102 protein-coding genes (1 of these 102 running past the window's edge) are annotated in these 115,343 nt (G+C 35.9%); 46 read left to right on the top strand and 56 right to left on the bottom strand.

The genetic code is table 11. The features are described 5' to 3' along the window. Window positions 1–372: the 5' portion of a TetR/AcrR family transcriptional regulator gene (locus LUA91_RS14025; protein WP_231426676.1), read on the bottom strand. The gene continues 255 nt to the left of window position 1, outside the view; only the first 372 of its 627 coding nucleotides appear in the window; the start codon lies at window positions 370–372; its stop codon lies beyond the left edge, outside the window. Window positions 373–483: 111 nt separating this feature from the next. On the opposite strand from LUA91_RS14025, the gene LUA91_RS14020 reads away from it, so the two are divergent. The 3 genes from LUA91_RS14020 to LUA91_RS14010 all read left to right on the top strand — a co-directional run bounded on the left by LUA91_RS14020 (window position 484) and on the right by LUA91_RS14010 (window position 3,860). Next, the gene (locus tag LUA91_RS14020; protein WP_231426675.1) at window positions 484–2,979 is read left to right on the top strand and encodes a glycoside hydrolase family 9 protein; all 2,496 of its coding nucleotides are present in this window, start codon (window positions 484–486) and stop codon (window positions 2,977–2,979) included. A 74-nt stretch (window positions 2,980–3,053) separates the two neighbouring features. After that, window positions 3,054–3,239: a hypothetical protein gene (locus tag LUA91_RS14015; protein ID WP_231426674.1), complete on the top strand. Its 186-nt coding sequence runs from the start codon at window positions 3,054–3,056 to the stop codon at window positions 3,237–3,239. Window positions 3,240–3,296: 57 nt separating this feature from the next. Further along, a complete protein-coding gene (locus tag LUA91_RS14010) occupies window positions 3,297–3,860 on the top strand; it encodes a DUF2911 domain-containing protein (RefSeq protein ID WP_231426673.1) in 564 nt (187 codons plus the stop codon). 69 nt (window positions 3,861–3,929) lie between these two features. Here the strand turns inward: LUA91_RS14010 and LUA91_RS14005 are convergent, their stop codons facing one another. The 9 genes from LUA91_RS14005 to LUA91_RS13965 form a co-directional block, all read right to left on the bottom strand. Continuing rightward, window positions 3,930–4,388, bottom strand: a complete 459-nt coding sequence (locus tag LUA91_RS14005; protein ID WP_231426672.1) for a hypothetical protein — start codon at window positions 4,386–4,388, stop codon at window positions 3,930–3,932. A 154-nt stretch (window positions 4,389–4,542) separates the two neighbouring features. Further along, window positions 4,543–6,000, bottom strand: coding sequence for a RagB/SusD family nutrient uptake outer membrane protein (locus LUA91_RS14000; RefSeq protein WP_231426671.1), 1,458 nt, complete (start codon window positions 5,998–6,000; stop codon window positions 4,543–4,545). A gap of 10 nt (window positions 6,001–6,010) precedes the next feature. Continuing rightward, window positions 6,011–9,112, bottom strand: a complete 3,102-nt coding sequence (locus LUA91_RS13995; RefSeq protein WP_231426670.1) for a TonB-dependent receptor — start codon at window positions 9,110–9,112, stop codon at window positions 6,011–6,013. Between the two features lie 297 nt (window positions 9,113–9,409). Then, window positions 9,410–10,276: an AraC family transcriptional regulator gene (locus tag LUA91_RS13990; RefSeq protein WP_231426669.1), complete on the bottom strand. Its 867-nt coding sequence runs from the start codon at window positions 10,274–10,276 to the stop codon at window positions 9,410–9,412. Between the two features lie 10 nt (window positions 10,277–10,286). After that, a complete protein-coding gene (locus LUA91_RS13985; RefSeq protein ID WP_231426668.1) occupies window positions 10,287–10,652 on the bottom strand; it encodes a hypothetical protein in 366 nt (121 codons plus the stop codon). Window positions 10,653–10,857: 205 nt separating this feature from the next. Continuing rightward, window positions 10,858–11,484 carry a response regulator transcription factor gene (locus LUA91_RS13980; protein ID WP_231426667.1) on the bottom strand — a complete coding sequence of 209 codons (627 nt, stop codon included), beginning with the start codon at window positions 11,482–11,484 and terminating at the stop codon, window positions 10,858–10,860. Between the two features lie 35 nt (window positions 11,485–11,519). Next, window positions 11,520–14,372 (bottom strand): two-component regulator propeller domain-containing protein, encoded by a 2,853-nt coding sequence (locus LUA91_RS13975; RefSeq protein ID WP_231426666.1) that lies wholly within the window; start codon window positions 14,370–14,372, stop codon window positions 11,520–11,522. 120 nt (window positions 14,373–14,492) lie between these two features. Further along, window positions 14,493–16,862 (bottom strand): phosphocholine-specific phospholipase C, encoded by a 2,370-nt coding sequence (locus LUA91_RS13970; RefSeq protein ID WP_231426665.1) that lies wholly within the window; start codon window positions 16,860–16,862, stop codon window positions 14,493–14,495. Window positions 16,863–17,032: 170 nt separating this feature from the next. After that, a complete protein-coding gene (locus tag LUA91_RS13965; RefSeq protein WP_231426664.1) occupies window positions 17,033–18,535 on the bottom strand; it encodes a family 16 glycosylhydrolase in 1,503 nt (500 codons plus the stop codon). A gap of 227 nt (window positions 18,536–18,762) precedes the next feature. Here LUA91_RS13965 and LUA91_RS13960 point away from each other — a divergent pair, with 227 nt between their 5' ends. The 6 genes from LUA91_RS13960 to LUA91_RS13935 all read left to right on the top strand — a co-directional run bounded on the left by LUA91_RS13960 (window position 18,763) and on the right by LUA91_RS13935 (window position 29,662). Beyond that, window positions 18,763–22,080, top strand: coding sequence for a DUF4175 family protein (locus LUA91_RS13960; RefSeq protein ID WP_231426663.1), 3,318 nt, complete (start codon window positions 18,763–18,765; stop codon window positions 22,078–22,080). A 143-nt stretch (window positions 22,081–22,223) separates the two neighbouring features. Continuing rightward, window positions 22,224–22,661 (top strand): rRNA maturation RNase YbeY, encoded by a 438-nt coding sequence (gene ybeY / locus LUA91_RS13955; RefSeq protein ID WP_231426662.1) that lies wholly within the window; start codon window positions 22,224–22,226, stop codon window positions 22,659–22,661. A gap of 445 nt (window positions 22,662–23,106) precedes the next feature. After that, a complete protein-coding gene (locus LUA91_RS13950) occupies window positions 23,107–23,742 on the top strand; it encodes a GIN domain-containing protein (protein ID WP_231426661.1) in 636 nt (211 codons plus the stop codon). Between the two features lie 273 nt (window positions 23,743–24,015). Further along, complete coding sequence (locus LUA91_RS13945; protein ID WP_231426660.1) at window positions 24,016–25,878, top strand: ABC-F family ATP-binding cassette domain-containing protein; 1,863 nt, start codon at window positions 24,016–24,018, stop codon at window positions 25,876–25,878. A 156-nt stretch (window positions 25,879–26,034) separates the two neighbouring features. After that, window positions 26,035–27,897, top strand: a complete 1,863-nt coding sequence (gene mnmG / locus LUA91_RS13940; protein WP_231426659.1) for a tRNA uridine-5-carboxymethylaminomethyl(34) synthesis enzyme MnmG — start codon at window positions 26,035–26,037, stop codon at window positions 27,895–27,897. 121 nt (window positions 27,898–28,018) lie between these two features. Continuing rightward, on the top strand, window positions 28,019–29,662 hold the full coding sequence (locus tag LUA91_RS13935; protein WP_231426658.1) for an Ig-like domain-containing protein: 1,644 nt from the start codon (window positions 28,019–28,021) through the stop codon (window positions 29,660–29,662). On the opposite strand, the gene LUA91_RS13930 is transcribed toward LUA91_RS13935, so the two are convergent. Further along, window positions 29,663–30,178 carry a gamma carbonic anhydrase family protein gene (locus LUA91_RS13930; protein ID WP_231426657.1) on the bottom strand — a complete coding sequence of 172 codons (516 nt, stop codon included), beginning with the start codon at window positions 30,176–30,178 and terminating at the stop codon, window positions 29,663–29,665. 92 nt (window positions 30,179–30,270) lie between these two features. After that, window positions 30,271–31,857 (bottom strand): L-aspartate oxidase, encoded by a 1,587-nt coding sequence (nadB, locus tag LUA91_RS13925; RefSeq protein ID WP_231426656.1) that lies wholly within the window; start codon window positions 31,855–31,857, stop codon window positions 30,271–30,273. 395 nt (window positions 31,858–32,252) lie between these two features. On the opposite strand from nadB, the gene nadA reads away from it, so the two are divergent. The 5 genes from nadA to LUA91_RS13900 all read left to right on the top strand — a co-directional run bounded on the left by nadA (window position 32,253) and on the right by LUA91_RS13900 (window position 37,265). Continuing rightward, window positions 32,253–33,305 carry a quinolinate synthase NadA gene (nadA, locus tag LUA91_RS13920; protein WP_255717816.1) on the top strand — a complete coding sequence of 351 codons (1,053 nt, stop codon included), beginning with the start codon at window positions 32,253–32,255 and terminating at the stop codon, window positions 33,303–33,305. Window positions 33,306–33,376: 71 nt separating this feature from the next. Continuing rightward, a complete protein-coding gene (locus LUA91_RS13915) occupies window positions 33,377–34,612 on the top strand; it encodes a dicarboxylate/amino acid:cation symporter (RefSeq protein WP_231426654.1) in 1,236 nt (411 codons plus the stop codon). Window positions 34,613–34,744: 132 nt separating this feature from the next. Beyond that, complete coding sequence (thiL, locus tag LUA91_RS13910) at window positions 34,745–35,785, top strand: thiamine-phosphate kinase (RefSeq protein ID WP_231426653.1); 1,041 nt, start codon at window positions 34,745–34,747, stop codon at window positions 35,783–35,785. 13 nt (window positions 35,786–35,798) lie between these two features. Continuing rightward, entirely contained in the window at window positions 35,799–36,545 is a 747-nt protein-coding gene (locus LUA91_RS13905; protein WP_231426652.1) for a trypsin-like serine protease, read from the top strand. Window positions 36,546–36,662: 117 nt separating this feature from the next. Then, the gene (locus tag LUA91_RS13900; RefSeq protein WP_231426651.1) at window positions 36,663–37,265 is read left to right on the top strand and encodes a hypothetical protein; all 603 of its coding nucleotides are present in this window, start codon (window positions 36,663–36,665) and stop codon (window positions 37,263–37,265) included. A gap of 3 nt (window positions 37,266–37,268) precedes the next feature. On the opposite strand, the gene LUA91_RS13895 is transcribed toward LUA91_RS13900, so the two are convergent. Continuing rightward, window positions 37,269–38,639 carry a DNA recombination protein RmuC gene (locus tag LUA91_RS13895; protein WP_231426684.1) on the bottom strand — a complete coding sequence of 457 codons (1,371 nt, stop codon included), beginning with the start codon at window positions 38,637–38,639 and terminating at the stop codon, window positions 37,269–37,271. A 182-nt stretch (window positions 38,640–38,821) separates the two neighbouring features. On the opposite strand from LUA91_RS13895, the gene purU reads away from it, so the two are divergent. From purU to LUA91_RS13880, 3 genes are read left to right on the top strand one after another with little or no spacing between them, the layout of a single operon-like run. Next, the gene (purU, locus tag LUA91_RS13890) at window positions 38,822–39,661 is read left to right on the top strand and encodes a formyltetrahydrofolate deformylase (protein WP_231426650.1); all 840 of its coding nucleotides are present in this window, start codon (window positions 38,822–38,824) and stop codon (window positions 39,659–39,661) included. Between the two features lie 17 nt (window positions 39,662–39,678). Continuing rightward, window positions 39,679–40,485: a hypothetical protein gene (locus tag LUA91_RS13885; RefSeq protein ID WP_231426649.1), complete on the top strand. Its 807-nt coding sequence runs from the start codon at window positions 39,679–39,681 to the stop codon at window positions 40,483–40,485. Between the two features lie 24 nt (window positions 40,486–40,509). Further along, window positions 40,510–41,349 (top strand): hypothetical protein, encoded by an 840-nt coding sequence (locus tag LUA91_RS13880; RefSeq protein WP_231426648.1) that lies wholly within the window; start codon window positions 40,510–40,512, stop codon window positions 41,347–41,349. Here LUA91_RS13880 and LUA91_RS13875 read toward each other — a convergent pair. Further along, a complete protein-coding gene (locus LUA91_RS13875; RefSeq protein WP_231426647.1) occupies window positions 41,346–42,485 on the bottom strand; it encodes an FAD-binding oxidoreductase in 1,140 nt (379 codons plus the stop codon). The genes LUA91_RS13880 and LUA91_RS13875 overlap by 4 nt on opposite strands. An 85-nt stretch (window positions 42,486–42,570) precedes the next feature. Here LUA91_RS13875 and LUA91_RS13870 point away from each other — a divergent pair, with 85 nt between their 5' ends. Then, complete coding sequence (locus tag LUA91_RS13870) at window positions 42,571–43,266, top strand: zinc metallopeptidase (RefSeq protein WP_056850603.1); 696 nt, start codon at window positions 42,571–42,573, stop codon at window positions 43,264–43,266. Window positions 43,267–43,376: 110 nt separating this feature from the next. Here LUA91_RS13870 and apaG read toward each other — a convergent pair whose 3' ends face one another. Together apaG and dusB are read right to left on the bottom strand one after the other, a co-directional pair. Continuing rightward, entirely contained in the window at window positions 43,377–43,763 is a 387-nt protein-coding gene (gene apaG, locus LUA91_RS13865; RefSeq protein WP_231426646.1) for a Co2+/Mg2+ efflux protein ApaG, read from the bottom strand. 34 nt (window positions 43,764–43,797) lie between these two features. Then, entirely contained in the window at window positions 43,798–44,805 is a 1,008-nt protein-coding gene (dusB, locus tag LUA91_RS13860) for a tRNA dihydrouridine synthase DusB (protein ID WP_231426645.1), read from the bottom strand. Between the two features lie 45 nt (window positions 44,806–44,850). On the opposite strand from dusB, the gene LUA91_RS13855 reads away from it, so the two are divergent. From LUA91_RS13855 to LUA91_RS13845, 3 genes are read left to right on the top strand one after another with little or no spacing between them, the layout of a single operon-like run. Next, window positions 44,851–45,777: a CPBP family intramembrane glutamic endopeptidase gene (locus LUA91_RS13855; RefSeq protein WP_231426644.1), complete on the top strand. Its 927-nt coding sequence runs from the start codon at window positions 44,851–44,853 to the stop codon at window positions 45,775–45,777. Continuing rightward, complete coding sequence (locus LUA91_RS13850) at window positions 45,758–45,964, top strand: DUF2007 domain-containing protein (protein WP_056850599.1); 207 nt, start codon at window positions 45,758–45,760, stop codon at window positions 45,962–45,964. The genes LUA91_RS13855 and LUA91_RS13850 overlap by 20 nt, the downstream gene beginning before the upstream one ends. A 48-nt stretch (window positions 45,965–46,012) precedes the next feature. After that, on the top strand, window positions 46,013–46,822 hold the full coding sequence (locus LUA91_RS13845; RefSeq protein ID WP_231426643.1) for a phosphatidate cytidylyltransferase: 810 nt from the start codon (window positions 46,013–46,015) through the stop codon (window positions 46,820–46,822). A 187-nt stretch (window positions 46,823–47,009) separates the two neighbouring features. Here LUA91_RS13845 and LUA91_RS13840 read toward each other — a convergent pair whose 3' ends face one another. Next, window positions 47,010–47,396 (bottom strand): acyl-CoA thioesterase, encoded by a 387-nt coding sequence (locus LUA91_RS13840; protein ID WP_231426642.1) that lies wholly within the window; start codon window positions 47,394–47,396, stop codon window positions 47,010–47,012. A gap of 127 nt (window positions 47,397–47,523) precedes the next feature. On the opposite strand from LUA91_RS13840, the gene LUA91_RS13835 reads away from it, so the two are divergent. Together LUA91_RS13835 and LUA91_RS13830 are read left to right on the top strand one after the other, a co-directional pair. After that, on the top strand, window positions 47,524–50,211 hold the full coding sequence (locus tag LUA91_RS13835; RefSeq protein WP_231426641.1) for a M14 metallopeptidase family protein: 2,688 nt from the start codon (window positions 47,524–47,526) through the stop codon (window positions 50,209–50,211). Between the two features lie 90 nt (window positions 50,212–50,301). Continuing rightward, window positions 50,302–51,018, top strand: coding sequence for a DsbA family protein (locus tag LUA91_RS13830; RefSeq protein ID WP_231426640.1), 717 nt, complete (start codon window positions 50,302–50,304; stop codon window positions 51,016–51,018). Window positions 51,019–51,170: 152 nt separating this feature from the next. Here LUA91_RS13830 and LUA91_RS13825 read toward each other — a convergent pair whose 3' ends face one another. Both LUA91_RS13825 and mfd read right to left on the bottom strand, forming a co-directional pair. Continuing rightward, a complete protein-coding gene (locus tag LUA91_RS13825) occupies window positions 51,171–51,389 on the bottom strand; it encodes a DUF3820 family protein (protein ID WP_010599371.1) in 219 nt (72 codons plus the stop codon). Further along, window positions 51,390–54,728 (bottom strand): transcription-repair coupling factor, encoded by a 3,339-nt coding sequence (gene mfd / locus LUA91_RS13820; protein WP_231426639.1) that lies wholly within the window; start codon window positions 54,726–54,728, stop codon window positions 51,390–51,392. Between the two features lie 183 nt (window positions 54,729–54,911). Between mfd and LUA91_RS13815 the strand changes: the two genes are divergently transcribed. The 5 genes from LUA91_RS13815 to LUA91_RS13795 all read left to right on the top strand — a co-directional run bounded on the left by LUA91_RS13815 (window position 54,912) and on the right by LUA91_RS13795 (window position 59,478). Beyond that, the gene (locus LUA91_RS13815) at window positions 54,912–55,214 is read left to right on the top strand and encodes a DUF2752 domain-containing protein (protein ID WP_231426638.1); all 303 of its coding nucleotides are present in this window, start codon (window positions 54,912–54,914) and stop codon (window positions 55,212–55,214) included. A gap of 5 nt (window positions 55,215–55,219) precedes the next feature. Next, window positions 55,220–55,597 carry a TM2 domain-containing protein gene (locus LUA91_RS13810; RefSeq protein ID WP_231426637.1) on the top strand — a complete coding sequence of 126 codons (378 nt, stop codon included), beginning with the start codon at window positions 55,220–55,222 and terminating at the stop codon, window positions 55,595–55,597. Between the two features lie 396 nt (window positions 55,598–55,993). Next, window positions 55,994–57,091 (top strand): Nif3-like dinuclear metal center hexameric protein, encoded by a 1,098-nt coding sequence (locus tag LUA91_RS13805; RefSeq protein ID WP_231426636.1) that lies wholly within the window; start codon window positions 55,994–55,996, stop codon window positions 57,089–57,091. Continuing rightward, window positions 57,091–57,834, top strand: a complete 744-nt coding sequence (locus LUA91_RS13800; protein WP_231426635.1) for a zinc ribbon domain-containing protein — start codon at window positions 57,091–57,093, stop codon at window positions 57,832–57,834. Before LUA91_RS13805 ends, LUA91_RS13800 begins: the two co-directional genes overlap by 1 nt. A 156-nt stretch (window positions 57,835–57,990) precedes the next feature. Beyond that, on the top strand, window positions 57,991–59,478 hold the full coding sequence (locus LUA91_RS13795; RefSeq protein ID WP_231426634.1) for a tetratricopeptide repeat protein: 1,488 nt from the start codon (window positions 57,991–57,993) through the stop codon (window positions 59,476–59,478). Here the strand turns inward: LUA91_RS13795 and LUA91_RS13790 are convergent. The 4 genes from LUA91_RS13790 to rsfS form a co-directional block, all read right to left on the bottom strand. After that, complete coding sequence (locus LUA91_RS13790; protein ID WP_231426633.1) at window positions 59,475–60,554, bottom strand: 3-oxoacyl-ACP synthase III family protein; 1,080 nt, start codon at window positions 60,552–60,554, stop codon at window positions 59,475–59,477. The genes LUA91_RS13795 and LUA91_RS13790 overlap by 4 nt on opposite strands. A 72-nt stretch (window positions 60,555–60,626) precedes the next feature. Next, window positions 60,627–61,271 carry an LUD domain-containing protein gene (locus tag LUA91_RS13785; protein WP_231426632.1) on the bottom strand — a complete coding sequence of 215 codons (645 nt, stop codon included), beginning with the start codon at window positions 61,269–61,271 and terminating at the stop codon, window positions 60,627–60,629. A gap of 108 nt (window positions 61,272–61,379) precedes the next feature. Continuing rightward, complete coding sequence (gene ftsH, locus LUA91_RS13780; protein WP_231426631.1) at window positions 61,380–63,485, bottom strand: ATP-dependent zinc metalloprotease FtsH; 2,106 nt, start codon at window positions 63,483–63,485, stop codon at window positions 61,380–61,382. A 27-nt stretch (window positions 63,486–63,512) separates the two neighbouring features. After that, entirely contained in the window at window positions 63,513–63,887 is a 375-nt protein-coding gene (gene rsfS, locus LUA91_RS13775) for a ribosome silencing factor (protein ID WP_231426630.1), read from the bottom strand. A 44-nt stretch (window positions 63,888–63,931) separates the two neighbouring features. Here rsfS and LUA91_RS13770 point away from each other — a divergent pair, with 44 nt between their 5' ends. The 4 genes from LUA91_RS13770 (at window position 63,932) to pfkA (ending at window position 67,978) form a co-directional block, all read left to right on the top strand. After that, on the top strand, window positions 63,932–64,708 hold the full coding sequence (locus LUA91_RS13770) for a biotin--[acetyl-CoA-carboxylase] ligase (RefSeq protein ID WP_231426629.1): 777 nt from the start codon (window positions 63,932–63,934) through the stop codon (window positions 64,706–64,708). 7 nt (window positions 64,709–64,715) lie between these two features. Beyond that, on the top strand, window positions 64,716–65,165 hold the full coding sequence (locus LUA91_RS13765) for a protein-disulfide reductase DsbD domain-containing protein (RefSeq protein WP_231426628.1): 450 nt from the start codon (window positions 64,716–64,718) through the stop codon (window positions 65,163–65,165). 145 nt (window positions 65,166–65,310) lie between these two features. Continuing rightward, entirely contained in the window at window positions 65,311–66,990 is a 1,680-nt protein-coding gene (locus LUA91_RS13760; protein WP_231426627.1) for a protein-disulfide reductase DsbD, read from the top strand. A 4-nt stretch (window positions 66,991–66,994) separates the two neighbouring features. Then, entirely contained in the window at window positions 66,995–67,978 is a 984-nt protein-coding gene (pfkA, locus tag LUA91_RS13755; RefSeq protein ID WP_231426626.1) for a 6-phosphofructokinase, read from the top strand. A gap of 35 nt (window positions 67,979–68,013) precedes the next feature. Here pfkA and LUA91_RS13750 read toward each other — a convergent pair whose 3' ends face one another. Further along, window positions 68,014–68,340 carry a heavy metal-binding domain-containing protein gene (locus LUA91_RS13750; protein WP_231426625.1) on the bottom strand — a complete coding sequence of 109 codons (327 nt, stop codon included), beginning with the start codon at window positions 68,338–68,340 and terminating at the stop codon, window positions 68,014–68,016. A 252-nt stretch (window positions 68,341–68,592) separates the two neighbouring features. On the opposite strand from LUA91_RS13750, the gene LUA91_RS13745 reads away from it, so the two are divergent. Continuing rightward, window positions 68,593–71,673, top strand: coding sequence for a VIT domain-containing protein (locus tag LUA91_RS13745; RefSeq protein ID WP_231426624.1), 3,081 nt, complete (start codon window positions 68,593–68,595; stop codon window positions 71,671–71,673). A gap of 122 nt (window positions 71,674–71,795) precedes the next feature. On the opposite strand, the gene LUA91_RS13740 is transcribed toward LUA91_RS13745, so the two are convergent. Beyond that, window positions 71,796–72,317: a 5'(3')-deoxyribonucleotidase gene (locus LUA91_RS13740; protein ID WP_231426623.1), complete on the bottom strand. Its 522-nt coding sequence runs from the start codon at window positions 72,315–72,317 to the stop codon at window positions 71,796–71,798. 201 nt (window positions 72,318–72,518) lie between these two features. Between LUA91_RS13740 and LUA91_RS13735 the strand changes: the two genes are divergently transcribed. The 6 genes from LUA91_RS13735 to LUA91_RS13710 all read left to right on the top strand — a co-directional run bounded on the left by LUA91_RS13735 (window position 72,519) and on the right by LUA91_RS13710 (window position 76,910). Next, entirely contained in the window at window positions 72,519–73,079 is a 561-nt protein-coding gene (locus LUA91_RS13735) for a 30S ribosomal protein S16 (protein WP_231426622.1), read from the top strand. A 152-nt stretch (window positions 73,080–73,231) separates the two neighbouring features. Beyond that, a complete protein-coding gene (gene rimM, locus LUA91_RS13730) occupies window positions 73,232–73,759 on the top strand; it encodes a ribosome maturation factor RimM (protein WP_231426621.1) in 528 nt (175 codons plus the stop codon). A gap of 44 nt (window positions 73,760–73,803) precedes the next feature. Beyond that, window positions 73,804–74,415 carry a hypothetical protein gene (locus LUA91_RS13725; protein ID WP_231426620.1) on the top strand — a complete coding sequence of 204 codons (612 nt, stop codon included), beginning with the start codon at window positions 73,804–73,806 and terminating at the stop codon, window positions 74,413–74,415. Window positions 74,416–74,506: 91 nt separating this feature from the next. After that, window positions 74,507–75,181: a tRNA (guanosine(37)-N1)-methyltransferase TrmD gene (gene trmD, locus LUA91_RS13720; protein WP_056850557.1), complete on the top strand. Its 675-nt coding sequence runs from the start codon at window positions 74,507–74,509 to the stop codon at window positions 75,179–75,181. Window positions 75,182–75,318: 137 nt separating this feature from the next. Continuing rightward, entirely contained in the window at window positions 75,319–75,666 is a 348-nt protein-coding gene (rplS, locus tag LUA91_RS13715; RefSeq protein WP_370633640.1) for a 50S ribosomal protein L19, read from the top strand. Between the two features lie 71 nt (window positions 75,667–75,737). Beyond that, window positions 75,738–76,910 (top strand): mechanosensitive ion channel family protein, encoded by a 1,173-nt coding sequence (locus LUA91_RS13710; RefSeq protein ID WP_231426619.1) that lies wholly within the window; start codon window positions 75,738–75,740, stop codon window positions 76,908–76,910. Window positions 76,911–76,985: 75 nt separating this feature from the next. On the opposite strand, the gene LUA91_RS13705 is transcribed toward LUA91_RS13710, so the two are convergent. From LUA91_RS13705 to LUA91_RS13695, 3 genes are all read right to left on the bottom strand, one after another. Continuing rightward, window positions 76,986–77,645, bottom strand: a complete 660-nt coding sequence (locus LUA91_RS13705; RefSeq protein WP_231426618.1) for a phosphatidylserine decarboxylase family protein — start codon at window positions 77,643–77,645, stop codon at window positions 76,986–76,988. Window positions 77,646–77,699: 54 nt separating this feature from the next. After that, on the bottom strand, window positions 77,700–78,242 hold the full coding sequence (hpt, locus tag LUA91_RS13700; protein WP_231426617.1) for a hypoxanthine phosphoribosyltransferase: 543 nt from the start codon (window positions 78,240–78,242) through the stop codon (window positions 77,700–77,702). A 120-nt stretch (window positions 78,243–78,362) separates the two neighbouring features. After that, entirely contained in the window at window positions 78,363–80,510 is a 2,148-nt protein-coding gene (locus tag LUA91_RS13695; RefSeq protein ID WP_231426616.1) for a transglycosylase domain-containing protein, read from the bottom strand. Between the two features lie 273 nt (window positions 80,511–80,783). On the opposite strand from LUA91_RS13695, the gene LUA91_RS13690 reads away from it, so the two are divergent. From LUA91_RS13690 to LUA91_RS13680, 3 genes are read left to right on the top strand one after another with little or no spacing between them, the layout of a single operon-like run. Then, window positions 80,784–81,860 (top strand): Mrp/NBP35 family ATP-binding protein, encoded by a 1,077-nt coding sequence (locus LUA91_RS13690; RefSeq protein ID WP_231426615.1) that lies wholly within the window; start codon window positions 80,784–80,786, stop codon window positions 81,858–81,860. Window positions 81,861–81,894: 34 nt separating this feature from the next. Continuing rightward, a complete protein-coding gene (locus tag LUA91_RS13685; RefSeq protein ID WP_231426614.1) occupies window positions 81,895–82,140 on the top strand; it encodes a NifU family protein in 246 nt (81 codons plus the stop codon). A gap of 52 nt (window positions 82,141–82,192) precedes the next feature. After that, window positions 82,193–82,831, top strand: a complete 639-nt coding sequence (locus LUA91_RS13680; RefSeq protein WP_231426613.1) for a hypothetical protein — start codon at window positions 82,193–82,195, stop codon at window positions 82,829–82,831. On the opposite strand, the gene LUA91_RS13675 is transcribed toward LUA91_RS13680, so the two are convergent. From LUA91_RS13675 to LUA91_RS13655, 5 genes are all read right to left on the bottom strand, one after another. Beyond that, window positions 82,828–83,400 (bottom strand): hypothetical protein, encoded by a 573-nt coding sequence (locus tag LUA91_RS13675; protein ID WP_231426612.1) that lies wholly within the window; start codon window positions 83,398–83,400, stop codon window positions 82,828–82,830. The genes LUA91_RS13680 and LUA91_RS13675 overlap by 4 nt on opposite strands. Window positions 83,401–83,409: 9 nt before the next feature. Next, window positions 83,410–83,970, bottom strand: coding sequence for a peptide deformylase (gene def / locus LUA91_RS13670; protein WP_231426611.1), 561 nt, complete (start codon window positions 83,968–83,970; stop codon window positions 83,410–83,412). Between the two features lie 121 nt (window positions 83,971–84,091). Next, complete coding sequence (locus LUA91_RS13665; protein WP_231426610.1) at window positions 84,092–85,324, bottom strand: pitrilysin family protein; 1,233 nt, start codon at window positions 85,322–85,324, stop codon at window positions 84,092–84,094. 26 nt (window positions 85,325–85,350) lie between these two features. After that, window positions 85,351–85,803, bottom strand: coding sequence for a hypothetical protein (locus LUA91_RS13660; RefSeq protein WP_231426609.1), 453 nt, complete (start codon window positions 85,801–85,803; stop codon window positions 85,351–85,353). 98 nt (window positions 85,804–85,901) lie between these two features. Next, window positions 85,902–87,980 carry a S9 family peptidase gene (locus tag LUA91_RS13655; RefSeq protein WP_231426608.1) on the bottom strand — a complete coding sequence of 693 codons (2,079 nt, stop codon included), beginning with the start codon at window positions 87,978–87,980 and terminating at the stop codon, window positions 85,902–85,904. Window positions 87,981–88,464: 484 nt separating this feature from the next. On the opposite strand from LUA91_RS13655, the gene proB reads away from it, so the two are divergent. Both proB and LUA91_RS13645 read left to right on the top strand, forming a co-directional pair. After that, a complete protein-coding gene (proB, locus tag LUA91_RS13650) occupies window positions 88,465–89,544 on the top strand; it encodes a glutamate 5-kinase (protein WP_231426607.1) in 1,080 nt (359 codons plus the stop codon). 133 nt (window positions 89,545–89,677) lie between these two features. Beyond that, the gene (locus LUA91_RS13645; RefSeq protein ID WP_231426606.1) at window positions 89,678–90,925 is read left to right on the top strand and encodes a glutamate-5-semialdehyde dehydrogenase; all 1,248 of its coding nucleotides are present in this window, start codon (window positions 89,678–89,680) and stop codon (window positions 90,923–90,925) included. Between the two features lie 190 nt (window positions 90,926–91,115). Here the strand turns inward: LUA91_RS13645 and LUA91_RS13640 are convergent, their stop codons facing one another. Further along, window positions 91,116–92,498, bottom strand: coding sequence for an MBL fold metallo-hydrolase RNA specificity domain-containing protein (locus LUA91_RS13640; protein WP_231426605.1), 1,383 nt, complete (start codon window positions 92,496–92,498; stop codon window positions 91,116–91,118). A 373-nt stretch (window positions 92,499–92,871) separates the two neighbouring features. Here LUA91_RS13640 and LUA91_RS13635 point away from each other — a divergent pair, with 373 nt between their 5' ends. Further along, window positions 92,872–93,150: a hypothetical protein gene (locus LUA91_RS13635; RefSeq protein WP_231426604.1), complete on the top strand. Its 279-nt coding sequence runs from the start codon at window positions 92,872–92,874 to the stop codon at window positions 93,148–93,150. 49 nt (window positions 93,151–93,199) lie between these two features. Here the strand turns inward: LUA91_RS13635 and LUA91_RS13630 are convergent, their stop codons facing one another. The 10 genes from LUA91_RS13630 to LUA91_RS13585 all read right to left on the bottom strand — a co-directional run bounded on the left by LUA91_RS13630 (window position 93,200) and on the right by LUA91_RS13585 (window position 102,576). Further along, the gene (locus tag LUA91_RS13630) at window positions 93,200–93,877 is read right to left on the bottom strand and encodes a type 1 glutamine amidotransferase domain-containing protein (RefSeq protein WP_231426603.1); all 678 of its coding nucleotides are present in this window, start codon (window positions 93,875–93,877) and stop codon (window positions 93,200–93,202) included. An 84-nt stretch (window positions 93,878–93,961) separates the two neighbouring features. Continuing rightward, window positions 93,962–94,531, bottom strand: a complete 570-nt coding sequence (locus LUA91_RS13625; RefSeq protein ID WP_231426602.1) for a Crp/Fnr family transcriptional regulator — start codon at window positions 94,529–94,531, stop codon at window positions 93,962–93,964. Between the two features lie 70 nt (window positions 94,532–94,601). Next, the gene (locus tag LUA91_RS13620) at window positions 94,602–94,973 is read right to left on the bottom strand and encodes a hypothetical protein (protein WP_231426601.1); all 372 of its coding nucleotides are present in this window, start codon (window positions 94,971–94,973) and stop codon (window positions 94,602–94,604) included. A gap of 277 nt (window positions 94,974–95,250) precedes the next feature. Continuing rightward, complete coding sequence (locus tag LUA91_RS13615) at window positions 95,251–95,916, bottom strand: vancomycin high temperature exclusion protein (protein WP_231426600.1); 666 nt, start codon at window positions 95,914–95,916, stop codon at window positions 95,251–95,253. A 430-nt stretch (window positions 95,917–96,346) separates the two neighbouring features. Beyond that, entirely contained in the window at window positions 96,347–97,162 is an 816-nt protein-coding gene (locus LUA91_RS13610) for a hypothetical protein (RefSeq protein WP_231426599.1), read from the bottom strand. Between the two features lie 25 nt (window positions 97,163–97,187). After that, entirely contained in the window at window positions 97,188–97,934 is a 747-nt protein-coding gene (locus LUA91_RS13605; RefSeq protein ID WP_231426598.1) for a hypothetical protein, read from the bottom strand. A gap of 291 nt (window positions 97,935–98,225) precedes the next feature. Beyond that, on the bottom strand, window positions 98,226–100,178 hold the full coding sequence (locus LUA91_RS13600; RefSeq protein WP_231426597.1) for a sensor histidine kinase: 1,953 nt from the start codon (window positions 100,176–100,178) through the stop codon (window positions 98,226–98,228). A 221-nt stretch (window positions 100,179–100,399) separates the two neighbouring features. Next, complete coding sequence (locus LUA91_RS13595; protein WP_231426596.1) at window positions 100,400–101,338, bottom strand: hypothetical protein; 939 nt, start codon at window positions 101,336–101,338, stop codon at window positions 100,400–100,402. Beyond that, on the bottom strand, window positions 101,335–102,222 hold the full coding sequence (locus LUA91_RS13590; RefSeq protein ID WP_231426595.1) for a hypothetical protein: 888 nt from the start codon (window positions 102,220–102,222) through the stop codon (window positions 101,335–101,337). Before LUA91_RS13590 ends, LUA91_RS13595 begins: the two co-directional genes overlap by 4 nt. A 150-nt stretch (window positions 102,223–102,372) precedes the next feature. After that, entirely contained in the window at window positions 102,373–102,576 is a 204-nt protein-coding gene (locus tag LUA91_RS13585; protein ID WP_231426594.1) for a hypothetical protein, read from the bottom strand. Window positions 102,577–102,840: 264 nt separating this feature from the next. Here LUA91_RS13585 and LUA91_RS13580 point away from each other — a divergent pair, with 264 nt between their 5' ends. After that, window positions 102,841–103,086, top strand: coding sequence for a redox-active disulfide protein 2 (locus tag LUA91_RS13580; RefSeq protein WP_231426593.1), 246 nt, complete (start codon window positions 102,841–102,843; stop codon window positions 103,084–103,086). A 5-nt stretch (window positions 103,087–103,091) separates the two neighbouring features. Here LUA91_RS13580 and LUA91_RS13575 read toward each other — a convergent pair whose 3' ends face one another. The 12 genes from LUA91_RS13575 to ffh all read right to left on the bottom strand — a co-directional run bounded on the left by LUA91_RS13575 (window position 103,092) and on the right by ffh (window position 115,000). Beyond that, entirely contained in the window at window positions 103,092–103,895 is an 804-nt protein-coding gene (locus LUA91_RS13575; RefSeq protein ID WP_231426592.1) for a hypothetical protein, read from the bottom strand. A gap of 29 nt (window positions 103,896–103,924) precedes the next feature. Further along, window positions 103,925–104,770, bottom strand: a complete 846-nt coding sequence (locus tag LUA91_RS13570; protein ID WP_231426591.1) for a hypothetical protein — start codon at window positions 104,768–104,770, stop codon at window positions 103,925–103,927. A 33-nt stretch (window positions 104,771–104,803) separates the two neighbouring features. Beyond that, on the bottom strand, window positions 104,804–105,304 hold the full coding sequence (locus LUA91_RS13565; protein WP_231426590.1) for a hypothetical protein: 501 nt from the start codon (window positions 105,302–105,304) through the stop codon (window positions 104,804–104,806). Between the two features lie 179 nt (window positions 105,305–105,483). Continuing rightward, a complete protein-coding gene (locus tag LUA91_RS13560; protein ID WP_231426589.1) occupies window positions 105,484–105,903 on the bottom strand; it encodes a VOC family protein in 420 nt (139 codons plus the stop codon). Between the two features lie 51 nt (window positions 105,904–105,954). Then, complete coding sequence (locus LUA91_RS13555) at window positions 105,955–106,992, bottom strand: DUF4932 domain-containing protein (RefSeq protein WP_231426588.1); 1,038 nt, start codon at window positions 106,990–106,992, stop codon at window positions 105,955–105,957. A 171-nt stretch (window positions 106,993–107,163) separates the two neighbouring features. Beyond that, window positions 107,164–107,736, bottom strand: a complete 573-nt coding sequence (locus LUA91_RS13550; protein ID WP_231426587.1) for a hypothetical protein — start codon at window positions 107,734–107,736, stop codon at window positions 107,164–107,166. A 392-nt stretch (window positions 107,737–108,128) separates the two neighbouring features. Next, window positions 108,129–108,791, bottom strand: a complete 663-nt coding sequence (locus LUA91_RS13545; RefSeq protein WP_231426586.1) for a hypothetical protein — start codon at window positions 108,789–108,791, stop codon at window positions 108,129–108,131. A 10-nt stretch (window positions 108,792–108,801) separates the two neighbouring features. Beyond that, window positions 108,802–110,601 (bottom strand): tetratricopeptide repeat protein, encoded by a 1,800-nt coding sequence (locus LUA91_RS13540; protein WP_231426585.1) that lies wholly within the window; start codon window positions 110,599–110,601, stop codon window positions 108,802–108,804. 171 nt (window positions 110,602–110,772) lie between these two features. Continuing rightward, window positions 110,773–111,906: an MBL fold metallo-hydrolase gene (locus LUA91_RS13535; RefSeq protein ID WP_231426584.1), complete on the bottom strand. Its 1,134-nt coding sequence runs from the start codon at window positions 111,904–111,906 to the stop codon at window positions 110,773–110,775. A gap of 24 nt (window positions 111,907–111,930) precedes the next feature. Next, a complete protein-coding gene (locus tag LUA91_RS13530; RefSeq protein ID WP_231426583.1) occupies window positions 111,931–112,683 on the bottom strand; it encodes a LytTR family DNA-binding domain-containing protein in 753 nt (250 codons plus the stop codon). A gap of 70 nt (window positions 112,684–112,753) precedes the next feature. Continuing rightward, the gene (locus LUA91_RS13525) at window positions 112,754–112,978 is read right to left on the bottom strand and encodes a GxxExxY protein (RefSeq protein ID WP_231426682.1); all 225 of its coding nucleotides are present in this window, start codon (window positions 112,976–112,978) and stop codon (window positions 112,754–112,756) included. 681 nt (window positions 112,979–113,659) lie between these two features. Then, window positions 113,660–115,000, bottom strand: coding sequence for a signal recognition particle protein (gene ffh / locus LUA91_RS13520; RefSeq protein WP_231426582.1), 1,341 nt, complete (start codon window positions 114,998–115,000; stop codon window positions 113,660–113,662). Window positions 115,001–115,343 lie beyond the last annotated feature (343 nt).

Genomic DNA, 115,343 nt, shown 5'->3' with positions numbered 1-115,343 from the left:
TGCATTTTTAATTTTATCATACATATCAGGTCGTTGAGTAAGCGATAATTCCCTATGCATCATTTTATGAAAAGCGATATTTGAAAATATGCGGTTAGCATAACCCTCAATCACCTTATGCAATTTTTCCAGCGATGAAATTTTATCTTCATTGATTATTTTTAGTTGAGATAAAAATCCTGCAATCCGATTATTCATAATCTCAATAAAAACACCTTCTTTCGATCCAAAATAATAATTAATCATGGCCATATTTGCGCCTGATTCTTTTGAAATCTGCCGGGTAGAAGTCCCTTCATAACCAGTCTCGCAAAACAGTTTTTCGGCTGCTTCTAAAATGGCTTGTTTTTTATCTACTTTTTCTGTCTTCATCTCTTTGATGATACAAAATTAATCAATCGTTTGATTAACTTCCAAATGTTTTTATACTTCTTTTACATTTCATTGATAAAAGCTTAATTTTAATGATAGCAACCTCACCATATGTTAAAGCAAACCCTTCAGTTATCCACCATTATATTAATCGTTTTATCTTCCTTTTCAATCAAAAATGATCTTGCTGATCAAAGCTGGATAAGGATTAATTTGCTCGGCTATCCCGTTAACGGATCAAAAGTAGCTGTATGGGCAAGCAAATCGGATAAAGTACCGGTGCTTTTTGAATTGATAGATGAGCGAACCAAAAAAGTGGTATATACTTCGCTCAATATTAAATCATTTGGCGCTTATGGTCCTTTCAGACAAACTGCAAGAATCAATTTTTCTGGTTTCAGGGGATCAGGAAAATTTTTCATCAAGGCAGATGGAATTTTATCGCCATTGGTCATTATCAATGATGATGTTTATAAGGGCGCTGCAGATTTCTGTCTCCGGTACATGCGACAACAGCGGAGTGGTTTCAATCCATATTTAAAAGACAGTTGCCACACCCACGACGGCTTTTCATTATACGGTACTCAAGCCGGCATTAAAGATAGTACCTACTTCGATGCATCAGGTGGTTGGCATGATGCAAGCGATTACCTTCAATATTCTACAACTTCGGCCAACGCAACATACCATTTATTAATGGCCTACCGCGATTTCCCTTCTGTTTTTACTGATGAAAAACAGGCAAATGGTTTGGACGGAAAAAATGGCAAAGCCGATGTTTTAGACGAAGCCAAATGGGGATTGGATTGGCTGCTAAAAATGCATCCGAAGAAAAAGATAATGTTTAACCAGTTGGCCGATGATCGCGATCATATTTCAATGCGGATTCCAAAGGAAGATAATCAGTACGGTAAAGGCTTCGAGCGTCCTTTATATTTTATTACTGGCGAACCCCAACAACGCGGCAAGTTTTTAAATGCAACCACTGGTACAAGTTCTACAGCAGCAAAATTTACAAGTGCATTTAATTTAGGCGCTTCGTTATTTAAAACTACTGATCGGCCATATTCGGCTTTGCTCGAGAAAAAAGGCAAATCTGCTTTGTGGTTTGCATTGCAGAAGCCTGGCGTTACGCAAACCGCCTCAGTTAAATCGCCCTACATTTATGCAGAAGACAATTGGGTTGATGACATGGAATTGGCCATGGCGTCTGTAGAATTTACCAAAAGCAATTCGAAGGCACAAGCTGCGGCTTTATCTTATGCCGCACAGGAAACAACAACACCTTGGCTTGCTAAAGATACCGCAGCACATTACCAATATTATCCTTTCATTAACCTTGGTCATTATGAACTTGCGAAACAATTATCGGGCAGCAAAAGAAATGAAATTGAAAGCTATTACAAACTCGGAATTGAGCAGGTTTGGGCAAGAGCAAAAACAAATGCTTTTTATCGTGGTGTGCCTTTTATTTGGTGTAGCAATAATTTAACCGTGGCTTTTGCCATGCAATGCAAATGGTATGAGGAGCTTACAGGTAGCAAACAATTTTCGGAATTGGAGCAGGCAAATTTCGATTGGATTTTTGGCTGCAACCCTTGGGGAACAAGTATGGTTTACGGTTTGCCAGATTGGGGAGATACGCCCGTAGATCCACATTCGGCTTTTACACACTTAAAAAATTATCCAATTGATGGAGGCTTGGTTGATGGGCCGGTTTACACAAATATCTATAAAAGCTTAATTGGAATTAAGTTATCAGGAGCTGATGAATACGCCGAATTTCAAAGCGATTTAGCTGTTTATCATGATGATTATGGCGATTATAGCACCAATGAACCAACTATGGATGGAACTGCTTCGTTAATTTATTTGCTGGCGGCGAAAGAACATCAAGCCCAATCAACCAGGAGTAAAACGTACAGCCTGGGTGCCAATATCAGAGGAGATTCTACCGTAAGAAAAATTTCTCTGGTTTTTACAGGTGATGAATTTGCCGATGGCGGGGAAATGATATTGAAAACCTTGCGTGATGAAAATGTAAAAGCGTCGTTCTTTTTTACCGGAAATTTTTATCGGAACCCAAATTTTAAATCATTAATTAAAAAGCTGAAAGCGGCCGGCCACTATCTAGGCGCTCATTCTGATAAACACTTACAGTATTGTGATTGGAAAAACCGTGATAGTTTGCTGGTTACTAAAAATCAATTTGATGAAGATTTGGAAGCAAACTATGCAGCTATGGAAAGTTTCGGGATTAAGAAAAACAATGCAACCTATTTTCTTCCACCATTTGAATGGTACAATGAAAGTATTTCAAACTGGACTGCACAACAAGGTTTAAAACTCGTTAATTTTACACCAGGTACCAGATCGAATGCCGATTACACTTATCCAGAATTGGGTAAAAGTTATCGATCAACTGATGAGATTTTCACATCGATACAAACATATAATGAGCAAAAAGCAAATGGTTTGAATGGGTTTTATTTGCTTTTGCATATAGGCACCGACTCAAGAAGAAGAGATAAGTTTTACACTCAACTACCAAAATTAATACTTTATTTAAAAAAAGAAGGTTATAGTTTAGGGCGAATTGACAAATAATAATGAATATTGATATCTATTGAGGAATCAAATTTTAAAATAAATATTAACTTTGCCTCCAAATAACAGAAAAAATGAGTGTACAAGAAAACAACAGCAATAATTTTAATTGGTTATATTATGCTTTAGGTTTATTCTTCGGAGTTTTAACTGGAGCAATTATTACGCACAACTATATTTTTGCTCTTTTAGGTGGCGTTTTAGGTTTGCTTACTGCAGGCTTATTTTTAAATGCACTTGTAAAAGGTAGAAAATACTAATCCATCCCGAATTAGTTAAACATCCCTTTTTAGGAATCTTAAATAATCTTACAGCAAATGAGATATATCTTCATTGTTGTTTTCGCTCTTTTGTGCTTTAACGTAAAGGCTCAAGAAACTTCAACTAACGAGGTTAAGTTTCCTGTTGCAGACCCAAGTCCGGCAGATATTGTTTATTTCCCATTAAATGCTCCAAAAGCAAAAGATGCGACTAAACCTATTATAAAAATTGTTTATTCCCGTCCGCAGCGAAAAGGACGTGAGATTTTCGGCGTTTTAGAACAATACGGAAAGGTTTGGCGTTTCGGAGCAAACGAAAATACTGAAGTACGTTTTTTCGAAAAGGTTACCATCGGTGGTAAGAAAATTAAAGCTGGAGTTTACAGCTTGTTCGCCATCCCGAATAAAGATACCTGGACAATCATTGTAAATAGCCAAACCGATAAATGGGGTGCTTTTTCTTACGATCAAACAAAAGATATTGTTCGTGTAAATGTGCCGGTTAAAACTCTGGCAAAACCCATTGAATATTTCTCTTTAACTTTTACAGGAAGATCTGATGGGGCAAATTTGATTATTGGTTGGGATAAGACCCAGGTAGAATTGCCGATTTCGTTTTAAAGAAATTCAAAAAAATATAAAACCCCCGACCAAAAAATCGGGGGTTTTTTGTTTAACCATAACGAAAAGTTAAACAAGTTTTTTAACTGAACTCTCGCTGCTCGTAAACATTTTATATACCTGGGTAATTTTCCATTCGCCTTTTTTATCTTTTTCTATGACCACAATATTTTGTTGATTACCATCAAAAAGCTCGTAGTTTACATCTATCCGGGCAATTACCAAAGCTTCAGTTTCTGAAATTATTGTTGAGCTGATATTGCAATCCTTTTGCTTTACGCCATCATTTTTTTTCAAATGGTTTAAAATATCCGAGCCTTTATGTTTTATTACGCGTACATCGCGATTTGAAGTGTACACTGCATCATCACTCAAAATAGCTTTCAGTTTTTTGTAATCGGAATTGATATAGCTATCCATAAAATGATTAATAACCGAGTTGTGACTTGCTGTTGGTTTCTCACCAGCGGTAACATTGTTTGTGATTATCATACCTAGTAATAAAATCACCAAAGCTCTTAGTTTCATAATTATCTGTGTTTTTTTATAAATATCGGTTGGTATATGAAAATAAAATATGCAGATAACACCTTAATTATCAGTTAACTAAAATTTAACATAACAAAAAAACCCTTTTCAATAAATTGAAAAGGGTTAAATTAAAAACTAGAAATTGCTTGGTTTAATAGCCTGGATTTTGTTGTGGTTTTAATACAGGATTAGCGTCTAATTCCAATTGCGGAATTGGAGAAACTAATCTGTTATCTCCCGAAGGGAAGTTTACGATTTTCCAATGAACAGTAGAGCCTGTTCTGTTTACACCTTTATTGGTACGCAGTAAATCGAAAAACTTATGTCCTTCGCCATAGAGTTCTTTATTTCGCTCGGTTAAAATTTCCTCAATTAAGGCATTGCCTGTATTTGCCGAAACAGCAGTTGCCACGCCAGCACGTTGCTGAATAGCCAATAACGCCTGTTTCGCGGCTATTTCATTGGTTAATCTAGCCTCAGCTTCAGCTTCAATTAAATACATTTCTGCCGATCGCATTAATACTTGATTATTGGCATTCGTGGTGGTAAAATCGAATTTGTTAATCAAATACCCCTCTCCTCTTTTTCTATAAACAGCTGTACTTGCGGCAGCCGTTGGACTGCTTTTAACTAAAAATTGCTTTTTGCGTTCATCATTCGCAGCAAATGAGCTAAAGAAATCATCGGTAACCCTAAAGCTCGAATAACCAACATCATACGGATCGTAAAAAGACGATACCGCCAGGAAGCCTTGGTTATCATCAGTTCTTACATTAATGGCATAAATCCATTCGGAGCTTGGGTTGCTAAAACCTGTTAATAAAGCAGCGGCAGTACTTAAAGGTTTTGCGGCACGAGCCAATTTAGCATACCTGCTGGCTTCGGCCCAATTGCCCATATTTAAATAAACCCGTGCCAATATGCCTTGAATTGCCGGCACACTCATTCTATAAATGCTTGTTCTGCCAGCGGTTGGCAAATTGGCTTCAGCATATTTCAAATCCTCAATTATAAATGCATAAACATCTTTCACTTTATCACGGGCCGGAGAGGTTTCACTCGGACCTAATGGCATTCTTAAAATGGGTACGCCCAAAGCTTCAGGATTTACGCTATAAGGCTGGGCAAACCAACGCACCAACCAAAAATAAGTGTTAGCTCTTAACGCTCTTGCTTCTGCCAGGTATTCTGTTTTCAAGGCGTCGCTGATGGGCGAAGCAGGTATATTCTCTACAAACTGGTTCGCATTTGAAACCACTTTGTAACTGTACTGCCACCATGCATAAACATCGGCATTGTTTACCGTTTCTATAAATTGGTATTGATTTATAAATCTGCCATAATTGCCAGATCCACTAACCACCATTACATCGTTACCTTTAACATCGGCACTTAAAATCATGTTATTGGTATAGCCAGAAAAAGTAGTTAAATCGTAAATACCCGTCATGGCAGCCTGTATTTTTGCTTGCGATGAAAACGCATCTTTTGCATTGATTTGCTGCGTTGGGGTAACTTCTAAAAATTCTTTTTTACAAGATGTAGCAGCCACCAAAAGCAGCATAACACCAGTGTAAATTGCGGTTTTATATGTTTTTAAATTTCTCATTATTAATCAATTAAAATGTAACATTAAGACCTAGCGTAAACGTTTTAATATTTGGGATATCGTTATCGGTTAAACCTGTAATGGCCGATTCTGGATCCATTCCTTTATGTTTAGCAATTGTAAATGGATTTTCGGCCATTACATATAACCTCACATTTGATAGATGAATGGTTTCTAGCCAGTCTTTCTTTACAGAATATCCTAAGCCAATGTTTTTAATTCTCATATATGAACCATCATATAAGAAACGGGTAGATTGATTATTTCCCAAATCTGTATTATTGATTACGAAACGTGGAACATCTGTAAGGTCGCCTGGTTTTTGCCATTGGTTATATGTATCTACCGATAATTGTTTACCTACCGAAGCGCCGCTATGCATTAAGTTTCCATATAATGTGTCATAAATTTTTCCTCCAGTAGAGAAATAAGTAAATACGCTTAGATCGAATTGCCTGTATCTGAAAGTGTTATTAAAACCACCTGTAAATTTTGGCAACGATGACCCAAAACCATCGTATCTTGTTGCTGTTGACCAATTTTTTGTGGTGATTTTATTTCCTGTTGCAGGATCGTCCATATACCACATTGGTCTACCATCTGCAGGATCTACACCAGCATAATCACGTAAGTACCATTGGTATCTGTCATCGCCAACTTTCCATCTTTTTGTACCATCAATAACCTCGTTTTGAGTCATTTTATTGATTTTGTTTCTATTTGATGTAATGTTGAATGATACATTCCAATCGAAGTCTTTGGTTTTAACAGGATTTCCGTTTAGCAATACTTCTACACCATAGTTATCCATTGAAGCGAGATTGGTAGTCAACTCATCAAAACCAGTTAAACGTGTTAATGGCTGGCCGAATAAAATTCCTTCTGATCCACGTTTGTAATAAGAAACCTCTCCACTTAACTTCCCTTTAAACAATGTAAATTCCAAACCTACATCAAGCGTAGAGTTTTGTTCCCATTGTAAATCTGGATTAGCCAGTTGAACATAGTTGATACCCGACTGGCCTTCGTAATTTTTACCCAATCCATAAAGTCCTTGCGCTGCATAACGGTCAATTCTATCGTTACCCGAAGTACCATAACTGGCTCTTAATTTTAACTCGTCAATCCAGCTTACATCCTTCAAGAAATCTTCTTTACCAATACGCCAAGCACCACCAACAGAATAAAATGTTCCGTATTTTTTATCAGCTCCAAAAACAGATGAACCATCTCTTCTTAAACTACCGGATAAATAATATTTAGTATCGTAGTTATATTCTAAACGAGAGAAATAAGACGATAATCGCTTTTGAGTATAGTAGGATTGTGTTGTATTAGGTGTAGATGCGGCAATCAACTCATCTGTTCCCGGAAAAGGAAATCCAGTAGCCTGGGCATAAATATAATCTTGTTTAGTACGAAACGCTTCCTGACCCAACAAAACATTAAAGCTATGCTGATTAAAAGTTTTAGCGTAGGTTAAAGTATTTTGAAAAGTTAGGGTAATGTCTTCTCTTGTATAACGGTAAGCACGTCCTTTAACACTCACCCCATCGCCATGCTCCATATTATAGAATTGACGTTCGCGGTTGTTGATATAATCTACCGCAAGCATACTTTTTGCTGTAAAATCTTTTAAGAATTTAACTTCGGCAAAAGGGCTCGAAATTACCCTTGAAGTTTTGGTGTTATATTCGTTTAATTTAGATAACCCAACCGGGTTGAAATCTGGTGTTACCGGATTAACATAGCTGTAAACCGGGTTTCCACTAGCATCTACAACAACATTTCCATTTGTATCTCTAACATATAAAGGATAAATATTTGCAGTTTGATCGGCAAAGTTAATCGGGTTATCAGATCCTGTTGTTCCTGCTGGCGTATTTTGTTCTGTACGAGACAAACTGTTGTTAATACCAATTTTCAGGAAATCGGTAACTTCAGTATTAATGTTGAATTTGCTTGAATAACGGTTAAAATCTGAACGGATTACAATACCATTTTGCTCAAAATAACCTCCAGAAACAAAGAACTTGGTTTTTTCATTACCTCCACTTGCCGATAAATCGATGTTTTTGGTAACACCTCGTCGCAACACTTCGTTACGCCAGTCGGTATCATAAAGTAATGATGCACCGTTGGCCAATACACCATTTGCCACGTAAGGATTTGCTGTATTGTATGGATTGACAACCAATTTGCCATTCGTTAAACCATTAGCTGCAGTAGCCGCAGCATCAGGAGATAAGCCTGCTGCCAAACGTTGCGCATAATAAATATCCCAATAGCTTTTATAATATTGGGTGGCATCCATTACCTCGTGTTTATCTACAGCTTGGTATGAATACCCGGTATAGGAGTTTAAACTAAGTTTGGTTTGGCCGGCTTTACCTTGTTTTGTAGTAATTAAAACCACTCCGTTTGCCGCTCTTGATCCATAAATAGCTGTTGCAGTAGCATCTTTTAAAACCGTTACCGATGCAATATCGTTAGGGTTTAACGATGAAAGCACATCTGATGATTGTGCAACCGAACTTAAATCGCCGTTGGTAATGGCAATACCATCAACAACATATAACGGTGTACTCGATGCTGAAAAGGAACCGACACCACGAATACGTACGGTAGAGGTTGCGCCTGGCTGACCAGAAACACTCGTTACCTGAACACCAGCCGCAGCACCCTGTAACGCTTTTTCAAAAGATGATACAGGACGATCTTCAAGAACATCACTCTTAATTACTGCCGCCGAACCTGTAAAATTTTCTTTTTTAACGGTACCATAACCGATAATCATAACATCTTGTAGGTCTTTTGCTGAAGAAACCAAGCGGATATTTAAATTTCCATCGGTTATTTTAACTTCCTGCTCTGCATAGCCAATATAACTTAACACCAAAGTTTGAGCGTTGGCAGGTGCTGAAATGCTAAAAGTTCCTTCTCCGGTAGTTTGTGTAACCAATGTAGAACCCTTTATTTTTATTGATACGCCCGGTAGCGGCAAGCCATCATCGGCATCAACTACCTTTCCGGTTATTGTTTTATTTTGTGCCAATGCATTAAAATAAGACAAAGCCGTTATCACTAAAATCAATAGTAATTTTTGTTTCATGTTCTTAAATGAATAGTTAGTAAATAATTAGTTTTTCAGTTTTATTGCTGATACGCATGAAACCAAATCGATTCGCAAATTACCGCTATGGCAAAATATAAAATGTGCGAAAAACACCAATTTTGGGTTGAATGATGGCTTAAAAACAAAAAAGCAAACCCCAATCCTGGCAGTTTGCTTTTTTAATCATTATTAACCTAAACAGGATAAAACTTCTACAAAAATTTGTCCTGAAAGAACTTCAAAAATAGCTTACTGTACATTTTAAAAATATGCAGAAATCACCATTTAAATATTTTAATTCAATCTACTTTTCTTGTATTTCAAAGGTGTAATATTGAAGGTATTTTTAAATAATCGTATAAATGAGCTTGGGCATTCGAACCCAACCAAACCCACAATTTCATTTAGAGAATAAGATGTGTTTTGCAACATATTTTTGGCTCTGTTCAATCGCAATTGCATTAAAAATTGATACGGACTAATTTCAAAAGCTTCCTTAAATGTTCGCAATAGATGGTTAACCGATAAACAGGCATAATCTGCAATATGCTCTAAAGTTATGTTCTGGTTGTAATTGCTGCTCATGTATTCTTTAGCAAGTGTTAGCCTTTTCAAAACCTCTTCTTTCGTTTTGGTTTTAATAAAAGATAGTCGATCTTGTTTTTGAACAACCTCTTTGTTGTAGATTTTATAATAGTTCAGCAGACAATGATGCATGTATTCGTTAATTAACATTTCATTGTTTAATCCTTTTTCCATCTGATTTTTTAAATGAAAAATATTAAATCGCATATCACCAGTAAATGGGTAGAGCGATTCTAAAAATACAGGTTCAGTTTTAGCCTGTTTACCATCCAGTAAAGATTCGCTATTATTTGAAATCGTGTTGTGAAAATCATTGATAAACGTTTTTCCAAAAGAAACAGAAAATGTATCTACAGGAGTAATGGAATCTATACGGCTGCTATAATGGCTTCCTTGATTTAATACCGCAAAGCTATCAGGATAAATACTCAACTTACGCTTGTTAATCTCGCAATCTTCAGCACCGCTAAAAACAAACTTTATCATATAATCACTACTTTCCTGCTCATATGCCGATTCGCAGGTATGCTCTGTTACGATTTTGTTTTTATTGCTTAATTCTTTAACGTATTTCATAGCAGTAGCATTAATCTTCGGTGTAGTTTCTTTTTTCTAAAATGATGTATTCATTTCCCGATGGATCCGAAAAAGCGGCGCTTAAGCCTTCATTTAAATAAATTGGCATTCTCGAAAAAGCTACGCCATTGGCCTTTAATCTGCAATAATCTTCAAGCAAATCGCTACTCATTAATGTTATTTTACTGGTTTGATTATTGTGTTTTTTCTCCGAAAGGAAAATTTGCGTTGTTTTATCTGGCTTCACCAATATGCATTTTTCCTCCTCAGATAAAGAAACTGGCTCCGTATTCATGCCCAAAATATTTTGGAAAAAATCGTTTGCTTCTTTAAGTTGTGCTACTTGTACATAAAAAAACTTAGAAGAGCCGTTCATAAAAATTATTCAGTTTGATTGATGTAAAATTAAAATGAAAACGGATTCGGGGAATCACCCGAAAAGGGTGGTTTTCGCATTATTTTTTCCGAGAAGATTTACTAGATGCGGCGATATTCCAGGTTCAGGGTAATGATGCAGGTTAATTCACCAAGAGTGAACGGGATAAATTTTAGCTCAAATAACTGCAGATTATAGTTTGCAATTAGATAAACCTTTTTTCTTTAGCTGTTTTTATGGCATCGGCTTTTGAATTCACATCAAGTTTGATGTAAATATTTTTTACATGGCTCCTTACCGTTTCCTGATCGATAAATAAATCATTGGCAATTTGAGATTTGGTTTGGCCATTTGCAATGCGATCTAAAATTTCGGTTTCACGTTTAGTTAGTGGCGAATTCAGGTTTTTCTGGAAAGAATGCATCACAATTCTGGCAACGTTTGTGCTCATTGCACCGCCGCCTGTACTTACTTCACGTATGGCATCAATAATTTTTGCCGAGGTAGAGTTTTTAGTTAAATAACCACCAGCGCCCATTGTTAAGGCTTCGAAAACCAATTCTGGAGAGTCGAATACGGTTAAAATAACGATATTGGTTTGAGGCAACATTTTCTTGATAAAAGGCAGCGCTTGCAAACCGTTGGTTCCCGGCATTTGTATATCAAGCAATATCACATCAGGATGATCCTGTTCCAATTGTTTCTTGGCCAAATCATATGAAGCATAGGAATTTACAACAGAAAAATCTGTTACATCTGATAGTAATGATTCATATCCCATTCGCAAGATATCATCATCTTCAATTAAAACAATCCTTAAATTAGTGCTCATTAATTAATAAGTTTATTGCTTAGATAGTCTTTTGCCTAATTTGTGACAATAATTTTCGTAGAAATTGTAGTTGTTGTTCCCTTTCCTGCAACAGATGAAATTTGAAACGTTGATTTTATGCGTTTGCATCGGGTTTGGATATTCTTCAATCCCCTACCCCGTTCAACGGTTTCCAACTCAAATCCATCACCATCATCGGTGGTTAAAATATTAATGGTTTGATCTTCAGATTCTACAATTAACATCAGTACCTGGGTAGCGTTGGAGTGTTTTAAAACGTTGTTTAACATTTCCTTAAAAATTAAAGTAAGGTTGCGGTTAAACTCCATAGTAAGGTGTAATTTTCTGTGTTTTTGCAGTACACCTTCCATCTTAAAATCTATTCCTGTATTTTGAAACAAATCAATACCGAAGTTTTTTATGTGTACCAAAATCTCATAAAGATTGTCGCTTTGCGGATCCAAAGCCCATAGAATATCCTTTGTGCCAGTATAAAGCAAACCTGCATTCTCTTTTATCAATCGAACCAATTCCTTTTGTTCTGTATTTTCACTGGCTACTTTTTTATCAAGGATTTCTGACAAAACATTTATTCTGGTGAGTTTATTGCCGATATCATCGTGAAAATCCTCTGCAGTTTGCTTCCGTATTTTTTCCTGTTCAATCAATTTAATTCGTTCAAACTGATTTTTTTTCTTTTCTCTGGTTTTAAAAATCAAATAAAAAATCAGCCAGATTAAAAATATAATCACCAAAAATGCACCAATCTTAAACCAAATGGTATCGTAAAAAGGTGGTATTATGGTAAAGCTAAATTGTTCGATATTCGATTGCTCTCCATTGGCAACGGCATAAACCTGAAAGGTATAGCTTCCTGGCCGAATAGAAGAATACTCAATTTCAGTATTTGGTACGGGTTTACTAAAATCGTTATCAACGCCAACCAATTTATAACGGTATAAAACGCTTTCAGGATTGGTTAAAAAAACACCTTTAAAACTTATGGAAATATGGTTTTCACTGTAATTTAATTGATGAAATTGATCTTTGTTACTTAATAAATCAACACCTAAATCTTTCGATCTATCGTTTTTATGAAAAATGTTGACATGCTCGATATGGATAAACGGACTTTGTTTGCCCTGGTGAGATTGTGTTGTTTTACATTGAACCAAACCCGTAATTGTGCCAACCAGAATACTGTTTTTGTATTTAATGATGGCGTTTTGATTGCATTCCACAATTAAAGGATTTCCTTTTTCAACTTGATAAACATTGGCGCTTTGATCAAAAGTTAACTTGTTAATTCCTCTTCCGGTACCGGCCCACAAATTATTTTTGTTATCTAAAGCTAAGCTGTAAACGTCGTTAGAGTTTAATCCATTAATTGCTGCGTATCGTTTTACCGATTTGGTTTTAAGGTTCCATGTTACAATTCCATCACCAAGGGTGGCAAATATTAAATTATCTCCGTGCTTTATAATATTTAAAACGAAAGTGCCCTGAAGTAATTTGATTTGGAATGATTTATCGATCTTTTTGTTTTTGATAAGGGTTACACCTGTTGATGTACCCAATAAAATACTGTCGGGCGTTAATGCATAACCGCAAGACGAATAGCCATCAAAACCCGATATTATATCTATTTTACCATCTTTTAGATAGGTTGCTGAAATTGGTCCGTTAATCCAAACACCACCTAGCTGATCTTCTACAATGGAACTATTATCAAGTCTTTCGGGTTTTAAAATCTGATTAAATTTTTTTCCATCATACTTCCAAACGCCATTACCACTTGCCGATACCCAAACGTTTTTTGCTTTATCAGCATAAACGAAGAATATTTTTTTATCCTTAAAAGCTGGTAATTTTATGTTCTCAATATCTTTGCCATTGTATTTAAAAATGCCTTTATTGTATGTTCCAACCCACAAATTACCATTTTTATCGGCTGCCAAACCACTAACCGGTAAGGCAATGTTCTGTCCCTTAAATTTATTGTAACGGATATAAGCATCGCCTTCATATTTGTAAAATCCATCGCTGAAACATGAAACCCAAATATTATTTTCAGCATCACTAAAAATGGCATCAACCTGGTTATCACTTAAACCATTATCGCCATTATAACTAATTACTGATCCATTTTTGGCTATCATATATGCACCTTTCTCGGTACCAATCCACATTTGCCCACGATTATCTTGCGCTAGAGCATAATAATCACTAATCCGATCATCCTGAAAAAATTTGGTTATTATACCTGACGCCAAAACGTAAATGCCGCTACGTGATGTAAGAAGAAAAATTTTGTCTTTATCCTTCCTATCAAACAAAATTTTTCTGATGGCGTATCCCTTTATTTCATGAGGAAAAGATTGAAGCAAAGTCCACTTACTAGCCTTAAGTTTGTAAATTCCTTCTTCGGAAAAGGCTGCATATAAATCACCTGCCTGATCTACATTTAAAGCAGTAATCGATTTCCGTGTAACAGAATGAAAAATTAACTTGCCATTTTTAATATTAAAAAGTTTACCTCTTGATAAGCCCCAAACAGTTCCATTTTTATCTTTGATGAGATTGGAAGCCCCATCTCCTTTAAATAGCGTAGCTATTTTACCTTGCTTAAGAGTATTAATTCCGGCTTCGGTTCCGAAAAACATCTGACCATTGTTATCTTCTACAATGCTATTAACGGAGTTAGAATTTAAACCTTCTGCTTTGCTGTAGGATGTAAAATCTTTACCATCGAAATTACTGACACCACCATAAGTGCCCAACCAAAGCGTTCGGTCTTTTGCCTGATAAATGGCCATTACCTGCGATTGAGGTAAACCATCTTTTAGATTGTAATTGGTAAAATTATAGCTTTGGGCAGAAACCTCCATGCCAAAAAGCAGAAGGAAAGGAATTATACATTTTATCTTTTTGATAAACAGACTACCGCACATATTAACAAAATAAATATAATTCCTTTCAAAAACCATCACCCGAAATGGGGGATATTTCTAGGCGTTACCCATATACGGATCACTCGTTGTAATGTCTCCAGTTTCTATTTTTCCAGCGTAGCGATGCTTAAAAACGGCATTTCCAGTTTGAATAATGCTGAAATCATACCAGTGTGCACTTTTAGATAAATTTAATACTACGTTACTGGTCGATTTAGGCTTTAACGTAATATTCTGGCTCGCAGAATTATATTTGTTATCCACTATTTGAATATTTACAGGTGCTGTTCCCTTATTTTCGAAAGTAAAAACCAGATTACCGTTCAGTTTTTTAGTAACCAAACCACCTTGTTCTGCTTTAGCTTTGATATTGATTTGAGGATTCTTTTGATTACCTGTAAAATACCTGTAAAAACCATTCGGACCCGTAATTCTGAAATCGTAAATTTCATTATCAAAATCTTCAATGGCGATTTTGTCTGTTAAGGTATCTCCCGCTTTAACCGCATAAGCCCAAACTTTCCCTTGTACACCCTTGAAGTTGGCGATGGTATTCATCGTAAATGGTGCGCCAACTGTTTCAGTCTCACTACCGAACAAGGTTTTTGCAGATTGAAAAGTAAGTTCTACCTCGTTTCCTACCAGAACAGCATCTACATATAATTGATAAGGCAAGGCACAAGCAGGTTTTGTACCCCGTTCTTGCTTTGGTGCATGTACCGAAGTTTGGCCCGAAAATGATTCGAATTTATTGATTTTTGCAACATCATTTTTGTTTAAAGCAGTAGGGCCAACTTGAGCAGGTTTGTTTTTTGCGTTACTGATATTTGTTACAACAGTTTCCCGCTTTAATGGCGTGGGAGATAAGATTTCCTCGCCATTGTAAGTTCGAAATACCGAAGTTAAATCGCCGCATATATTTCTTCTCCAATCGCTAATGTTGTCGCTCTTGATGCTTTTTCCTGTTTTTTTAGTCAACCATTTCTCCATAAACATTAATGAAGATGTATGATCGAAAACCTGTGAATTTACAAAACCGCCTTTACTCCATGGCGAAGCGATAACCATTGGCACACGGTAACCCAAACCAATCGGACTGCCTTTTCTGCTTTCAAAATCTGTCGCGAAGTTTATTCCATTAGAAACTTTTCCGCTTGAAGCATCATCAGGATTTGGCACTACAAAAGGTGGTTGATGGTCGAAATAACCATCGTTTTCATCATAGGTTAAAATGAAAATGGTTTTCTTCCAAACCTCTGGATTTTTGGTTAAAATATCCAAAGCCTCGCTAACATACCAGGTACCATAAAGTGGCGAACTGGTATGATCAGAAAACCGTTGCGGAGCTACCAACCACGAAACCGCAGGGAGTTTTCCGCTGTCAACATCTTTTCTAAACTGAAGAAAAATATCGCCTTTTGGAATGTTAATTGTTTCAGATTTTCCCTCATCATTTGTAAATGTAAACGGCGCTAATTCCAGATAATCTTTTTCGCTTATATTAGTTTGAAAAGCCTTATCAATCAGGTTTTTTTCCCGTTGGGATAATTGATCATATTTAGCCTGAACTTCGGCAGCGGTTAATGCGGGTTTCACAGTGTTGTCGCCATTTTTTCTAAAATATGCAGACAACTTTACATGGTGTCTTTTTACATATTCAACCGGATTATCGCCATAATTTCCTAACCAATCATCAATTTCCCCCTCCGGAAGTTTTGATGTCCAAAGTTCGTTTTGATAGATGCGCCAATCGATTCCCTTATCTTCCAGCGTTTCCTGAAAAGTTGGCCAATCTACAAAAACATTATTCTGCGATTCTGCCTGGTCGTTATTTACAATGGCTACGCGATTTGCGCTTTTTTCGCCCCTAATGGTTCCTGTGAAAAAGAACAATCTGTTAGGTGTTGTGCCTGTTAAGGATGAACAAAAATGCTGATCGCAAATGGTAAATGCATCAGCCAATGCATAATAAAATGGTATGTCGCTTCTATCATAATAAGATAATGTCATCGCCGATTTTACGGGAAACCACTTATCGTATCTTCCGCCATTTCTGGCCGCAACCTGGTCGTTCCATGAATGTGGTAAACCGCCCTGCCAGGTAATTTTTGTTTTATTAATATCAACATGAAATGGCACATAGGTATAACCCTGACCATCTTTTTGTAGCCAGACTTTGTTCCCATCAGGTTGAATATGCGGATGCGGATCGTTAAAGCCCCGAACTCCTTTCATTTTACCAAACATGTGGTCGAAGGAACGGTTTTCCTGCATTAAAAAAACAATGTGCTCGGCATCGTGAAAAGTACTGCCAGGTTCGGCATTAATTGCCATAGCCTTAAGTACCGAGCTGGGTAAAGTATTGGCCATACCCGTAGCGCCAGCAAACAAAGCTGCCTTTCTTAAAAATTCTCTACGTGAGTCCATAAATTATACAATAGCTTGGATACTGCAAGGTAGGAATAAGTCGTGAGTCTGTAGTTTGATGTATTTAGTCCTGGATGTAAAAAAATTGTGAGCAGGCATTCAGAAGTTTCATCTTAGATAATCCTTTAAAAATTCGGCTCTTCCATTCCATTTAATCTCTTACATCGATGTTACTTCTGGTAAACCCTAACATAGTCCACTTTCATTGTGGCAGGAAATATCGATTCATCGACACCATTTTTTCCACCCCAATTTCCACCAACTGCTAAATTTAAAATTACATGAAAATTTTGGTCGAATGGCCAATCTGGAGCACCTTTTCCTGTATTTTTAAATGTCAGATATTTTTGATCATCTACAAAGAAATCAATTCTATCCTTAAACCATTCCACAGCATAAACATGGTAAGTATTGTAAGGATTGATTTTTACGCCTTTGCCAACCTGGGTTTTAAGTACATGATTGAACTTTTCTGTGTGCACTGTTCCGTAAACACTATCGGGTTCGTAGCCAACATGTTCCATAATGTCAATTTCCCCACTTTTAGGCCAATCGCCATATTTCCAATCAGTAGGAAGCGCCCAAATTGCTGGCCATAAACCTCTTCCTTTAGGCAACATCGCCCGCACTTCTACTCTTCCATATTTAAAGTCGAACTTATTTTTACTCACTAATCTGGCAGAAGTATATTTATTGCCTTCTTTATCGGCTTTAATGGCTGTGATATTCAAATTTCCTTTAACGATCTTCGCATTTGCCGAATCGGCATTGGTATAATATTGCAACTCATTATTTCCCCAACCTTTTCCACCAATATCGTAACCCCAATTTTTGCTTAATGGCAAACCCTTATCATCAAATTCATCGGCCCATTTTAATTTCCAACCCATAGCAACAGGCGTTTTCTTTATTTCTCCGAAAGTAAGTTCAGGCTCATTCGTGGTAATGTAATCTACGTTGTGTGCTAAAAGCCATTGCATTTCCGGGGCAGTATTTACGGTCCATGCATTTACGCTTAATCCCAGTTTATGAGCATTTTCAATCCAGCCATCTTTTTGATAAACGCTATAGTGATAATCTACCCCGGTTAATTTATCAGCTTTCATTTGCTCGGCACTAATCTCGCCTCTTAAATAAGCAACTTTGGCCTTAGGCAATACTTGTAAAATGCGTTTGCAATAATCGTAATCAAAACTGATGTATTCTGTCCAATCGATTACGCCAACTTTTTTAACCATGTCGATACAAGCGTTCGTAAGCTCTATACCTCGCTCTTTGCTAATTAAAGATGGTTTGATTTCAAGAATAAGTTTGGTTGTTTTTTGCTTTTTTCCGGCTTTCAAGTATGCTTCCAATGTTGGGATTTTCTCGCCATTGCTCATGGTTTTGGTTAACAACTCTTCGTATTTAACCTTTTCAATGGTCATACCTTGAAATTCAGGATCGTGATTTACAACCAGCACATTATCGGCGGTCATCCACACATCGAATTCCGAACCGTAACAGCCTAGTTTTACCGCCTCATTTAATGAGGCGATGGAATTTTGAGGAAAATTCTTCATTTTCCATGCGCCACGATGGGCAATAACCTGGTTCTTATTCCAGTTAAATTTTTGGGCAAAAGAAGTGGTAAAAATGAATACCATACAGGTTAATATAATTGCTCGTTTCATATTTGGGGTGATTATACAAAAAATCAAAAGTAGATTTTTAAAAGAATACTCATTTAAAATCTGTGTAACCTTTGTATTAATTATAACAAGATAAAAATTTTAAACTAATCATATACAAAACCTGTATGGTTTTAATAATCGCTTTTGAATAAACTATTTGAAATAAACACGTTACCTTAACAAGGTTTCTTCTTTTTGATAGGAACAATTTTTACATTTACGTTGATATGGTGAGCAATAATTACAACGATTTGTTGAAGAAGATAGATGAGTTTATCCGAAAATTTTATTTAAATAAGATTTTGCGAGGTGCCATTTATGCCGCTGCAATATTACTGGGCCTGTATTTGCTCGTTTTTCTAAGTCTGTATTACCTAAATCCGACTGCTGGTTTTAAAACCTTTATCTTCTTTGCTTATTTGTTGCTTGGCATTTTACTGGTTGGTTTTCTTATTATTAAACCTTTGCTTTCGATGTTGAAATTGGGCCAACATTTATCTTTTGATGAAGCTTCGGTTATTATTGGAAACCACTTTGCCGATATCAAGGATAAGCTTTTGAATACACTACAACTCCATAAGCTTTCCGAAAACCGGCCTGAAAACAATCAGCTGATTTTGGCAAGTATAGACCAAAAGATTCTGGAATTGAAACCCGTTCCCTTTTACACCGCCGTTCGGATAAATGATAATCGTAAATATTTAAAATATCTATTAATTCCACTTTCTATTATTTTGTTAATCGCCATTGTTGCACCTGCTATTTTACGTGAGGGAACCAATAGCTTCTTTAAATATGATGAGTATATCGCACCGAAAGCACCCTTTAGTTTTTCAGTTTTGAATAAAAATTTAACCGTTATGCAGGGCGATGACGTGACGATAAATTTAAAATTGGCTGGCGATGAATTGCCTGCTGAAGTTTATGTAGAAGATGGAAAAAACACTTATAAGCTTGAAAAGCAGAATATCAGCCAGTTTAATTACAGCATCAAAAATATTCAAAGCGATAAAAAGCTGATTTTTAAAGGCGGCGGATTTAGTTCTTCTGTTTTTACAGTTAATGTTAAACCTCGTCCGGAATTATTAAATGCCACCGCCACGTTAAACTATCCATCTTACCTCGGTAAAAAACCAGAAGTAATTACCAACGTTGGCGATATCCTATTGCCCGAAGGAACCCGTGTATCCTGGAATTTTAAAACTGGCCAGAGCAATTCGCTTTTGTTTATTTTAAATGGAAAAGAAAATCTTTTAAAAGTTAATGATGATGAATCTGTGTTTAATGCCACGATTCGCAATAATTCAAAATACAGCATTACACCGAAAAATGATTTTGTTATGTTAAGAGATTCTTTATCGCACCAAATTACGGTAGTTAAAGATCAATCTCCTGCTATTCAGGTAGAAGAAAAGCCTGATTCTATTAGCAATAAGGCACTTTATTTTAGCGGACAAATTACGGATGATTATGGTTTCAGCAGATTGAGTTTTAAATATAACATCAAAGAAAACAACAAGATTGTTAGTACCGTGAGCAAGAATATCTCCATTAAAGCCAATGCAACGGAAAATGCTTTTTTCTATTTCTGGGATTTAAAAACAGCAGGCGCAAAGCCTGGTCAGGAAATAGAATATTACTTTGAAGTAGCTGACAATGACGGTGTTAATGGTTCTAAAGTTACCCGTTCGGAAATTAAAACATTTAAACAGCCCACCAAAAAAGAAACTGCAGAGCAGGTAAGCGCTAACAGCCAGGCGCTTAAGCAAAAAGTGCAATCTGCCATTCGTTTGGCCAATACCATTGAAAAAGAAAGTAAAAAAGTTGCAGAAAGCCTGATTGATAAGAAACAGATTTCGTTTGAGGATAAAAAACAAATTGAAGCTTTGCTGGATAAACAAAAACAGTTGGATGAGGCCGTAAAAGAGATTAAGGAACAGAACGATAAAAATATTCAGCAGCAGGAAGACCAAAAACAAACCGAAGAGCTTTTAGAAAAACAAAAACAGATTAAGGATTTGTTTGATAATGTGCTGGATGAAAAAACCAGGGAACTTTTGCAAAAGCTGCAAAACCTGATGAATGAGAAGAATAAAGACCAAACGCAAAACGAACTATCCAAAATGCAATTGGATAATAAAACCCTAAAAAATGAATTAGATAGGATTTTAGAACTCTACAAACAGCTGGAATTTGAACAAAACCTGCAAAACGATATCGACCGTTTAAATGAATTGGCTAAAGAACAAAAGGCACTCAGCAAGGAAACTGCAGATAAAAAACAGGACAACGAATCACTTAAACAAAAGCAAGATGCCCTAAATAAAGAGATGAAAGATTTAAAGGATGATTTGAAGAAACTGGAGCAAAAAAACCAGTCTTTGGAGAAACCTAATTCTTTCGAAAATCCTGAAAAAGATGTTCAGGATATTCAAAAAGAGCAACAAGACAGCAAGGATGCGTTAGATAAAAAAGATTCGAAAGGTGCAAGTCAAAAGCAGCAAAAAGCTGGTGAGCAGATGGAAAAACTTTCTAAAAAAATGAGTGATATGCAGCAACAAGGCGAGGAAATGGAAAATAACCTGAATGCCAAAGAGTTGCGTAAGCTGTTAGAAAACCTTCTTAATACATCTTTCGAGCAGGAAAAAATAATGCTGACGCTAAAGAAAATGACTTCTGCTGACCCTTCTTACATTAGCAATGTTCAAAAGCAACGCAGCATAAAAGATAACCTGAAAACCATTGCCGATAGTTTATATGCTTTAAGTAAACGTGTACCTCAAATTGAATCGACGGTTAACGAAGAGATGAATAAAATTAACTTCAACCTCGATAAAAGTTTGGAAAGCCTTGGTGAGCGAAGAACGCCCGAGGCCAATCGATATCAGCAGTTTACCATGACTTCGATTAACAATTTGAGTTTGATGTTGAGTGAAGCTTTGAATCAGCTGCAGAACATGCAAAAGAACTCCAAACCTGGAAGCGGTAAAAAGCAGAAGCAAGGCATGAAACAGCTTTCTCAAATGCAGGAGCAGTTGAATAAAAGCATGCAAAAAGCTCGTGAGCAGATGCAAAAATCTGGCGGAAATCAAGGAACTATTGGCAAAGGACAAATGAGCCAGGAGTTTGGAAAAATGGCACAGCAGCAGCAAATGATTCGACAGGCTTTGGAAAAGATAAACCGTGAGGAAAATAAAGATGGTTCTGGTAAAATGGGAAATCTGAATGAAGCCATTAAAGAAATGAAACAAACAGAGAGCGATCTGGTTAATAAGCGGTTACAGCAGGAAACCTTAAATCGTCAAAAAGAACTATTAACCAAACTCTTAGAAGCAGAAAAAGCTGAACGTGATCAGGAAGAAGATTCGAAAAGAGAGAGTAAAGCTGCAAAAGAGTTTCCGCCATCGTACCAAAAAATGGTTGAACAGTTTAAAAAGCAACAGCAAAGTGGAAGCGATATGTTGCAGAAAGTGCCACCCAGTTTAAACCATTATTATAAGAATAAAGTTGCCGAATATTTGAAGTCGCTAAATATGGTAAGGTAGTTGGCCACATATTCGCAGATTATTATTCGGCATCTATTATGAATTAAGACCCTGAAATGAATTCATGGTGACGACCATTCATGCACTACTTCTGTTCATCACTAAATTTTATTTCCTAAATTTGGAGCCTTAAACATATCAGCATGCCTGCAATTTCATTTTTTACAGAATCTATTTCATACAATCTTCCGCAAAAACTGAAAGTTAAGAAGTGGATTAAAGCAACTATTGAAAAGGAAGGATTTGAATTGCAGGAACTCAATTTCATTTTCTGTAGCGATGAGTATTTGTTGGGAATTAATCAGCAGTATTTAAACCACGATACTTATACAGATATCATCACATTCGATAATTCTGATGAAGAAAAGCAAATTGTAAGTGATATTTTCATTAGCATCGAACGTGTAAAAGAGAATGCAAATACTTTCAAAACTAATGAATTCGATGAGGTTTGCCGCATCATGATTCACGGGGCCTTACACTTACTTGGTTACAAAGATAAAGGCAAAGCTGCTAAAACCCTTATGACTCAAAAAGAAGATGAGTATTTAGCTTATAGAAATGAGGTTGGTTTACTATAATCACATCGTTTCGACAGAAGTGGAGAAATCTCTGTAATCTATTCAATAGTTATACCTCATGGCGGTCGCTTCATTCCTCACAACAACGTTAGGTAGTAATTAGAAAGGAAGCAATCCTAATTATTGAGTGTTATAATAAGCATTCCGAACAAATCCATTCCTATAACTCGCTATACCACAGTTAAATAAACCCGATTGCAGCGGAAACCAAAAGCTTTTTCTGCTTTTGTTGGAGCATAAAGCGGGGCTGCACGCTCCTATTTCTATTGAAATTGCTTTTCAAATTATTTTTTTATTCCTGTTCGTCTAAAAGTTAAAGGCGTTGGTCGATCATTTACCAACGCTGGTATATTAACGCAAATCTGGGTGCAACATTTCTAGCCTCTTACAGTCTTATATTCAAAAACAACAACAAAAAGATTTAAAAAAATTAAAATATACAGTTATGAAAACTTCTATTAAAACATTATTCGCAGCAGCTTTAACAACAATCATTTTAGGTAATGCAAGCGTTGCAGCAAATGCCACAGAAAACAATAATAACTATACCAACTTAACTTCGGTTAAAAACATCAGCAAAATTAAAATAAGTGGAAATGTGAAATTGATTTTAGTTCAGGATGCTAAAGAAAGCATTGAGGTATACGATAACTACTTCGCAAAAAATGCATTGGTACAACAACAAGATGGCGAGTTGAGAATCAGTTCTTTCACTTCAGCACCGTTAACAATTATTGCACATGTAAATAATTTGTCTGCGATCGAGGCTTCAAATGCTTCTAGCGTTAGTACATCAGGAAATTTTAATTTATTAAACTTAAATGTGGTTTTGAATGATAATGCAACTGCTGATATCAAAGCAAATACAGTAAACCTGAGTACGAATGTTTATGGCACTGCTAACTTAGTTTTAAGCGGATCTACTGAGAGTTATACTGCCGTTTTAGGTTCGGTTGCTAAAGTAAAAATGAATGATTTCGTTGCTGGCGATACAAATGTGACCGCCGCACCTTCCGTTACAACATATGCATCCAATAGATATGAAGATATTAAAGTTGATGTTTTAGAATCTATTTTCTAGACATCGCATCAAGATAAAGTTTAGTTTTAGTTAATGATAGAAGCAGCGGCGGAGCGATTCCAGCCGCTGTTTTCGTTTATAAAATTTTCTTATAAATTTTATGGTGGGATGTTGGGATAACTTTTTAATCTGCGAATCTTCGATTAAAAGCATATCAATATTTTGCCATTTTTAACTGATACATAGTGGCTTTGAAACATCTTTCTGCCCTACCAAATATTTTATACTTACTTTTGCACTAATTTTCCTTTATAAATCCGAAATACAAATAAATTGAGCACACTAATTGCGGCAGAAGGCTTAGGTCATGGTTATCATGATGAATGGCTATTTAAAAATTTAACATTAGGCATTAACTCTGGTCAGCGTGTGGCGTTGGTAGGAATTAATGGCGCTGGTAAGAGTACACTTTTGAAATTATTGGCAGAAAGGTTTCCCCCGCTCGAAGGTAAGATTGTTAAAAATAAAGCTATTAAGATTGGTTTTCTCGATCAGGAACCTCAATTTAATGAAGGCTTTTCTATCAGTGATCATATATTCTCATTAGAAAATAAACAACAACAGTTGATTAAAGAATATGAGGAATTAATCGAAGACCCTAGCCCTGATGAGAAAACGCTTAACCGTTTATATGAGGAATTAAGCGAACATAATGCCTGGGAATATGAGCATGAAATTAAAACCATTTTGAACAGAATGGGGATTACTCATTTGCAGCAAAAAATTTCTACGCTTTCTGGAGGACAAAAGAAACGTTTGGCTTTAGCTAAACTTTTAATTGAAGACCCTGAGATTTTGGTTTTGGATGAGCCAACCAACCATTTGGATATTGATACTATTGAATGGCTGGAAAAATTATTAACTACAGGACAAAAAACAATTCTATTAGTTACTCACGATAGATACTTTTTAGATAATGTTTGTAACACCATCGTGGAATTGGATAGAGGTAAAATTTTCAATTACAATGGAAATTATGCTTACTATTTAGAAAAGAAATCGGAACGTGAAGCATTGGATGCCACCGTTCAACACAAGAATCAACAGCTATTAAAGAAAGAATTAGAGTGGATGAGGCGCATGCCACAGGCCCGAGGAACGAAATCTAATGCAAGAATTAACGCTTTTTACGATTTAGAGGAAAAAACTAAGAAAAAAGCTGATAATCAGACCATTAACCTTCAAATGAAGATGTCTCGCCAAGGCGGGAAAATAATTGAGATAGAACACATTGCAAAATCATTTGATGGTCGTCCTATCATTAATGATTTTAGCTATACATTTAAAAAAGCTGATCGAATTGGTTTAGCAGGTAAAAATGGTACTGGTAAATCAACACTATTAAATATTATTACAAGCCAATTAACTCCTGATGCCGGAACGGTTGATACAGGAGAAACTACTGTTTTTGGTTATTATAAACAAGGTGGTTTAACGTTCGATCCAAAAGAAAGAGTAATTGATATTGTAAAATCAGAAGCTGAATATATAAAGATGGCTGATGGTTCTGTAATCACTGCCTCTGCCCTGTTAACACTTTTTCTTTTTCCACCAAAAAAACAGCACGGCATGGTAGAGAAGTTAAGTGGTGGTGAAAAGAAGCGTTTGAATCTGATGAAAGTTTTAATGCAAAACCCAAACTTTTTAATTTTAGATGAGCCGACCAATGATTTAGATATTGACACTTTAAATGTTTTGGAAGAATTTTTAGAGAATTTTCCAGGTATTTTGATGTTGGTATCTCACGATAGATATTTGCTTGACAAGATGAGCGATCAGTTATTTATTATGGAAGGAGAAGGAGTTGTAAGAATCTATAATGGTAATTATTCCGAGTACAGATTAAGTTTAGATCAGCCCAAAATAAAATCAGAAGTAAAAAAAAGTACCACAACTACAGTTGAACCAGAACCTGCTAAAGCAGTAAGAAAGCTAAGTTTTAAGGAACAAAAAGAGCTTGATGATAGTGAGAAAGGAATGTCTGATACTGAAAACAAAATAGCGGTTTTAACAGAAAGCCTGCTCAAAATAAACTCATCTGATTATGTAAAAATCCAGCAAGTATCAGATGAAATAGCAAAATTAAAGCTAGAACTAGACGATTATACTATGCGTTGGTTAGAGCTTTCTGAATAAATAATAAAGTAATTTTATATCGGATGAAGCGTTTATGTTTCACGTGGAACATAATGACTAATTCGCAATTGATAAAAAAATAATCTATATGGCGAATCGATATATCAAAAAAAATGTGATTGTTTCACGTGGAACATATAATAAATACAACATAAAATGTTTTCAAAATACGATTTGATTGTGGTTGGTGCCGGACATGCAGGCTGTGAAGCTGCTGCTGCTGCTGCTAATTTAGGATCATCTGTTTTATTAATAACAATGAATATGGGTACAATTGCCCAAATGAGTTGTAACCCCGCAATGGGCGGTGTAGCGAAAGGGCAAATTGTCCGTGAGGTAGATGCTATGGGTGGCTATTCAGGAATCATTTCTGATAAATCAACCATTCAATTTAGAATGCTCAATAAATCCAAAGGCCCTGCCATGTGGAGCCCAAGAGCACAAATTGATCGGATGCGCTTTGCTGAGGAATGGCGCTTGGCTTTAGAAAGAACTCCGAATGTAGATATCTGGCAGGATAGCGTTATTGGCTTATTGGTTAAAAATAATACAGTTTATGGTGTTAAAACATCTCTTGGTATGGAGATTGAAAGTACTGCAGTAGTTTTAACTAACGGAACCTTTTTAAATGGTGTAATGCACATCGGTGAAAAGAAATTTGGTGGAGGTAGAACCGCAGAAAGAGCATCGACCGGAATAACTGAACAATTGGTAGAATTGGGAATGGAATCTGGTAGAATGAAAACAGGTACCCCGCCCCGAGTTGATGGCAGAAGTTTAGATTATACTAAAATGGAAGAACAATGGGGAGATGAAAAGCCCAGCAAGTTTTCTTTTACCGATACAAAAGTTTCTACTGATCAGCGCTGTTGCTGGATAACTTATACCAATGGTGACGTACATGAAACTTTAAAGGAAGGCTTTGAAAAGTCTCCCATGTTTACTGGACGAATTAAGGGATTAGGTCCTAGATATTGCCCATCTATTGAAGATAAAATTAATCGATTTGCTGAGCGTGATAGGCATCAAATATTCGTAGAACCAGAAGGATGGAATACGTGTGAAATCTATGTAAACGGTTTTTCAACCTCACTTCCAGAAGATGTTCAACAAAAAGCACTTCGGCTAATTCCAGGTTTTGAAAATGCAAAAATGTTCAGACCAGGCTACGCAATTGAATACGATTTCTTTCCTCCTACTCAATTATCATTAACCTTAGAAACTAAATTAATCAGTAATTTATTTTTAGCCGGTCAGATAAATGGAACTACTGGTTACGAGGAAGCGGCTTGCCAGGGTTTTATGGCTGGCATAAATGCACATCAAAAAATCAATGATAACCATGAACTGATTATGAAAAGATCAGATAGTTATATTGGTGTTTTAATTGATGACTTGGTAACTAAAGGAACGGAAGAGCCCTATCGTATGTTTACCTCAAGAGCTGAACATCGTTTATTATTAAGACAAGATAATGCTGATATTCGCCTATCTCCTATTGGCCATCAATTGGGTTTAGTTTCTGATGAACGCTTAGAGAAAGTTAATAATAAAATTGCAGCAGCTGATGCTTTAGTAAAATTCACCAGAAGTCAGGGTATAGAAATGGCAGATGCAAATCCCATGCTGGAAAATTTAGGTTCCAGTGCACTAAATCAAAATGTAAAGATTCATAGTTTAGTTGGTCGTCCGCATGTGGGTTTACAAGATATTATTAAAGTTAGTAAACCATTGGCCAATGCCACAAAAGATTTAGATAACGAGACAATAGAACAAGCTGAAATAAAAATTAAGTACGAAAGCTATTTTGAAAAGGAAAATGAAATCGTAGCTAAAATGTTGAAGATGGAAGACAAAGAAATTAAGCCAGATTTCGACTACAATAAAATTGTTTCCATCTCAAAAGAAGCTCGCGAAAAACTCTTTAAAATAAAACCGCGAACTTTGGGTCAGGCATCACGAATTTCTGGTGTTTCTCCTTCAGATATTTCAGTTTTGATGGTGTATATATCTAAATAACTGATAATCAATATTTTAAATATAAAATAAGCAACATAAAATTAAACGATTTAAGCTAAAAAAAATATTTTTTAATATTAAGTTTCCAAAAACATCTAAAATTCGTCAGAACGTCTAAAATATGCCAAATTTAAAAGCTCAATATTTTAACCTTAAAAATTTAATGCTTGTTTCTACATGTCTCCTATTTTTAGGTTGTGCAAGTATGCAAACACCACAAGGTGGACCAAAAGATACTACACCACCTAAAATTTTAAGTATGACGCCGAAAAATCAAACACGAAATTTTAATGCAAAAAAAATTACGATTGAGTTTGACGAATATTTTAAACTTGTTGATGAATCAAAAGAATTTAGTATTTCACCAGAACAAGAACGGGCACCAATTTTAAAAGTTCGCTCAAAACGATTAGAAATCGACCTACAGGATACCTTAGAAAAAAATACCACCTACACATTAAATTTTGGCAAGTCTGTAGCTGATATTAATGAAAGCAATGTAGTTAAAAATCTTTCTTATGTATTTTCTACAGGCAATGAAATAGATTCTTTATCCATTAGTGGTAAGGTAAAAGGTTCATTAAATGATGAATTTGAAAAAGATGTTACTGTATTTATTTTGCCTTTAGCCAGAGATACCCTTTTTGGTAAAAAAAGACCAGCGATATATACCTTAACAGATAGTTCTGGGAACTATAAATTAAATAATCTTCGTGCAGGCCAATATAAAATATATGCACTTAAAGAAGGCAGTGGCGGCGGGGATAAAATCTATCAACAAATATCTGATGAGGTTGGCTTTCTAAAAGATCCAATAACCATAGATAAAAATCTTGAAAACATTGATTTACAAGTTTTTAAAGAACTTGCATCCGAATTTAGAGTAGTCGATCGAAAACTGGCCAATGATGGAGTAATTACGATTGTATTTAATCAGCAACTTAAGAATCCTAAACTTACTGTAACCGATCCACCAAAAGTTGATGTAGGCAAATATGTTCATTTCAATAAAACGAATGACACTGCAAAAGTTTGGCTAACAGACTTAAGTTTTGACTCCGTAAAAGTTGCCATTCAAGCTGATGGAAAGCTTTTACAAACCCTAAATTTTAATAGGGGCAAGAAGGATAATTATGTTCGTGACATTACAATATCTGATAATGCTACAGGTGGTAAACTAAATCCCTTTCAAAATTATACGTTAACTTTTCCATTTCCGATAACTGCGGTTGATGCATCCAAAATTACTTTGCTAGAGGACTCCGTAAAAAGAACAACTTTCGAATTGGTTAAGGATACTACTGATTTTTTAAAATATTATCTAAAGTATCCTTGGAAACAAAAAAGAACTTACGACATTAAATTTGGAGCTGGTACATTCACTGCTATTTTCAATGCCAAAAATAAAGAAATCAATAAAAATTTTAAACTCGAAACTACTGATAGTTATACAACTCTGGTTTATAACGTAACTGTTCCCGACTCGAGCAAAAACTATATTGTACAATTTTTGACCGAAAAAAAGGATCTCGTAAAATCATTCCCCATAAAAGGAAATACCAAACTACGTTTTGCCAATTATCCCGCTGGGAAATACATGATCCGGGTTATTTATGATGAAAATAGAAACGGCATTTGGGATACCGGAAATGTGAAAGAAGGTTTACAGCCAGAAAAGGTATGGTACCTAAAAGCTCTTTTAGATTTGAAGCCAAATTGGGAAAGGGAAGATCCTTTAGCTATACCCCCAGCTCCCAAAGAATAATTAAGGTTTAGTAAACCAGCTAGAATACATGATATAATTATCTGGCAACTTATTTAATAAAGCCCTTTGCTCATCAGTAATGGGCTTTATTTTTTTTGCTGGAGTACCGGCATAAAGAAAACCAGTTTCGCAGATGGTATTTTCCAAAACAACCGATCCAGCAGCAATAATACAGTATTGTTCAACCACAGCATGATCCATCACAATTGCACCCATGCCTATTAAAACGTTATCCTCTACAGTGCAACCATGAACAATTGCATTGTGACCAACAGAAACCCGATTGCCAATATGCGTAGATGCTTTTAAGTACGTAGCATGTATTACTGCACCATCCTGAATGTTAGATTCATTTCCGATGGTAATGGCATTTACATCCCCTCTAATCACTGCATTAAACCAAACAGAACAATTATCGCCTATGGTAACATCGCCTACAATTGTGGCGTTTTCAGCTATGAAATTATCCTTTCCTATTTCAGGAAATTTATCTTTTACAGGTAGTATTAAAGGCATAGTTAAAATGTAAGATGTATTATATTAAAGATTTGTCATGCTGAGCTTGTCGAAGCAGTTCAATTGTCTTCGACAAGCTCAGCATGACAAAGTTAAAAAACGGTATCAACTAATTCATTAGCATGATTTGGATAATCTGTTGTAAAATGCAATCCCCTACTTTCTTTTCTTTGCATGGCAGATTTTATAACCAAATAAGCGGTTTGAATTACATTACGCAATTCACATAGTTTAACAGAAACCTTATTTTTTTTGTAAAATTCTTCTGTTTCCTGATATATCAAAAACAAACGGCGATGAGCTCTTTCCAGCCTAAAATCAGAACGGACAATACCCACGTAATCGCCCATTACTTTCTGTAGTTCGCGAAGATTGTGAGTTACCAAAACATCTTCATTGCTCTGTGTAACACCTTTTGAATTCCATTCTGGGATATTATCCGGAATAACATTATTCTTAAATTTTTCAATGGCATCTTGATAAATACGATGCGCAAAAACTGTTGCCTCTAATAAAGAATTGGAAGCCAATCGATTTGCACCATGTAAACCAGTTGATGAAACTTCGCCACAGGCATAAAGATTTTTTATGGATGAACGGCCATATTCATCGACCAAAATACCACCACACATGTAATGAGATGCTGGTGTAACCGGAATAAAATCTTTAGTCATATCAATACCAATAGATAAACATTTAGCATATATATTAGGAAAGTGTTTTAAAATATCGGCTTTCTTACGCATCGTGATATCTAAATAAACGAAATCATCTCCTGATTTTTTCATTTCATTATCTACAGCTCTGGCCACGATATCACGAGGTGCTAATGATTTACGTTCATCGTATTCCAGCATAAATTCTTCACCATTTTTACGACGCAGAACGCCACCAAAACCACGAACTGCCTCAGAAATTAAGAACGATGGATACTCCCCAGGATGGTATAAAGCTGTTGGATGGAATTGTATAAACTCCATATTCCTCACTTTTCCTTTTGCACGATACACCATCGCCATACCATCGCCAGTAGCAATTACGGGGTTAGTAGTGGCAGAATATACATGTCCGGCACCTCCAGAAGCCATTACCGTTACGTTTGCCACAATCTTTTCCACATCGTTAAGCTCTGTGTTAAAGGCATATATACCATAACAGTTAATATCTTCGGTACGTTTATCAACAAACTCACCAAGGTGATGCTGGGTAATTAACTCGAGTGCGAAGTAGTGTGTTAATATCTCTATGTTCGGATTCTCATGTATTTCCTTTAAAAGTACACGCTCAATCTCATAGCCAGTGATGTCTTTATAATGCAAAACACGGTGTTCAGAATGGCCACCTTCTTTAGCTAAATCATAAAAACCTGAGTTGTCTTTATCGAAATTTATACCATAGTCAATGATCTCTTGAATTCGCTGAGGTCCCTCTTTTACAACGATTTCCACAATTTTTTCGTCGCATAATCCATCACCAGCAATTAATGTATCTTGAATATGTTTCTCAAATGAATCGTCTTTATCTACCACTACAGCAACACCGCCTTGCGCGTATTTTGTGTTCGATTCATCTTCATTTGACTTGGTAACAATTAAAACCTTACCAAACTTGGCGGCCTTTAATGCAAAACTCAAACCCGCTATACCTGAACCAATTACCAGAAAATCTACTTTTCTCATCTAAAAAACATTTACATTATCAACGCTGTTGATAACTATAGAACAACTGTTAGCTTTATGTAGAAATAAGACTAACAAATAAATTTGAATGTTTAAAGCTACTCTAAAAAGACAATTTGCCACAATCTTTTACTCAATTTTTAAGCACCTTTGTACAAGTAACTAACTTTTCATCCACTTATAAACAATTAACATTCCAACATTGATAAAATTTAAGTCGTTTTTCGATAGTGCTGAAAATCAATCTTATCATATTACAAAAATGTAATCTAAATGTTAGTAAACGATTAACAACTTACATTGAAGAACATTTTTTAGAAACTTACCAACGTTACCAACACACTAATAAACAAACAAGATTTATTTATTTAAAATAACTTATTAATTATTGAGACGTGGAAAGCTTTATCTTTGACCAACGTCAAAATTCAAAAAAGGAAAATTTAAAAATGAACATCGATGTCTTAGAAGAAATTAATAAAAAAGGATTTGTAGAGGAACACATAGACCCTACCCTTGATCTTTTTATTGAAATTGAGAAATTAAAGAAAGAGAAGAATGCCATAATTCTTGCACATTATTATCAAGAACCTGATATTCAGGATATTGCTGATTATATTGGTGATAGTTTAGGCTTATCTCAAGAGGCTGCAAAAACTGATGCTGATGTAATTGTTTTCGCCGGAGTTCATTTTATGGCTGAAACAGCGAAGATTTTATCGCCATCGAAAAAGGTTTTATTACCCGATGTAAAAGCTGGTTGCTCTTTGGCTGACAGTTGTCCGCCGCATTTGTTTAAAAAATTTAAAGAGAAATATCCAGACCACTTGGTCATTACTTATGTGAATTGTACTGCCGAATTAAAAGCATTAAGTGATATTGTTTGCACTTCTACCAATGCGGTACAAATTGTTGAAAGCTTGCCTAAAGACCAAAAGATAATTTTTGGCCCAGATAGAAATTTGGGTGCTTGGGTTGCAAAAAAAACAGGTAGAGATTTAGTGCTTTGGAACGGAGCTTGTATGGTTCATGAAATTTTCTCTCAGGAAAAAATTACAAAACTGAAAGAACGCCATCCAAATGCAAAGTTTATTGCACACCCTGAATGTGAGGAAGTAGTTTTGAAAATGGCAGATTATATTGGATCTACCACAGGACTTTTAAAATACACGATTTCTAACCCTGCAACTGAATTTATTGTAGCAACTGAAAGTGGAATTATCCACCAGATGGAGAAGGCTTGTCCTGATAAAACTTTTATTCCAGCACCACCAAATAACAGTTGCGCCTGTAACGATTGCCCGTACATGAAAAGAAATACTTTGGAAAAGCTATATTTATGTTTAAAAAATGGATTACCGGAAGTAACTGTTCCTGAACATATTATAGAACAGGCACGGAAACCTATTCAAAGAATGCTGGATATTTCGGCAGAATTGGGTTTGTAGAAACTGACACACTGAGCCTGTCGAAGTGCAAAAGTCTTCGACAAGCTCAGACTGACAATATGAAATAAACAATGAAAACAACCAACATCTTAAAAAATTACTCCGGCTTACTATGGCTCTTGGCCGGAATTACTGTTGGAAGCATAGTTGGTTTAATCTTTGGAAAAAGTGTTGAAAGTATAAAACCTTTAGGCGATATATTTTTAAACTTGTTGTTTACAGCTGTAATTCCGCTTGTATTTTTTGCAGTTTCATCAGCAATAGCAAATATAGATCGCAGTAAAAAACTGGGGAAATTACTAACTGTTATGGTATTGGTTTTCCTCTCAACTATTTTAATTTCAGCAGTTTTAACGCTCGTAGCAACTTGGCTATTTCCCATTCATCAGGCATTAGGGAATAATCCAATACCATTGGAAGAGGCAAAAATTCAATCTTTTGGAGAGCAAATGACTCAATTATTAACCGTAGGAGAATTCTATGAAATTGGTAGTCGTAAAAATATGCTGGCGCTCATTATCTTTTCTGTTTTAGTGGGTTTTTCAACTTTATATTCTGGAAAAGAAGGAGATGGTTTTAAGAATTTTTTAGTTTCAGGAAATGAAGTGATGAAGAAACTCATCATTTTAATTATGAAGTTAGGACCAGTTGGTTTGGGTGCTTATTTTGCTTATCAAGTTGGTGTTTTCGGTCCGCAGTTATTTGGTACTTACGCCAAAGCATTAGGATTATACTATGGTGTTGGCGCATTTTATTTTATAGTATTTTTTACATTATATGCTTTTATTGCCGGTGGGTTTAAGGCAATAAAAGTGTTTTGGAAAAATAATATTGTTCCATCTTTAACTTCTATTGGAACCTGTAGCAGCATTGCCACCATACCTGCAAATTTAGAGGGAACATTAAAAATGGGTGTTCCAGCTTACATTACCAATGTAACAATACCCTTGGGTTCAACTTTACATAAAGATGGTTCGAGTATTAGTTCCATTATTAAGATAGCCGTTGTATTTGCTATTTTTGGGAAAGATTTAGTACATGTTGATACCATAATTTTAGCATTAGGAATTACAGTTTTGGTGAGTATAGTGGAAGGTGGAATTCCAAATGGAGGATACATAGGAGAGTTATTAATGATTTCTGCTTACCAATTACCGCCTGAAGCATTACCCCCAGCAATGATAATTGGTACCTTAGTAGATCCTATGGCAACTTTGCTTAATGCTACTGGCGATAACGTTGCTGCGATGTTAATTGCCAGATTTACAGAGGGTAAAAATTGGATGGTAAATAAAGTGAATCAATAAAATCGTTAACCTGAATTTATTTCAGGGTCTTAATGATAAAAGATGCTGATCCCGAACAGTCGGGACAGCATGATGAGTTTTTATAAAAATAAAATCGGGGGGCAGAACCCCTTTATTGCAAAGACAAAAATTATGTTTGAAAATAAAGAGCGCACAGATATAAATGAATTAGGAGAGTTTGGTTTAATAAAACACCTGACTACTAATTTTAAAATTAGAAATGATTATTCGGTAAAAGGTGTTGGCGATGATGCAGCTGTTTTAGATGCAAAAGGTAAGCAAATCCTGGTTTCTACCGATTTACTTTTGGAAGGAATTCATTTCGATTTGGCTTATGTGCCACTTATGTATTTGGGTTATAAGGCCGTTCAGGTTAATTTGAGTGATATTTATGCCATGAACGGTAAAGCCAGCCAGATTACGGTTTCGTTAGGTTTATCCAGCAAATTTCCTTTAGAAGCCGTTGAAGAAATTTATAAGGGAATTGAATTGGCCTGCAATAAATTTAACATCGATTTAATCGGAGGTGATACCTCATCAAGCAAACAAGGATTGGTGATTAGCATTACAAGTATTGGATATGCTGATGCAGATAAGGTGACTTATAGAAACGGCGCACAGGAAAATGATTTACTTTGTGTTTCTGGCGATTTAGGTGGTGCTTATGTTGGTTTACAAATACTGGAACGGGAAAAATTAATCTATCTTGAAAACCCACAAATCCAACCAGATTTGGAAGGTAAGGATTATATTATTGAAAGGCAATTGAAACCAGAGGCACGTATGGATATCGTTGCGCTTTTGGAAGACATGGATATTAAACCTACCTCGATGATTGATGTTTCTGATGGTTTAGCATCGGAAATTCTACATTTGGCTGAACAGTCTGATAAGGGAATAACCATTTATGAAGATAAAATTCCGTTGGATCCGATGACTTATGAAACTGCCCGTGAATTGGGAATTGATCCAACAGTGTGTGCTTTAAGTGGTGGCGAAGACTACGAATTGTTATTTACCATTAGTCAGGAAGATTATAAAAAACTGAAACACGATGTAGACATTACCGTTATTGGCCACGTTACTGATAAAAATTCGGGATGTAAAATGGTTTCAAAATCAAATAATGTGCATGAATTGAAGGCACAGGGATGGAATGCTTTTAATAAGTAAAACTGAAAATAATATGAAATGGAATTTTCTAACTGCTTTAATGCTTTTTCTTTTTGCAAATTGCTTTAGTCAGGAGAAAGTTTCATCTAAAAAATTTGAAGAAATAACTTTATTAAATAGAATTGATTTTATTGAGTCAAAATACGACCAGCCTAAATTTGGTTGTGGGTTTTTATTGAAATATAAGCAAGATACATTTGCTATTACCGCAAAGCATTTATTAAAATTCATAAAATCAGATGAGATGAAAGGCGTTTCATTCGATAACGGTATAAAAAAATGGAGTATGTTTCCATTATTAAAACCAGCAGAAAATGTTGTAGTTGAAAAACTATTGAATGAAAACAAAAATGAGCCAATTACTGAGAAAACAACTTATGAGGATGATTGGCTCATTTTTTCTTTAAAGGAGAATCATAGTAAGGCTAAACCACTTGAATTTAGGGAAAAGCCACTTATACAAGGAGAAAAATTTTTTGTTGTAGGCTGGACCAGAAAAATGGAAAGTGGTGAACAAAGAGTTTATGAATTTGAATATTTTAAAACTCTTGGAAAAAGAATTCTTTTGAACGAAATTATCGTCCCAGAACAATTTGGTGGATTAAGTGGTGCACCAGTAGTAGATGAAAATGGAAAAGTTGTAGGTGTAGTATCTGGCAAAACAACCGACCCTGATTCGGGTAAATCATATTTTTCGCCTTGTGATGTTAATGGACTGAAAATATATTTAGAAAATAATGTTAATAGAAAGGATAATTGAGCTTGAAAAAGCGGCTTTAAGTTGAACAACATTCCCTATTTTTATTATAAGGCTGAGATGCATTAATAGGAAATGCTATATATGCTTTTTACTAATAGATATTAATTATGATAATCAATGAAAAAAATTATCACTCTCTTCTTTGTCTTTATATCAGGTTATTGTAATGCACAACTTTACAAAAAACTTATTGAAGTAAAGAGTAAAGATTCTGTTAATAGTGGTGAAGCAATAATTTATGGAAACTTTGTTCAAAGATTGGCTTTCTTAAGTGGTGGTTTTCCTCAAGAAATTAGAATTGCAAATAGTGAAACCGGAGAAATTTATTCGTTCAATGTTAAACCTGCATTTAAATCGGCGAAAGAAAATACTTTCATATATTTTATAAAGCCTGGTAAGTATATAATATTACATTATTGGTGGACCCAAAGCAAATGGTATGGTGGAAAATTTTATACTGAACCAATTTTTTACGGTTTAGATTCTAGAGATAGTTTAGCAACGAAGGTAAAAGCAGGTATTATAAAAGAAAATGATTTACGAAGATTTATGTTTACTGTAGAAGAAAGGTCTATAAATTACTTAGGCACTTGGCATTTTGATAAGGGTATTGTTTCTTTTACAGATGATAAAAAAAATTTGGATGAAAGAATCTCCACGAAATATCCTTTTATAAATATTTCGAAAGCAAAAATAATTATACCTCAAGCAAAAAATTAATACTTACTCTCCATCTAAATACTTTATGTCAATCTGTTTAGTAGTCTTCGCACCTAACTTTTTAATTTTTTCCGAAGTATTGGTTAAATTTCCAGCGCCTACAGAAAGTTTATTAAGTGCTTTATCGTAAGCATCCTGACCGTTTTTAATGTGTTTACCGATATTTTCCATATCAGAAACAAAACCAACAAACTTATCGTACATGCTACCGCTCAAGCGGGCAATTTCCATCACATTCCTATTTTGCCTTTCCTGTTTCCACATGCTGGCAATGGTACGCAAAGTAGCTAACAAGGTCGATGGGCTAACAATAACTACTCGTCTATCCCAGGCAAAATTAAATAGTTCCGCATCTTTTTGAACAGCAATACTAAACGAGGATTCAATTGGAACGAAGAGCAAAACAAAATCCGGAGAATTAATTTTATATAAATCCTGATAGTTTTTTGATGATAGCTCCTGAATATGGTTCTTTATCGAAGCCAAATGAGCTTTTATAAAGCCCTCACGCTCTTCATCCGTTTCGGCAGATACCGAACGCTCGTAAGCGACCAAACTTACCTTAGCGTCAACTACAAGATGTTTATCATCTGGCAAATCAATCACTACATCAGGCTGGTATCGCCCGCCTTCGGCGGATATATGCGAGGCTTGAATGCGATATTCCTGATCCTTTACCAATCCCGAACGTTCTAAAACTTTCTCCAGGATTATTTCACCCCAGTTTCCTTGCTTTTTACTATCGCCTTTTAGTGCTTTAGTTAAGTTATTGGCATCTTCCTGAATCATTTTACTTTGAATTTGAAGTTCAGAAATCACACCTTTTAAAATGTTACGTTCATCTGATTCGGCTTTGTAAACCTTTTCTACTTTATCTTCAAAAGCTTTGATGTTTTCTTTCAGCGGATTTAAAATCAAATCTAAATTTGTTCTGTTTTGCTCAACAAATCTTGATGATTTTTCTTCCAGAATTTTATTGGCGATCAGTTCGAAATCCTTATTTAATTTCTCTTGCGATTGTTCGTAACTTAATTTCTGTTCGGCCAGTTTTTCCTTCTCGGCAATATAAAAAGATCGGGTACTTTCCAATTCGCGATTGGCATCAGCCAGGCGATCGCGTTCGGCTTGCAGTTCATCTATTAAGCGCTGCTGTTCCTGTTTAAGTAAGAAGGTAATGTGTTCTTTTTCTGTAGATAAGTTAGATACTCGCTCGTCGGCTTTAGCCAAAGCAATTTTTAAAGAATCGTTCTCGGATATTGCTATTTCGAAATCTTCAATGGAAATTAATGCAACTGAAGATTGTGGCTTTTTAAAGAAAAGCAATACCAAAACCATCAATATAATAACGAGAAGCCCAATTGCAGCGTATTCCATCATGATAAAATTTTTAGTAAAAATCGAAAATTAAATCAGTTTTACCAAAATAATTCGCTATTCTTATTAGTTTCGATCTTACTGTAGATTCTCAGATATTCTGTAAGAGTTATCAAATTAATGCATTTTAATCTGCGAATCTGCGATCCAAATTTCTTAATATTGAATTTTAAATACAATCAATGAACGAATTAACAATTCTCATCTCCTGTCCTGATCAAGTTGGCTTGGTAACCAATATCACCCGAGTATTGGCCGCACAACAATTAAATATCATCGCCATGCGAGAATTTGTTGATGAAGCAAATAAGTCATTTTTCACCCGAATTGCTTGCATTGGGAATTTGGATAACAAAGGTCAGCTGGAAAAAAAGTTGCTTGAATCGCTTCCTAATGAAGCCGAAGTAAATGTAATAACACAGCAAGAAAAGCAGATTGCGGTTTTGGTAACGAAAGAATATCATTGTTTGGCAGAAATATTAATCAAGAATCAATTCAAAACCCTTGGTGCAAATGTTAAATGTGTAATAGGAAATTATGAATCGCTTCGCGATTTTAGCGAGAAACTTGGCATTCCGTATTTTTTTGTTGACCACGTTGGGAAAGATAAAGCTCAATTTGAAAATGAAATAAAGGAAATTTTGAATCAGTTCGATTTAGATTATCTGGTTCTTGCGAAATTTATGCGCATATTATCTGCCGATTTTGTGAAGGATTATGCAGGTAAAGTGATCAATATTCACCATTCTTTTTTGCCAGCTTTTATTGGGGCCAATCCATACCGTCAAGCTTTTGAACGTGGTGTAAAAATCATTGGGGCAACCGCTCATTTCGTAACTGATAATTTGGATGAAGGACCAATTATTACGCAACACACCACACATATCGACCATAATTTTGGCGTTAAGGAAATGGTTCGTGCTGGAAAAGAAATAGAGAAAAAGGTGCTTTTGGAAGCACTTGAGTTAATTTTCGAAGACCGGGTTTTTGTAAGTGGAAATAAAACTGTTATCTTTAAATAACACACAAAATTCCTGGTATGAAACTGTTATTTTGCCTCCTTGTGCTCTGCTCAATTGGAGTTAAGGAACAATATCTTTTAAAATTCGATAAACGATTGCTTGATTGCGAAAATAAATGGATTGCTTATCCGGCAGATTCAGATGGCTTTTACAGATACGGTTTTGTATATCTTGATAATTTTGCAGGCTTAACCTTTAAACCCATGGGTTTATTTAAACTCGAAAATGATTCATTTAAAGGAAAAAAAATCAACGAACAGATATCGAGAATTTATCCAAGCAAAGATTTGGTGGCTATTATTCCAGCAGATAAGTTTGATGAACTCGATCTTGTAGAAACTCCAAAATGGCTCTCCTTTTTTAAAAATGAAGCTTATATAGATCGACTATTTAGGTTGGGATACATCCATAATCAATGGGAAGAATACAAAAAAGCCATAAATTATCTTGATAAAGTTTACGCTCGTGATGATCGTTATCCTGGTTTGCATACACAAATTGCCATTGCCGAAAAAAGAAATGGTTTCACACATTTAAAGGCCGGGTATATAAGGGGATATTGCGATGCAGACAAAGAAATGGTGTCCAATTTAATATCAGCGAGAAAAATAAAACAAGCAGAAAATACTTATTACACATCTTTATTTGATTGTCCTGATGAATTAAAAAAGGCTGAAATGGCTTATATTATTGCCTTTCAATATTATAAAACCAAGGATATTGAAAAGTTTAAAAAATGGGATCAGGAAGTGAATAGATGGGTTTTGCCCTTTCCTGATTTGTACGAAAAAGTAAATCAAATGCGATTGGTTTTTTCAAATTAATGTAATTACTTATAAGTTATGGCTATGAAACTTCTACTTAGCATCTTGCTCTTTTTTAGTTTAAATGTTAAAGCACAAATTGATTTAAAATTCGACAAACTATTTCTCGATTGTGAAGATAAATGGGTAGCTGTCCCAATTGATTCTACTCAATATTACTATGGCTATGTCTACTTGGATAATTCTGCAGGGCTAACTTTTTATTTGGATGGTGCGTTTTCTATAAACAGCGCATCAAACTATGTAAAAATGAAAGTAAAAAAGATAAAAGTGAGGATAGCGCCAAACAAGTTATTGGCGGCAGAAATTCCCGCCGATCGTTTTAAGGAATTGGGCATTACACCAACACCAGAATGGTTAAAGTTATACAAAACAGATGATCAAAATGTAGATCGTTTATTTAGGTTAGGACAAACTTATAACAAGTGGGGCGATGCAGCAAAGGCACTCAAATATCTTAAACAAACTAAAAGTAAAGACAAAAAATACCCGGGTTTAGACCGGGAATTTTACTATGCGTACAATGGCAAAAAACGAGAACTCATTGCAAGTTTTTATTTAGGAGAAGCCCTTGCCGATGTATCTGAAGCCAGGCAAACCAATTGTGAATTATATAAATCGCTGGTTTTTAAGCAAACCAATGCCAATGAACTGAAGCAGGCTGAAGATATGTATTACTATGCCATAAAAGAATGTACAGATGAAACTGCAAAGGCTGATATGGCCTATAATATCGCTTTTAAATATTATAAATTAATGAATAAGGATAAACTTAAACATTGGCAAAATGAGGTATTTAGATGGATTGTACCAAACGATAGTTATGCAGAAAGAGTAGAGAAAATGACTGCTTCGTTAAATTAAATCCCTGCTTGTATTAGCATTTCGGCTACATCTTCACCCGTTTGCGATCCAATGGCTATCCCCATTCCATTGCATCTGGTTGCATAAAATATATTTTCGCTTGCTTGTGCAATTAATGGCTCAAGCTGTTTTCCAAAGGCCATAATGCCACTCCACCTTATATCGATTTCGAATTTTTGATTTGGTAAAATAACTTTTTTAAGAAGTTCTTCCAATGCATTTTGTACAACTTCTGTTTCTCCGAATTCTGTTGTTTCTTCCGCTTTGAAATCAATGTTTCTTCCGCCACCCAGTAAAATACGGTCAGCTACGTTTCTGAAATAATAGTAGCCTTTATCATAATGGAAAGTTCCGTTAATCTTTAAACCTGCAATGGGTTTCGTAATCAAAACCTGTCCTCTGCCCGGCAACAAATCAATGTTTGGTATTAGCGATTTTATAAATGCATTAGTGCTAACAATTAACTTTTTACATTTGATAATTCCATGAGGTGTAATGAGCAAATTATTGCGGCTTTCTTGCTCAATTGCATTTACATTACAATTGTTAAAAATCATAATTCCTAAGCACTGCGCATATTTTATTAAAGCAATCATCATTTTACCACTATCAAGTTGTGCCTCATATTGATTTGATATGATGTTATTTATTCCCTCAAATCCAAATAAATCAATTTTATTATTGCTTAGTGAAAAGGCATTCTTACCTACAATATCTCCTACCAAATTATTAAAATGTTCAATTTTCGATACACAGCTTTTTGCAAATTCATCTTTAGCACTTTTAAATAATTCGTAGCCTCCTAAAGGCCTATAATCAATAGTTTTATCACCTAACAAAGCACGCAACTTTAACAAACCTTTCCAGCGCTTTTCTATCATTACCTTTAAGCCGTCTGTAGTAGCAGTTTTTTCTTGTTCTATTAGTTCAGAAACACTTCCAAAACATGCAAAACCTGCATTTTTGGTGCTGGCGCCGGCGGGTAAAAAACCTCGTTCCAAAATAGCAATATTCAAATTTGGAATATTTTTCTTAAGGTGGATCGCAGCATTTAAACCCACAATCCCACTACCTACAATAATCACATCATATTTAAAAAAGCTGGTACGTTCCCAGTATGAAATGTTATTTTCCATAACCTAAATGTAGCATAAATTGTATCGTAAATATTATGGGAACGCTTTTTGATATACTGCAAACTGAAAAACATACAGAAAAGAAATGGGAGTTTATTTAGTAATAATCATCCCGGTATTATTGCTGAGCATGTTTGTGCAGTGGCGTTTCAGAAACAAGTTTTCTAGATATGCAGAAATGCAACTCAGCTCAGGGTTATCGGGCAAAGAGGTAGCAGAAAGAATGCTACATGATAACGGAATATACGATGTGAAAGTGATGAGTACCGAAGGGCAGTTAACAGATCATTACAATCCAACAGATAGAACCGTAAATTTAAGTACAGATGTATATTATAGCAGAAGCGTAGCTGCGGCAGCAGTTGCAGCTCACGAATGTGGTCATGCGGTACAGCATGCGAAATCATATTCATGGTTAAATCTGCGTAGCACTATGGTGCCTGTTGTAAGTATATCATCAAACTTATTACAATGGGTATTACTCATTGGCGTAATGTTATTGGTTTTTGCCGTAACACCAATTGTATTGGCAATAGGTGTGGTAGGTTTGGCGCTGGTAACCATATTTAGTATTATTACGTTACCTGTTGAATTTGATGCAAGTAACAGGGCTTTGGCTTGGTTGAAAAACAATCCAGGTGTTATGCAAACGCAAGAAGAGAATAGCCAGGCAAAAGATGCCTTATGGTGGGCGGCAATGACATACGTTGTAGCTGCAGTGGGTGCATTAGCCAACTTACTTTATTATGCATCAATGTTGTTCGGAAGAGGAAGAGATTAACACATTACCTATGAAAAACAATAAAGCGGTTCAGAATTATCCTGGCCGCTTTTGTTTTTTAATATAATAACTCCTGAAAAGTATTTCTATCCTCAAGAATGATGAAGCGACTAATTCAATTTATAAGGCGCTATCAATTGAAACTCTGGAATACCAACTTCAAATTCAGATTCATCCATCAAACGTTTCATTAAATAGGCACCTCTCATGCTTCCCATATCAGTTTTTAGGTTGCAACCAGATACATAAACGTGGGTTTCGCCTGGTTGAATAACTGGCTGTAAGCCAACAACGCCTTCACCTTCAACTTCCCGGCGACTGCTGTTTGAATCGAAAATAAACCATTGGCGACGCATTAATTGCACTGCATATTCAGATAGATTGGAAATTTCTACGCGGTAAGCGAACATAAAGTGCTCATTAACCGGATTTGAATATTCTGGTTGGTAAACGGTTTCTACTGAAACTTTAACTCCATCTGTAATTGCTGTAACCATTGTTTTAACGAATGTAGAAAAATCAATTCAAAAATCAAGCCATTACTTTGGTGGCGTCGTAGTTGGCAAATTTTTCTGCCACTTCTTCCAGAATGCTATAAATGCTGTTGATATCTGGCTCAGCCACTAAACGCATACGGTAAGGTTTAAAATCGGGCAAACCTTTAAAATAGTTTGCATAATGCCTGCGCATTTCGAAAATACCAGTCTTTGGTCCCTTCCACTCTAAAGATTTATCTAAGTGTGTGCGGCAAACATTTATGCGTTCATCAATAGTTGGGCCGGGCAAATGTTCCCCAGTTTTAAAGTAATGCTTCACTTCGCGGAAAATCCAAGGATAGCCAATTGCCGCCCTTCCAATCATAATTCCATCAACTTCATATTCCATGCGCCAGTTTGCAGCTTTTTCTGGGCTATCCACATCGCCATTGCCAAAAATTGGAATCTTAATACGAGGGTTTCGTTTAATTTCTCGAATCAACGACCAATCTGCCTCACCTTTGTACAATTGTGCTCTTGTTCTTCCGTGAATGGTTAATGCCTGTATTCCAACATCCTGGAGACGTTCGGCAACTTCGTAAACGTTTTTGCTGTCATCATCCCATCCCAAACGGGTTTTTACTGTAACGGGCAAATGCGAAGCTTTTACAACAGCTTCGGTCATCTTAACCATTTTGTCAATATCGCGAAGCAAACTAGAGCCTGCACCTTTACATACCACATTTTTTACCGGGCAGCCATAATTAATATCAACTAAATCGGGGCCTGCAGCCGAGGCAATTTCAGAAGCTTCACGCATGTGTTCGATATCGCCACCAAAAATTTGAATGCCAATCGGCCGTTCGTATTCGAAAATATCAAGTTTCTGTAAACTCTTTGCCGCATCACGGATCAATCCCTCTGATGAAATAAATTCCGTGTACATCAAATCTGCACCGTTTTGTTTACACACATAACGGAAAGGCGGATCGCTTACATCCTCCATGGGCGCAAGCAATAATGGGAACTCACCTAAATCTATATTTCCTATCTTTACAGACATTCTCTATCTTCAAACAATTAATAAAAACACACAAAGGTACAAATAATGAATTTTGTAACACCTAACAAGGAGGAAATCAATCCTATCTTACAATTACTTTTACTTTTATTTTACGCATTAATTGGAGGATTTGTATTTGGTCTTCTGGCAGTTGTAATCAATTTAATGATTTACGGGCTGGGTTTAGTAAGCAACTTCGACTTACTTATATCTGGCGACCCAAAATATATTACAGGGTTTAAAATCATCCAAATTTTAAGCTCAATAGGCACTTTTATTCTCCCTCCTATTGCCCTGGCATTAACTATGCAAAGAAAGGTGACAGACTTCTATAGCTTTAAAAAGCCCCAAGTTTTGCTGGTCGTTTTGGTGATGATCATCATGGTCGTAAGCATGCCATTTATGGAGTGGACAGTAATGTTTAACCAAAAAATGGTGCTGCCCGATTTTTTAAAAGGAATTGAGCAATGGATGAAAGAGAAGGAAGATGCAGCCATGAAGATTACTTATGCAATGATCAAGGTTCGAAGCAATCTCGATTTTGTCGTCAATTTAATTATGATTGCGGTTTTGCCAGCCATTGGCGAAGAATTAATGTTTCGGGGTGGTGTACAACGATCAATTACAAAAGCTTTTAATAGCCCACATTTGGCCATTTGGATTACTGCAATCATATTTAGCGCCATCCATGTTCAGTTTTATGGCTTTGTGCCACGAATGCTTTTAGGTGCCGGCTTCGGTTATTTATATTTTTATGGTGGAAGCATTTGGTATGCTGTTTTAGGTCATTTTATAAATAATGCTTATGCAGTATGTGCGGCTTTTTATATGCAGAAACATAATATGCCTTTAAACAAAGCAGATGAACCAATTGGTTTTCCCTGGTATGGCTATTTAATTAGTGCAATAATTACCATAGCTTTGTTTAAATTTTTTAAAGATAGCGCAGAACGTGAGCGAAAATTGGATTAAAGTATATACCACCAGCAACCCATTTGCTGCTGAAGTTTTAAAGCAAGGTTTAACAGAGGCCGGAATCCCTGCAGTAACCATGAATAAGCAATTATCGGCATATAATATTGGCGAAATAAATGTTTTGGTAAACAAATCGGATTTTGATAAAGCAATTGAATATATCGTTGAAAATGAAATTGAATAATATGTTATCCATTTTAAATTCTCCATTGTCAACTTTACATTTTTTAGTATGAAAACCAGGGCAATAACCGCTTTCTTTTTTACCATTGTAATGCTGGCATCTATTTTTTTAGGCAGCTACACCTTTACCATATTTTATCTTGTTTTAAGCATTTTATCACTTTTTGAATTTTACAAGCTTATTAAAAATTCAGGCATTCGTCCGCATCGGAACATTGGTTTGATTGCAGGCGCATTAATATTTTTAATGGCTGCAGGCTTACATTATTTGCAATACGATGTAAAATATTTGCTGCTTTGTATTCCGCTGATATTCTCTGTTTTTATTACCGAATTATATAAGAAGAACAAAATTCCATTTGCCAATATTTCTTACACTTTTGTAGGTTTTGTATATGTTACTATTCCATTTTGCTTTTTCCATGCATTAGGGTTTTTAAAAAATTGGAATGAGTACAATTTCCATTTTCCTTTAGCCTTTCTTTTAATGCTTTGGGCAAATGATACCGGAGCCTATTTATTTGGTGTAAAGTATGGAAAACGCAAACTTTTTGAGCGCCACTCGCCTAAAAAGAGCTGGGAAGGTTTTTTTGGAGGCATGTTTACCAGCGTTCTGGTTTCACTCGGACTATCTTTTGTTTTTAAAGAAAACCAAGCCTGGGTTTGGGCCGGTATGGCGGTTCTAATTGCCTGTTTTGGTACATTAGGCGATTTAGTAGAATCGATGTTAAAACGCAGTTTAGATACCAAAGATAGTGGCGGTTTATTGCCTGGACATGGTGGTTTGCTTGATAGATTTGATGGTTTGTTGCTGGCGGCACCGGTAGTTTACGCTTATTTATATCTGATTTTATCTTAATTATTTTGCTTTAAGTATCAATTTTTGGAAAGGTCCTGTAGTGCTCATCCAGAACTACAGCCCAGCTTTACACTATATCCCAAATGAAAAATTTGGGGATGCCGTTACAATCTGGTTTATATTGAAAGATTAATCCCCAGAATTTCTAAACACCAGTATTATACTTTCAACTTTTACTTTGCCAGAATTATTTAATCACCTGCATAGGTTTTTTATTCTCATCTATGGCTACAAAAGTAAAATCACCATGAACGGCAAGTTCTCTGCCTTCAGCATACATTTGCTCGATATAAATCTCTACATTCACTTTTAAGCTGGTATTTCCAACATGGTTTACCTTGCCAATAAGTTCTACAATTGTGCCGGCTGGAATGGGCTTTTTAAAATCTATTCTATCGCTACTTACCGTTACCATAATTTGTCTACTAAAACGTGTTGCCGTGATAAAGGCTACTTCATCCATCATGTGCATGGCTGTGCCACCGAAAAGTGTGTCATAATGATTTGTTGTATTGGGAAAAACAGCTTTGAAAATACGGGTTGTTGAGTTTTGAATTCTTTCGTTTAGGGTCATGATCATTATTTAATCGGCTAATTTACTTAAGCATGTTTAAAAACCTTGCATGTAACAAATTTACATCAGGGAAAAAAGCCATATGTTTCTCCATTATATTTGATTATCCAACAAACAACCATAAACTATGACTAAATTTTACTTTAAAAAGCTATGTTTTGCCTTTTTGATTTTCAGCAGCACTGCATTTGCGCAAGAAGTACCCTCGCCAAAATCGCATTTTGGTTTTGATATCGGTGAAAATTATCAATTGGCAAATTATGCCCAAACGGAAGCTTATTTTAAAAAGCTTGCTGAAACATCCAAACGGGTAAAACTTGTGGATATTGGAAAAACAGAAGAAGGCAGAAGCCAATACATGTTAATTGTTTCATCTCCTGCAAATCTTGAAAAACTGGCTCGCTACAAAGAAATTTCGCAACAACTGGCTCATGCTGAAATTACCACTGAACAGGCAAAAGCATTATCTCAAGAAGGAAAAGCTGTGGTTTGGATCGACGGGGGTTTACACGCCAATGAAACCGTTGGTGCGCACCAACTGATACAAACTGCTTACGAGTTTGCATCGAAAACAGACCCGGAAACGCTGAAGATTCTGGATAATGTGATCATTTTATTTACCCACGCCAATCCCGATGGACAGGAGTTGGTAGCCAATTGGTACATGAAAGAAAAAGATCCTAAAAAACGAATGTTATCAGGTTGGCCAAGATTATACGAAAAATATGCGGGGCATGATAATAACCGCGATTTTTTCATGCTAAATTTAAAGGAAACACAAAATATGGGGCGTCAGCTTTTTGTAGAGTGGATACCGCAAATTATGTATAACCACCATCAGGCTGGTCCGGCAGGAACCGTTGTAGCTGGCCCACCCTACCGCGATCCTTTTAATTATGTTTTTGATGCGACACTTTTAACCAGTTTAGATGCGGTTGGCGCTGCCATGCACACCAGACTAAATGTGGAGGCAAAACCAGGCTATACCCAACGAGGCGGATCAGTTTTCTCTACCTGGTACAATGGCGGCTTAAGAACAACTACCTACTTCCACAATATGATTGGGTTGTTAACAGAAATTGTTGGTAGTCCTACTCCATCAGAAATTCCATTGGTGCCCTCACGATTGTTACCAAATAGCGATTCGCCGAATCCTGTTACCCCACGAAAATGGTTTTTCAAAAACTCGATAGATTATTCTGTTTCATTAAACTATGCAGTATTGAATTATGCGCAACGCCATGCCGATGAATTGCTTTTTAATATCTACCAAATGGGCAAAAACTCCATTGATAGAGGTAAAAAAAATACCTGGTCTTTCTCACCGAAGAAAATAGAAGCCATTAATACTGCGGCTAAAAAAGGTGGTTCGAGCGCTGTTGATGCCGGCGATTCGGAGTTTGGTAGAAGATCGATGAGTGTAAAATATTTTGATACGGTAATGAATGCGCCAGCCAATAGAGATCCACGTGGATATATTTTGTCAGCCGATCAACCCGATTTTAATTCGGCAATTAAATTCTTAAATGCTTTGATTAGAACCGGAATCGTTGTGCATAAAGCAACTGCTCCATTTAGTGTTGCAGGGAAAAAATATCCGGCAGGAAGTTATGTGGTTAAAACAGATCAGGCTTTCCGTCCGCATGTTTTGGATATGTTTGAGCCACAAGATCATCCGAATGATTTTAAATATGATGGTGGTGCGCCAATTCCACCATACGATGCCGCAGGCTGGACTCTAGCTTATCTGATGGACGTGAAATTCGATCGCATTCAGGATGATTTCAACGGGCCATTTGAAAGAAACGCCTATGGCAGATTGTTGGTTCCCGAAAATAAAATAACTGGATCTAGCTATGTTTTAAGTGCTGCTCAAAACGATTCTTACACAGCAGTTAATGATTTATTGAAAAACAAAGTTGAAGTTTACCGGTCAAATGAAAATGGCGATTTTTATGTTTCATCAGCAGGAAAATCTATTTTAGAAAAAGCGAATGTAAAATTGAAACCCGCTTCGGCGCCTAAGAATAAAACTAAAGTTTCTGCTGCGAGAATTGCCCTTTGGGATACTTATGGCGGTTCTATGGCATCTGGTTGGATGCGCTTTATCATGGAACAATATCATTACAACGCAACCGTGATTTATCCTCAAGATATCGATGCGGGAAATTTAAAATCGAAATATGATGTGATCATTTTTGTTGGTGGTGCCATTCCTACAGTTCAGGCGGGTGGTTTTGGTGCAAGAAACTTCGGCCCTAAGGCAGAAGATATTCCGGAAGAATTTAGAAACCGTTTAGGAAGAATTTCTGCAGATAAATCAATTCCTCAGTTGAAGAAATTTTTAGAGGAGGGTGGCAATATTGTAACCATTGGCAGCAGTACAAACTTGGCCTACCACTTAAATTTACCAGTACGAAATGCTGTAGTTGAAATTATAAATGGTGAAGAAAAAAAGCTTCCGGCAGAAAAATATTATGTACCGGGAAGTGTTCTAAATGTTACTGTTGATACCAAGCAACCTGCAGTTTGGGGAATGGAAAAAGAAGCTGATGTCTATTTTGATAATAGCCCTGTTTTTAAATTAACTGGAGATGCCATAACCGCTGGAAAAATTAAGCCTTTAATGTGGTTCGAATCTGCCAAGCCACTGCGTAGTGGATGGGCTTGGGGGCAAGCTTATTTACAAGATGGCGTTACCGCGTTTCAGGCAAATGTTGGCAAGGGAAAATTATTGGCTTTTGGACCGGAAATAGCCTTTAGGGCACAAACCCATGGAACTTTTAAACTGATTTTTAATCAGCTGTATAAATAAAATCAGTTTCTGTAAGCCGCTATTCTATTGGATAGCGGCTTTTTACTTTCTGCTTACTCTGTTTTTGTATTAATCAAGTATTTTTGATTTATGAAAGTTGAAATCTGGTCGGATGTTATGTGTCCGTTTTGCTATATCGGTAAACGTCATTTTGAGCAAGCCATTGAAAAATTGCCTTTTAAAAATGAAATTGTAGTGGATTGGAAAAGCTATCAGCTTAATCCTGAATATCACAACACCAATAACGAAAGCGTTTACGATTATTTATCGCGTAGCAAGGGAATGCCACTTGAGCAGGCAAAACAAATGACCAAGCAAGTGGTTGATATGGCGGAAAACGCTGGTTTAACGATAAATTTCGACACCAATATTCCTGCTAATACTTTTAATGCACACCGATTAATTCATTTGGCAGCCAAACATGGTTTGCAGGATTTAGCTGAAGAAAAGTTGTTTGAAGCCCATTTTGTAAAAAGCAAGAACATAGGTGAAAGTGATGTTTTAATTAATCTTGCTGTGGAAATTGGTTTAGATAAAACCGAAGCCGAAGAAGTTCTAAATAGCGATCAATTTGCTGAAGCGGTTCGTTATGATATTTATGAAAGCCAAAATTTAGGGATTCGTGGCGTGCCTTATTTTGTAATGGATAGGAAGTATGGTGTTTCGGGTGCGCAACCTGTAGACGCATTCACCGAAGCGCTAACGCAAAGTTTTAAGGAATGGAAATCACTTCAGCCTAAAACGAATCTAACTTCTTTGAATAAAAACAATGATGCGATTTGTGATGAAAATGGCTGTGAGATATAATTTTAATTTCCTGCAGAGAACGCAGAATTTATCTACAAAAATCTTTTTTATTTACCGTCGTTGCGAGGCACGAAGCAATCTTAATGCTTTTGTTATCGTAGCGATCGTTGTAGGATTGCTTCGTGCCTCGCAATGACGATTTCGGAAAGGAATTATCTATTCCCATTCTTCAATGGCGTTAATAAATACTCCAATCCATTAACTCGGATTTCGAACATTGTTGCCATTAAATCGCCTAACTTCCCTTTCGGAAAACCTTTATCCTTATACCAAAGCAAGTAACTTTCTGGGATGTTGCAAATCAAATAACCCTTGTACTTTCCGTAAGGCATTTGCATTTTCACTAAATCGAGTAATAAGGTTGGATCCATTTAGTCGATTAATTCTAAAGTTTCAATAGCTTCTTCAACTGTGTTGATATTATCAAAGGCAATGCGTAAAGTATTTTTAACTTCTTTCAGGTTGCACATCCGTGGATGATTTTGAGCAAAAGTTAAGATCCTGGTAAAAGTATTCGAATCAAAATAAGCAGATTGTTTATCGCTTAAAAAATAACCACGTAAGCTATTTTTCTTAAAACTGATTTTTTCAAAACCCAATTTCTTGCCAAGCCATTGTAATCGCACCACACTTAACATGGTTTTAACCTGCGGCGGCACCGGACCGAAACGGTCGGCTAAGTGCTTTTCGAAAACAGCCAGTTCGGTCTCATTATCCAGTTTAGAAAGTTCAGTGTATAAATTGTAACGTTCAGTAATATTGGTAATGTAAGCGTCAGGAATGTATAATTCTAAATCGGTATCAACCTGTGTAAAACCTACAAACGGACGAGCAGGTTCATTTTCAAACAAACCTTTAAATTCGGCTTCTTTAAGCTCCTGGATGGCCTCATCCAAAATCTTATGGTACATTTCAAAACCAATTTCGGCAATAAAACCACTTTGTTCTGCACCTAACAAATTTCCGCTACCACGGATATCCAGATCCCGCATAGCTACATTAAAGCCGCTGCCCAAATCTGAAAATTCTTCGATGGCGCTCAAACGTTTTCTGGCTTCAGAAGTTAACGTAGAAAGTGGCGGTGACAACAAATAACAAAAGGCCTTTTTATTGCTTCTGCCCACGCGGCCACGCATTTGGTGTAAATCGCTCAAGCCAAACATGTGCGCATGATTGATGATAATGGTGTTGGCATTCGGAATATCCAAACCAGCTTCAATTATGGTAGTAGCAACCAAAACATCTTTTTCTCCATTAATAAAATCGAGCATCACATCTTCTAAAGCATCTCCATCCAATTGGCCATGGGCAAGACCAATTCGAGCTTTTGGAACTAATTTTTGAATTAATCCACCCAATTGCATCAAATCGTTAACACGGTTATGTACAAAGAAAACCTGTCCGCCTCTATCCAATTCGAACTGTACTGCTTCTTGAATCAATTTATCATTGAAAACATGAAGTTCGGTATTTACGGGTTGGCGATTTGGCGGTGGTGTACTAATAATCGATAAATCGCGGGCACCCATTAAAGAAAAGTGTAAAGTTCTTGGAATCGGTGTGGCGGTAAGTGTTAAGGTATCTACATTTACACGAACAGCTTTTAATCTTTCCTTTGCAGTTACACCGAATTTTTGCTCTTCATCAATAATCATGATGCCCAAGTCTTTAAACTTTACATCCTTGCTCAATAAACGGTGTGTGCCAATCAAAATATCAACTTTTCCTGCTGCGGCTTCGGCCAGGGTATCTTTAATCTGCTTATTGGTTTTAAAGCGATTAATGTAATCTACTGTAACCGGAAAGTCTTTTAAACGGGAAGAAAATGTTTTGAAATGTTGCAGGGCCAAAATAGTTGTTGGCACTAAAACAGCCGCTTGTTTGCCTTCCGTAACAGCTTTAAAAGCAGCACGCACTGCAATTTCGGTTTTACCAAACCCAACATCGCCGCAAACCAATCGATCCATAGGATGAGGTGATTCCATATCCTTTTTCACATCCTGAGTCGCTTTTAACTGATCTGGAGTATCCTCATAAATAAAGGAAGCCTCAAGCTCGGTTTGCAGATAACTATCCGGAGAAAAAGCCGTTCCCGCTTGCGTTTTACGCAGGGCATAGAGCCTGATCAAATCGCGGGCAATGTCTTTAACTTTTTTTTTTGTAGTCTTTTTGAGTTTATCCCAGGCGTCGGTTCCTAATTTATTCATTTTTGGAACGCCGCTTTCTTTACCGCTGTATTTCGCAATGCGATTTAGCGAATTGATATTCACGTACAGCAAATCGTTATCCGCATAAATCAGGCGGATCATTTCCTGTGTTTTGCCATTTACATCAACTTTCTCCAAGCCGGCATATTTTCCAATACCGTGATCAATGTGGGTAACATAATCGCCAGATTTCAGTTCACGAAGATCTTTCAGTGTAATTGCCTGACTTTTCTGATAACCCTTTTTAAGTTTATATTTATAGTAACGATCGAAAATTTGATGATCGGTGTAAAAAGCAGTCTGAATTTGAGGATCGACAAAACCCTCACGCAACATGCTGTTGATCGGCGTAAATTTTGCCGTTTTATCAATATCTTCTAAAATGGCGTATAAACGCTCTATTTGCTTTGGCGAATCAGTAAAAATGAAATTTACTATTCCAGCTTTTTCATTCTCCTTTAAATTGTGAATTAGGAGATTAAAATCTTTGTTGAAAGATGGCTGTGGCTTGGTTTCGAATTCAAAGCGATTGTCGGTTTTATAAAAGAACTGTTTACCAAATTCGATAATTGGAAAATCCTGAAGATGATCGCCCAATAATTTTTCATCCGTAAAAGCAAACTTTGGATCAATCCATTCCGGATTTTTATTTTTATCATCGAGCGAGAGTGCCTTCCAAAGTTCAACCGCTTTCTTGTAACCTGCTTTTACAATATCAAGGGTAAATTCAACATCTTTAAACCAAAGCTGCGTATCCTGATCAATATAATCGAGAATGCTAATATTGCTTTCCGTTAAAAACTTTGCCTGTACATTAGGTACAATAGTTAGTGATTTTACATCGTTTACCGAAAGCTGACTTTCGATTTCAAAACTGCGGATACTTTCCACTTCATCGCCGAAAAACTCAATGCGGTAAGGTAAATCGGAAGAGAAAGAAAAAATATCGACAATACCGCCACGAATAGAAAACTGCCCGGGTTCGTAAACAAAATCACGCCGATCGAAATCGTAATCGATTAAAAATTCATTAATAAAATCGATGCCCAATTTAGCGCCCAGACTTATTTCTAGAGTATTTTTTTCCAACGCGGAGCGATCAATTACTTTTTCAGCGATAGCCTCCGGGTACGAAACCACAATTTTTCCATATTCCGAATCGTGATTCAATTCATTTAAAACTTCAGCACGTGCCAATACATTTGCAGTATCCACTTGCGTAAAATCGAATGATTTTCGGTATGATGAAGGAAACAGCAAAACCTGCTTATCTAAAACACTTTCCAAATCAGATTGAAAATAAGCAGCTTCTTCTCTATCTGGAAGAATAAAAAGCAAGGGTTTATGAAGTATAAAATACGAGGAAAGCGCAACAATGGCATCGGCAGAACCCACCAATCCCTTTAATTGTATCTTCGGGTTTTTGGTACTGTTTAACGCTTTGGTAAATTCGGTTACCCTATCGTCGGTTTTGTATCTGTTTATTAAATCGCGAATGTTCAAGGCACAAAAATAAGCTTATCTTTTCTATTTAACCGCAAACTTTGTTAAAGGTTTTTTAAGTTTGTGTGTAGTTTCTCGTGTTCCATTCTTAATTCGTCGGTTTAAATTTACGGTTCGTCGAATAAACGTATATTTCAGTAACAAAGCTTCTGGTAAATCCTCTAAAACATATAAATTGAAAGCATGAAACACATTAAAAACTTTCCTCTAGAACTCATGTTCTGGCTGACAGCTTTAGTGTTATTGGCAACAGCTAATGGTCATGAGCATCACTTTACACTTTGTCCGCTGGCCAATTTAGGTTACGAGGGTTGGTGTCCGGGATGCGGTTTGGGGAGGTCGATAAGCCATATATTTCATGGTCGTTTTACCGAAAGCTTTTCCCAACACTGGTTTGGCTTTCCAGCACTTTTAATTATAATTTATAGAATTTATACATTGATAAAAAATAGAAATAAGTTTAAAATTCAAACAACAAATACATAGAAACCATGGATATATTTCAATCGCCTTTAATGTCGTTACCAGGTATAACGCCAGAAGAATACGCCTACTTACAACAAGCAACAACAGGGTTAAACGAGCAGCAATTGCGTAACTTCTTAATGATTTACGGTAGCCGCAGAAAGCAACCATCAGAAATTTTATTGCTTGCCTTAATCGGATTTTTAGGCTTCGCCGGAATCCACCGTTTTGTAATCGGACAAATTGGTATGGGGATTTTATATTTCTTTACCGGTGGTTTATGTGCAATTGGTACCATTGTAGATGTGATTAACCACAAAAGCCTGGCATTTGAGTACAACCAGAAAGCAGTTTTCGAAAGCTTACAAATGGTAAGAATGGGCGGCGGATTTCAGCAGGCATAATTAATTCATCTTAACTCACGAAGTTTCAAGGGAAGCGGGCGTTAGGAGACTTCGTAAGTTTTGAAAATAATTCTTTTGGAAAGCAAAGACAGCATCTTTTTTTAATGTTTGTCCCGCTATACACTACAAGTCCGCACCCGAAGAAAAATCGGGGCGGGCTTTTCGTTACTATCGGGTTTAGATGGCAAAGATTGCAGCGCATGGTTAAAACTTAGCGTTTTAAGCTTGCCATCATCTTGATTGAAGCGCAGCGGAACAGGTAAATCTTTGAACATTGCAGTTCGACTTAAAAAGATTTCTCGGCATCGCTCGAAATGACGATTGGATTGATAATTCCCTTTTTTACTATCAAAAAAAACCACAAACAAAAAACCTCAAATTACATATCTTTATACCATGAGATTATCAGAAATAACTAATTATCTGGAAAGCATTGCGCCATTAAATTATCAGGAAGATTACGATAATTCGGGCTTAATAGTTGGCGATCCAAATATGGATGTTCGGGCGGCGTTAGTGGCTTTAGATTGTATAGAATCAATTGTTGATGAAGCGATCTCAACAGGATGTAACCTCATCATTACCCATCACCCAATTGTTTTTAAAGGGTTAAAAAAACTTAATGGAAAAAATTATGTGGAGCGGGTAGTGTTAAAAGCCATCAAAAATAACATCGCTTTGTATGCCATTCATACCAATTTGGATTCGATTCATACAGGTGTAAATGCTCAAATATGCAAGCGCTTAGGCTTGACGGGAACGAAAGTACTTTCCCCAAAAACAGGAATTCTAAAAAAGCTGGTTACTTATTGTCCGCATGCACAAGCCGAGCAATTACGTTCTGCTTTGTTTTATGCCGGCGCCGGTAACATTGGAAATTATAGCGAATGTAGCTTTAATGCCGATGGAATTGGAACATTTAAAGGAAACGAAGCGTCTGATCCTTTTGTAGGCGAAAGGGGGATACGCCACCGTGAACAGGAAGTTCGGATCGAAATGGTTTATCCCACCCAAGTTGAGCGAAAAATATTGGTAGCACTTTTCGAAAATCATCCTTATGAAGAGGTCGCCTATGATATTTATCAACTCGAAAATAAACATGAAATGGTTGGATTAGGAATGGTAGGCTGGCTGGAATACGATATGGATGCCTATGATTTTCTACATTTAGTTAAAGACCGGATGCAGGCTAAAGTGGTTAGGCACACCGATGTAATTGGTAAAAGGATTAAAAAAGTGGCTGTTTGTGGTGGCTCTGGAAGTTTCCTTTTAAAAGAGGCCATTGCCGCCGGAGCAGATGCCTTTATCACCGCCGATTTTAAATACCATGAGTTTTTCGATGCGGAAGAAAAAATCATCATTGCCGACATTGGACACTTTGAAACTGAACAATTTACCTCAAATTTATTGCTTGAAATTATTCAGAAAAAATTTACTAACTTTGCAATCCGTTTAACGGAGCAAAATACAAACCCCATAAATTACTTGTTTTAATGGAACAAACCGTAGAACAAAAGCTAAAAGCTTTATACGAATTACAAAATATCCACACAAAAATTGATAAAATCCGTCAGGTACGTGGCGAATTACCAATGGAGGTAGCCGATTTAGAAGATGATGTTTTAGGATTAGAAACTAGAATTTCAAAAATTAAAGGCGAACTTGATGATCTTGAGGATTCAATCGTAAACCGTAAAAATACAATCAAAGATGCTCAAGCAGCAATCAAAAGATACGATACTCAATTAAAAGAAGTTAAAAATAACCGTGAATACGATGCTTTAACTAAAGAAATTGAAATTCAAGGTTTAGATATCCAGGTTTCTGAAAAGAAAATCAAAGAACATGGTTTCGAAATCACTTCTAAAACTGAAATCTACGAAGCTGCCAAAGCTGAGCTAGATGGCAGAAAAAAAGATTTAGATATTAAAAAGGGCGAACTTGATGTAATTACTGCTGAAACTGAAAAAGATGAGCAGGATTTACAAAAGAAAGCTGATAAGGCAGAGCCAACTATCGACGAAAGATTATTAATTGCTTACAAACGTTTACGCAAAAATGCAATTAACGGTTTGGCAGTTGTAACTATTGACCGCGATTCTTGTTCAGGTTGTTTTAACCAAATTCCACCTCAACGCCAGTTGGATATTCGTCAACGTAAAAAAATTATCGTTTGCGAACACTGTGGTCGTATTTTGGTTGATGAGGCTTTAACTCACGAAGTAGCAGAAGCTTAATACATTGCTTAAAAAATTTTAAAAACGTTCTGATGAAAATCAGGACGTTTTTTGTTTATACGCAAAACAAGAATGATATTTAAGCGTTAATGTAAATATTTATTAAAAATTTGAAATCCAATTGCTGCAAAAAGGATTCAAAGAATACTCATCCAAATGATTAAATCGTTGCGCTTATTTACGTTTTCACTATTACTGGTTTTTCCACTTTCGCTATTCGCAAACTTTGATTTTAATGCCAATTGTTTAAACGCTTATAAAAGTATCTTCGAACTTAAATTAGGCAACGCAAGGGCTTACATTTCTACTGAGAAGAAGCAGCATCCTAACAATTCCATCATTCCACTATTAGAAAATTATGTCGATTATTTTACCGTTTTAACCTCTGAAAGCAAAGCAGATTTTGATCGTTTAAAAGGTAATAAATCATCCCGGTTGGATCAAATAAGTGATGATGATAAAAGCTCTCCATATTATTTATATGCACAGGCTGAAATCAATTTACAATGGGCATTAATTCGCGGGCGGTTTGGAGAATATTTTAATGCGGCCATGGAAATAAAAAAGGCCAACGGATTGCTGCAAGATAACGTAAAAAAGTTCCCTGGTTTTCATTTAAATATGAAAGGATTGGGTTTAATTAATGCTGTACTAGGAAACCTTCCAGATGGAGCATTAAAAAGTACTTTATCAACTTTTGGAATAAGGGGAAATCTTCAAACAGGCTTAAATATGTTCGAGAAGCTGGCTGATAATTTGCCAAAATCATCGTATGAGCCCTTTTATGAAGAAGTAGTTTTTTACTATTCTTATGTATTAAGTGATGTTGCCCACAGCACTGCAGCTTATTCGAAAACGATGAAATACACCGATCGAATTGCTGATACCAGCTTATTGAAAAGTTATTTGCGAAGCTATGTTTGCATTAAAAATGCACATAATGATGAGGCAATTGCCATTCTTGCAAAAAAGCCAGAAGGAGCACTTTATCAACCTTTCCCCTATCTGGATTATTTGGAAGGCGTTGCTCATTTAAACAAATTGGATTTAAATGCAGGCACTTACTTTAATCGTTTTTTAAGCACCAACAAGGGCGTAAGTTATATTAAAGACGCTAACCTTCATCTGGCATGGATTGCGCTTTTAAAAGGCGATAAAAATGGATATTCAACCTTTATCGCAAAGGCCATTAATAATGGTTACACTTATAATGAAAAAGATAAACAGGCGAAAAATGAAGCGTCTGCGCCGCAACCGTCAATAGAATTGTTGAAAGCAAGGTTATTGTTTGATGGTGGTTATTTAACGAAGGCGCTGCAAATCCTTGATGGCAAAAAAGCCGATGACTTTTCATCAGATAAGGATAAAGCTGAGTACAGTTACCGTTTGGGAAGAATATACGATGATTTGGGTAAAGATGATGAAGCTTTGAGCGCCTACCAAGCAACAATTAATCAAGGGAAAAATTTAAAATATTATTTTGCCGCAAATGCCGCTCTACAAATGGGCAAAGTGTACGAAAAACGTAAAAATACAGTAAAAGCTAAGGACGCTTTCAATACAGCCATTGCCATGAAAAATCATGAATATGAGAACAGCATAGAAAGCCAGGCTAAAGCAGGATTAAAACGTTTAGCTAATTAAAAACGATAAATAAAAGCATTAATATGCATGCCTGCACCAACTGATGCAAAGACAGCAACATCTCCAGCTTTCACTTTGTAACCCTTAACTTGCTCTTTTAAAACCAAATCTAATAAGGTTGGTACTGTAGCTACAGAGCTATTGCCCAGCCAGGAAATCGTCATGGGAACTAAATTTTCAGGTACGGTATCTTTACCATAAAGCTTAAACAAACGTTTCATAATTGCAGTATCCATTTTTCCGTTGGCTTGGTGTACAAAGACGATGTTTACATCATCAACGCTTAGCCCTGCTTTATCGATCGCTTTTTTAATTACCTGCGGAACCTGTACCACAGCAAACTCATAAAGTTTGCGCCCATTCATTTTAAGGTAATAATTTCCACTGTTTTCTTCGGGATGATAACCCTTGCCCATAGTTAGGAGATTGCCATAGTTTACGGCATGCGTTTCAGTTTTGTGCGCCAGAATCCCTTTCTTTTCGTCCTCTTCTTCTTGTGCCTGGAATATTACGGCTCCTGCACCATCAGAGAAAATCATGCTGTCGCGATCGTGTGGGTCGATAATTCTGCTTAAGGTTTCTGCGCCAATAACCATTACGCTTTTGGCATCACCACTTTTGATATAATAATCTGCTTGTATAGAACCCTGTACCCACCCCGGACATCCAAATATGATATCGTAAGCCACACAATCAGGATTAACAATACCTAAATGTTGTTTTACTTTTGAGGCCAAAGAAGGCAAAATATCAGTACGGTTGCTTCCGAGTGGAATATCTCCAAAATTATGGCAAAAGATAATATAATCTAAGGTTTCTTTATCAATACCGGCATTTTCAATTGCTTTTTCGGCCGCTTTGGCTCCAATATGATTGCTCAATTGTTCTGGACAAGCATATCTGCGCTCCACGATTTCAGTGATTTCGGAAAACTTATGGATAATCTCAGAATTCTCTTTTTCGAGCTGTGTTCCGTTCTCGAAAAAAGTTGAATTTAAGAATTCGTTACCAGATATAATATTTTCAGGGATATAACTTCCTGTACCGGCAATTACCGTATTTATTACTTTGCTCATAAATTATAATACCGCATACTAAAACGGTATGTAGTATAAAACTATGGTTAATAAATTAGAAACGGAAATTTTTTAAGAAAAATCATCAATTAAAAACACAAACAACTCCTTTGGGCCATGTGCGCCCAATACTAAGGTTTTTTCAATATCAGCCGTTCTACTCGGCCCGGTAATGTTACTGATCATCGATGGAATTTGGTTTCCATATTTATTTTTTAGAAGCTGAAATGCGTCTTTTAAATCCAATACCAACTGGCTTGTTCTGGCAATTACAATATGGTGATGCGGAAAAATGCTTAATCTTCTGCCCGCTGCACTTTGATTGGTAACCATTACGCTACCATTTCTTGCAATTAATGCTTCACATAAAGTAATACCTACTTCGGCCTGTTCAAAATCTTTATCCGTTTGATAAAATGGAAATTCATACTTAGATAAAAATTCTTGAAGCTCGGGTTCCCAGCAGTAAATTTTTCGCCACTTAAACCTATCTGCCAATTGAAGCATATTTTCAAAAAAATCAATTCCATCTTCGCAAAAGATAAAATTTCCTGAAATAGCGGTTAGTTGCTCTGCAAACAATATTTCAAGCTCTTCGGTATTTTTTTTGTACAAAGGATACTCCTCAAGATTTGGATAAGGATTTTCACGCTTCTCTAAAAGCGCCTTCCTTATTTTTTTCAAAATCTGTTCTTTTGCCGTGGTATTATCCTTCATTATCAAATAAAATGAACCGTCTTAAAACGGATGAAACCTTGAATTTTTGAGGTTCAAGGTTTCAAACTTATGTATAATTGTTTTTATATGCAATTAAGCATACGCTACTTATTCTTTCTCCGAAGCTGGATTTACACCTGTAACTTCTTTATTGATATCTGTATCGCTAACACCATCATGAATCAAGCCTTCAGCAGCCGGACTTTGATCGCCAGTACCGTTTACAAATTCATCATAGGTTGTACGTGTATCAAAAGGACGTTTACCCAAAATTTCCTCTAAATCTGCCTGGAATAAAATTTCTTTTTCCAATAATTTTTGAGCTAATTTTTCTAATCCATCTTGTTTATCTAATAATAATTGTTTGGTTTTGATATATACATCACCAATCAATTTACGAACCTCTACGTCAATCAATTCAGAAGTTTTTTCAGAATATGGTTTATTGAAATTATATTCATTTTGAGGATCGTGAAAAGAAACATTTCCAACTGCTTCATTCATACCATAAATACTAACCATGGCATAAGAAAGTTTGGTAATGCGTTCTAAATCATTTTGCGCACCAGTAGAAATTTTACCAAAAGTAATGTCCTCTGCTACACGGCCACCCATCGTCATGCACATACCATCAATTAATTGCTCTGTTGTATATAAGAATTGTTCTTTTGGTAAATATTGCGCATAACCTAATGCTGCAACACCACGTGGTACAATGGAAACTTTAACCAACGGATCTGCATGTTCCAAGAACCAGCCAGCAATAGCATGACCTGCCTCATGATAAGCAACGATTCGTTTCTCTTCTGGAGAGATAATTTTATTTTTCTTCTCTAAACCACCAATTACACGGTCAACCGCATCTTGAAAATCCTGCATATCCACCTGCTCTTTGTTTCTACGAGCGGCAATAAGCGCAGCCTCATTACAAACATTGGCAATTTCTGCACCAGCAAAACCAGGTGTTTGAGCCGATAATTTTTTAGCATCAACTTCTTCAGCAGTTTTAATTGGTTTAAGGTGAACATTAAAAATATGCTCACGACCAACTAAATCTGGTTTGTCAATAGATATTTGTCTATCAAAACGTCCCGGACGCAATAATGCTGAATCCAATACATCCGGACGGTTGGTCGCAGCAAGAATAATGATTCCAGAATCTGTTCCAAAACCATCCATCTCTACCAATAACTGGTTCAGTGTGTTTTCACGCTCATCGTTTCCACCCATCACACTGTTTTTTCCACGAGCACGGCCAATGGCATCAACCTCATCAATAAAGATGATACATGGTGCTTTATCTTTTGCTTGCTTAAATAAATCTCTCACACGTGATGCACCCACACCCACAAACATTTCTACGAAATCAGAACCTGAAAGTGAGAAAAATGGAACCTGCGCCTCACCCGCTACAGCTTTCGCCAATAGCGTTTTACCCGTACCCGGAGAACCAACAAGTAATGCACCTTTTGGAATTTTACCACCTAAGTTGGTATATTTTTTAGGGTTTTTAAGGAAATCTACAATTTCCATTACTTCTTGTTTAGCTTCTTCTAAGCCTGCAACATCGTTAAAAGTAATGTTAACTTGACTTTCTTTATCAAAAAGTGTTGCTTTCGATTTTCCAATACTGAATATTTGACCGCCACCAGCGCCACCGCCGCCCATTCTGCGCATCATAAAAATCCAGAAACCGATTAATAAAAGTAATGGTAAACCAATGTTAACTAGTAAGCCTAAGAAAGGATTGCTGCGGCTATCTTTTTCTGCCAAAATTCTAGGCTGTGTTGTTGGAAGATCTTTTTGAGATTCTGCCAATTGCTTATCCAGGCCATCCATTGTACCGGCATTGAAATATACTATCGGGCCACTATTAGCTGTCGAAAATCTGCTGGTACTTTTATATTTTTCGTATTCGGGTTTATCTAAGGCCGATTTTTTAATGTAAACTTCCACTTTAACTAAGTCTTCACTTTTGTAAGCAACCAGTTTTTCTACATCTCCAGTCAAAAGCATTTTGCTTTCGAATTCTGGATAATCAACTTTTTTACCACCATCACCAGAAAATAAAACCTGGGCAGCTATGATAGCAACTATAATTGCCGCATACACCCAAAAAATATTAAACTTTGGTCCTTTTTTTGGTTTTTTCGGGATATTAGGAATTCTCTTTCCCGGTTTTTTGTTTTCGTTTGTATTTTGATTATCGTTCATTTTTCTTTTTCAAAATGGTTCTAGAGGTTATGCGCTTTTGTAATTTGTACTTTCTGCATCTCCCCACAATTCTTCTATGCCATAAAAATGGCGTTTTTCGGTTTTAAAAATGTGCACAACCACATCAAAATAATCAAGAATAATCCAATCGGCCGATTCGAAACCTTCCTTATGTCGAGGATCGGTTTGAGTGGCCTTGTAAATTTCTTTTTCTACACTATCGGCAATTGCTTTCACTTGAGTGCCAGAATTTGCACTCGTTATAATAAAATAATCTGCTACAGATGTATGAATATTTTTTAAATCTAACCGCACTATATCTTCTCCTTTTTTCTCTTGTATGCCATGAACGGCCAATTCAGAAAGGTATGTAGAAAGGGCTACTATTTTCTTTTTTACCATTAAAATGCTTTAATTTTGGAATTACAATATTATAAATTCAACACTTGCAAAATAACACTTTTTCGACACTATTTGTTGGTCAAAATTTAATCAAATTAAAAGAAGTTGATTCTACTAATAACTTTTTAAAAGAATTGGTGTCAAAATCCGAGCCATTACCCGAAGGGACTGTAATTATGGCAGACAATCAATTTGCCGGTAGAGGACAACAAAATAGTGTTTGGCAAAGTCAGGTAGGTAAAAACATTAGCACCAGTATATACCTTAAGCCATCTTTTTTACCATTAGATAAACAGTTTTATCTTAATATGGCTGTTAGTTTAGCCATTTGCGATACTTTATCGCATTTTATCCCGACTGGCATAAAAATAAAATGGCCCAATGATATGCATCATTTTGACAAGAAACTGGGTGGCGTTTTAATAGAAAACTCACTGACAGGCTCAAGAATAAAATCATCCGTTATTGGCATTGGCTTAAACATTAATCAAACAGATTTTCCAAAAGAAATTGAACATCGAGCCACTTCTGTCATTCAGATTTTACAAAAGGAATTTCAGCTGGAAGTAATTATGGAGAAATTATTCGTTTTTATGGAGAAATACTACCTAATTTTGAAATCAGGAAAATTTAGTATCTTGAAAAATTATTACCTTGAAAAGCTATATAGGTTAGGAGAATCAGCATATTATAAAGAAAATGGTGAGGTTTTTGAAGGAGTGATTAATGGAGTTGATGAAAATGGCAGGTTATTAGTGGAAGTAGCAGGCTGCCAAAAGTCGTTTAACTTTAAAGAAATTGAATTTACACACACAAAATAAACACATAATGAAAAAAATCACACTGGCGTTATCAATGGTATTATTTACTGTTGCTGCGGCATTTGCTCAAATTGAAAAACCAGTAACTTGGTCTTACGCAGCAAAGAAAGTTAGTAAAACTGAAGCTGTTCTATATTTAAAAGCCACAATTGATGACAGATGGCATATCTATTCGCAAAATGTTAAAGATGGCGGCCCCGTTAAAACCACTTTCGCTTTCTCACCATCGAAAGATTTTTCTTTGATAGGCAAAACCGCGGAGCCTAAAGCCATTACCAAATATGAAGATACATTTAAAATGAATGTAAGTTTCTTTGAAAAATCGGTAGTTTTTACCCAAAAGGTTAAATTGAACAAAGCCACTACTACTGTAAAAGGTAAGGTAGAATTTATGGTTTGTAACGACAGGCAATGTTTACCACCAGAAGAAGTACAATTTAGCATACCCGTTAAATAATTGAGAATAAAATATTTATGTAACAGTCCCGAATAGTTTCGGGACTGTTTCTTTTTAAAGTAAAATCTAGGCCAGAACAGGCTTAAACTAAAGGCGTTTATAAAATAATTCTTAATTTCACGCCTCGAACACACAAAACACACAAATGAAAAAGGTCTTATTATTGTTATTAATGGCTACAATGCTTTTTGCATTGCCTGCTGTTAAGGGTTATGCTTTAGTAACTCAAGATACCACTGCAGCAACTCCGCCCGATGATATTGTTTTTACCGAGGTAGGCTCGGCACAAGATAGTGCATCGAATAACATTGTTAAAGATACTGTTAAAAAAGAAACCAAAGCCATTACAAAGCCTGTAGCCAAAGCTGCAGAAACTGAAAAACTTACACTTTGGCAAACTTTTATCAAGGGTTTGTTTGGCGGATTTCTTGCCTTTTTAATGCCATGTATTTTTCCTATGGTTCCTCTTACCATTAGTTATTTTACAAAACGAGCCGGAAGCAGAAAAAAAGGAATTGGGCAAGCCATTATCTATGGAATATCGATTATTGTTATTTACGTTGTTTTCGGCCTTTTAATTACCTTATTATTTGGGTCGAGCAAATTAAATGAGTTAAGCAGCAGTGGTTGGTTCAACTTCGCTTTTTTTATATTGCTCATTGTGTTCGCAATTTCGTTCTTTGGTGCATTTGAAATTACGCTACCCAGTTCATTTGTAAACAAAATCGATCAGAAAGCGGATAGCAGCAAAGGTTTAGGAGGCATATTTTTCATGGCTGCTTCTTTGGCTTTGGTATCCTTTTCTTGTACAGGGCCGATTATTGGAACTTTGCTTGTTGAAGCAAGTTCAAAAGGAAATGTACTCGGCCCGGCGGTAGGTATGTTCGGTTTCGCCCTGGCTTTGGCTTTACCATTCACATTATCTGCAATTTTTCCTGGCTTTTTAAATAGCATGCCTAAATCTGGTGGATGGCTTAATAGCGTTAAAGTTTGCCTAGGATTTTTGGAATTAGCTTTAGCATTAAAGTTTTTATCAGCTGCAGATTTAGTATGGCATTGGGAATGGTTCGACAGAGAAGTTTTCCTTTGTTTGTGGATTGTTATTTTCGTATTGATGGGTATTTATCTGTTAGGAAAACTCAAATTTTCTCATGATAGTGATTTGCGATATGTTTCTGTGCCAAGATTATTTTTAGCTATTCTGTCTTTCTCTTTTGCGGTTTATATTTTACCTGGATTATGGGGTGCGCCAGTAAGTACCTTAAGTGGTTTGGCGCCACCAATGAATACTCAAGATTTTATCCTTGGGGGAAATGTTCAGCCGTCAGTAAGCTCATCAGAATTTCCTGTAAAAGTTAAATATAGTGAGGTTTTGCACCCACCTCGTGGTTTCAATGCGTTTTTTGATTTGGAAGAAGGTTTAGCCTACGCTAAAAAAGTAAATAAACCGATGATTATCGATTTTACGGGTCACGCTTGTGTGAACTGCAGAAAAATGGAAGATAAAGTTTGGATTGATCCTGAAGTGGGCCGTTTAATTAAAGAAGAATTTGTGCTGATCCAATTATATGTAGATGAAAGAGCGGCAAAAGTTCCTGCAAATCAGGTTCATTATTCTTCAATTTTACGAAAAGATACTGAAGACTTAGGTGCTTGGAATGCTGATTTTCAGGCAACAAAATATAACTCAAACTCGCAGCCATTTTATGTACTGGCAGGACATGATTTAAATACACTAGTTGCCCCACAAGGCGCAATCTTTGATGCCAAGGAATATGCACTATATTTGCAAAGTGCCTTAGATGTTTTCAAAGGAAAGAAATAATCAAATGAATAAGATAAAGAACATTGGTGTTTTAACCTCTGGTGGCGATTCGCCAGGCATGAACGCCGCAATAAGAGCCGTAGTAAGAGCTTCAATCTATTACGATATTAATGTCACTGGGTTTATCCGTGGATACGAAGGCTTAATTAATAATGATTTCATTGCAATGGAACGTAAATCTGTTGCAAACATCATTCAACGTGGCGGAACCATTTTAAAAACGGCTCGTAGTGAGGCTTTCAAAACAATTGAAGGTCGCCAACAAGCCTATAAAAATTTAAAAGAAAAAAACATCGATGCATTGGTGGTTATTGGTGGTGATGGTACTTTTACCGGAGCAAATATCTTTTCTAAAGAATTCGATTTCCCAATTATTGGTCTTCCAGGAACTATAGATAATGACCTGGCGGGAACTGATTTTACGATCGGTTACGATTCGGCTATTAATACCGTTATTGATGCAGTAGACAAAATTAGAGATACAGCGGAATCTCACGATAGGCTTTTTATTGTAGAAGTTATGGGCCGCGATTCGGGTTTAATTGCGCTAAGAAGTGGAATTGGTGTGGGTGCAGAAGCCATTATGATTCCGGAAGCGAACATGAATGCCGATGATATTTTGCATAAACTAGAACATAGCCGTAAAGATAAAGCATCAAAAATTATCATTGTGGCAGAAGGCGATGAAACAGGCGGAGCTTTTAAAGTTGGTGAAATTCTTCAGGAGAAATACCCACATTACGACACGAAAGTTTCGGTATTGGGGCACATTCAGCGTGGTGGAAAACCAACCTGTATGGATCGGGTATTAGCAAGTCAGCTAGGCGTGGCAGCGGTTGAAGGCCTAATTAATGGCGAAAGCTGTGTAATGGCCGGGCAGGTAAATCGCGAAATTACATTTACCCCGTTCGATCATGCCATAAAACACATTGATGCAGAAAAAGTAAGCTCGAAATGGATTAAATTAATTGATATTTTGTCTTTCTAAAATATAAAAGGTTCCGATTTTCGGAACCTTCTCTTTTATAAATCTTCTAAAATTACTGCAGTACCATTTGCACTCACCATGAGCATACTGCCGCCACTTCCTACAGTTTCATAGTCTAAATCTACACCAACAATTGCATTTGCACCTAAAGCTGCTGCATATTGCTGCATCTCATTCAGCGCTGTATCTTTTCCTTCACGCAATACCCGTTCGTAAGAACTCGATCTTCCACCAACAATATCGGTTATTCCAGCAAATAAGTCTTTAAAAATATTTGCACCAATAATGGTCTCACCAGTAACCAGACCAACATATTTTACAATTTTTTTGCCTTCAACAGAAGGCGTTGTGGTTAATAACATAGTTTCAGTTTTTAATAATTAGAAGCTAATTTTATTTAATTGTTACAATTTTTGTAAAGCAAGGCTTCTGTTTAATCGGTTACAGTTGTCCCGCTTTCACTTCAATTCCCGAAGGAAAAATCGGGATATTTCCGTTCAATCGGGTTTATTTTACGCAGGTTTCTGCTGTTATTTTCGCTTTATAAACAAAGCGCCCTAAAAATAAATTTATGAAATAGCCAAAGATTTTGCATCACTATAAAAAATAAAATTATGCAACGATCTAAAAAATTACTCCTCATCCCCTTATTATTCATCTCCTTATATATCCAGGCACAAATGCCTGTTTTAAAAGTTCAGCAGGGAAATGCCGGAAATGAAAAGCCAGCGGTAAAATTGAGTAAGCTGAATATTGATGTTCAAATTACAGGGAATATTGCTACAACAGTGATGACAATGACTTTCCAAAATAGTAGCAACCGCGTGTTAGAAGGTGAGCTAACTTTTCCTATGCCGGAAGGGGTGAGTATTAGTCGTTATGCATTAGATATTAATGGCAAAATGCGTGAAGCCGTTCCTGTAGAAAAAGCCAAAGCTACAGAGGTTTTTGAAAGCATAGAACGCCGCCGGATCGACCCAGGTTTGTTAGAAAAAGTAGAAGGTAATAATTTTCGTACAAGGATTTACCCATTGCCCGCTAATGGAAGCAGAATCATAATTGTAGGCTATGAGGAAGAGCTGAATTTTAATAATGGCAATGTTTTACGCTATCATTTACCTTTAGATTATAACCAGGCGATAGACAAATTTTCACTTAAAACCACAGTTTATGAAAGTGTGCTCAAACCCGAACTTGCTGAGCAACCTGATGGATCGTTCGATTTAAAAGCAAATGGCAATACTTACGTAGGCGAAATTAATAAAACTAATTATCAACCTAAAAACGGCTTAACTATCAATTTGCCAAAACGAAATGATTTACCAGAGGTGCAAATGCAAAAAGCATCCAACGGCTATTATTTTTTGGTAAATGTTTTTCCTAAAACACAAAGCAGGCCAAGGCAATGGGCAAATCAAATTGGGCTAATTTGGGATACTTCTTTAAGCGGGATACAACGAGATACCAAAAAAGACATCGAACTTTTAGGATTAATCATTGCTCAAAAACAAAATTTAACCATACAATTGGGGCTACTTAACAATAACTTCAAAAACGCTGGAAATTTTGTAATTACTAACGGAAACTGGTCTGCCTTGAAAACAAAATTAGAAAGCCTTATCTACGATGGTGGAACTAATTTCAGCGCTATAAATGCCAATTCTTTTCAGGCAGATGAATATATTTTATTCAGTGATGGGTTATCTACTTTTGGTAAAAATACCATTGCACTAAATAAGCCTGTTCATTGTATCAATACAGCTTTAAAAGCAGATTACAGCACTTTAAAATATATTAGCTCCAAATCTGGTGGACAGTTTGTAAACCTAAATAATAGTTCTATTCAAGATGCTTTTAAACAATTGAGTCAGCAAAACCTACAATTTATCGGGATTAAAAATGGCAATGATATTCGCCAAACTTACCCTTCGATGCGTGTAAATGTAAATGGTCATTTATCAGTTGCGGGAATCTTAAATGGTTTAAATACAGAATTCATACTTCAATTTGGTTATGGCACAACGGTAATTTCAGAGCAAACCATCAAGTTAAACGCTACTGAGCATTCCCTAAGCAGCATTGATGTGAGTCGCGTATGGGCGCAAAAGAAAATTGCCGAAATGGATATTCAATATGAGGCTAATAAAGATGATATCAGTTTACTAAGCAAGCAATTTGGAATCGTTACCCGTAACACGAGCTTAATTGTGCTTGAAAATCTGGAAGACTATTTACGTTACGATGTAACACCCCCTGCAGAATTACGTCAGGATTATGATGCAGTTTTAAAACAACGCCGAACCGATATTTTAGAACGTAAAACAGATTTGTTAAATGCTGCCATAGCGATGACTAAAGAACTAAAAACCTGGTGGAATACGGATTTTTCTTATAAAGAACCCGCGAAACAGAAGGAACAATATCCAACTCCAGAAAATAGAGTAGCTAGAGGAACTCCTGCTCCGCCTGTTGTTGTCGCTAGCCCAGTTGGTGATGCGCCACTGCCGAGACCACAAGCAACTCAGGCATCTCCACCAAGAGTTGCTACCGTAACGATGCCGCCTCCGCCCGTTGCTTCAGAGCGAGAAGCCAAGTCAGATGATCGCCAGGCTTTACAGGAAATTGTAGTTGTTGGTAATTCAGCACAAGCAAAGCGAATGGAAACTGCTAGCGCAACTACAGTCATTAGGTCCCAATCAATGAATACTGTATCATCTTTACAAGGAAGTGTTGCAGGCTTGAGCATAACAAATAGTAGTCAAGATAAAAGAGAACAACAACCCGCAATCGTTATCCCTGAATTTAAAAGTGATAAAGATTACATGAAAAATCTTATTGGAAAACCAGATAGCGCATACCAGGCTTATTTGAAAATGCGTCCAGATTATATTACCACGCCCATGTTTTATTTTGATGTAGCCAATTGGTTTTATCAGCAAAAAGATAGTGCTAGGGCGCTCACTATTTTAAGCAGTATAGCTGATTTGGATTTAGAAAATGCGGATTTATATAAAGCGTTAGCTTATAAATTAAAGCAAACCGGAAATTATCAAGAAGAAATTTTTATTACAGGAAAGGTTTTGCAATGGCGGCCAATGGATGCGCAAAGTTACCGCGATTATGCTTTGGCCTTGGCAGATGCTGGTCAATATCAAAAAGCCTTAGATAATTTGTATAAAGTTCTAACGCAAAGTTATAATTCGCAAATAGCTGATCGAGATCAGGGAATTGAGGAAATAATTATTTCAGAAATTAATAATTTGATTACTCAATATGGTTCAAGGCTAAATACCAAAAAGATAGATAAAAGATTGGTTTTGGCCTTCCCTGTAGATATTAGAGTAGTTTTAAACTGGAATAAAAATGATACCGATATCGATTTATGGCTTACCGATCCTACTGGCGAGAAAGGATATTATGGAAACAACAGAACCACAATTGGAGGCAGAATTAGTAATGATTTTACATCGGGTTATGGCCCTGAACAATTTATGATCAAAAAAGCGATAAAAGGAAAGTATAAAATTGAAGTGAACTATTATGGCGATCGCCAGATTAATATCAGCGGACCAACAACTGTTACAGCTGAGATTTACACTCGATACTCAACCGGCAAGCAACAAAGAAAAGTTATTGTATTGCCAATGGCTGCCGGAAGTAGTGGGGGTAACCTGGTAGGAGAATTTAATTTTTAATTAAACTCTTTGCCGTCATTTCGACTGGACCGTAGTTCCGAAATTTCGGGAGAGAAATCTTTTTATCTATTAAAAAGATTTCTCCACTACGGTCGAAATGACGGCGTATTAACGCTAAAATATTAAAGCAACAAACCCGCAACTTCTTCCCAGTTGTTTACCCGCTCGTATTCGGTAACGAGTAAATTATGTGGCGAAGTAAATAATAAAGGCCTTCCAGAGAAATTGACGAAATTTTTAATGCGGTCGTCAATGATGATATCAACATTTACGATTTTATTGCCGCAAAACATAATGTGCTGCCAATCGATAAAGGGAAAATGTTCTGCCATCCAATCATATTTATCAACTAATGAGTTTCTAAATTCCATTGCGGCAGAAACAATGTAGACATCGTATTTTTCCTGCAGCGCCATAATTACACGTTGGCTATCGGCAATTACTTCCAAATCACGAAAAAAGCCTGGTTCATTAATATATTCAAACCATTTTTGATTTACCTCTTGCGGAACGTGATGATAAATTTCGTTACCGGCATCAATTTTTAAATCTAAAGGAACGTTGTAGTCGCGGTTATAAAGCTTGATAAATTTTGTTAAGGCATCGGCAATAACCTCATCCATATCAATGGCAATTCTTTTCATATCGGTAAAGATAAATGAACAAGGATGAAGGCGCAAGGATAAAGATCAAATCCCGTGTTTAAGCTTTCCAATTATATTAGAATTTTAGGCTTTGTTCTTTATTGTTTTTTCAATTTGCAAAGTATCAATCCATTACTTATCTTTGCAGCCCCGCAGCATGTAGCTCCGGGAACTATGTTGAATACATAAATACGAAAAGAAATGGCAACTAAAATCAGATTGCAAAGATTCGGTAAAAAAGGAAAGCCTTTTTTCCACGTTGTGGTAGCAGATTCTCGCTCTCCACGTGATGGTAAATTTATTGAGCGTTTAGGTTCTTATAACCCAAACACCAATCCTGCTACTATCGAAATTAACTTCGAAAAAACTTTGGCTTGGGTTAACAGTGGTGCACAACCAACTGATACAGCTCGTGCTATTCTATCTTACAAAGGTGTTTTATACAAAAAACACTTAGAAGGTGGTGTTAAAAAAGGTGCTTTAACTCAAGAACAAGCAGATGAGAAATTTACTGCCTGGGTTGATGCTAAAGCTGGTAAAATCTCTGGTAAAACAGAAGGTTTAGCTACTTCGAAAGCAGATGTGCGTAAAGCAGCATTAGCGGCAGAAGCTAAGAAAAAAGAAGACAGAGCAGCAGCAATCGCAGCTAAAAATGCACCAGTTGCAGAAGAAGTTGTTGAAGAAGAAGCTCCAGCTGTTGAAGCTGAAGCAACTGAAGAAGCGCCTGCAGCAGAAGCTACTAAAGAAGAAGGAGCAGAATAATTTTAATTATTTTGTTTTAAGAAATAGCGTTTCGAATTTCGGAACGCTATTTTTATTTAAAGAGATTTTTAACACAATCATCATGCTGTCCCAAATGTTCGGGATCAGCATCTATTTAGTATTTAAAAGCCCCTTTAGGGGTTTGGGGTAATATGAAACACGAAGAAGCATTTTACATAGGTTACGTTACTAAAACAAGGGGTTTAAAAGGAGAAGTTCAGATATTTTTCGAATTCGATGAATATGAGCAACTGGCGTTTGATGTGGTTTTTGCTGACATGAATGGAAAGCTTGTACCATACTTTATAGCAGAATTTAAATTGCAGGCAAACAAAACAGGCTATTTCAATTTTGATGATGTGGATCATATCGATAAAGCTCAACCCTTATTAAAAAAGAAATTATACTTGCCTTTATCTCAAATGCCAGAACGTGATGAAAGCGAATTTTTCTATACCGATTTGAAGGGTTTTACTGCCATTGATGAAACGTTGGGCGAACTTGGGAAAATCTTGGAGGTAAATGAATATCCACAGCAATTTGTAGCTACTGTGGTTTATAAAGAAACCGAAATTCTTTTTCCGCTTAATGAAGATTTCATCGTCGAAATAGATAGCGAAGAAAAAATTTTAACACTTGATTTACCCGAAGGTTTATTAGATGTTTATTTAGATCAGTAAAATTTTAACAATAAACCTTTTTGGGCTTTGTTCGTTTAGTTTTTATGAAACGTTTACTCGTTGCCTTTGCTGCGGCATTGCTGTTTATTGGTTGTAATCAAAACAAGCCATCAGAAAATAAAGCTAATGCCGAAAAACCAATTGCGCAAATAACGCAAAAAGATTCAATCGAAGCAGTGGGTTTAAAGGCTTTAAAAGCATTGAAAGAAAAAGATTATCCAACCTTTGCATCCTGTTTTCATCCAGTTGATGGCGTCAGGTTTTCTCCATATGGCTTTATCGATCCAACACACAAACATGTTTTAGCTAAAGATTTTTTAGAAGCTATTGAGAAAAACTGGACTTTAACCTGGGGCCACTTCGATGGTAGCGGTGAGGCCATTAAAATAAAAGTAAAGCCCTATATTGAACGTTTCATTTATAATGCAGATTATTTAAACGCCGAAAAAAAGAGTTATGATGAATTTATCGGGCAGGGCAATACCATCAACAACCTAAAAGAAAGCTATCCGCAACTTCATTTCACCGAATATTATTTTAAAGGCTCTGATGAAAAATACAAAGGACTAGATTGGACCAGTTTAAGATTTGTTTTTAAAAAGTATGAAAACGCATATTATTTGGTGGCTATAATTCATGATCAATGGACAGTTTAGTGCTATCCGATGTAAGGTAGATTTTTTTATAGCTTGAACTGTCTGAACCAACACCTATCGCTAAACGCCAAACTATTCTTACCTTTGCATCATGCGTTTCGATATCATAACCGTTCTTCCTGCTTTGCTTGAAAGCCCTTTTGCCCATTCTATTTTACAACGTGCCCAAAAAAAGGGAATTGCCGAAATTGTTGTTCACAATTTACGTGATTACGCAACCAATAAACAAAAAAGTGTAGATGATTACCAATATGGTGGCGGTAGTGGCATGGTGATGAGCATTGAGCCCTTTGCCGCCTGTATCGAGAAACTGCAGGCAGAGCGAGAATATGATGAAATCATTTTTATGAGCCCGGATGGCGTAACGCTTAACCAAAGCACTGCTAACGAATTATCCATCAAAAAAAACATCATCATTTTATGTGGGCATTATAAGGGAATAGATCAGCGCATTCGCGATATTTTCGTTACCCGCGAAATTTCTGTTGGCGATTATGTTTTAAGTGGCGGAGAACTGCCGGCTGCAATTGTGGTAGATGCGGTAGTTAGGTTAATTCCAGGGGTATTAAATGATGAAACTTCTGCCCTGTCTGATAGCTTTCAGGGAGAGCTTCTAGATGCGCCTGTATACACCCGTCCGGCCGATTGGCGTGGACATAAAGTACCCGATGTTTTACTCAGCGGGCATGAGGCAAAGGTGAACGAATGGCGCCATGAGCAAGCACTTGAGCGCACTAAAACCCGCCGTCCTGACCTTTTGGAATAGAAGCCTTTACCTAGCCGCAATGTGGATTTCTAAAAGATTGTGGAAAAAATAAAATTAGTTTTTTTAATTGAAAAAAAATCCCTAATATTGCAATCCGAATTTCACGGGTTGAAATATCGATTTAATAGCTTAAAATCATGGATTTAGTAAAATTTGTTGAAGAGCAGGCCATCGCGAAAAAAGATTTTCCTGCGTTCAAGTCTGGCGATACAGTGAGCGTACACTATAAAATTCGCGAAGGTAATAAAGAACGTATTCAAATTTACCAAGGTGTTGTAATTCAACGTAACAGTGCAGGTGCTAACGAAACTTTCACAGTTCGTAAAATTAGCAACAGTATTGGTGTTGAGCGTATTTTCCCTATCAATTCTCCAAACATCGAGAAGGTAGAAGTAAATAGCTATGGTAAAGTTCGTAGAGCGAAATTATTCTACTTACGTGCTTTAACTGGTAAAGCTGCTCGTATCAAATCTTTGAGAAAATAATATTCTTTATTATAAGATATAGCCTTCACGATTAATTTCGTGGAGGTTTTTTTGTTTATACCTTTGTTTTTATGTTGGATTCTGCATTTTTCGACCAAGTATTTTGGGGAAATACGGTAAAAGCTTACTGCCTATTTGGTGGTATATTATTGTTTGGTTTAATTTTTAAACGCATTGTTTCAAAACTTTTAAGCAAACTCTTGTTTAAGCTCTTTAAAAGTTTCTCTCAACAATCTCATGATGAAGCTTTTGTGGCTTTGCTGGTTAAACCGATTGAAACCCTCATTCTTCTGGTTACACTTTATCTCTCCATCAATCAACTTAAGCACCCTTTAGAAGTTGCACTTTTTCACTACAGCAAACTGGTGGGCAAAACCAAAGAAGCAATTCCGGTTAGCATTGGCGATTGTATCGATAGGATTTTTCTATTTATGATCATCCTTTCCATATTTTGGATCATCTTAAGAATTATTGATTTTATTAGTCATGTGCTATTGTTCAAAGCATCGCTAACACATAATAAATCTGATGATCAACTGGTTCCGTTTTTAAAAGAACTCTTTAAAACCCTAGTGATTTTTATAGGTTTTTTTACGCTGTTGGGTTTCGTATTTGAGGTAAATGTATTGACGCTAATTACAGGCTTAGGTATTGGAGGTATTGCCATTGCATTAGCCGCAAAAGAGAGCTTAGAAAACTTAATTGGCTCTTTTACCATCTTTTTGGATAAACCCTTTGTAGTTGGCGATTTAGTTAAGGTTGATGGTGTGGAAGGAACTGTGGAGAAAGTGGGTTTTAGAAGCACCAGGATCCGCACTTCGGAGAAAACGATGGCTACAATTCCCAATCGAGGAATGATTGATGGTGTGTTGGAAAATCTTTCGCTGAGAAACCTGCGCAAGGTTGCTTTTACCATCGGTTTAACTTATGAAACAAATGCCGACTCTGTTAAAAGAATCGTGTCGGAAATTGAAAGCTATGTTAACCAGAGAGATGGTACTGCCGATGGTAGTGCTTCATTTAAAAGTTTTGGAGATTCTGGTTTGAACATTGAAATATCTTACTTTGTTACCATCCTTGACAATGCAGAATTTTTAAAAATCAGGCAGGAAATTAACCTGGAGATTATGGATATCGTGATGCGAAATAAATCAGATTTTGCTTATCCAACACAGCGCCTTATAAGCGACAGACCTTTGAATGATGACCATGAGAAGGAAGTAGGAAATGACGCTACTGACTAGCTCAAATTGGGTATAAAAAAAGGAAGTCAAGTTTTAAAACTTGACTTCCTTAAAAAAATAATCTATTTCGTTATCTTAACTCAATGTAGCCAAGGTAGTTATTCCACCCTTTACCACTTGATTAAGTTCAACATTTACTTTTGTTCCTACAGGAAGAAAAACATCTACTCTGGAGCCAAATTTAATAAAGCCAAATTGTTCCGTTTGTTTAACCTGATCTCCTTCTTTAACATACCATACAATTCTTCGGGCCAAAGCTCCAGCAATTTGACGGAACAATACTGGCGTTCCATTTGAGTGCTCTACAACAGTGGTTGTACGCTCGTTTTCAGTTGATGATTTTGGGTTCCAGGCTGCCAAATATTTACCTGGATGATATTTGAAAAACTTAACCACCCCAGAAATTGGATTACGGTTGATGTGAACATTTACCGGCGACATAAAAATAGAAACCTGCAAACGTTTATCTTTAAAATATTCTCCTTCTTGTGTTTCTTCAATTACCACTACTTTTCCATCTGCCGGGCAAATTACCAATTCTTCACCAGCTGAAAATGTACGGCTTGGGTTACGGAAAAATTGAAGCACAATAATAAATAAAGCGGCTGAAAAGATATAAATAAACCAACGCAACCAGGTAATATCGTAATATTTGTAATCAACAACGGCGTTGATTACGAAAATTAATAAAATGGTTATCGCGATGGTGGTATAGCCTTCTTTGTGTATGGTCATTACGTTAAAATTATTGCACAAAGGTGCGAAAAATAAATTAATCAGCTCGAAAAATTATCCTTCAGTTGCCCTATAAATGTCAGTCAGGTTTCTACCGAGTCCGTTATAGTCTAGGCCGTAACCCACCACAAATTCATTAGGTATTTCAAAACCAACGTATTCAAGCTCCTCAATTTCATACTTTAAAGCGCTTGGTTTAAGCAAAAGTGAACTTACTTTTAATGTTGCAGGTTTCTTTTCTTTTAAACTTTTGATAATGTGTGTAAGGGTCAAACCTGTGTCTACAATATCTTCCACAATGATGATGTCTCTACCCTCAATATTATCAGGCAAACCGATTAATTCCCTAACTTGCCCACTGCTGGAGGTTCCTTCGTAAGAAGCAACACGCATAAAAGCAACTTCGCAAGGCACATTAATTTCCTTGATTAAATCGGCCATGAAAAGGAAACTGCCATTCAGGATTCCAATAAATAAGGGGCATTTGCCCTCATAATCTACATTAATTTGGATCCCCAGCAAACGGATTCTCTTGTTTAAGGTATCATTCTCTAAAAAAATCTCGAATTCCTTATCTTCTACTTTTATTTTATGCATTGATAATGTGGTGTGCTAATGTTGTAATGTTGGATTTATTTTAATGTTGAAATGTTTCGCGGACTTCAACATTCGAATACTTGGCCTTTAAAATGATAAAAGCCATGAGGTATAAACTGATTAACCACCTTCTTCTTGCTCCTTTTCCCTTCGCCGCTGTTCTCTACGTTCCTGTCTAAGCTGCTTTTTAGTTTTTGTAGTATCAGCAGGTTTGGCGATCACCGTATCTTTTTTATTTCCGCCACCAAAAATTCTGTCGAATAGATTTTTGTTTTTATCCTGCATAATTACTGGGGGCATTCCATCTTCGTCATCATCAAAAACGTTGGTATCAATTTCTACAGTATCTGGTGCCAGGTAACGGCGCAATCCTTCTCTTAATCGAACATTGTAGAAACCGTAGCCTGATGTATCTCCAGGTGTTAAACCTCTCCTCGCCATAATGTTCCCCATAAACCTAAAGTAGTTAAACATATATGGTTTTAAACTTCCATCGGCCATAAATTTATACATTGATGCTTTTGGCTTAGGAACAATACTGGCTAAAAATAAACCGTCGCCGATAGTCAAATCAGCTGGTTGCTTTCCAAAATAATATCTTGATGCTTCTCCAATTCCATAAATGTTTTGCCCAAGTTCCATGATGTTGAAGTAAACCTCAAGCATGCGCTGCTTACTCACCAAATGATTATGTTCAATTAACCAAACAATGAGAATCTCTTCGGCTTTACGGGCTAAAGTTTTCTGGCGACTTAAATAAATATTTTTTACCAATTGCATGCTGATGGTACTTCCGCCACGTTTAAATTTCTTCTCCTTAAAATTAACAGCAATTGATTTACGGATAGATTCTTCTACAAACCCATTGTGGGTATAAAAAGATGGGTCTTCAGCGGTTAAAACAGCGTTAATAAAGTTTTTTGAAATGGAATTTAGGGGTGTAAAATTTGGATTTGCAGGCCCAATGGTAATATCCCGCATGGGTTTGCCATATTCGTAAGGCGTGTAAACAAACGGACTATTAATTTTTTGAAGGTTTGTTTTGCCCCATTGTAAAATCTTAAAATTAACGGGCGTTAAGGTAGAATTGAATTTAACGCTGTCTGGAATTTTTGTATCTAAATAAAAGTTAAGGTTATACTTTACTTTTCCCTGAACCTTCAAGCCATCTAAAGATTCAAATAAACCCTGAGGGAAACCATCCAAAATGGCTTGTGCATCCTGCTCTTCAGCGTTAATTTTCAGCTCATAGATTTTATTTTTGCCAAGCGTGTACTTAATGTAAGGATGGATCTCGGCATTTTTTAAATAAGCAGTTGATGAACTATCCAAAGCAACGAAGTTCGGTCCTACCAAAACATCCGCATCCAACTTTGCGCTTTGTACAATAATATCATTGCTTGCAATTCTCTTTTGGTTAATTAACATGTTTTTAACCGACCAGGAGCCAGATATTTTATAGTCATCACCACTATATCCAGCATCTTTAAGTTCAGTTTCTAAGGTATCGAAACTTAATTTGGCATTTAGTTTATTGTTTAAATAGGGAAGTTCCAATTTTTTGCCATCGGCATAAGCCATAAATTTTAATTGCTTGCTTCCTGGGTTTACCAAGCCATCTATATGCCAGGTTGATTCGCCATCATTTACATTAATCGTCGATTTTAAATCACCGTCATCAATGGTGGCTGTGGTAGCAAAACTCAATTTAGCGGTATCATGGTCGTTAAATTTAAAAACCATGTTCTTCATGTCCATATCATCAGGAATTTTATATAAAACCTGATTTAAAAGGTTGTTTGCAATTTCTGGTAGGTTTGCCTTTCCCTTACTTTCAGTGCTGTCTTTCTTTTTTCGTTTGAGGATGAAGTCGATGTTACTCGTTGAATCTTTGAAAACTACATTCACAAAACCCTCGCTTAATTCAACTTCTGATAGTTTTACATTTCCAAAAATCAGCGGGAACAATTTTACGCCAATACTTAATTCGCCGATGTTGGAAAGTGTATCGCGTTCTTTAGGTACCACAGAAATGTTAGTCATTTTAACGGTACTCATGCCTGTAAACCCTGCAGATCCGATTTTAACATCCAAATCGTAATCTTTATTTGCTTTAGCAATGGCTTTGGCCACCATTTTTTTCAAAAGCGCCTCCCTTTTGCTGTATGCATATGCCCCTATTGCAATAAAAATGATCAAGAAAACACCTAAAATCCATGCTCCAATTTTCAAATATTTCTTAGGGATCTTAATTTTTGGTATGCGCATAAGTGGGTAAAAAGTTTAACTATTTATTCGATTAATTATTGAAATGTTCAATTTTTATACTGCAAACTAACAATTTAAAATCACAAAAATTCAAAATGCATGATGTTAAAACATTTACAATGCACTCATCATTTGAAAGCTACAAACTGTTAACGGAACAAATTGCTTAAACGTAACAATCAAATGTTTATTTCGTGTTAAAATTACAGTATAAAACATTAAATAAAAGTATTTATGGCTATGTTTTGTTAATTTTGAATTTAAATTTATGCAATGCCAATTAGCCCACAACAAGTTTTAGATGCTTTAAAAAATGTTGAAGATCCTGATCTGAAAAAAGATTTGGTTACCTTAAACATGATTAAAGATTTACAGATAACCGATAACCAGGTCAATTTTACTTTAGAACTTACTACGCCAGCATGCCCGATGAAGGATATGCTAAAAAATGCGTGTACAAATGCGGTTAAGCATTTTGTTTCAGCAGATGCTGAAGTAAATATTAATGTAACTTCCAGGGTAACTCAACCAATCAACACCTCTTCATTGGATAACATCAAAAACATTATTTTGGTTTCATCTGGCAAAGGAGGTGTAGGTAAATCTACCATATCGAGCAACTTGGCTGTAACTTTGGCTAAAGATGGTGCTAAGGTGGGTTTAATCGATGCCGATATTTATGGTCCGTCGGTACCAACCATGTTTGATTTGGTTGATGCTAAACCTGGAGCAGTGGAAACAGCAGATGGCAAAACGAAAATTATTCCGATTGAAAAATATGGAATTAAATTATTGTCGCTTGGTTTCTTTGCAGATCCTGGTCAACCGGTACCGTGGCGTGGACCAATGGCGTCAAATGCGGTAAAACAGTTGTTTAATGATACCAATTGGGGCGAATTAGATTATTTAATTGTCGATCTTCCTCCTGGCACAGGCGATATCCACATTACAATTACACAAAGCTTCCCGATTTCTGGAGCGGTAGTGGTAACTACTCCACAGCAAGTTGCATTGGCAGATACACATAAAGGTTTGGCCATGTTCCGCATGCCGGGGATTAATATTCCAATTTTGGGCGTGATCGAAAACATGTCGTACTTTACCCCTGCAGAGTTGCCAGATAACAAATATTACATTTTTGGTAAAGGTGGAGGAACAGTTTTAGCGGAGCGGTTTGATGTTCCGTTTTTAGGTGAGATTCCAATTATTCAGAGCATTGCTGAAGCTGGCGATAATGGCAAACCGGTAGCGTTAAATCAAAATCCGGTTTTGGATGTTATATTTGGAGATATTGCAAGTAAAATTGCGCAGCAAATATCCATCAATAATGCACAAGTGGCTAATTGCTAAAAAATTACTATTTTTATATTTTAAAATACACATAATGAATTTAACAGAGCAAGTAGAACAGGCATTAGAAACTATCAGACCTTACTTAAAAGCTGATGGAGGGGATGTTTCTGTTGAAGAAATCACATCAGAAGGAACAGTAAAGCTTAAGCTTTTAGGTAACTGCGGTTCTTGTCCGATGAGTTTCATGACCATGAAATCGGGTATTGAGCAAGCAATTATGAAAGCTGTGCCTCAAATTACTTCGGTTGTGGCGGTAAACATGGCCGAGCAGGTTTAGCTTTAACAATATTTAACAAGGAAGTTTTATTATTAAAATTACTTTTGTCTTAATGAGATATTGTTTTGCCCTAGTTTGCCTGTTTTTTTCTATATCTGCCTTTTCACAACAAAGACCAGTAGAAGAAAAATTGATACAATTTTCTGGGATCATTACTGATATTGATAGCACGAATGTAATTCCATACGTTACCATTACCAATCTTTCGGCCAGTGGCAAACGTGTTGCTGCCGATTATAGAGGTTATTTCACTTTTATTGTTAATCCAGGCGATACCATTCTTTTTACCGCCATTGGTTATAAAAAATTCTCAACAGTTATTCCAACGGGCACACCAGATAGCAAATACACGATAATGGTAAAGCTTAAAGCAAATGTAATCGATTTGCCATCTGTAAGAGTTTTTCCTTGGGCCACTACAGAAGAATTTACCCGCGAATTTTTATCCATGAAACTGGCTGATGATGATATGGCTATCGCCAAGAAAAACCTATCCAGATCTTCAATTAATGGCTTGATTCAAACTTTGCCTCGTGATGGTCAGGAAATAGGTAGTCAGAATTACCGCTATAATTTTGATCGCATGATCAATAAAAATATGGTGCAAACCAATCCTTTGTTAAATCCTTTTGCCTGGGGTAAATTGATGCAGCAGATTTTTGATGGAGATAAGAAGCGGAATGAAAATTAGAATGAGATATCCCGTATAGGCTTACCCGCAGTCTTCAGCCTTTCCTTAGACACATAAATGTATGATTGATTGGACTCCAAGCTACTGCTGCCTAGTTTAATAACTGCTTTGAATGGAATTCGAATTTTACCATTATTTCCAGTGTTTTCTATTTCCAGTGTAATATAGTGTTTGGGTGCTAGCTTCATGGTCCAATAGCTATTTCCGCAGGATGAACCTGCTGATTTTTGAAACAATAACCATTTTTTATCGACTAAAATCTCTGTAGATGAATTAGCCATCGTTGCATCCGCTCGACTTATAGCTACTGTATCTGAGCTAAAGTTTGCGATATAAGCAATTATGTAACGATTTCCATTGTCTAATTTCTTATTAGGCAGGTTAGGAATAATAAAACTTACTTTCTTATCCGCTAAATTTTTAAGATCGGTATTGTTGGATATTAAGAATTTTTCCTCTCTATCAATATCCTGAACCCAAAACTTACAATATTTATCCCAGTCAGTTGTGCTTTGACACCAGCAAAAATTGCTTGATAGGATAAGTAAAGAGATTAAAACTGTGCGCATAAGTTGAACTTATCTTTTCTTGCTTTTATTCGGAAACCTCATTTTGTAATCCGTTTTAATATTTCCTTTTGAAATGGCATCCAATTTACTTTTCAACATTGTTTTACGTAAAATACTTACTTTATCAGTAAAAAGTTTTCCTTCTATGTGGTCGTATTCATGCTGAATTACCCGAGCAGGTAAACCATCCACATCTTCAGTATGTTCTACCCAATTCTCATCAAAGAAATTTACTTTAATGTTTGGTTTGCGCATAATATTTTCGCGGATATCGGGAATGCTTAAACAGCCTTCATTAAAACTCCAGGGTTCGCCGGTTTCCTCTACAATTTGGGCATTGATGAATACCCTCTTGTAGCCAGGTGTACCATCTTCTTCCTCTCCTGTATCAACAATAAATAAACGAATTGGCAAACCAATTTGTGGAGCGGCTAATCCAACACCATTTGCATAATACATGGTATCGAACATATTGGCAATCAGCTCTTTTAATTCTGGATAATCTTCGTCGATATCGGTTCCTATTTTCTTTAATACAGGATCGCCGTATGCTACTATGGGTAATTTCATTATGTAAAAAATTTTAATCAGTCGTCATTGCGAGGCACGAAGCAATCTCACACCATTAACGTAAACAGGAATGAGATTGCTTCGTGCCTCGCAATGACGGAAGTTGTTGCAAAAATAACAATTATTCCAGTATTGGACTGAAAGTAAATATATTCAATTGCTCTGGCGATAAAACTTCTGCTACAATTTCGGCCATTTCTGTAGTGGAAACTTTATTAATCCTTTCAAAAACCTGTGTTAAAGAATCAATTTTATTATGATCGATTAAGCTCTTCGCCATCGAAATAATCAAGCCAATTCTGTTTTCTTCGCTTAAGGCAATTTGTCCGATGAATTTATTTTTAGCTTTTTGCAGTTGCAATTCGTTCAAAGGATTATCCTGCAACTTTTTCATTTCTTTGAAAATTAACGATAATGCCTTATTGTGTTTCTCTTTATCGGTTCCAAAATAAATTGAGAAAATGCCCGTATCGCTTATTGGAGAAAAATTAGATTCTATGGTATAAGCAATTCCGTATTTCTCTCTGATTTGAAGATTTAAAACAGAACTCATTCCATTGCCACCAAAATAATTATTTAGCAACATTAATCCAGCCTTGTTTTTGTGATGTGTAGAGTAAGTTTGCGTTCCAATAATACAATGCGATTGCATAATAGGCTTGTAAATATTGGTAGATGTTGGATTTAAAACTGAGGGCTTTGTTCTATTTAATGATGGAGAATTTTCTTCCACATCGTTAAAATGTTTTGTGCCTTTTTTAACAAAACTATTGTAACTATAATCGCCTAAAACGGCAATCACGATTTCGTTGGTGCGATAGTTCGCTTTTCGGAAATTAATAACATCCTCACGGGTGAAGTTGCTTACACTTTCAGTAGTGCCTAAAATGTTATTGCCTAAAGCATTGCCAGCAAAAAGCATATCCTCAAAATCATCATTTATCGCTTCTTCGGGTTGATCTAGATAAGATGCAATCTCATCAAGGATCACACTCTTTTCCTTATCCATTTCTTCTTCTGGAAAAGTTGAATGAAAAATAATATCGTTAAAAAGATCAAGCGTTCTATCTAAATAAGGATTTAAAAAGGAAGCATGAACGCAGGTATATTCTTTGGTTGTGTAAGCATTCAGATCTGCTCCAACACTTTCCAATCGATTTAAAATTTGATTTGTGCTGCGTTTTTCTGTACGCTTAAAAATTAAATGCTCTATAAAATGGGCCAAACCTGCTTTGCCTTCAGGTTCATCTCTAGAACCCGTATTGATGATAATGCAAGCGTGAGATATTGTTGATGCCGAAGGCACATGCAGCAAGCGGATGCCATTCGGTAAAGTATGAACTTTGTATTCCATTGGTGGGCAAAGATACTGCAATTCGCTTATAAAGCCTCCGTATCTGGGTATTGCAATTGTAAAGATGAAATCAATTTATCTTTTGTAGGATGTTTTAGCGCTAAAAAAATAAAATTGGCAGCTGCAAAAATTAAAAAGAAAGCATTGTGCGTAATAAAAAAACCAACCACATTAAAAAGTGCACCACCTTCTAATAATGCCGCACTAATAATAAATGCGCTTTGATATAGATTGATTTTGGTATCAGCAGTTTCAGATTTATCAATTTTGCCAATCAAATTTTTAAAGAAAAATATGCTCGCTGAAACAGTTATCAATCCCACGATGGGAAAAATTGGATTGAAGGGCGCAGTGGTTGCAGGATTGGCATCAAAAAACATGATTTCTCGATTTAGGAAAATGGTTACTAAGGCAAAAAGTGCCACACCGCTGCACAAGGCAAGGTGGATAATTTGAAGCGTTTTAAGTTTGGTATTCATTAAATAAATATAAGCGATTTAAAATCTAAGGATTGTCATGTTGAGCCTGTCGAAACACTAAATTGTTCTTCGACAAGCTCAGAATGACAAATATATAATTACTTCTCAATACCCTCCAGGGCAAATAAAAATGCCCATCTTAATGCTACATCTTTTAAATAATCGAAACGACCCGATGCACCGCCGTGACCAAATTCCATATTGGTTTTTAATAACAAAATGTTTTTATCGGTTTTTGTTGCCCTAAGTTTCGCTACCCATTTTGCTGGTTCAAAATACTGCACCTGGCTATCGTGTAATCCTGTGGTAACCAACATATTTGGATATGCTTTTTTCTCTACATTTTCGTATGGCGAATAGCTCTTCATATAAGTATAAGCATCTTTTTTCTTTGGATTTCCCCACTCATCAAACTCATTTGTAGTTAAGGGAATACTTTCATCGAGCATGGTATTAACCACATCAACAAAAGGCACATCTGCAATTATACCGTTCCATAAATCAGGAGCCAAATTAGCAACCGCTCCCATAAGCAAACCACCTGCACTGCCCCCATGAGCATATAGGTGCGATTTGGAAGTGTATTTTTGATCGACCAAATATTCTCCGGCAGCAATAAAATCGGTAAATGTATTTTTCTTTTTCATCAATTTACCATCTTCATACCATTGCCTACCCATTTCTTGTCCGCCACGAATATTAGCAATAGCAAAAGCAAACCCCCTATCGAGCAAGCTTAAACGCTGTGAAGAAAAAGAAGCTTCAGTGCTTGAGCCGTATGATCCATAAGAATAAAGCAGCAATGGTGCTTCCCCGTTTTTATTAAATCCCTTTTTATAAACTATGGCAATTGGAATTTTAGTTCCATCTTTTGCGGTTGCAAAAACACGTTCGGTTTCATAGTTTTTTGCATCGTAACCACCAACAACTTCTTGTTGCTTCATTAATTTTTTATCTTTTTTCTGCAAATCGTAATCGTAAACAGAATTTGGCGTAGTTAACGAAGTATAATTGTAACGAAGCGTTTTGCCAGTGTATTCAGGGTTTGAACCAATACCCGCGGCATAAACTGGTTCATCAAATTTAATATAATAATCACCACCGCCAGTTTTCAAAACGCGGAGTTCTGTTAAACCATTTTTACGTTCAGATAAAACCAGGTAATCCTTAAATTCATCACCATATTCCAGCAAAACATCTTTACGGTTTGGAATCACTTCCTTCCAATTTTCTTTTTCAGTTTTATCTAAAGCACATTCCATTAAGCGGAAATTCTTCGCATTCCAATTGGTAATGATGTAGAATTTATCGTCAACAGGCAACACATCATATAAAACATCTTTAGATCGTGGCGTAAAAATTTTAAAAGTCGCTTCAGGATGGTCGGCATCAATTAATCTAAATTCAGTTGTTAACGTACCTGCAGAAGAAATCATGATGTAGCGGCCATTTTTCGATTTACCTACACCTATATAATTGGTATTGTCTTTCTCATCATAAACTACAACATCGGCCTTAGTGTCAGTTCCTAGTACATGCTTTTTAATTTTTTCACTTAATAAGGTTACCGTATTTTTTGAGGTATAAAACAGTGTTGTATTATCATTGGCCCAGGCTGCACTACCTTCAGTATTGGTTATAGCATCTTTGTAAATTTCGCCGGTTTCGAGGTTCTTAACTTGGATAGTATATTGCCTACGTGAAACTTTATCCACTCCAAAAGCCAATAACTTATTATCCGGACTAACACTAAATCCAGTTGCGCTGTAATAAGAATGTCCTTTTGCCAAAGCATCAACATCCAGTAAAATCTCTTCAGCAGCGCTTAAGCTTCCTTTTTTGCGACAATATTTATAGTATTGCTGCCCATCATCGGTTCGGGAATAGTAAAAATAACCATTTTTAAAAACAGGTACCGATTCATCTTTTTCCTTAATCCGGCCTTTCATTTCCTTAAACAAATCTGCCTGAAACTTTTCAGTTCCTTTCATCATCTCATCCAGATAAGCATTTTCGGCTTTTAAATAGTTAACAACTTTAGTGCTATCTGGTCCTTTTTTAAAATAATCAATCATCCAATAATAATTATCCACTACGGTATCGCCGTGAATAATTCTTTTATGAGGGATAATCTCCGCCACGGGTGCTTTGGCATCCGGCCATTTTATAGGTTTCATTTCTTGTTTTTTGGGGTTGTTGCAGGCCGAAATTGCTCCAAGTAAAATCAGCGAGGGTAAAATACGTTTCATCATGATGGTTTGGTTCAGGTTGATGCAATTTAATGAATTTTTATTATAGATTGGTTTGGAAATGAATGGTTTGGTTTTCCATGGGGAAATGCAGTCCCGCCATTCGCTTTACTTCGTTACACTTCGTCCTCGCTGCTGTCGGGTTTAAAAACAGAGGATTTTTGCTTTTGGCGAATAATTAACCACAGATATACAGGATAAACACAGATAAAATAGTACCTGCCCAACTCAATCACACATAGAAAATATGTCCAGCATAAATGTTTTAACGATAAAATCGGTATTTTCCTGTGCAAATCTGTGGTTAAAATCCGCTGCTAATAATTATCATTTTCGTAAAAATTCACCAACCTGCTGATATTCATTTCAATTGAAAAAAATAGGTGTTAAATTGCCACATCAAATAGCAGTGATGAAATTAGGTTACAAAAGAATAGTTGTTAAAGTTGGGTCGAACGTAATTACACAGCCAAATGGCTTGCCTGATGAATCACGAATTCAGCATTTGGTTAATCAGCTGGCTGAAATTAAAAAGCAAGGGATAGAAGTGATTTTGGTTTCTTCTGGCGCTGTAGCTTCGGGCAGAAGTTTAATTAAGGTTTCAGAAAAGCAAGATGCTGTTACCACGCGACAACTATTGGCCGCTATTGGTCAGGTAAAATTGATTAATACCTACTCCAATTTTTTTGAACCACATCAAATTAAATGTGCGCAGGTGTTGGTAACCAAAGAGGATTTTCGCGATCGGGCACATTACCTTAACATGAAAAACTGTATGCACATTTTGCTGCAAAATGATGTAATTCCGGTGGTTAACGAAAATGATGTGGTTTCGGTAACTGAATTAATGTTTACCGATAACGATGAACTGGCAGGTTTAATTGCCTCCATGTTAAATGCCGATGCTTTGATCATCTTATCAAATGTTAATGGAATTTACAATGGCGACCCGAAGGTGGAAGGATCAGAAGTGATTCAGGAAATTACAGGAGCTGTATCTAATCTGGCCTCTTTTATTCAAACGGGTAAATCATCATTTGGCCGAGGAGGGATGGTTACGAAATCGACCATGTCTCAGAAAGTGGCTAAACTTGGAATTACCGTCCACATTGCCAACGGAACAACCGATCATGTGCTCACCTCTTTGCTGAATAATGAAATTGTACATACTCGGTTTGTTCCTGAAAAAACGAAATCAGGGAAAAAGAAATGGATTGCCCATTCCGAAACTTCTGCCACAGGAATAGTAAAACTAAACGATGGTGCTAAAAGTGTTTTAACTTCTGGCAAAGCGACAAGTTTGTTGCCCGTTGGAATTATCGAAATACAATCTGATTTTTTGAAAGGCGATATCATTAAAATTGTTGATGAAAAAAACCAGTTAATTGGTTTAGGCATAGCAGAATACAGTTCGGATAAAGCAAAAGAAAGAATTGGGCAGAAGAAACAAAAACCACTGGTGCATTATGATTATTTTTACTCGGCGATTTAAGCTGAAAGACTAAAGCATAAAGACTAAAGCCATGGGGAAGTTTTATACTATCGTCATTGCGAGGTACGAAGCAATCTTAATGCTTTGCAAACACCAGTCTTTATACTTGATTCTCGCTACCAGATACTAAAAAATGAATTACAAACCATACTTCGAAAAGGCGCAACAAGCAAGTCGTACATTGATTGGCTTAAGCAAGGAAAAAACAAATGCTGTTTTGGCTGATTTGGCTGATGCTTTAGCTTTACATGCGGAAGATATTCTAGCTGAAAATATCAAAGACCTTGCTAAAATGCCCGTTGAAGATCCAAAATATGATCGACTAAAATTAACTGCCCAGCGCATCGCCGATATTGCTGGTGATATCAAGAATGTAGTTAACCTAACCAGTCCGCTAGGCGAAATTCTATCTGATAAAATTTTAGAAAATAAGCTTCAGATTCAAAAAGTGCGTGTGCCGCTGGGTGTGGTTGGTGTAATTTATGAAGCTCGGCCAAATGTTACTGCCGATGTATTTTCATTATGTTTTAAAACTGGAAATGTGGCCGTTTTAAAAGGCGGAAGCGATGCCGAGTTTTCAAATTTGGCGATTGCAAAAGTAATCCATAGTGTTTTGGCAAAGCATGAAATTAATCCAGATGTTTTGACTTTATTGCCAGCAGAAAGAGCTGCAACAGAAGCTTTACTCGAAGCCAGAGGTTTTGTTGATGTGCTGATTCCACGCGGAAGCCAGTCGTTAATTAACTATGTTCGCGAGAACAGCAAGATTCCGGTAATTGAAACAGGTGCCGGAATAGTTCACACTTATTTCGATGAATCTGGTGATTTAGAAAAAGGGAAAGCGATTATTTTCAATGCCAAAACAAGAAGAGTGAGTGTTTGTAATTCGCTTGATTGCTTATTAATTAATGCAACTAGGTTAGCTGACTTACCTGAACTATTAGCACCATTAGCAGATGGTAGTGTTGAGCTTTTTGCTGATGAAAGAAGTTACGAAACCCTACAATCCTCATATCCTGAAGCATTATTAAAGCAAGCAACAGAAGAACATTTCGGAACGGAATTTTTATCATTAAAACTGGCTGTTAAAGTTGTTCAAGATTTAGACGAGGCTTTAAATCACATTGCAAATTACAGTTCAAAACATAGCGAAGCCATTATCTCGGAAGATGCTGAAAACATCACTCGGTTTTTAAATGAGGTTGATGCAGCTGCGGTTTATGCAAATGCCTCAACAGGCTTTACAGATGGCGCACAGTTTGGTTTAGGCGCAGAAATTGGTATAAGTACACAAAAACTTCATGCCCGCGGTCCAATGGGCTTGGAGGAGTTAACAAGTTATAAATGGGTGGTTAGAGGTGAAGGGCAAGTGAGGGTTTGAAGGAAGATGTAAAAGGGAAATGGAAGATGTAAGAGGGGAAATGGAGGATGGAATTTCTATTCATCTTCATTTCGAGGCACGAAGCAATCTCAAAATTTGGATTGTACCTTTCGTTTAGATTGCTTCGTGCCTCGCAATGATGCGATATTTATGACTACTCGCCTAATGACTAATGAACAATTGAACTAAATTAAATCTCAAAAACCTCACCTCTTTCTGGCGCAACCACATTAAATCCATCTTCGCTTAAAGCTGTTGCCAGACTTCTTAAGCTCTTATCTTCTCCATGAACCAGAAAAACTTTTTTTGGTTGTCCTGTTTGTTTCACTGTTCTAATCAAATCATCATGATCGCCATGGCCACTCAATAAATCGGTTTGGCGAATGGTAGCATACACCATCAACTCACGATCCTTAATTCTTACAATGGGCGCACCGCTTAAAAGCTTATAACCCAATGTTCCTTTAGCGCAATAACCAATGAAAAGAATGGTGCAATAGTAGTTTTGAATATTGTAATAAAGATGATCCTGAATTCGGCCGCCTTCTAACATTCCAGCTGATGAGATAATGATGCACGGGTCGAAATAATTGGAAACATCCTTACTTTCTTTCATGGTTTGAACGTATGCCAGATGCTCAAATTCAAATTCATCACCCATGGTTTTATAGAAATCTTTTGCTTCCTGATTCACCAGGTTATGGTGTTTACGGTAAACATCAGTGGCCTGGATAGCCATGGGGCTATCAACAAAAATCTGTATTGGCGGTAAAAGTCTTTTGGTGAAAATTTGATTCAAAGCAAAAACCAGCGACTGGGTTCTGCCAATACTAAAAGCCGGGATAATTAACCTTCCGGGGGTTTTAATACAAGCTTCGGTAATTTCTTTTACCAAGCGTTCTTCTAGAGTTTGGTCTTTTGTATGATAGCGCCCACCATAAGTAGATTCGCAAATAAAATAATCTACTTCAGGAATGGGCTCTGGTTTTACCAAAACAGGATAATGCTCTCGGCCGATGTCGCCCGAAAAAGCAATTTTCTTTTCTTCCCCATTATCATTAACGGTTAAAACTGCGGCAGCAGCACCCAGTAAATGCCCAACAGGAATAAAAGTTAAGCTGATATCGCCGTTAATTTTAAAAGGTTTATTGAATGCGATCGTTACAAAACGTTCGATTGTATCCATCACATGCTTGTGCAAATACAAAGGTTTTGGTCCGCTGAAGTTACCGCGTTTAGTACGGGGTTTACGACTTTGTTTTCTTAAAAAAAGTTCAACAGAATCGAACAGTAAAATAGATGTTAAATCGGCTGTTGGTGCTGTGCAAAGTACTTGACCATCAAAACCGAGCCGCACCAAAGTGGGTAAATTTCCAGAATGATCAATGTGGGCATGGGTTAAAATAACCAGGTTTATATCGGCAGGATCGAAAGGAAATTGTTGGTTTTCTTCCTGATAGGTTTCCTTTTCATAATCTAAACCACAATCTATCAATATTTTATAATGCCCAACTTCGAGTAGGTGCATACTTCCTGTTACCTGTTGTGCAGCGCCCCAAAACGTTAACTTCATCTTCTAATCTTAACCGTAAAATGTTTGGTGTAAAGTAGTACAATTGAGGCAATTTTTAAACAATAGGAAGTAATTTTTTGGTTAACGGCAATTGCATTTCTCCATTATACTCCATCTGTGTTTCCGATTATTTTTTTAAAAAGCACTTGCATTAGGTTTTTCGTTTTAAATATCGGATGAATACTGGCGTGGTGCAGGTATTTATTAGCTAAGTAAATTTACGCTGTTTATAAACCCGATTGCAGCGGAAACCAAAAGCTTTCTCTGCTTTTGTTGCAGCGAAAAGCGGGGCCGCAAGCCGCCATGAAAAACAGGACCATTCATTTCCAAAACATTAGTCGCAGCCAACAATTATTTCATTAAAACTTTATCTTTGAAGAAAAAATTAGCCATGCAAGAACCATTCGATATAGAAATAGGACCAGTAAATTATTCGGTTTTCCCAGAGGGAAACGATTCTTATACCATTTTTAAAGATGGAAAGGAATACATTCAGATTCAGAGAGATACTTCCTCTATTTGGTTAAAAATGGATTACAAAACAGAACTTCCGATTTTTGAGGAAGATGAAGAAGTAAATGCCATTGGGCAGGCCATTGAGAAATATGTGCCCGAAGCTGATGACGAAGAAGAAGACGGATTTATTATTTAAAAATAAAATAGTGCATGGCGTTTTTGCAACCCATGCACTATGATATTGATTATATTAATTTCAATAATTCTTCGGCTACTTTTTCTGATGATGCTGGGTTTTGACCAGTAATCAATAAACCATCAACTACAGCATAAGGATTCCAATCGTCTATTTTACTGTAAAGACCACCATTTTTCTTTAATACATCTTCAACCAGAAAAGGCACAACATTGGTAAGTTGAACGGCATCTTCTTCTGTATTGGTAAAGCCTGTTACTTTTTTATTTTTTACCAAATATTCTCCACCTACTTTCACATCTTTTAAAACGCCTGGAGCATGACAAACAAAAGCTACAGGTTTATTGGCTTCGTAAAAGTCTACTATTAATTTTTGTGAAACAGCACTTTCGGCCAAATCCCAAAGTGGACCATGACCTCCTGGATAAAATACGGCATCATAATCTTCCATTTTAACTTCTGTTAATGGAGCCGTATTTTTTAGTTTTTCTAAAAGAACAGAGTCTTTATCCATTCTTCTGGTTGTATCGGTTTGAAATGAGGGATCTTCACTTTTCGGGTCGATTGGTGGCTGACCACCTTTTACAGATGCCAAAACAACATCAACGCCTTTATCGGTTAAAGTATAATATGGGGCCGCTAATTCTTCTGACCAAAAACCTGTTTTTAATCCAGTATTTCCTAATTCGTCGTGGCTCGTAAGCACGAATAAAACTTTCTTGTTCATATCTTTAATTAAATTGTACTACAAACTTAGGCGAATGCTTAACGGTAGTAAAGGATTTGAATCACTAATTTTCTGTGCGCCAAATCACAATTTACTCGAAAGTCTGCTTAACGTTTCTCGAGAAATGCCTAAGTAAGCTGCAATTATGGTTTTAGAAACCCTTTGTAAGAGTTGTGGATATTGATGTGTGAATTGTTCGAATCTTTCTTTTGGATGGGTACTTAACAATGATAAAATTCGCTGTTGTAATGCCACATAACCCGAACTGTTCTTAACTCTGAAAAAATGTTCCATTTTATGGCTTTCACTGCAAATTTTATCCAAATGTGCTTTGCTGATGTAAAGAAGTTCTACATTTTCTAAGCAGGTAATATTTGTTATCGATTTGGTTTCATTGTAAAAGGCCTGAAAATCAGAAATCCACCAGTTTTCCATGGCAAACTGTATGATATATTCTTTTCCATTGATGTCGGTGTAGGTTGCTTTTAATAACCCTTTAACAACAAAGTAAATGTTTTTAACAAACTCATCTTCCTGTATTAAATATTGGTGCTTTTTTAAACTTTTGGTTTTAAAATGATTGTTGATAAAGTCAAACTCCTGATCGGTAAGCGGAACGATTTCTTCAATATGTTTTCTTAACTCAGCACTCATTTGGTAAAGCTAGCTAAAAACGGAGCAAAAAAAAATCCCGACCAGGGCCGGGATTTTATAAAGTTTTAAATTATCTGGTGGCATTTGCCGTCCATGTACCATTCGAATTGGAAACACCAATTTTCAAAGTGCTGGCATCAATTGTAATGCCTATAACACCAGTTCCAACACTAATGTAAGTATTGCCACTTTCCTGGAATTTTACTCCTGTGATATCAGGAATGTTATTGCCAAAGAAAAAACTATAGGTATCATCAACTTTAGTTACAGTTACTCTACCATCGGTACTATTTATTTTTGTATCGCCTTTACTGTAAGAAACTGTTCCTCTATAAGTGCCTACAAAAAAATCTCTATCGGCTGGATCGGTATCTTTTTTACACGAAACCATTACTGTTAATGCTATTAAAAGCATGCTGAAAATTTGAACTGTCTTTTTCATAATTATGTTTTTCAATTTTGAATTTGCTGCGGTAGACAACGAATTCGGTTAGTTAAAATGTAACAACCCGTTTACAATGGTTGTGCCAAAATGAAAAGCTTAAGCAAAAAACATGAAGAAATCAGTGCATTAGAAAAATTAGTATGATGTTTTAAATTATTGATAATTAAATGCTTAGGTATAATTTCAGTTTTGTGAAATGTGTAAAAGTCAATGAAGGATTATTTACGGTGCTCATTAGTAGTTTTTTGTCTACTAAACACTCCAGCTCGCAAGATTACTCTTTCGTATAATTAGATGGTCCATTAATATCAACCGCATTTCCCAGGTATTTTGGTTTTCTATGTCGCAGTATATCTAAAGTTGATTTTGTTAAAGAGAAATTTTCTCTGAAAGCATAATATTTATAACCTTTATAAATTCCTGTGTTGGCATTATAACCATAACATTTTATCCCAAGTTTATTTCCAATATAAATACACCGATTCAAATGATATTTTTGAGTAACCAGGATTGCTGTATCGACCTTAAAAATTTGCTTTGCCCGATACATAGTGGAATAGCTATCAAAACCAGCATAATCGATATAAATTTTAGTGGTATCTACTCCATTTTCATAACAGTACAATTTCATTACGGTTAGCTCATCATATTCATCTCTGCCGTTATCGCCAGAAAGTAAAAGCTTATCAACTTTATTGTTTTTTAACAATGAAATACCTGCATCTAACCTATCTTTTAAGTATTTGCTGGGTTTATTATTTCTAATGCCAGCGCCAAAAATAATAGCAACCTTAGTTTTAGGAACATTCTTAATATCAGAATAAATATAATTTTCGGTTTTGAATTTTATAGAATAACTGGTAATGAAAACAACAGCAAAACCGACTACAGCTGCCAGGAATAACCATTTAATAATGGATTTAATTTTGAGAGACTTCATTATAAATTAAAGGATAAAAAAAGTAAGATAAGTACCATTACTAAATTAATAACTAGAGTAACCACTGCCATTTTCTTTAATTCGGCCTGGCGATTTATTTTAAATTTTAAGTATTCGAAATAAATAAAACCACTAAAAGCAATGTAGAAGGCAAGGCTTAAATTCACTATTAAATTTATTTCGCCAATGAAAGAAAATTGATCTTCCCGAATGTTTTTGGGCAGCAAATAAATGGCGAAACGATAAATTATTAGAAGTCCAAATGTTAATATCAACAGCCGGATAATTACATATTGATAAATTTTATTCTTCATAATTTTAATATCCCTGGAAGATAAATTGCTTTAAACCTTTAAGCGCTGATTACAATTTAATCCTTAACTAATCACTCGTTTGTAAGCAGTTAAATTATTCAAATTATATTAAGAGCTTACCTATCGCTATCGAATGGATAATTGGTATACCTGATGAACTTACCTGTCCGCGTATTAATTTTAACAATATCGATATGATCTCTGTTAGATTCCCGTTCTTCTCCGAAAACATAAAAGCTTTCCTTTGGTCCAACTTCAATTCCGTAAGAAAGCACAGAATAAAGGTGCTCGTTTTTTCTTTGGTTTATAAAAATTTGCTCGGCTTCTTTTAAATTGATTTTACACTTGGTAACAAAGGCTTGATATTCTTCACCGCTAGGTGGAATTGTACGGATATGCTTTGATTTTTCTGGATTTATCCAACCACTAAATTTGTCGATTATTCCACTTGATACCTGATTGTTAATGATGCAGTTTTCTGAAAAGCGGCAATCACTTGAGCCTACATAACCAAACATTCCGTAATGTAAATAGGCATAATGGCCATAGCCGGAAACATAATATTTTAGTTGGTTTTGGGTAGTTAATATAATGGTATCCGTTTTTAAAAACTTCTTGTAAGGGAAATTTATTCTCAAATCCGAATTTTTGTTAAATGATGTTTTAACCAAAGTATCATTGCTGATTTTACCATCTCTTAAAATTTGAAACCGTAAAGTTTTAAGCTCTTTTGGGACAAATTTTATAAACGTTAAATATGGATTTTCGGTAATGTATTTTACCGTATCGCATGCTTTTGATAATTCTTCAGCATCACTCTCGGCATTCGCTTTATTGTTCTCCATCGACCACCAAAATAAACCAACAAAAACGGCCAGTATTAAGAGCAATACACCAATTACAATCAGGCATCCTTTAAAATAACGTTTCATTTTCAGCTTTAATTTTACCTATTGATTATTTAGTATATTCCATACCATTATATTTCAATTTATTGGTGCGGTGGGTAAAAGTTTTCTTCTCAACGCAATCTTCATTCACGAAGGTATTTCTGATTTTTGTGATTTTATCCTTGATAATTAAACTGTTAAAGTTTTTGAATTTACTGCGCCTATCGATGATTATTGTGGAAGTTACATCTTCGAATTCGCCAGCGCAACGCGTATCCCATTCGCCACCAAACGTTTGTGTGGTGTAATTATTAAGCACCTTTTTAAGCGTTTTATTACTTTGAACGAATAAGGAAAGATCAGTATGGTGGTGCGGGTTTGGCTGACTGCCATTTGCATAACTTGTTTGAACACCAAAAGCCCGGGTTTCATTATTTAAGGTGAAAATACCTGTGTCGATGGTAATACCTGTAAGCATAATTGCATCAGAGATCCATTCGCTTTCTTCGAAATATTTATACAAAATTTTGCCAGTTATATTATTGGCAATAATAATATATGCATCCAGTTCAAAAGAGCTGTCGTCATTTTTATCAAGCTCACTTTTTCTGTTTTTGCAAATTACGATTGCGGTTTGCGTTTTGGCATATGGCAAAACTTTTTCAACATATAATTCCTCATTAATTTCTTCTGGTTTTAGTCCCAATTGCTCCAATACCTTATTTTTCAAAGAACTATTTAAGGCATTGGTTACTTGCGGCCATGCCGTTGCCGAAATAAATATGAATGCAAGCGTAATAAATAATTTGCCCATGATTTGTTATTTTTTATATTGAAGATTTAATACAAGTAAAAAATGAAAATACTGATATCATTAGCATAAGCCATTTTTGACATTGAGCAAATTATGGTAGGTTTATCTATTGAATTATTCTCCATAAGTTTCAAAAAAGAAAAAATAAATTTATCTTCATTCTAGTGGTTAAACCGTGTTTATTCTAAATATAGACAGGAATATTCTATAAATCCTGAAGCGATTATAATTCGTAGACTTTGAATTATTATTCGCACTAGAAACGAAATTATTTATCAATGCAGTTTAACATCAGCCACCCATTGATTCGTTCAGGGCGAAAGGAATGCTAAGAGTTACAATTGTACCGCCATTTGTGGTTTTGTTTTGCGTAATTCCGGCATCCTGATTCCGCTCTTTACCTAAAAGCTGTAATCTTTCTTTACTGATGATGCCTGAAAGCGATTGATGGTTTTGTGGTTTCTTTTCGCCAGCGATTTTGCCACTATCGGCAATGGTAACCTTTAAATTTTGATTAGTAATCGTAAAATCTACATTAACAAAACCATCCTTATCATTTAAATTAATGCCATGTAAAATCGAATTTTCTACAAAAGGTTGTATTAACATCGGTGGAATCATAAGCATTTCCAGATCTTCATTAAATGGAGTTTTGATCTCAAAATTGAAAATATTGTTATAGCGCATTTGCTGTAAACTCAAATAGTTTTCAAGCGTTTCTATTTCCTGGCTTAGCGGTACTAATTTTTCTCTGCTCAACTCTAAACTACTTCTTAACAGTCTGCTAAATTGATTCAGGTATTTAATAGCCTCATCTTTTTCATCCAACCGAATAAAACTTTGCAACGCAGATAGCGTGTTAAAAATAAAATGAGGCTCCATTTGTGTTCTCAACAATTGCTGTTGCAACTGAACATTTTCTTTTTCCTGTTTTAACTTGCGTTGTTTATAAATGCTGTAAAACAAGCAAATAACAATAAGCAGGATTAAAATGATGAGGGCCGTAATAACTAATGATAGCTTATTGCGTTCTAACTTTAAGGTGTTTATTTTGATGTCTTCATTTAATCGCTCAATGGAATTGTCTTTCGCCTGGATTTGATATAGTGCTCCCATTTCGGCAACAGCCTGTGTGTTTTCGATTTCAAAATTTTCTTTTTGTAAAGCAATTACATCTTGTGCAGTTTGAAGCGCCTGGTCTTTCTCACCAATTGCAGCATAATAACTCGAACTTGCTTCTCCACCTCTAATTAAATCCTCATATTCTAAGAGATTACCACTTTGCTTAAAAATATCATTGGCTTTTTTTAGAAACAGCTTTGCCCCAGTATAATTTTTTGCCTTAACGTAATTGGCTACAATGTTGGTGTAAGTAGTGTAAATATTACCTGCTGCGGTAGGCTCCGTTGGCCTTTCTCCATAAAATTGTTCATCGATTGCTGCATTGAGTAAAGAATATTTTAAAACAGAATCTATATTATTGGCCTTATCGAAATAAAGGAGTTTGCTATCATATAAAAATCTGGGGTTAAAGTCATCGGGATAGGTAGCTTGCAGTTTTTCTAATTTCTTCAGATAGTTTTCTATATCATTCTTAGGAAAATCCGCAGTATAAATTAATGAGATCAATTGTGTTAAAACCCGTTGCTGGTTGGTAACATTTGGTGGCAATTGGGGCATTAATTTTAAAGTTGCCAAATTCATTTTTAAGGCTAGACTATACTGCTGCAAACTTTTATTACTTTGTGCGGCGGCCAATAAAATAATTGCCTTGGCCATGGGTTTCAAAGTCAAAGTAGAATCTGACAGCACAATCATAGCCGCCTTGTTATAATAATAATTGGCCTGATGTTCTAAAGGTTCTGCATTGGCCAAATTGCCCATGCCATTATACAGATTAGCTTTAATTTCCAAATAGCGATTACTGCCTTCAACAAGTTCTAAAGCTTGTTGTAAAAACATTTTAGAACTATCAGGATTTTTTCGGGCAAACATTTTACCTAAATTGTACTTCGTTTTTGTATTTAAGTCGGTGTCGGCCAATACGATTGGATCTGCGTTGAAGCGCTTCCAGGCTTGCAAAATAGAATCGGCGTTTGATGCTGTGGTTTGTTTAGCCGAAAGGGCCGTAATTGAAGTTTTGTGTTTAAGCAACTGCTCATTTTTGCTTCTAGATTGATCTTGTTTGCATGCATAAAAAACTGATGCGGCAAGGAGGCAAAAATATAGACGGCGTAATTTCATTGAATAGTAGCTAAAACGTTCATTTGACTTTAGAACATAATGTTACATTTTTTTAAAGACTTATAGGCTTACCCCTAAACATTTTTTAGCATCCGAATAAAAACCGTTGTGTTAGGTAATTGGCATAATCATTTGCAACTCTAATTTCTTCATCACTAATTAGTGTTCGAGATTTAAATACGGGTGAGTTAAGAATGAAAGACCTTAAATGAATTTTTAATTTACTTTCCAAATTTAGTAATGGCATAACCATCAAATCGGGTCAATTCCAAATCGCTTTTATTATTTGGGATATGGAAATACAGGTTCAAAAACTGTGTAGTTCTTTCGTTCTTAGATTTTGGATTTGAAGATACCGCTGATACTGAAATGATCGAATCATCTTTTTTAACCAATGTGGCAATCTTGCCGTCACCGTAAATTTTTATTTTACAGCTATCTTTTGGCAGCAACTTCCAATGATTAGAAAATAAAGCTTTGCGTTCATCTACAATCCATTCTTTTTTTGCATTTCTAAGCTGGGCAGTTTCAAACTCGGCAACTTTCATTTTTTCAATGGCATTACCTTTATCCGAAGCATTTAAATCTGTTTGTAGCTTTTCGTATTCGCTATACAACTGATTAAACAAGGCGTCATTAACGGTTAATTTTCTAGAATTTTTCCAACTATCCAAATTTGTACGAACTTCCTTCGCTTCAAAAGTAAAGGTTTTGGTAATTGAACCTTTTTTAATATCCTGTTCGGTTATATCTTTTTCAAGCAACACATAATGCACCAATACATCTTCTTTGTCATCAATTGAGGGCATGGAAACATCGCCGCTGTAATAAACAGCCAAAAAGAGGATGGGTTTATCGCTTTCAGTAGGTTTAAAATTCTTTAAATCTATCGTAACTGTAGCCGTTTGGCGCCCTTTTTTTTGTAGCCCGAGATCTGCAATGTAGTAGATTTCGTGCCCGAAATAAGCCAAACCCCTTCCAATCGGATAATCATTAATGGTAACTTCTGCAGGGTATAAGGTTGTTAATGCCGCCTGGTACATCTCTTTATCCTGATCGTACTTCAAATTTTCGAGCAACTCAACATGATCGGTAACTTGCGATTTACAAGATTGTAAGCTTATAAGCAATACAATTGCGATGGTGAAAATCTTCGTCATTTTATTCTGTTAAACTGTAATGTGTAAACATCATTAGCCAATATCGTTTTCAGAACATCTTCTGGCCCTGTGTAGATATTAACATCATTGGCTTGAAAAACAAAGCTTTTTTTTCCAGAAATTTTGGTTATTCGTTCTTTTTCGTTTTTACTCAAGCCTAAGAAAAAAACAGATTTTAACCCCTTTGGATACATGTAGCCATTATCTGTCGCTTCTCTATTCTCAGAAAATTGAACATTTTTAATCAACTTTTCAAATTTCTCGTCCTTATATTCATCAGCCAAAAGTAGATCGTGGTGTTTGCTTACAAATGCTCTTGGAAAACTCCAAACCATTATCGGGCTTACGATTATCTTACTAAAAAACTTACTCAAGAAAAATCTACTGCTTAAATCAGGGTTAAATAAAAAGAGTTTTGAGAATGAAATATTCTCATATAAATAAGCCTGTAAGCCAGCCATGCCACCACTCCCGTTAGCTACAATTCTAACTTCCTCCATGTGTTGTCCTTCAGCATTCAAAGCCTCTTTTACAGCTATCCCAGAAGCATAATCGGCAATATTTCCAAATTCTTTTTCTTCTTGCTTGAAAAGAGAATTCATTTGCTCAGGCTTTTTGAAAGTTGTATTCCCAAAACCAATTCTATCAATAGCGATGATGTGAAACTTATTCGCCAGCGTTTTATTTTTAAAATAATTTAGAAAACAAGCTGCGTTTTTATCGCTGTTATGTAGCAATACCAAATACGGTTTTTTCTTTCCAAATTGATCGCCTTCTTCGGTATAATTTTTTTTATTGCTAATGTATTTAATGTTATAGCCTCTAATGTTAATTGAATCAATAAGTGGCGCATTCATTTTCAATGCAGCGAACTCTTTATCCATTTTATCTTGTGTATAAACCTTACTGAAAAAATAAAATTTACACCAAATAAAAATGTACCAAATGAGTATGGTAGCAATGGCAATATATATAGCTTTTGTTCTTTTCAATGGTATAGCGAGGATGTAAGGTTTAAATAAAAATTTTCAGCCCTAACCAATAAATGGAACTATGGTGTTAAATGGTTGGTTGGTAACACTGCCATAAAGCGATAACAAGAACAGAAGCCCAATTATTAATAAGAAAATTGGTTTATATCTAAATTCTGTGCCTTTCTTAACCGTATGGCGGTAGTAAAAGTAAGTTGCCGTTAGGTAAATTGTTGTAAATGCCAACATCATGTAAGTAATTGTCATTTTGAAAATATTTAGGTTTAAATTAAACTTAAAGGGCATGTTCAAAATATTTGAAAGCCTTTTGTTATACTATATTAATCATTATCAAAGAATTGATTATTACCCAATTGACAACCGTTGGATATGGTTTATAATTCGCTGAATTTCATCTATAATTCGTTTTTACAATAATGAAATAAGTTTGTTAAAGATGCTTGTATCTGCTATTTTAGCAGTAGAAGATTTAAATATTCCAGTATTTAAGAATAATAACCCATCCTTAACATGAGTGAAAACAAATTTGCCGAAATGAGTAACGATCAGTTGCAAAAAAATGAAAAATTAGCTAAAGCTGCTACTTACACGCTTATTGTAATGTTGATGCTTTTATTTGGGCTAAGTATGTTTTTAACCTTTAAAAAAGGATTTACGCCCTTAACTGTTATTCCAATTGCACTTTTGCCAATAGTAATTTTAAACCTGGGCAATATCAAAAAAATGAAACAAGAACTTAAATCACGAAATTTATAACACTTTTACAGTTCTGCAACGGTTGCTGAATCGGGTTCATCTGCTTCTTCTTCACCTTCATCTGTTTCCTCGTTTGCGCTTTTTATATCTTCATTTGTATATTGATAGTATTGATCAAAGGTTTTGGTTTGGCGATTATAAATCAATACATATTTAGAATTTTTTGTTTGCTTAATAATCCCATCACTAGGTGCAGGTGTTAATTCCATCTTATCCATAAAAATGAGTGCACCTTTTTTAAAGCTTTTTATGGTTGGTAATTCGCCACTCAATTCTTTCCAGTATAATATATTGCCTTTTTGAGGGATAATATAAATGGCGCTACTGGCATAATCCGATTTTTCGAGCAAAAAGGCCATTTCTTTTTCACCCTGACCTGTAAAATCTCCGTAAGCAATTACACGATAAGCCCGATCTTTGATCTTGGTAAAAAAGTATAAATCGTTATTATCCTTACTGAAGTAATTATTATCCATAAAAATTTTAACAATAGCCCTTTGAAAGGCGATTGGTATATCATTATATTGTGGAATAGTAAACGTTGCTCCTTTCCAGGTGGCAAAATCCTCGGGGCTTGCCCAACCATCAACAAAAACACTATCAGCAGGATAGCTGGTACTATCGCCGCTATTATAATAGTCCTGGCGCATTTTGTAGCCACCATATAAATAAGCAAAACCTGTGGCTCCTGCTATAACTATAATGGCTACAATTATCCAAATAACGGTTTTAGCTCTGTTTTTACGTTTTGGTTGAGGAATAATTTCTGTATTTTGGACTGGTTCGATATTGAAATTAGAATTTTCCATGGTACAAAGATTTTAAAATAAAAATGCGTTTATTCAGTTTCTTCCCGACTAATATCATATTGGTCCGTTGGATCATCTAAGTATTTTTTATCGGTAGAGTTTAACAGAAAAACATCTTTAAAGGTTGATTTTTTATCTAGTTGTAAATCTTTCAAGCTTCTGTATTTGCCATCGTACATTACTTTATCGCCGAACTCGTAAACATGGGCATTATACACCTGCTCTTTTTTATCGTTAGCAATAATAAGTAAATCGAAGCGGAGGTATTCTCCTGATTTTGCATCGCTATCACTACTAAAAGTGGCGCTAAATCCTTTTGAAGTTTCCAGTTGAATGGTACGATCTTTTAAAACCCATTCATAAGAGCATTGGTTAAACTCATGAGAAATGAAAATTGAATATTTTGGATCACCGTATTTTTCTTTCATTTTAGCAAGGAAAGCTTTTTTCGCTTTTAGATCATAAATTTCACCTTCCGCATAAAAGGCTACAGCTTTTTTGTTTTTATCGGTTAATATATTCAAGTTGCTAAAATATGTACCATTGAATTTGGCCAAACTATCTGATGTATGACTTTGATATAAATAACCGAAATCCTTTTGTGGTACATTAATTTTTAAAGCACCCAGCATCGAATTGCTGATTTTATACTTTAGCAGCGTGTCTGTAAGTTTTCCATTTTCAGTACTATCATATCTCATGCCATCGCTTAATAAAACGTTGTTGCCGTAAAGCTTAGGGATATTTTCAGCAAAGGTTACTTTTTCGAGATCGAAGCCTCCTTTGGCCTGGAGCGTTTCTGGTTGTTTGTCTTTCGTATTGCAAGAAACGAGGGCAATTAGCGAAATAACGCAGATATAATTTATGGTTTTCATAGGGCTTTGTTTGTATAGATTATAAATCCGGTACTATTGGATTGATTGTTCATCACTATCTTTTTCGCAATACAACATGGTTTTTGTAGCACCACTTGATTTTGTGGAAACACTTTTTGCCGGCGCTTCAAAAACATAGTCGATCTTCACTTCATTCACCATGGCAGTTTTACCGGGAAAAATAACCAAATCTCTTTGACCGTCTTCTTTTTTATCGCTTCCATAGTATAGATATTCCAAACCGAGCGTTTGTTTAGAATGATTGAAAATGTGATTTTTTCTTCCGTAGCTTATCGATATTCCTTCTCTTTTTGCTGGAAACAACATCACCTCTTTTATAAATTGGTTACAATCTGTAACAGTTATAAGTGTTGGTGTATACCAATTGATTGGTAAAATCAGTAGGATCAGCAAAAACATCCAATCATCTTTTTTACCTTGCTTTTTTACAAGCTTTGAATACAGTGGTTTTAAACTAATTAATACAACAATTGCAATGAGGATGATGGCGTACGTTTGTGATGATACAATCATATAAATCAGTTTTATTTATTTAAAAATAACATCACTTAAGCTAAAACGATTGCCCATTTTATTATTCGTTTAAACCCGATTTTTATTTGTTGGATATGAATTATTATTTGTACAAAAAATCCTCGCCTATTGTGTAAGCGAGGATTATATTTTGAGGTTAGATTGTAAAAATTAACAAATTAGCCTGCATATTCAATCATCCATTCAATACCGAATTTATCTCTGAACATTCCAAAATATGAACCCCACGGACTATTGTCGATTGGCATTTCGACCGAACCACCAGCTGAAAGGGCAGTAAATAATTTGTCAGCCTCATCTTTACTTTCTGCACTAACAGATATTTTCGACCGGTTCTCATTTTCATCTACTTTGCCCATAAATTCGGGGATGTCGTTGCCCATTAATGTATTAGCGCCAATGGGTAAAGCAATGTGCATGATGTTATTGACTTCATTTTCTGCTAATGGTAATTCGCTGTTTTGCATATCTTTAAAGCGTACAACATTTGAGAATTCGCCGCCAAATGCTGCTTTGTAAAAATTGAATGCTTCTTCGGCATTGCCGTTAAAGTTAATGTGCGGATTAATAAGTGCCATAATTATTTGTTTTGGTGTGGTTTATGAGGTTGATAATTGATAAGCATATCACTATTTTAAAGATTCTATAAAATTTATTAGTTCTGGATAGAATGAAGTTATGTTTTTATACTTGTTTCTATTTTGGATATAGTTGTCAAAATATGAGTTTAACTGCTCGAAATATTTAAAATGTTTCGATTGATTTTCCACTTCCTTTAACTCTCGCTCTTTTCCATATTTTTTACCTAAAATTTTTGAAACGCAAACCCTCACAATCAGCTCATCCAATTCATTTTCCCATCTATTTTCATTTAACTTTTCATTTTTAGAAGTCATTAAAAACAGGTCTTTCTTTTTGGCTAACCTTTCTTTATATTTAGGTATAAAATCATTTACAAATAGATGAGATATTTCGTGTATTACCACATTTGATAAGGGTACAAACTTCACTTCAGTATCATTGGTTTGAGTTATATTTTCATCCTGCAAATACGCCAACTTAAAAATCTTTTTACCCTTAAATTTATCGTCTTTGATTTCTATGGCATTATTGCCTAAATTATTTAATACGTCTGCAAATATTAGTATCTCCCCATCAGAAGGCTTATTGTAAAACAGTTTAACATCGTTCAAAATATTACTTTCCACAATTGATTTCTTAGCAAATGCTGTGATTCTATCATATTCATTTTTGTGGCTTGTTATAAAACTTTCCACATCACATGCTTTATAAAATTCATTAAACTTGCTTAAAAAAGTTGTCATGTCTACACTCCGTAGCTGACTGTCAGAATAGGGTATTGCTAATGAAAACGGATATTTATCTGTTAAAAATAAGCCAATGATGGATAAGTCGTAACTATCCCATGAAGATAAATTTCTGTACCAATTTAGTGTATTGTGATTTTTGTATTTCTCGAAATGATTGTTGAAATCTCGATAATATGTGGAAGGAGTTGGTTTTCTATCTAAGGTATCTCTGGTAGCCAGCGTGTAAAAAATGGTGATGGCTTCTATTCTCTCATCAATTTTTACGTTAATATTTTTTTGAGAAAAGCATGGATAAAAATGTACTAGAAATACAATGGAGAAAAAAAATTTTTTCATTATTTGGGATGAATTACTTGGGGTTATTAATACAGTATAGCCTGACTGTACAGTTTTAGCAAATCAATATACGCATCATTTTTTTTGTTCGAGAAGAGTTTTTATGCATATTTTATTAATGGTGAGGATTGGTAATAACACAGGTTTGGTAGAGATAGCTTTAAAACCTTACTATTTATGGTTGGAATCTACGCTTATATCCATTAAATTTTCGCCTGATACAGTCATTTTAAAAGCATACAATATGATGCCCTGATTGCCAGTGCTCATGGCATACATCCAAGTATCATCACCACGGACAAAAGTAGTGGCATAAGGCTCTTTAACAATCTGTTCTGTAGTGTTAGATGTAAGGGTGCCTTCGGTTTCGGGTGCATTATAAATTAATTTTTTAAATATGGTGGTGTTTCCTAAATGGTTAAAATCTTCGATATAGGTTTTAACATATTCCCGCATATCATCACTTGGCTTTTTTGTGTTTTTATTGCGCAAAGCTGAAAAATTAATCCGTTCATGCTCAAAGGTATAACGAGCAGGAAAAATATCCAGTTCAGGATTTTGGCTCGAAAGAAAAATGGCGATTCCCAAGTTGTCTTTCTCCAGATAAGCTGGTTTTAATTTCTTTGCTTTTTCAAAGGCAGTTACCAGTTTTTTCAAAATAGGATAATTCGGATTTTCTGAAGAATAGCTCTTAAGGGCCGCTTTTACATTTTTTTTGAATATCAGCATAACTTGTTTGTGCATTTGCAATAGTTATGCTGAATAAGAAGAAAATTAGAAACCGTATTTTTCTCATTTATTAATTATTTGATATCAAAAGCGAGATGAGGAAATTTGTCAAAGGATTTGATGAGGAGGCATAAAATACAGTAAATGCTGGATACAGATACTGAAATTTTACACCGCCTATGCCATCAAATAAGAGGCGTTACATTTCTAAAATCAAAACAACTGTTAATTAGAACCAAAAACTATAAATTATGCTTTCGCAATTTTACTCCCCATAGGTTAAGGATGTTTTTGTTTAACGACACTAAACTAACTAAAGCGTTTAAGCAATTTCTGACCAATTATTATTCGTTAGCATTTAACAATTATTTGTGGCAACTAAACAATTATCTGATTCTTTGATCTCCTTAATAATAAAAAAACTGCTTGGAATTGGGGATTTTGATTTCAGTTTTACCCGGTGTAAATCCATCCATTTTTGGGATAGATTTAAAAGGATATTTAAAAGATTTTTCGGAAGCAGGATACAATTGAACAGAATCTTCACAATCTTCGTTATCGTAACTTACATGCACCTGTTTGGTTGAAAAATTAATGTCGTAAGTATGATGGTAGCCGCAATTATAGTCGTCGTTATAAGTAGATCCAATTAGAAACCAATCATTATTTTGGTAGCGATAAATGTTTTTGTGGATACTGGTGTGTCTTGTATTGTGCCAAAAGGTTTGCTCAATAATCATGGTATTATTCTTTATTTTTATTGATAAATTAATACCATTATCAGTGCAAAAACCACAATCATCACTATTCCACAATACTGAGGTATTTTGTTTCCAAAGTTTTAAACTACCATTAATTACTTTGCAGATATATAGTTCTCTGGTATAACCTAACCGATCTACCTGCTTTCCGGTATTGTAGGCCATTACAATTTCATCAACCCCATCTTTGTCAAGGTCGCCTTTTGCTTCAAAAACCTTTCTTTTGCCAGCAGGTTCAACAAAATTTTGCAGCACTTGTGCACTGGTTTCAAACGAAAGGAAAATAATAAACAATAGTAAATATCTCATATTTCGTTTTTTACTGGTTGCAATTCTTCAACATGGTTTCATCAATTTCGAAGCCCATTTTTTTTGCTGTAAGTATATCAATACAAAAATCCTGCTGACTTAATATTTGTTTTATTGATCCTCGAACATAATACGCAAAAGCGAAGTTTTTATCTAGTTCAATTGCCTTATTGCAATCTGCTAAAGCAGAAAGTAAACTGCTCTCAGATTTTTTTATAGCTGATTTATTGTTTACTACCCAATTGATGGCGGCAGGTTGATTGGCTATTTCCGTATTTATGTGATAGGTGGTTTTCTTAATATTTTCGGTGAGGCTAACTCGAGCTACCGCTCTGTTTACATAAGCAGGCGCATATTCATTTTTTAGTTGAATACTTTTATTAAAATCGCTTAGCGCCAGGTTATATTTTTCTGTAGCTAAGTAAATATTTCCACGGCGATTAAAATAAGTTTCTTTCCCAAACGAGTTGATGTCTGGCGCTAGGGCAATTGCCGTATTTATTGTTTCAAGTGCTATTTCGAAGTGCTCACCATTTGCGTAGCAATCAGACAGTCCTAAATAAATTGAAGCCAGGGAAGAATTGTAATAGCCATTAATTTCTGCAGTTGTTGCCGCTGTAAAACGTGGATTCGATTTAATTTCACTAAGTAAATTTTCCTTATTTTCTAATGATGCTTTGTAGTTTTCTGCTGCACTTTTATAGTCTGTTAAAGCCAGATAAGCATTACCTTTAAATGAGAACATCGTTGCGTTTTTTGGAAATTTTTGCAAACCTTTAGCATATTGCAATAAAGCTTTATCGTATTGTTTTAAGTTATAATGCGCAATACCTCTTTGGTAATAGTAGCTTGGTTTTGCTTCATCGCAGAAATCGGCGACCGATTCATCAATGGTTTTTAGTAACTCGGCATCATTTATTTTTTGATTAATTAATATCTGCTTTGCTATGGAGTAATCTCTGCAGGAAGCATCTAAATTTTCGAGCTCATAATATACTTTAGCACGATTGATATAAGCAGGATAAGTTTTAGGATTTAGTTTTATTGATTGTGAATAATCGGATAGAGCCTTATCAAATTGACCTAAATTTGCATAAATTGCTGCTCTTCCATCGTAAAAATAAGCCTGTTTATTGTTCAAAAGAATCGCTTTGTTGATGTCGTTTAAAGCATCCTCAGTTTTATTTTGACTATTATAAACACCTCCTCTGTAATAATAGGCATCGTAGGCCTCGGGCGATAAGCTTATGGCTTTATTGAAATCTGTTAGCGCTAAACTATGATAACTATTGTTGGCATTATAAGCTCCACGTTCGGTGTAATATTCGGCGTTATTTGGTGCCAATTGAATGGCCCTATTATGATCGGCCAATGCACCAAATTGATCACCAAATTGTGCTTTAATTTTTGCTCTTGTAGAAAACAACAAAGCATCTTTGGCATCAATTGAAATGGCTTTGTTTATTGACACCAAAGCTTCATTTCCTTCATTTTTTGTTGCCTGTATGCGACCAATATTTAAATAACACCGGGCACATTTCGGGTTAATCGATAATGCTGTTCGATAAAACTTTTCACCTTCTACCAGGTTATTATTTTGAAGATGATAAAAGCCCAATAACCGCAAAAGCGATTCGTTTTTAGGTGTTTTTTTTAATTCTTTTTCAAGATATGGAATTATTTTTTCAGGCTGACCAATTTTTATTAATGAATCTGCATTTTTTTCAAAAACGGTTTTATTTTGTGCAACAGCCGAATTCGCAACAATTAGAGCTATAAAAATTAAGGGAATAATTAATTTAAATCTCATGAGATACAGGTTGAATTAAGTAACATTCAGATACTTAAACTTTTTGATGAGCCTTAATATACTCCATAATCTTGTACCTGTTTTGACACTTTATTATTCGTAAGCGAAAAAACTGTATTGTAAGGATTTGTTTATTATTCGTCGGGCTTAAATCACTATTTTGAGCATCATTTATTTAATGCCAATCCACCAGGGTTTAAATGTTTGGTTGATATTTTTAAGGAAAACAAATTCACCAATCATTGGAGTTACCAACGGGATTTTCGTGGTTTTATTTAATTCTGTTATTTTAACTAATGGTTCATCCCATGGGTGGTTGGCGAGAACAAACTTTGATGAATGTACAGGAAAAAGTCGTTTGGCATTTAGGTCCTTCGCAGCTTTTAAAACTTCTGCAGGCTGTAAATGAATATATTTCCATTTGAGATCATACTGTCCATCTTCCAAGATGGCCAAATCTATTGGTCCGAATTTCTTTCCAATTTTTGCAAAATGCGTATCGTAACCACTGTCTCCACCAATGTAAATTTTCATGCTAGGGCTCTTAAAAACGTACGACATCCACAAAGTGTTGTTGCGGGTAAAACCTCTCCCCGAAAAATGCCTTGTAGGTGTGGTATGGATAAAAAAACCACCACCTAAGTCGATGGTTTCATCCCAATCTTTTTCATAAATATCTTTTACGTTGTAGCCCCACTCTTCAAAATCAGCCCCAACACCCAGGCCACAAAAAACTTTTTTTGTTTTCGGGCGAAGCTTTATTAAGGTTTCATAATCTACATGATCATAGTGATCGTGCGAAATAATAAGGTAATCGATATTTGGCAAGTCTTCCACACTATATCTGTCTGTTCCTTTGAAGGCAGTAACGGTTCCGGGTACTGGCGATGCATTTCCACTAAAAACGGGATCAACTAGAATGCGTTTTCCATCCAATTGAATAAAGTAGGAAGAATGACCAAACCATACTAAAATGTTCGAATCAATAGGCAAATGTAATAAGTCTACCTTTTTTGATGGGATACTATCAATAGGGCTTACCCGAGGATGATCGCCAAAGAGTTTATCGTAAATAACACCAATTGTGCTATAGCCTTCGGTAAGTTCAGGTGTTTGATTGAGATTGTGAAATACGCCATCTTTAAAATGCGGCGATTTTTTCATGCGTTCCAGTCTCGCACCATCGGAAGCCTTACCGAATAGCGGCTTTTTCATGTATAAATAAGTAGCAACCGTGAGTATCAAAATCAATGAAACTAAAACGATGAGCATCCATTTTAAGGTTTTTAATATCTTTTGCTTCATGATTTTATGGATAGGCTATTTCTATTAATCGATATGGTTGATGTGTTGTAAAATATAATCCTTTCTTCGGCCCGAAACAGGTATTTCAGTCTTGTCTTTCAATACAATTGTTCCAGATTTTAGAAATTTATCTACATATAAAACATTTACCAAATAAGATTGATGTGGACGGAGAAACCACTTTTCTGGTAACAGTTCATCATAAAACTTAAGTGGTTTTGATATCATAATCCTTCGCCCTTCAGTTAGGAAAAAATTGGTATAACCACCTTCACTTTGGCAGTAAATAATTTCTCGGAGTTGCAAAACCTGCAAAAATTCTAAAGTATGCAGTACAATTCGGCTTTCCAAGTTGCTTTCACCATGGCCTGATTGTGATTTTAGGATGGATATTTGCTGTTTTTGCTGAGTGATGTTATTTTCATCATTTGTAACAATTTTTGCTAACGCAGATTTAAATTCCGCATCATCTAAAGGTTTTAAGAGGTAATCAAGAGCGCCGAATTTAATCGCTTTAACTGCAAAATGATTGTATGCGGTGATAAAAATAATACGGAATGGAATTTCTACCAATTGATCCAGTATATCGAAAGCTGTGCCATCCGTTAGCTGAATATCCATCAAAATTAATTCTGGATTTGTGGCTTTGATCAGCACTAAACTTTCGGCTACGCTTGTTGCGTAGCCAATTAAATTAAACTGATTTTCTTGTTGTAATAGCCATTCAATTTCTTTGCGGATGGCGGGTTCGTCTTCAATTATGAGCGTTCTAATCATTCGGGGCGTTTAATCTTCTAAAAATCGGTAAAAATCATTAATATACGTCTTTTGTCCTTCACTAAATATATTAACACAATTGAAATTTATAATCAAACCTTGAGGCACCTCTAATAATTTTCATGTAAGTTAATATTTGTGCTTCGAATATAGGTTCGATTGTGTTTGATGCTTTTATTTCAACCGCCAAGCAATTTTCAATTAATAAATCACATCTTAAATTGGTGGCAACTTCGATTCCTTTATACCGTACAGGCATGGAAATCTCTGTTAGGAAGTTTATGTTTCGAAGGATCAGCTCATGTTTGATGCATTCATGATAAACACTTTCAAATAGACTAGGGCCAAGTGATATGGATTTCTATTGCGGCACCAATTACATTGTAAGTAATTTTTTTGAGATGCGTTTCGTTGTCATTTCTGTTTAACTTTTTATTAATATTATTTTTGAACCATATAGATTCTGTGTTTAAATCCAAATTTTTTCTTATTTTTATCTTTCAAGGCAGCTTAAGCTAGCTTCATTAGGGCAGTTTACTTTATTGTAGCTGCTCTAACTATTATTTCCTTGTTTATAATATTTTTCTCGTAATTCTTATTATATGGTTTTGTGCTTACTTCAATGGTGATGGTCAAAGCATTTACACCATACACAGCACTCCCATATGTTTTTACAAGCATTAATTTAATCGCGAAATTGAAACGGGATGTTATATTATTCGGGGATGAATAAATTGAGAATAACTAAGATAGCATTTAACTGCAAAGACACAAAGAATACAAAGATTAAGTTATAATTTTTATCCTAAACCAATTTTGTGTCTAAACCCGATTGTATGAATCCCGATTTTCATCGGGAGTAGGTAAGGCAGGACAGCAAACCGCTCATTTCCAAAGTCATAAAAAAATCCCAACCATTTCTGATTGGGATTTATGTATTAAAGCTTCGCTATTTTAACTTTCAACTTTCAAAATCCTATCTTCTGCCCATTGGCATTTTCGGCATACCTTTCATCATAGCTGCTGCCGCAGCTGGATTTGAAAACTGCTTCATCATTTTACGCATATCCTCAAATTGTTTAATCAGCTTGGTAACCTCTTCTACTTTGCTACCAGAACCTTTTGCAATTCTTAATCGTCTACTTTGTTGAATTGCATCTGGATTTTCCTTTTCAAACGGCGTCATCGAATTAATAATGGCTTCGATAGGTTTAAAAGCATCATCCTGAATATCCACGTTTTTCATCATCTTGCCCACACCTGGAATCATGCCCATCAAATCCTTCATGTTACCCATCTTCTTAATTTGCTGAATCTGGCTATAGAAATCGTTGAAATCAAATTTATTCTTGCGGATTTTCTTCTGTAATTCTGCAGCTTCCTTCTCATCAAACTGCATTTGAGCCCGTTCAACAAGTGAAACCACATCACCCATACCTAAGATACGCGATGCCATACGGTCCGGATAGAAAACATCCAGTGCTTCCATTTTCTCGCCAGTACCAATAAATTTAATCGGTTTGTTCACTACCGATTTAATCGAAAGCGCAGCACCACCACGGGTATCACCATCTAATTTGGTTAAAACAACACCCGTAAAATCAAGACGATCATTAAATACTTTTGCTGTATTCACCGCATCCTGACCGGTCATCGAATCCACCACGAATAAAATTTCGTGTGGCTGTGTTTGGGCTTTAACTTCCGATATCTCGTTCATTAACGATTCATCAATCGCTAAACGACCAGCGGTATCGATAATAATGACGTTATTTCCGTTTTGTTTACCATGTGCAATACCTTCCAGAGCAATGCCAACCGGATCATTCGATTCGCGGTTCGCATAAACCGATACACCAACCGAAGTTCCTAAAACTTCCAGCTGATCTACCGCCGCAGGGCGATACATATCGCCAGCCACCAACAAAGGTTTTTTACCCTTACCTTTCAAGTGTAGAGCCAATTTGCCGGCGAAAGTAGTTTTACCTGCACCATTCAAACCTGCAATTAAAATAATGGTTGGGTTAGCTTTGGTGTCCAATTCCGTAACCTCACCACCCATTAAGGCGGCAAGCTCATCGTTCATGATTTTAGTAAGCAACTGGCCCGGAGAAACCGCAGTTAATACGTTTTGCCCCAATGCTTTTTGCCTTACCTCATCCGTAAAAGTTTTGGCTGTTTTATAGTTAACGTCAGCATCCAGTAATGCTTTACGAATCTCTTTCATGGTCTCTGCCACGTTAATTTCCGTAATGCTGCCTTGTCCTTTTAATACTTTAAATGCTCTGTCTAGCTTGTCCTGTAAATTATCAAACATGTTTTCTTAAGCTATAAGCTAATTACCCGTGGTAAAAGCCAATGTTTTTAATAAAAGGCAAATGTATCAAATTTTGATTGTAAATCGCTGCACCTCAAAGTCAAAAATCTTTTTTTGAAAATGGAGGTGCAGTTGCATTTGGCAGCCTTCAGCCCCGCCATACACTTCAATCTTTTTGTTTTAAACCTCGCAGGTTTTAAAAACCTGCGAGGTTTGCAAAAAGTATCCATGTATTAATAAGAGCCTTAGTTCGAGAAGTAGTCAAACTTGCTACAATAAAAAGATAATTTTATACTCAAAACTAAGGCTTATGTCAAATATACGTGAAATTGTAGATTTTTCA

Source organism: Pedobacter sp. Leaf250, assembly GCF_920984735.1.
GTDB lineage: Bacteria > Bacteroidota > Bacteroidia > Sphingobacteriales > Sphingobacteriaceae > Pedobacter.
Note: the sequence above shows the minus strand (reverse complement) of the source record. Positions and strands in the feature narration are given on the sequence as shown.

Bases quoted from the DNA above. Each gene is read 5' to 3' on its own strand.
- LUA91_RS14020 (WP_231426675.1), top strand. From the start codon at position 484: ATGTTAAAGCAAACCCTTCAGTTATCCACCATTATATTAATCGTTTTA.
- LUA91_RS14015 (WP_231426674.1), top strand. From the start codon at position 3,054: ATGAGTGTACAAGAAAACAACAGCAATAATTTTAATTGGTTATATTAT.
- LUA91_RS14010 (WP_231426673.1), top strand. From the start codon at position 3,297: ATGAGATATATCTTCATTGTTGTTTTCGCTCTTTTGTGCTTTAACGTA.
- LUA91_RS14005 (WP_231426672.1), bottom strand. From the start codon at position 4,388: ATGAAACTAAGAGCTTTGGTGATTTTATTACTAGGTATGATAATCACA.
- LUA91_RS14000 (WP_231426671.1), bottom strand. From the start codon at position 6,000: ATGAGAAATTTAAAAACATATAAAACCGCAATTTACACTGGTGTTATG.
- LUA91_RS13995 (WP_231426670.1), bottom strand. From the start codon at position 9,112: ATGAAACAAAAATTACTATTGATTTTAGTGATAACGGCTTTGTCTTAT.
- LUA91_RS13990 (WP_231426669.1), bottom strand. From the start codon at position 10,276: ATGAAATACGTTAAAGAATTAAGCAATAAAAACAAAATCGTAACAGAG.
- LUA91_RS13985 (WP_231426668.1), bottom strand. From the start codon at position 10,652: ATGAACGGCTCTTCTAAGTTTTTTTATGTACAAGTAGCACAACTTAAA.
- LUA91_RS13980 (WP_231426667.1), bottom strand. From the start codon at position 11,484: ATGAGCACTAATTTAAGGATTGTTTTAATTGAAGATGATGATATCTTG.
- LUA91_RS13975 (WP_231426666.1), bottom strand. From the start codon at position 14,372: ATGGAGGTTTCTGCCCAAAGCTATAATTTTACCAATTACAATCTAAAA.
- LUA91_RS13970 (WP_231426665.1), bottom strand. From the start codon at position 16,862: ATGGACTCACGTAGAGAATTTTTAAGAAAGGCAGCTTTGTTTGCTGGC.
- LUA91_RS13965 (WP_231426664.1), bottom strand. From the start codon at position 18,535: ATGAAACGAGCAATTATATTAACCTGTATGGTATTCATTTTTACCACT.
- LUA91_RS13960 (WP_231426663.1), top strand. From the start codon at position 18,763: ATGGTGAGCAATAATTACAACGATTTGTTGAAGAAGATAGATGAGTTT.
- ybeY (WP_231426662.1), top strand. From the start codon at position 22,224: ATGCCTGCAATTTCATTTTTTACAGAATCTATTTCATACAATCTTCCG.
- LUA91_RS13950 (WP_231426661.1), top strand. From the start codon at position 23,107: ATGAAAACTTCTATTAAAACATTATTCGCAGCAGCTTTAACAACAATC.
- mnmG (WP_231426659.1), top strand. From the start codon at position 26,035: ATGTTTTCAAAATACGATTTGATTGTGGTTGGTGCCGGACATGCAGGC.
- LUA91_RS13935 (WP_231426658.1), top strand. From the start codon at position 28,019: ATGCCAAATTTAAAAGCTCAATATTTTAACCTTAAAAATTTAATGCTT.
- LUA91_RS13930 (WP_231426657.1), bottom strand. From the start codon at position 30,178: ATGCCTTTAATACTACCTGTAAAAGATAAATTTCCTGAAATAGGAAAG.
- nadB (WP_231426656.1), bottom strand. From the start codon at position 31,857: ATGAGAAAAGTAGATTTTCTGGTAATTGGTTCAGGTATAGCGGGTTTG.
- LUA91_RS13915 (WP_231426654.1), top strand. From the start codon at position 33,377: ATGAAAACAACCAACATCTTAAAAAATTACTCCGGCTTACTATGGCTC.
- thiL (WP_231426653.1), top strand. From the start codon at position 34,745: ATGTTTGAAAATAAAGAGCGCACAGATATAAATGAATTAGGAGAGTTT.
- LUA91_RS13905 (WP_231426652.1), top strand. From the start codon at position 35,799: ATGAAATGGAATTTTCTAACTGCTTTAATGCTTTTTCTTTTTGCAAAT.
- LUA91_RS13900 (WP_231426651.1), top strand. From the start codon at position 36,663: ATGAAAAAAATTATCACTCTCTTCTTTGTCTTTATATCAGGTTATTGT.
- LUA91_RS13895 (WP_231426684.1), bottom strand. From the start codon at position 38,639: ATGGAATACGCTGCAATTGGGCTTCTCGTTATTATATTGATGGTTTTG.
- purU (WP_231426650.1), top strand. From the start codon at position 38,822: ATGAACGAATTAACAATTCTCATCTCCTGTCCTGATCAAGTTGGCTTG.
- LUA91_RS13885 (WP_231426649.1), top strand. From the start codon at position 39,679: ATGAAACTGTTATTTTGCCTCCTTGTGCTCTGCTCAATTGGAGTTAAG.
- LUA91_RS13880 (WP_231426648.1), top strand. From the start codon at position 40,510: ATGAAACTTCTACTTAGCATCTTGCTCTTTTTTAGTTTAAATGTTAAA.
- LUA91_RS13875 (WP_231426647.1), bottom strand. From the start codon at position 42,485: ATGGAAAATAACATTTCATACTGGGAACGTACCAGCTTTTTTAAATAT.
- LUA91_RS13870 (WP_056850603.1), top strand. From the start codon at position 42,571: ATGGGAGTTTATTTAGTAATAATCATCCCGGTATTATTGCTGAGCATG.
- apaG (WP_231426646.1), bottom strand. From the start codon at position 43,763: ATGGTTACAGCAATTACAGATGGAGTTAAAGTTTCAGTAGAAACCGTT.
- dusB (WP_231426645.1), bottom strand. From the start codon at position 44,805: ATGTCTGTAAAGATAGGAAATATAGATTTAGGTGAGTTCCCATTATTG.
- LUA91_RS13855 (WP_231426644.1), top strand. From the start codon at position 44,851: ATGAATTTTGTAACACCTAACAAGGAGGAAATCAATCCTATCTTACAA.
- LUA91_RS13845 (WP_231426643.1), top strand. From the start codon at position 46,013: ATGAAAACCAGGGCAATAACCGCTTTCTTTTTTACCATTGTAATGCTG.
- LUA91_RS13840 (WP_231426642.1), bottom strand. From the start codon at position 47,396: ATGACCCTAAACGAAAGAATTCAAAACTCAACAACCCGTATTTTCAAA.
- LUA91_RS13835 (WP_231426641.1), top strand. From the start codon at position 47,524: ATGACTAAATTTTACTTTAAAAAGCTATGTTTTGCCTTTTTGATTTTC.
- LUA91_RS13830 (WP_231426640.1), top strand. From the start codon at position 50,302: ATGAAAGTTGAAATCTGGTCGGATGTTATGTGTCCGTTTTGCTATATC.
- LUA91_RS13825 (WP_010599371.1), bottom strand. From the start codon at position 51,389: ATGGATCCAACCTTATTACTCGATTTAGTGAAAATGCAAATGCCTTAC.
- LUA91_RS13815 (WP_231426638.1), top strand. From the start codon at position 54,912: ATGAAACACATTAAAAACTTTCCTCTAGAACTCATGTTCTGGCTGACA.
- LUA91_RS13810 (WP_231426637.1), top strand. From the start codon at position 55,220: ATGGATATATTTCAATCGCCTTTAATGTCGTTACCAGGTATAACGCCA.
- LUA91_RS13805 (WP_231426636.1), top strand. From the start codon at position 55,994: ATGAGATTATCAGAAATAACTAATTATCTGGAAAGCATTGCGCCATTA.
- LUA91_RS13800 (WP_231426635.1), top strand. From the start codon at position 57,091: ATGGAACAAACCGTAGAACAAAAGCTAAAAGCTTTATACGAATTACAA.
- LUA91_RS13795 (WP_231426634.1), top strand. From the start codon at position 57,991: ATGATTAAATCGTTGCGCTTATTTACGTTTTCACTATTACTGGTTTTT.
- LUA91_RS13790 (WP_231426633.1), bottom strand. From the start codon at position 60,554: ATGAGCAAAGTAATAAATACGGTAATTGCCGGTACAGGAAGTTATATC.
- LUA91_RS13785 (WP_231426632.1), bottom strand. From the start codon at position 61,271: ATGAAGGATAATACCACGGCAAAAGAACAGATTTTGAAAAAAATAAGG.
- ftsH (WP_231426631.1), bottom strand. From the start codon at position 63,485: ATGAACGATAATCAAAATACAAACGAAAACAAAAAACCGGGAAAGAGA.
- rsfS (WP_231426630.1), bottom strand. From the start codon at position 63,887: ATGGTAAAAAAGAAAATAGTAGCCCTTTCTACATACCTTTCTGAATTG.
- LUA91_RS13765 (WP_231426628.1), top strand. From the start codon at position 64,716: ATGAAAAAAATCACACTGGCGTTATCAATGGTATTATTTACTGTTGCT.
- LUA91_RS13760 (WP_231426627.1), top strand. From the start codon at position 65,311: ATGAAAAAGGTCTTATTATTGTTATTAATGGCTACAATGCTTTTTGCA.
- pfkA (WP_231426626.1), top strand. From the start codon at position 66,995: ATGAATAAGATAAAGAACATTGGTGTTTTAACCTCTGGTGGCGATTCG.
- LUA91_RS13750 (WP_231426625.1), bottom strand. From the start codon at position 68,340: ATGTTATTAACCACAACGCCTTCTGTTGAAGGCAAAAAAATTGTAAAA.
- LUA91_RS13745 (WP_231426624.1), top strand. From the start codon at position 68,593: ATGCAACGATCTAAAAAATTACTCCTCATCCCCTTATTATTCATCTCC.
- LUA91_RS13740 (WP_231426623.1), bottom strand. From the start codon at position 72,317: ATGAAAAGAATTGCCATTGATATGGATGAGGTTATTGCCGATGCCTTA.
- LUA91_RS13735 (WP_231426622.1), top strand. From the start codon at position 72,519: ATGGCAACTAAAATCAGATTGCAAAGATTCGGTAAAAAAGGAAAGCCT.
- rimM (WP_231426621.1), top strand. From the start codon at position 73,232: ATGAAACACGAAGAAGCATTTTACATAGGTTACGTTACTAAAACAAGG.
- LUA91_RS13725 (WP_231426620.1), top strand. From the start codon at position 73,804: ATGAAACGTTTACTCGTTGCCTTTGCTGCGGCATTGCTGTTTATTGGT.
- trmD (WP_056850557.1), top strand. From the start codon at position 74,507: ATGCGTTTCGATATCATAACCGTTCTTCCTGCTTTGCTTGAAAGCCCT.
- rplS (WP_370633640.1), top strand. From the start codon at position 75,319: ATGGATTTAGTAAAATTTGTTGAAGAGCAGGCCATCGCGAAAAAAGAT.
- LUA91_RS13710 (WP_231426619.1), top strand. From the start codon at position 75,738: ATGTTGGATTCTGCATTTTTCGACCAAGTATTTTGGGGAAATACGGTA.
- LUA91_RS13705 (WP_231426618.1), bottom strand. From the start codon at position 77,645: ATGACCATACACAAAGAAGGCTATACCACCATCGCGATAACCATTTTA.
- hpt (WP_231426617.1), bottom strand. From the start codon at position 78,242: ATGCATAAAATAAAAGTAGAAGATAAGGAATTCGAGATTTTTTTAGAG.
- LUA91_RS13695 (WP_231426616.1), bottom strand. From the start codon at position 80,510: ATGCGCATACCAAAAATTAAGATCCCTAAGAAATATTTGAAAATTGGA.
- LUA91_RS13690 (WP_231426615.1), top strand. From the start codon at position 80,784: ATGCCAATTAGCCCACAACAAGTTTTAGATGCTTTAAAAAATGTTGAA.
- LUA91_RS13685 (WP_231426614.1), top strand. From the start codon at position 81,895: ATGAATTTAACAGAGCAAGTAGAACAGGCATTAGAAACTATCAGACCT.
- LUA91_RS13680 (WP_231426613.1), top strand. From the start codon at position 82,193: ATGAGATATTGTTTTGCCCTAGTTTGCCTGTTTTTTTCTATATCTGCC.
- LUA91_RS13675 (WP_231426612.1), bottom strand. From the start codon at position 83,400: ATGCGCACAGTTTTAATCTCTTTACTTATCCTATCAAGCAATTTTTGC.
- def (WP_231426611.1), bottom strand. From the start codon at position 83,970: ATGAAATTACCCATAGTAGCATACGGCGATCCTGTATTAAAGAAAATA.
- LUA91_RS13665 (WP_231426610.1), bottom strand. From the start codon at position 85,324: ATGGAATACAAAGTTCATACTTTACCGAATGGCATCCGCTTGCTGCAT.
- LUA91_RS13660 (WP_231426609.1), bottom strand. From the start codon at position 85,803: ATGAATACCAAACTTAAAACGCTTCAAATTATCCACCTTGCCTTGTGC.
- LUA91_RS13655 (WP_231426608.1), bottom strand. From the start codon at position 87,980: ATGAAACCTATAAAATGGCCGGATGCCAAAGCACCCGTGGCGGAGATT.
- proB (WP_231426607.1), top strand. From the start codon at position 88,465: ATGAAATTAGGTTACAAAAGAATAGTTGTTAAAGTTGGGTCGAACGTA.
- LUA91_RS13645 (WP_231426606.1), top strand. From the start codon at position 89,678: ATGAATTACAAACCATACTTCGAAAAGGCGCAACAAGCAAGTCGTACA.
- LUA91_RS13640 (WP_231426605.1), bottom strand. From the start codon at position 92,498: ATGAAGTTAACGTTTTGGGGCGCTGCACAACAGGTAACAGGAAGTATG.
- LUA91_RS13630 (WP_231426603.1), bottom strand. From the start codon at position 93,877: ATGAACAAGAAAGTTTTATTCGTGCTTACGAGCCACGACGAATTAGGA.
- LUA91_RS13625 (WP_231426602.1), bottom strand. From the start codon at position 94,531: ATGAGTGCTGAGTTAAGAAAACATATTGAAGAAATCGTTCCGCTTACC.
- LUA91_RS13620 (WP_231426601.1), bottom strand. From the start codon at position 94,973: ATGAAAAAGACAGTTCAAATTTTCAGCATGCTTTTAATAGCATTAACA.
- LUA91_RS13615 (WP_231426600.1), bottom strand. From the start codon at position 95,916: ATGAAGTCTCTCAAAATTAAATCCATTATTAAATGGTTATTCCTGGCA.
- LUA91_RS13610 (WP_231426599.1), bottom strand. From the start codon at position 97,162: ATGAAACGTTATTTTAAAGGATGCCTGATTGTAATTGGTGTATTGCTC.
- LUA91_RS13605 (WP_231426598.1), bottom strand. From the start codon at position 97,934: ATGGGCAAATTATTTATTACGCTTGCATTCATATTTATTTCGGCAACG.
- LUA91_RS13600 (WP_231426597.1), bottom strand. From the start codon at position 100,178: ATGAAATTACGCCGTCTATATTTTTGCCTCCTTGCCGCATCAGTTTTT.
- LUA91_RS13595 (WP_231426596.1), bottom strand. From the start codon at position 101,338: ATGACGAAGATTTTCACCATCGCAATTGTATTGCTTATAAGCTTACAA.
- LUA91_RS13590 (WP_231426595.1), bottom strand. From the start codon at position 102,222: ATGGATAAAGAGTTCGCTGCATTGAAAATGAATGCGCCACTTATTGAT.
- LUA91_RS13585 (WP_231426594.1), bottom strand. From the start codon at position 102,576: ATGACAATTACTTACATGATGTTGGCATTTACAACAATTTACCTAACG.
- LUA91_RS13580 (WP_231426593.1), top strand. From the start codon at position 102,841: ATGAGTGAAAACAAATTTGCCGAAATGAGTAACGATCAGTTGCAAAAA.
- LUA91_RS13575 (WP_231426592.1), bottom strand. From the start codon at position 103,895: ATGGAAAATTCTAATTTCAATATCGAACCAGTCCAAAATACAGAAATT.
- LUA91_RS13570 (WP_231426591.1), bottom strand. From the start codon at position 104,770: ATGAAAACCATAAATTATATCTGCGTTATTTCGCTAATTGCCCTCGTT.
- LUA91_RS13565 (WP_231426590.1), bottom strand. From the start codon at position 105,304: ATGATTGTATCATCACAAACGTACGCCATCATCCTCATTGCAATTGTT.
- LUA91_RS13560 (WP_231426589.1), bottom strand. From the start codon at position 105,903: ATGGCACTTATTAATCCGCACATTAACTTTAACGGCAATGCCGAAGAA.
- LUA91_RS13555 (WP_231426588.1), bottom strand. From the start codon at position 106,992: ATGAAAAAATTTTTTTTCTCCATTGTATTTCTAGTACATTTTTATCCA.
- LUA91_RS13550 (WP_231426587.1), bottom strand. From the start codon at position 107,736: ATGCACAAACAAGTTATGCTGATATTCAAAAAAAATGTAAAAGCGGCC.
- LUA91_RS13545 (WP_231426586.1), bottom strand. From the start codon at position 108,791: ATGAGATATTTACTATTGTTTATTATTTTCCTTTCGTTTGAAACCAGT.
- LUA91_RS13540 (WP_231426585.1), bottom strand. From the start codon at position 110,601: ATGAGATTTAAATTAATTATTCCCTTAATTTTTATAGCTCTAATTGTT.
- LUA91_RS13535 (WP_231426584.1), bottom strand. From the start codon at position 111,906: ATGAAGCAAAAGATATTAAAAACCTTAAAATGGATGCTCATCGTTTTA.
- LUA91_RS13530 (WP_231426583.1), bottom strand. From the start codon at position 112,683: ATGATTAGAACGCTCATAATTGAAGACGAACCCGCCATCCGCAAAGAA.
- ffh (WP_231426582.1), bottom strand. From the start codon at position 115,000: ATGTTTGATAATTTACAGGACAAGCTAGACAGAGCATTTAAAGTATTA.